General features: G+C 62.2%; 63 protein-coding genes and 13 pseudogenes (1 of these 76 running past the window's edge). 36 read left to right on the plus strand and 40 right to left on the minus strand.

All coding sequences use genetic code 11. From position 1 onward, the window contains the following. Positions 1-259: 259 nt before the first annotated feature. The 3 genes from ACX80V_RS16670 to ACX80V_RS16680 all read left to right on the plus strand — a co-directional run bounded on the left by ACX80V_RS16670 (position 260) and on the right by ACX80V_RS16680 (position 3,800). Positions 260-1,309, plus strand: a complete 1,050-nt coding sequence (locus tag ACX80V_RS16670) for a 2,3-butanediol dehydrogenase (protein ID WP_459310267.1) — start codon at positions 260-262, stop codon at positions 1,307-1,309. A gap of 315 nt (positions 1,310-1,624) precedes the next feature. Next, positions 1,625-2,560: a helix-turn-helix domain-containing protein gene (locus ACX80V_RS16675; protein WP_485844073.1), complete on the plus strand. Its 936-nt coding sequence runs from the start codon at positions 1,625-1,627 to the stop codon at positions 2,558-2,560. A 271-nt stretch (positions 2,561-2,831) separates the two neighbouring features. After that, on the plus strand, positions 2,832-3,800 hold the full coding sequence (locus ACX80V_RS16680; RefSeq protein ID WP_485844074.1) for an NAD(P)H-dependent flavin oxidoreductase: 969 nt from the start codon (positions 2,832-2,834) through the stop codon (positions 3,798-3,800). A 436-nt stretch (positions 3,801-4,236) separates the two neighbouring features. Here ACX80V_RS16680 and ACX80V_RS16685 read toward each other — a convergent pair whose 3' ends face one another. The 6 genes and pseudogenes from ACX80V_RS16685 to ACX80V_RS16710 form a co-directional block, all read right to left on the minus strand. Further along, positions 4,237-5,265: a DUF4192 domain-containing protein gene (locus tag ACX80V_RS16685; protein WP_485844075.1), complete on the minus strand. Its 1,029-nt coding sequence runs from the start codon at positions 5,263-5,265 to the stop codon at positions 4,237-4,239. 491 nt (positions 5,266-5,756) lie between these two features. Beyond that, a pseudogene (locus ACX80V_RS16690) lies at positions 5,757-5,872 on the minus strand (sugar phosphate isomerase/epimerase); the annotation flags it as partial. Positions 5,873-6,012: 140 nt separating this feature from the next. After that, positions 6,013-6,855 (minus strand): PRD domain-containing protein, encoded by an 843-nt coding sequence (locus ACX80V_RS16695; RefSeq protein ID WP_485844076.1) that lies wholly within the window; start codon positions 6,853-6,855, stop codon positions 6,013-6,015. Between the two features lie 65 nt (positions 6,856-6,920). Continuing rightward, entirely contained in the window at positions 6,921-8,351 is a 1,431-nt protein-coding gene (locus ACX80V_RS16700) for a glycoside hydrolase family 1 protein (RefSeq protein ID WP_485844077.1), read from the minus strand. A 31-nt stretch (positions 8,352-8,382) separates the two neighbouring features. Continuing rightward, entirely contained in the window at positions 8,383-10,299 is a 1,917-nt protein-coding gene (locus tag ACX80V_RS16705) for a beta-glucoside-specific PTS transporter subunit IIABC (RefSeq protein WP_485844078.1), read from the minus strand. A 185-nt stretch (positions 10,300-10,484) separates the two neighbouring features. Next, a complete protein-coding gene (locus tag ACX80V_RS16710; RefSeq protein ID WP_485844079.1) occupies positions 10,485-11,339 on the minus strand; it encodes an HAD-IIB family hydrolase in 855 nt (284 codons plus the stop codon). 228 nt (positions 11,340-11,567) lie between these two features. On the opposite strand from ACX80V_RS16710, the gene ACX80V_RS16715 reads away from it, so the two are divergent. Further along, positions 11,568-11,846, plus strand: coding sequence for an HPr family phosphocarrier protein (locus tag ACX80V_RS16715; protein WP_485844080.1), 279 nt, complete (start codon positions 11,568-11,570; stop codon positions 11,844-11,846). Between the two features lie 40 nt (positions 11,847-11,886). Here the strand turns inward: ACX80V_RS16715 and ACX80V_RS16720 are convergent, their stop codons facing one another. After that, the gene (locus ACX80V_RS16720; RefSeq protein ID WP_485844081.1) at positions 11,887-12,339 is read right to left on the minus strand and encodes a hypothetical protein; all 453 of its coding nucleotides are present in this window, start codon (positions 12,337-12,339) and stop codon (positions 11,887-11,889) included. 961 nt (positions 12,340-13,300) lie between these two features. Further along, positions 13,301-13,987 carry a hypothetical protein gene (locus ACX80V_RS16725; protein ID WP_485844082.1) on the minus strand — a complete coding sequence of 229 codons (687 nt, stop codon included), beginning with the start codon at positions 13,985-13,987 and terminating at the stop codon, positions 13,301-13,303. A gap of 76 nt (positions 13,988-14,063) precedes the next feature. On the opposite strand from ACX80V_RS16725, the gene ACX80V_RS16730 reads away from it, so the two are divergent. Together ACX80V_RS16730 and ACX80V_RS16735 are read left to right on the plus strand one after the other, a co-directional pair. Then, entirely contained in the window at positions 14,064-14,822 is a 759-nt protein-coding gene (locus ACX80V_RS16730) for a hypothetical protein (RefSeq protein WP_485844083.1), read from the plus strand. A gap of 479 nt (positions 14,823-15,301) precedes the next feature. Beyond that, positions 15,302-16,000, plus strand: a complete 699-nt coding sequence (locus ACX80V_RS16735) for a GIY-YIG nuclease family protein (RefSeq protein WP_485844084.1) — start codon at positions 15,302-15,304, stop codon at positions 15,998-16,000. Positions 16,001-16,768: 768 nt separating this feature from the next. Here ACX80V_RS16735 and ACX80V_RS16740 read toward each other — a convergent pair. The 3 genes and pseudogenes from ACX80V_RS16740 to ACX80V_RS16750 form a co-directional block, all read right to left on the minus strand. Next, positions 16,769-17,777, minus strand: a pseudogene (locus ACX80V_RS16740) (DUF4192 domain-containing protein). 880 nt (positions 17,778-18,657) lie between these two features. Then, positions 18,658-18,972 (minus strand): hypothetical protein, encoded by a 315-nt coding sequence (locus ACX80V_RS16745; protein ID WP_485844085.1) that lies wholly within the window; start codon positions 18,970-18,972, stop codon positions 18,658-18,660. A 166-nt stretch (positions 18,973-19,138) separates the two neighbouring features. After that, complete coding sequence (locus ACX80V_RS16750; protein ID WP_485844086.1) at positions 19,139-19,558, minus strand: hypothetical protein; 420 nt, start codon at positions 19,556-19,558, stop codon at positions 19,139-19,141. Positions 19,559-20,108: 550 nt separating this feature from the next. Between ACX80V_RS16750 and ACX80V_RS16755 the strand changes: the two genes are divergently transcribed. Next, positions 20,109-20,519, plus strand: a complete 411-nt coding sequence (locus tag ACX80V_RS16755) for a hypothetical protein (protein WP_485844087.1) — start codon at positions 20,109-20,111, stop codon at positions 20,517-20,519. 74 nt (positions 20,520-20,593) lie between these two features. After that, the gene (locus ACX80V_RS16760; RefSeq protein ID WP_485844158.1) at positions 20,594-21,340 is read left to right on the plus strand and encodes an SLOG cluster 4 domain-containing protein; all 747 of its coding nucleotides are present in this window, start codon (positions 20,594-20,596) and stop codon (positions 21,338-21,340) included. A gap of 185 nt (positions 21,341-21,525) precedes the next feature. Here ACX80V_RS16760 and ACX80V_RS16765 read toward each other — a convergent pair. The 5 genes and pseudogenes from ACX80V_RS16765 to ACX80V_RS16785 form a co-directional block, all read right to left on the minus strand. Next, positions 21,526-22,221 (minus strand): annotated as a pseudogene (locus ACX80V_RS16765) (IS982 family transposase); the annotation flags it as partial. A 25-nt stretch (positions 22,222-22,246) separates the two neighbouring features. Continuing rightward, positions 22,247-23,275 (minus strand): hypothetical protein, encoded by a 1,029-nt coding sequence (locus tag ACX80V_RS16770; protein WP_485844088.1) that lies wholly within the window; start codon positions 23,273-23,275, stop codon positions 22,247-22,249. A 375-nt stretch (positions 23,276-23,650) separates the two neighbouring features. Further along, positions 23,651-24,327, minus strand: a pseudogene (locus ACX80V_RS16775) (transposase); the annotation flags it as partial. A gap of 552 nt (positions 24,328-24,879) precedes the next feature. Continuing rightward, entirely contained in the window at positions 24,880-25,263 is a 384-nt protein-coding gene (locus ACX80V_RS16780) for a nucleotidyltransferase domain-containing protein (protein WP_485844159.1), read from the minus strand. A gap of 5 nt (positions 25,264-25,268) precedes the next feature. Next, a complete protein-coding gene (locus tag ACX80V_RS16785) occupies positions 25,269-34,814 on the minus strand; it encodes a Tc toxin subunit A-related protein (RefSeq protein WP_485844089.1) in 9,546 nt (3,181 codons plus the stop codon). A gap of 1,479 nt (positions 34,815-36,293) precedes the next feature. Here ACX80V_RS16785 and ACX80V_RS16790 point away from each other — a divergent pair. After that, positions 36,294-44,411: a SpvB/TcaC N-terminal domain-containing protein gene (locus ACX80V_RS16790; protein WP_485844090.1), complete on the plus strand. Its 8,118-nt coding sequence runs from the start codon at positions 36,294-36,296 to the stop codon at positions 44,409-44,411. A gap of 1,819 nt (positions 44,412-46,230) precedes the next feature. On the opposite strand, the gene ACX80V_RS16795 is transcribed toward ACX80V_RS16790, so the two are convergent. From ACX80V_RS16795 to ACX80V_RS16810, 4 genes and pseudogenes are all read right to left on the minus strand, one after another. Next, positions 46,231-46,464, minus strand: a complete 234-nt coding sequence (locus tag ACX80V_RS16795) for a hypothetical protein (RefSeq protein ID WP_485844091.1) — start codon at positions 46,462-46,464, stop codon at positions 46,231-46,233. A 322-nt stretch (positions 46,465-46,786) separates the two neighbouring features. After that, a complete protein-coding gene (locus ACX80V_RS16800) occupies positions 46,787-46,954 on the minus strand; it encodes a helix-turn-helix domain-containing protein (protein WP_485844160.1) in 168 nt (55 codons plus the stop codon). Between the two features lie 30 nt (positions 46,955-46,984). Then, positions 46,985-47,344 (minus strand): annotated as a pseudogene (locus ACX80V_RS16805) (recombinase family protein); the annotation flags it as partial. Between the two features lie 93 nt (positions 47,345-47,437). After that, the gene (locus ACX80V_RS16810) at positions 47,438-49,507 is read right to left on the minus strand and encodes a tetratricopeptide repeat protein (RefSeq protein ID WP_485844092.1); all 2,070 of its coding nucleotides are present in this window, start codon (positions 49,505-49,507) and stop codon (positions 47,438-47,440) included. Positions 49,508-50,143: 636 nt separating this feature from the next. On the opposite strand from ACX80V_RS16810, the gene ACX80V_RS16815 reads away from it, so the two are divergent. From ACX80V_RS16815 to ACX80V_RS16825, 3 genes are all read left to right on the plus strand, one after another. After that, positions 50,144-50,521: a serine hydrolase gene (locus ACX80V_RS16815; protein WP_485844093.1), complete on the plus strand. Its 378-nt coding sequence runs from the start codon at positions 50,144-50,146 to the stop codon at positions 50,519-50,521. Beyond that, positions 50,493-51,518 (plus strand): serine hydrolase domain-containing protein, encoded by a 1,026-nt coding sequence (locus ACX80V_RS16820; protein WP_485844161.1) that lies wholly within the window; start codon positions 50,493-50,495, stop codon positions 51,516-51,518. The genes ACX80V_RS16815 and ACX80V_RS16820 overlap by 29 nt, the downstream gene beginning before the upstream one ends. A gap of 196 nt (positions 51,519-51,714) precedes the next feature. Further along, on the plus strand, positions 51,715-52,677 hold the full coding sequence (locus ACX80V_RS16825; protein ID WP_485844094.1) for a GlxA family transcriptional regulator: 963 nt from the start codon (positions 51,715-51,717) through the stop codon (positions 52,675-52,677). A 201-nt stretch (positions 52,678-52,878) separates the two neighbouring features. Here the strand turns inward: ACX80V_RS16825 and ACX80V_RS16830 are convergent, their stop codons facing one another. Beyond that, a complete protein-coding gene (locus ACX80V_RS16830; protein ID WP_485844095.1) occupies positions 52,879-53,394 on the minus strand; it encodes a hypothetical protein in 516 nt (171 codons plus the stop codon). 369 nt (positions 53,395-53,763) lie between these two features. Here ACX80V_RS16830 and ACX80V_RS16835 point away from each other — a divergent pair. From ACX80V_RS16835 to ACX80V_RS16855, 5 genes and pseudogenes are all read left to right on the plus strand, one after another. Continuing rightward, a pseudogene (locus ACX80V_RS16835) lies at positions 53,764-53,963 on the plus strand (Tn3 family transposase); the annotation flags it as partial. A 569-nt stretch (positions 53,964-54,532) separates the two neighbouring features. Next, on the plus strand, positions 54,533-58,495 hold the full coding sequence (locus tag ACX80V_RS16840; protein WP_485844096.1) for a helix-turn-helix domain-containing protein: 3,963 nt from the start codon (positions 54,533-54,535) through the stop codon (positions 58,493-58,495). 1,064 nt (positions 58,496-59,559) lie between these two features. Beyond that, entirely contained in the window at positions 59,560-60,042 is a 483-nt protein-coding gene (locus ACX80V_RS16845) for a toll/interleukin-1 receptor domain-containing protein (RefSeq protein WP_485844097.1), read from the plus strand. A 539-nt stretch (positions 60,043-60,581) separates the two neighbouring features. After that, positions 60,582-61,248 (plus strand): annotated as a pseudogene (locus ACX80V_RS16850) (recombinase family protein). A 672-nt stretch (positions 61,249-61,920) separates the two neighbouring features. Next, the gene (locus tag ACX80V_RS16855; protein WP_485844098.1) at positions 61,921-62,793 is read left to right on the plus strand and encodes a hypothetical protein; all 873 of its coding nucleotides are present in this window, start codon (positions 61,921-61,923) and stop codon (positions 62,791-62,793) included. Between the two features lie 432 nt (positions 62,794-63,225). Here the strand turns inward: ACX80V_RS16855 and ACX80V_RS16860 are convergent, their stop codons facing one another. Then, entirely contained in the window at positions 63,226-64,998 is a 1,773-nt protein-coding gene (locus tag ACX80V_RS16860) for a zinc-ribbon domain-containing protein (RefSeq protein WP_485844099.1), read from the minus strand. Positions 64,999-65,439: 441 nt separating this feature from the next. On the opposite strand from ACX80V_RS16860, the gene ACX80V_RS16865 reads away from it, so the two are divergent. Next, positions 65,440-66,462: a putative endonuclease domain-containing protein gene (locus ACX80V_RS16865; RefSeq protein WP_485844100.1), complete on the plus strand. Its 1,023-nt coding sequence runs from the start codon at positions 65,440-65,442 to the stop codon at positions 66,460-66,462. 176 nt (positions 66,463-66,638) lie between these two features. On the opposite strand, the gene ACX80V_RS16870 is transcribed toward ACX80V_RS16865, so the two are convergent. Then, positions 66,639-67,454 (minus strand): nuclease-related domain-containing protein, encoded by an 816-nt coding sequence (locus tag ACX80V_RS16870; RefSeq protein ID WP_485844101.1) that lies wholly within the window; start codon positions 67,452-67,454, stop codon positions 66,639-66,641. Between the two features lie 1,881 nt (positions 67,455-69,335). Here ACX80V_RS16870 and ACX80V_RS16875 point away from each other — a divergent pair. The 3 genes and pseudogenes from ACX80V_RS16875 (at position 69,336) to istB (ending at position 72,532) form a co-directional block, all read left to right on the plus strand. Then, positions 69,336-69,467 (plus strand): transposase, encoded by a 132-nt coding sequence (locus tag ACX80V_RS16875; RefSeq protein WP_485844102.1) that lies wholly within the window; start codon positions 69,336-69,338, stop codon positions 69,465-69,467. A gap of 576 nt (positions 69,468-70,043) precedes the next feature. Next, positions 70,044-71,721: pseudogene (gene istA / locus ACX80V_RS16880) on the plus strand (IS21 family transposase). Then, positions 71,718-72,532 (plus strand): annotated as a pseudogene (gene istB / locus ACX80V_RS16885) (IS21-like element helper ATPase IstB). Before istA ends, istB begins: the two co-directional pseudogenes overlap by 4 nt. A gap of 129 nt (positions 72,533-72,661) precedes the next feature. On the opposite strand, the gene ACX80V_RS16890 reads toward istB, so the two are convergent. After that, complete coding sequence (locus ACX80V_RS16890) at positions 72,662-73,114, minus strand: hypothetical protein (RefSeq protein WP_485844103.1); 453 nt, start codon at positions 73,112-73,114, stop codon at positions 72,662-72,664. Positions 73,115-73,831: 717 nt separating this feature from the next. Here ACX80V_RS16890 and ACX80V_RS16895 point away from each other — a divergent pair. The 3 genes and pseudogenes from ACX80V_RS16895 to ACX80V_RS16905 all read left to right on the plus strand — a co-directional run. Continuing rightward, positions 73,832-74,311, plus strand: a complete 480-nt coding sequence (locus tag ACX80V_RS16895) for a CU044_2847 family protein (RefSeq protein WP_485844104.1) — start codon at positions 73,832-73,834, stop codon at positions 74,309-74,311. A gap of 3 nt (positions 74,312-74,314) precedes the next feature. Further along, positions 74,315-74,833: pseudogene (locus ACX80V_RS16900) on the plus strand (trypsin-like peptidase domain-containing protein); the annotation flags it as partial. 2,061 nt (positions 74,834-76,894) lie between these two features. Beyond that, positions 76,895-78,358 (plus strand): annotated as a pseudogene (locus tag ACX80V_RS16905) (RelA/SpoT family protein); the annotation flags it as partial. Between the two features lie 502 nt (positions 78,359-78,860). Here the strand turns inward: ACX80V_RS16905 and ACX80V_RS16910 are convergent. Next, entirely contained in the window at positions 78,861-83,864 is a 5,004-nt protein-coding gene (locus ACX80V_RS16910) for a hypothetical protein (protein ID WP_485844105.1), read from the minus strand. A gap of 360 nt (positions 83,865-84,224) precedes the next feature. On the opposite strand from ACX80V_RS16910, the gene ACX80V_RS16915 reads away from it, so the two are divergent. Further along, on the plus strand, positions 84,225-86,045 hold the full coding sequence (locus ACX80V_RS16915) for an ATP-dependent nuclease (RefSeq protein WP_485844106.1): 1,821 nt from the start codon (positions 84,225-84,227) through the stop codon (positions 86,043-86,045). A gap of 181 nt (positions 86,046-86,226) precedes the next feature. Beyond that, positions 86,227-88,566, plus strand: a complete 2,340-nt coding sequence (locus ACX80V_RS16920) for a hypothetical protein (protein ID WP_485844107.1) — start codon at positions 86,227-86,229, stop codon at positions 88,564-88,566. A gap of 467 nt (positions 88,567-89,033) precedes the next feature. Here the strand turns inward: ACX80V_RS16920 and ACX80V_RS16925 are convergent, their stop codons facing one another. From ACX80V_RS16925 to ACX80V_RS16935, 3 genes are all read right to left on the minus strand, one after another. Continuing rightward, the gene (locus ACX80V_RS16925) at positions 89,034-89,432 is read right to left on the minus strand and encodes a hypothetical protein (RefSeq protein ID WP_485844108.1); all 399 of its coding nucleotides are present in this window, start codon (positions 89,430-89,432) and stop codon (positions 89,034-89,036) included. 992 nt (positions 89,433-90,424) lie between these two features. Then, a complete protein-coding gene (locus tag ACX80V_RS16930; RefSeq protein ID WP_485844109.1) occupies positions 90,425-90,973 on the minus strand; it encodes a hypothetical protein in 549 nt (182 codons plus the stop codon). Further along, complete coding sequence (locus ACX80V_RS16935) at positions 90,973-91,470, minus strand: hypothetical protein (RefSeq protein WP_485844110.1); 498 nt, start codon at positions 91,468-91,470, stop codon at positions 90,973-90,975. Before ACX80V_RS16935 ends, ACX80V_RS16930 begins: the two co-directional genes overlap by 1 nt. 257 nt (positions 91,471-91,727) lie before the next feature. Here ACX80V_RS16935 and ACX80V_RS16940 point away from each other — a divergent pair, with 257 nt between their 5' ends. Continuing rightward, positions 91,728-92,066, plus strand: a complete 339-nt coding sequence (locus tag ACX80V_RS16940) for a hypothetical protein (RefSeq protein ID WP_485844111.1) — start codon at positions 91,728-91,730, stop codon at positions 92,064-92,066. A 50-nt stretch (positions 92,067-92,116) separates the two neighbouring features. Here the strand turns inward: ACX80V_RS16940 and ACX80V_RS16945 are convergent, their stop codons facing one another. From ACX80V_RS16945 to ACX80V_RS16955, 3 genes and pseudogenes are all read right to left on the minus strand, one after another. Continuing rightward, positions 92,117-92,326, minus strand: a complete 210-nt coding sequence (locus ACX80V_RS16945; RefSeq protein WP_485844163.1) for a hypothetical protein — start codon at positions 92,324-92,326, stop codon at positions 92,117-92,119. Between the two features lie 161 nt (positions 92,327-92,487). Beyond that, positions 92,488-92,550 (minus strand): annotated as a pseudogene (locus ACX80V_RS16950) (hypothetical protein); the annotation flags it as partial. Further along, on the minus strand, positions 92,541-93,131 hold the full coding sequence (locus tag ACX80V_RS16955; protein ID WP_485844112.1) for a hypothetical protein: 591 nt from the start codon (positions 93,129-93,131) through the stop codon (positions 92,541-92,543). The gene ACX80V_RS16955 and the pseudogene ACX80V_RS16950, both read right to left, overlap by 10 nt. A 432-nt stretch (positions 93,132-93,563) precedes the next feature. On the opposite strand from ACX80V_RS16955, the gene ACX80V_RS16960 reads away from it, so the two are divergent. Both ACX80V_RS16960 and ACX80V_RS21835 read left to right on the plus strand, forming a co-directional pair. Further along, positions 93,564-94,013, plus strand: coding sequence for a hypothetical protein (locus ACX80V_RS16960; RefSeq protein ID WP_485844113.1), 450 nt, complete (start codon positions 93,564-93,566; stop codon positions 94,011-94,013). Further along, positions 94,006-95,193, plus strand: coding sequence for an alpha/beta hydrolase (locus ACX80V_RS21835; RefSeq protein WP_498049673.1), 1,188 nt, complete (start codon positions 94,006-94,008; stop codon positions 95,191-95,193). The genes ACX80V_RS16960 and ACX80V_RS21835 overlap by 8 nt, the downstream gene beginning before the upstream one ends. A gap of 8 nt (positions 95,194-95,201) precedes the next feature. Here ACX80V_RS21835 and ACX80V_RS16970 read toward each other — a convergent pair whose 3' ends face one another. Next, on the minus strand, positions 95,202-95,684 hold the full coding sequence (locus tag ACX80V_RS16970) for a DUF4192 family protein (RefSeq protein WP_485844114.1): 483 nt from the start codon (positions 95,682-95,684) through the stop codon (positions 95,202-95,204). A gap of 14 nt (positions 95,685-95,698) precedes the next feature. Further along, complete coding sequence (locus ACX80V_RS16975) at positions 95,699-96,232, minus strand: DUF4192 family protein (RefSeq protein WP_485844115.1); 534 nt, start codon at positions 96,230-96,232, stop codon at positions 95,699-95,701. A 1,062-nt stretch (positions 96,233-97,294) separates the two neighbouring features. On the opposite strand from ACX80V_RS16975, the gene ACX80V_RS16980 reads away from it, so the two are divergent. The 4 genes from ACX80V_RS16980 (at position 97,295) to ACX80V_RS16995 (ending at position 101,378) form a co-directional block, all read left to right on the plus strand. Then, positions 97,295-98,635 (plus strand): Mu transposase domain-containing protein, encoded by a 1,341-nt coding sequence (locus ACX80V_RS16980; RefSeq protein ID WP_485844116.1) that lies wholly within the window; start codon positions 97,295-97,297, stop codon positions 98,633-98,635. Beyond that, positions 98,632-99,063 carry an ATP-binding protein gene (locus ACX80V_RS16985; protein WP_485844117.1) on the plus strand — a complete coding sequence of 144 codons (432 nt, stop codon included), beginning with the start codon at positions 98,632-98,634 and terminating at the stop codon, positions 99,061-99,063. Before ACX80V_RS16980 ends, ACX80V_RS16985 begins: the two co-directional genes overlap by 4 nt. Positions 99,064-99,288: 225 nt before the next feature. Further along, the gene (locus ACX80V_RS16990; RefSeq protein ID WP_485844118.1) at positions 99,289-99,696 is read left to right on the plus strand and encodes a hypothetical protein; all 408 of its coding nucleotides are present in this window, start codon (positions 99,289-99,291) and stop codon (positions 99,694-99,696) included. Then, positions 99,693-101,378, plus strand: coding sequence for a C1 family peptidase (locus tag ACX80V_RS16995; RefSeq protein WP_485844119.1), 1,686 nt, complete (start codon positions 99,693-99,695; stop codon positions 101,376-101,378). Before ACX80V_RS16990 ends, ACX80V_RS16995 begins: the two co-directional genes overlap by 4 nt. A gap of 359 nt (positions 101,379-101,737) precedes the next feature. Here the strand turns inward: ACX80V_RS16995 and ACX80V_RS17000 are convergent, their stop codons facing one another. Then, a complete protein-coding gene (locus ACX80V_RS17000; protein ID WP_485844120.1) occupies positions 101,738-101,872 on the minus strand; it encodes a hypothetical protein in 135 nt (44 codons plus the stop codon). Positions 101,873-102,021: 149 nt separating this feature from the next. Here ACX80V_RS17000 and ACX80V_RS17005 point away from each other — a divergent pair, with 149 nt between their 5' ends. Beyond that, entirely contained in the window at positions 102,022-102,321 is a 300-nt protein-coding gene (locus ACX80V_RS17005) for a hypothetical protein (protein ID WP_485844121.1), read from the plus strand. A gap of 261 nt (positions 102,322-102,582) precedes the next feature. Here ACX80V_RS17005 and ACX80V_RS17010 read toward each other — a convergent pair whose 3' ends face one another. From ACX80V_RS17010 to ACX80V_RS17020, 3 genes and pseudogenes are all read right to left on the minus strand, one after another. Then, the gene (locus tag ACX80V_RS17010) at positions 102,583-102,735 is read right to left on the minus strand and encodes a hypothetical protein (RefSeq protein ID WP_485844122.1); all 153 of its coding nucleotides are present in this window, start codon (positions 102,733-102,735) and stop codon (positions 102,583-102,585) included. Positions 102,736-103,144: 409 nt separating this feature from the next. Then, positions 103,145-104,377, minus strand: a complete 1,233-nt coding sequence (locus ACX80V_RS17015; protein ID WP_485844123.1) for a hypothetical protein — start codon at positions 104,375-104,377, stop codon at positions 103,145-103,147. Positions 104,378-104,784: 407 nt separating this feature from the next. Then, a pseudogene (locus ACX80V_RS17020) lies at positions 104,785-105,150 on the minus strand (hypothetical protein); the annotation flags it as partial. A gap of 430 nt (positions 105,151-105,580) precedes the next feature. Here ACX80V_RS17020 and ACX80V_RS17025 point away from each other — a divergent pair. Continuing rightward, on the plus strand, positions 105,581-105,706 hold the full coding sequence (locus ACX80V_RS17025) for a hypothetical protein (protein ID WP_485844124.1): 126 nt from the start codon (positions 105,581-105,583) through the stop codon (positions 105,704-105,706). A gap of 274 nt (positions 105,707-105,980) precedes the next feature. Next, positions 105,981-106,730, plus strand: a complete 750-nt coding sequence (locus ACX80V_RS17030; RefSeq protein ID WP_485844125.1) for an AfsR/SARP family transcriptional regulator — start codon at positions 105,981-105,983, stop codon at positions 106,728-106,730. Between the two features lie 159 nt (positions 106,731-106,889). On the opposite strand, the gene ACX80V_RS17035 is transcribed toward ACX80V_RS17030, so the two are convergent. From ACX80V_RS17035 to ACX80V_RS17045, 3 genes are all read right to left on the minus strand, one after another. Continuing rightward, positions 106,890-110,681 carry a hypothetical protein gene (locus ACX80V_RS17035; RefSeq protein ID WP_485844126.1) on the minus strand — a complete coding sequence of 1,264 codons (3,792 nt, stop codon included), beginning with the start codon at positions 110,679-110,681 and terminating at the stop codon, positions 106,890-106,892. Between the two features lie 414 nt (positions 110,682-111,095). Then, a complete protein-coding gene (locus ACX80V_RS17040) occupies positions 111,096-114,056 on the minus strand; it encodes a DUF6519 domain-containing protein (RefSeq protein WP_485844127.1) in 2,961 nt (986 codons plus the stop codon). After that, a protein-coding gene (locus tag ACX80V_RS17045; RefSeq protein WP_485844128.1) for a hypothetical protein crosses the window boundary here: on the minus strand, positions 114,041-115,343 show its 3' portion. The gene runs 1,208 nt beyond the window's last position; only the last 1,303 of its 2,511 coding nucleotides appear in the window; its start codon lies off the right edge, out of view — the gene reads right to left on this strand; its stop codon occupies positions 114,041-114,043. The genes ACX80V_RS17040 and ACX80V_RS17045 overlap by 16 nt, the downstream gene beginning before the upstream one ends.

Here is a 115,343-nt window from a genome sequence, read left to right on the forward strand (position 1 = left end):
CAAGTACCCGAACTTCGCAACCGACGCCGACATCCTGACCCCGGCCTGATCAGCACCACCACCGCCGGCCCGGGAAGGACAGCCTGCCAAGCCATCCTTCCCGGGCTGCAGTCGGCCGGCTGCTCGTCGTCGGTGAAGACCGCGCTGCCGAGCCCGTAGGGCGAATAGGCCGCGAACTCGCCAAATTCGGACTAAACGAGTTCGCGAACAAGAAACTCATCCGCATCATCTGAGGCCCGACACAACACTAGGAGACTCCATGCGCGCAGCAGTCTATTACGGCAAAAACAAACTTGAAATCGAAGACGTACCGGAACCAACCCCAGGCGAAGGCCAGGTGAAGATCAAAGTCAGCCGCAACGGAATCTGCGGCACCGACCTCCACGAATACTACGACGGGCCGATCTTCATACCGCCCACGGACCCTCACCCGCTCACAGGACAATGCCTGCCCCTGACGCTGGGCCATGAATTCTCTGGTGTAGTCACCGAGATCGGCCCAAACGTCACGGATATTCGCGAGGGCGACCGCGTCACCATCGAGCCCATATATCGCTGTGGTGAGTGCCGACCGTGCAGGACCGGCCACTACAATCTATGCAATGTGATCGGCTTCCACGGGCTGATGGCCGACGGCGGGATGGCGGAATACACGGTCGTGCCCAGCAACCAGGTCCATAAACTCCCCGACAGCGTCTCGCTGGAGCAGGGAGCATTGGTCGAACCGATGTCCGTCGCCTACCACGCGGCCACGCTCGGTGAAGTCAACGATCAAAGCAGGGCCTTAATCTACGGCGCAGGACCCATCGGCATCGGCCTCTGGTTCGCACTGCGCGGGATGGGCCTGACCGAAATCGATGTGGTTGAACCATCCGAGACCCGCCGCAGGTCCATCGAGGCACTCGGCGCACGCACCCTGGACCCGACCAAACAGGACGTGACCGCCCTCATCGCCGACCGGACCAACGGCAACGGAGTCGACGCCGCATTCGACGCTGCCGGCGTAGCCCCCGCAGTCCAATCAGCCCTCGAATGCCTCGGCGAACGCCGCCCCCTGATCAGCGTCGCAATCTACGAAAAACCCCTCCCCACACCCCTCATCAACCTCGTGCTCCGCGAACGACGCATCCAAGGCACCATCTGCTACACCGCAGCCGACTACTCCGCAGTCATCGACCTCATGGCAAAAGGCCACTACAATACCACCGGATGGGTGGAGGACGTTCCCCTCAGCGGCGTGGTCGAAAAGGGATTCGAACAGCTCCGTGCCGGCCAAAAAATGAAGCTGCTGGTGGACCCCACAACGTAGTCTCCCCAGATCGCTTGTAGCGTGGCTGACTGCGCCGAAGGCTGGCTTTGCATATGCAAGTCCAGCCTTCGGCTGTCCCCGGAATTCCGATGAGTCCTTATGGGTTCGCCGTAAAGGCGCAGGACTCGCCAGTCGCGGCCTTACCCTGCTTCTCAGTTCAGAGGACTTCAACTTACGGCCATGGTTCCGCTGGCAAGCCCGACTAACAGGACTCCGATTCGAACTAAATCGACCGGAACAGATCGATTCCGTGCACCTGCAACAGCCCGCCGAGCGGGACGATCCATCAACGCAATGACGCGAAGGAACACCAAGATGTCGAATTCCATTGAGGAGCAAGCGACTCTCTTCAGCGTCGCGCGAAGAGCGCTCACCTCAACGGAGGCGGCCCTCGAAGGGACAACGACTTGGCTCGCCATCACGGACGCCAATGGAAAGGTGACTTACGACTGGGCGGCGGCACCGAGCCTCCGCCGGCATCTCGCGCGGGCAGATGTCAGCGAGGGTGCCGACTTGGCCCAGCGTTCTGCGGGCAAGAATGGAGTGGGCGTCGCGCTTGCGACACGTGCCCCCACAGTCGTCCATGGAACTGACCATCTGGATGAGCGCATGCACAAGCTTGTTTGTGCGGCGAGTCCAGTCCTGCATCCCATCACTCGAAAGTTGCTTGGCGCCGTAAATGTCACGTCACTTGCTGGCGAACCTAGCCCGCACCTAAAGGTTGCACTCAATATGATGCTGAGTGGGATAGAGGACTCCCTGACGCGTCTCTCGTGCGCCCGCCACCAGCGGCTCCTCGATGCCCACTTGCGGGTCAAGGCGGGTACAGGAGCGGCCGTCATTACCCTGGACCGCCGCACGATGATCGCCGAAGACGGTCTTGGCGGATTATCACTTGACCGAGAGCAGTTGTGGAGCTTTGTCGAGGAGGCCGGACCGTTTACTAGGGAATTCGTCCTACCGATGGGCATTCGAGCGCAAATTGTCCCTGTGATGCCGCCGCGGACCACGGAGGGTTGCTCGTTAGTACTGAGCAGACTTGATCTCGCAGGCCTTGCACGTTCGGTCGCAAGGGGTTTAGCCGCTCCGAGGGTAGTAATTCCGCCGGCGCTAGGACAGCTTGAACGGGCAGAGCGGGAGGTTATTGCGTCTGTGCTGCGTGAGTGCCTTGGGAACAAATCGGACGCCGCAGAGCGACTACGAATCTCGCGCGGAACGCTTTACGAGAGAATCCGCCGGTACGGACTGTGAGGACGATGCAATCAGAGCTTCACCGTGCGGTCGACGCTAGTAAAAGGCGCACAAGGGGAATTGGGCATGTGTCCAGCGGGCCGGAGGGAAGGTTCCCTCTCGGCTGTCGGTAGAGTCGGGGATCCGAAGCGGGATTCAGCAGATGGCCGTGACGCCGTCCAACCGTGCAGCATGGATCTTCGTCCGGAACACCTATGGAACTTGCGGGATCAGAGCGGCCCGCCTGCGTTGCGGGACATCTCCGCTTCGTGGCACCGGAAGGAAATCAGTCATGAAAACACGGGCAACGACCATTCTTGGCATCGAACATCCCATAGTTCAGGGGGGTATGCAGTGGGTGGCTACTGCCGAACTCGCGGCTGCTGTCTCCAACGCTGGCGCGCTCGGCGTGATCAGTGCGCTCACAACTGGCTCACCGGAAAATCTGGCACGGGAGATTCGCCGCTGCCAAGACCTGACTGACCGCCCATTCGGCGTGAATCTCACCATCCTGCCATCCATTACTCCACCTCCCTACGAGGAGTACCGCGATGTAATTGTGAGCTCAGGGGTCTCTGTCGTGGAAACCGCCGGGAACAACCCGGGTTCATTCGTGGAGGTCTTTAAGGCGAACGGGATCACCACCATTCATAAATGCACCAGCGTGCGGCATGCACTTAAAGCCGAGTCGCAAGGGGTGGACATCGTGAGCATTGATGGGTTCGAATGCGCCGGTCATCCTGGCGAGGATGATATTCCAGGGCTTGTCTTGATTCCTGCTGCGACAGCCCTGCTCCAAATTCCTGTGTTGGCCTCGGGAGGGATAGCCGACGGGCGAGGCTTGGTCGCGGCCCTAGCACTCGGAGCTGACGGGATCAGCATGGGGACGAGGTTCATGTGCACCCGGGAATCCCCGATCCACCCAAGGATCAAGGATGCGATTGTTGCGGCTACTGAGTTGGACACAGAGCTCATATTCCGCCCCTTGCGCAATACCTCGCGTGTAGCGAGCAATTCGGTCAGCCGCCAGGCAGTGGAGGTCTTGGCCAAGGGCGGTGTATTCGAGGACGTCAGGGAACTGGTGGCCGGGGCTCGAGGCAGACAGGTCTACTCGGAGGGTGATCCCGAGCATGGTGTCTGGACCGTGGGAATGGTCCAAGGACTGATCCACGACGTACCCGACTGCCGAGATTTGGTGGTTAGAATTGTTCAGGATGCCGAGGCCCTGATCGATTCACGCCTTCGGGCGCTTACACGATGAACTCAACGCCGTCGCCGCTGCCGCTCATAAACAGCATCCTGCGCCTCGATGCACAGCGCGCACGCTCCTCAGACAGGAAGATCCGGTCCTCAGGGCACGACTTCGAGAGGTTACTACAGCCGAAATTCCGTAAGAAGTGGGCAAATGCGGCGCACAGACCACGCTGGCGCGTCCTTCGGTGGCGGCCCGGACAGACTTGGCGTAGTCAGTCATGACTCGGCTGCAGTCGACAGACAAGCCGATGTGCTGCTCGGGCCTGACACTCCCTTGATTTCTGACCATGTTGCCAACATTAGGGTGACTCTGGCGGTCGTGGCTGGGGTCGATGCGGGGTTGTCTTTGGCTGGAACTTGGAGTTGTAGGGGCTGCCCCTCAACAGCAGCAGATGACCGGTGTGAAAACACCCGGATGATGGGCAGCCGAGTGCCTGAGGGGCCTACTCGAACGGCAGTGTCTTGTAGGCGGTGCTTTTGTTCATGTTCCAGCCAGCGACTATGCCGGAGCCGATCATTTGGTCGCTGAGGCGGGCGAGGCGGTAGGCGGGGTCGGAGTCGAGGGCTAGCTGGAGGAATTGGTGTGCTTTGCTGCCTTTGCCTTCCCACCAGTTGATGTAGCCGATGGCCGTGAGGACCGGTGCTGAATGCTCTGCGCTTGTGCGGGTGTAGGCGTGGAGGAGGAGTTGTTGTGCCCACTCGATGCGTGACCATTTCGGGGGCTCTTTGGTTTGGGCGAACAGGACCTGTTGCATGGGTTCGTCGAGCCCTGGTATGTCGGCGATGAGCCGGTCACGGATCTCCGGGAACTGCAGGTTTGCGACGAGGGCGTGGCAGTCTTCATCGCTGGGGAGGTTCTTGGAATCGAGCATGTCTGCCCAGAGTTTCCGGCCTTGCTGGAGCGCGGCGTCGGTTGGTTGGGTCCTGATGCTTTCTATTTGGTGTTCGACGGCGGTGGCCTTGGCTGCTTCCTGGCCGGTGGTTGGGAGGGCGATGTGGTTGGTGGGTTCGATGAAGCTGCCGCGATAGATGAATTCGGCGTTGATCGCGCTGGTCTGGGTAGAACTGACGGGCAGGGCGAGGCTGGTGCCGGGTTCGTCGTCGTAGGGGGAGAAGGTTTCGTCTCCGACGAAGAGTCCGTCCCTGATGGTGATGCCCTGTTCTGCGAGGACCCCGGTGAGCGCGGCGATGGTGCCGGCATACGGTTTGGCCTGTCCGTGGTGGGCAGTTTCGTTGGTGTAGACGGCGAAGAGGATGGCTGTGGCGGTCGTGTCGCTGGTCAGGTAGTGGGCGACTGTGCGTGCGTAGGGGAGATCCTGGCCAGGTTGGCGGGGGAGGTCAATGCGCAGCGTCGCGCCGATGCCGTTGTTGTTCAGGGTGATGCAGACCAGGCTTTCCGTTGGCCAGAAGCCCAGGGTGTGTCCGATGAAGCTGAGGACGTCTGATGGTGTTTTGATCGTGAGCTTGTCCATGATCCTTTTGTTCCCTTCACCCTTGTGTTGCTGTGTTTTCTGCGGTTGTTGGTTCTGGGTGTCGTTCTGGTAGGGGACCACCCGCTGGGCTGAGGGGCTGGAGTGCAACTTGGGGGACCGGCGCCGGGGGCGAAAACTTCATCGCACAGCGCGGATAGCTTGGGGTTGGAGAAGTTTTCGATCCCGGGGTCGGCGCGGTAGCGCCCTGGTTGCGCGGAGGACCCGCCCAGCGATCATGGGGATACCAGAATGACAAGCAGCGATGGACTTCTGCTTGTTCATAGAAGCCAAGGAACGACGCGGCATGACTTCGACCATCAGCCCGAGCAGATTTTCCTGGATCTCTTCATCTACCGCTACAGAGATCTTCACTCCCGATTCAGAGGCTAGACCGTGAGGGCCGACAGCCTGCCGTTCGTCTCCGGGCCCCACAAGTCGTTGACGCCGAGCTTCTTCAGTGCGTCGGGTTCGGTTCGGATGGCGCTGGTGGTGACGACGGTGTCCACGCCGAGTGCCTTGGCGAGCCGGGCGGTGTGTTTCATTCCTCCGCGGCGCGCTGGCGGACGCCCTCGGGGTCGCCGTCGCCCCAGACCTTTGCGCCGACGATACCCGCTCAGTCATGACTGTGTGTTCCAGTCGGAAATCCTTCTGCAACACCTCGACGCCTACGCGAGGGATCGCGACCGTCGGCGTTCAGTCCGGTGACGGGCGTCAGGCAGCCGAAGATGAGTTCCGGTCTCAGCAGATCTAACTACGGTCTTCGTCCACCAGCCGCGCCACGTGCAGGGTGAGGTACGTGACCTCGTCCTCGGTGAGGGGTTCGCCGAGCCTGAGTTCCAGGACGGCCTGGAGCTTGAGGGCCGTGGCATAGGCGTCCGGATAGGAATCCCGGATGGCGATGCGCAGCTTGCTGGCTCCTTCCTCCAGCTGCTTGCCGGAGCCCGCCCGCACGAAGAAGTAGCGCAGATGAGTGATGAACCGGGCTGCGTTGACGGTGTCCCGGTCAAAGGGGCGTCCGGAAGCCTGTTCAAGGACCTCGAACAGCTGGGTGAACACGCCCGTCATTTGGTAGGTGAAGGACAGGTCGCCGGTCGCGAAGCCGGCGTTGACAAGGTGCAGCGCGATGGCCACTGCCTCATCGTCAGCCAGCGGTGCCTCGAGTGAAGCGTTGACGTGGTTGAGGATCAGTCGTGCTGCCCGCAGCTCTGCTGGATAGAGATGGGAAACCTCTGCGCGGAGCGGGTAATCGAAGGCGATTCCCTGGCGAAGCCGCTTGATGGCGAAGCTGAGGTGGTCCGCGAGGGCCACGGACAGGACGGAGCTGTTCGGAATGGGCAGTTCGGCGCGCCCGGCCTCGAGTGCCTGCTCCGCCAACAGGAGGTGTTCCGGCGGGATGGCGGCCACCATGGCGCCGAGGTTGTCGGGGTCGCGGCCGTCTTCGGGAACGAACGTGCGCAGCACCTTCGCCGGGTCCACTTTCTGACCCGGTTTGGCCTGGAATCCCAGCCCCCGGCCGGTGAGGATTACCTCACGGCCCGCGTTCCCGCGTGCCAGGACCACGTTGTTGTTGAAGACGCGCAGGACTTCCACGTCGTTGTTTCTCCTGCCTTGGTGGGTGGACGGGCGGGGCCCAAGTGGGCCCCGCCACACTAGTGTCAGCGCAGCGCTGCGCCGTTGCTCGAGATGACTTCCTGGTACCAGCCGAAGGACTTCTTCCGGTACCGGTTGAGCGTACCGGAACCGTCGTCGTCTCGGTCCACGTAGATGAAGCCGTAGCGTTTGCTCAGCTGCGCCGTGGAGGCACTGACCACGTCGATGCAGCCCCAGGCGGTGTAGCCAAGGACCTCAACGCCGTCCGCAATCGCCTCGCGCACCTGCACCAGATGGTCGTTCAGGTAGTCGATCCTGTAGTCGTCATCCACGGTCAGGCCGCCGTCGGCTTCCACGAGGACGTCCTTGGCGCCGATGCCGTTTTCCACCACGAACAGCGGCTTCTGCCAGCGTTCCCAGTAGTCGTTCATCACCACGCGGAGGCCCTTCGGGTCGATCTGCCAGCCCCACTCGGAGGCCTCGAGCGTGGGATTGGGAACGCCGCCCATGATGTTGCCCGGCCCCTTCTCCACGTCCGGGTCCGCTGATTCACAGATGCTCATGTAGTAGCTGAAGGAGACGAAGTCCACGGTGTTCTTGAGGTCTTCGCGGTCCTGGTCCGTGATCTCCAGGTCTATGCCGTTGTCGCGGAAATACCGCAGCAGGTACCCCGGGTAGGCGCCGCGGCAGTGGATGTCGCCGAAGGCGTAGCTGGCGTGCGCCGTGTCCATGGTCCTGACCACATCATCCGGGGAGGGGGTGAGCGGGTAGACCGGCAGGGCCAGGATCATGCAGCCCACCTTCGCCGCTGGCATGATCTCCCGGGCCAGGCGCGTCGCCCGTGCGGAGGCCACGAGTTCATGGTGGATGGCCTGGTACAGGTCCGTGTCGGTCAGTTCCGCCCGCGGGCTGGGGATGCCGCCGGACATAAACGGCTCGTGCAGGACCGAGTTGATCTCGTTGAACGTCAGCCAGTATTTGACGCGGCTGCCGAAGCGTTCAAAGAGCACACGGCAGTAGCGCTCGTAGAATCCGATCAGCTGCCGGTTGGTCCAGCCGCCGTAGCCGCGCGCCAGGTTCAACGGCGTCTCGTAGTGGCTGATGGTCACCATCGGTTCGATGCCGTGTTTCTCCAGCTCGTCGAGGACCCGGCTGTAGAATGCAAGGCCTTCCTCGTTGGGCTGTGCGTCGTCGCCGTTGGGGAAGATCCGGCTCCACGCGATGGAGAACCGGTAGACCTTGAAGCCCATCTCGGCGAAGAGTGCAATGTCCTCGGCGTAGCGGTTGTAGAAGTCGATGGCGGTTTGCTTCAGGTTGTCCGGGGTGGGGCCCTCGGTGGGCTGCTCGGTGATGCCCCGCGGCATCACATCCTGGATGGACAAGCCCTTGCCGCCTTCGGCGTACGCGCCTTCAACCTGGTTGGCTGCGGTGGCGCCGCCCCAGAGGAAGCCCTGGGGAAACGGCCCGGTGGCGGGTTTGGTAGCTGCGTGCGTCATGCTGTGCTGTCCTTTCGTTGCGGGTCAGGTTCTAGAGTTCGACGTCGAGGGCCGGGGCGCCGCGCGTCAGTCGCGTTTCGCCCAACGGCACGACGGCAGTCAGGTTGCGGGTGTTGGTGACCACCATGAGCGTTGTGGCGTCGTAGCCGGCCGACTGGATCTTGGCACGGTCGATGGTGGCCAGGAGGTCGCCGGCTTCAATGCGCTGGCCGCGGGTCACCGCGGCCTCGAAACCGTCGCCCTTCATCTGGACGGTGTCGATGCCGATGTGTACCAGGACTTCCACACCCTCGTCGGTCTTGATGCCGTAGGCATGCCCGGTCTTCATGACAGCGTGGACCGTGCCCGAGACGGGGGAGTAGACGGCATCCTCCTCGGGAACGATGCCCACACCGGCACCCATGGCGCCGGAGGCGAAGACCTTGTCCGGCACATCTGCCAGGGCGATCACCGGGCCGGAGACGGGGGCGAGCACCTTCACGCTGGTGGCATGCTGCCCCGCTGGTGCGCCCGTCGTCGTGTCTGCTGAGGCCGGAACCGGAGCGGTTTCCGCGCCAGCAGCGGGGGTTGCAATGGCGTCGTCCGTCACAGCGTCAGCCGTTTCGCGGGGACCGAAGATGAAGGTGAGGATGAAAGCGATGAGGATGGCAACTGCCGTGCCGATCAGGAGCAGCACGAAGTTGCCCACCGCGGTGAACGCCGGGAGTGCAAGGAGCGATGCGAAGACGAAGGCGTTGGATGCGCTGCCCCCCATGGCGGCGATGGCCCCGCCCACGGCCCCACCGGCGATGCCAAAGTAGAACGGCTTCTTCAGCGGCAGGTTCACACCGTAGATGCCGGGCTCGGTGACACCGGCCAGGAACCCGGACATCGCAGCGGGAGCGGCTACACCGCGCCTGGCGGCGCTGCGGGTACGCAGAGCCACGGCCACCATGGCGGCGGCCTGGGCCAGGACAGCGGGAACCAGCGGCGCCATCAGGAGTGAGTAGCCGATGGTCGCGAGGTCATTGGTCATGATCGGCACGAAACCCCAGTGCAGGCCGAAGAGAACAAAGACCTGCCAGAACGCACCCATGAGGGCGCCGGCCAGCCAGGGTGCGAAGCCGAAGATTGCGGTGATTCCGGCGGAGACGCCCTGCGAGAGCAGGGTGGTGGCGGGGCCAACCGTCAGGAGGGTCAGCGGAACCATGATGGCAACGGTGAGCAGCGGGGTGAGGAAGTTCCGGACGGCGGACGGCAAGAATTTCAGGAGGAAGCGCTCCAGGTATCCCTGCAGCCAGACGGCCACGATGATGGGGATCACTGAACTGGTGTAGTTCATCATGACCAGCGGTATGCCGGCGAAGTCCACGGGCTGCCCGGCGGTGCCGAGGGCCACGATGCTGGGGTATACCAGTGCACCGGCGATGGCCATGGACGTGAACTGGTTGACTTTGAAGCGCCGCGCTGCCGTGACTGCCAGGAAAAGGGGCAGGAAGTAGAAGAGGGCGTCCGCGGCGGCGGAGAGGATCACGTAGGTGTTGTTGGTCGGCGCCACCCACCCGAACGTGCCGGCCATGCTGAGGAACGCCTTGAGCAGGCCGGAGCCGGCCAGCGGCCACAGGATGGGCGAGAAGATCGCAGAGACCATCTCGATGAAGCGGTTGAACAGGTTGCCCTGGGAAGGTGCCTCGTCCGCGCTGTCCTCGTTGCCGAAGCGGCTGATCTTGCCGAGTCCGGCGAAGACCAGCGGGACGTCGTTGCCGATGACCACCTGGTACTGGCCGCCGGCCTGCATCACGGCGATGACTCCCGGCAGCTTCTCGACGGCGGCCGTATCGGCTTTTGCGTCGTCCCGCAGCCGCAGCCGGAGCCGCGTTGCGCAGTGGGTTGCCCCCACAAGGTTCTTTTCGCCGCCGACACCCTCGAGGATGTCGGCGGCCAACGTCGTGTAGTCCACGGAAGCCATGGCAGGCCTTTCTGTCCATTCCGTCTTTCGGGCATAAAAAAAGACCCAAGCCGCACGTTTCCGTACGTCTCAGGTCTTGCCTCGTGTCCGAGTAACAATCCTTCAGGCTGCATCGCCTGCTTGAAGCATCGTACCCATGATGTGGGTCACAGGCAAATTGCTCGGATTACCCGGGGAGGTGTGCCTCAGATGAGGCCAAGTTCAGTGAACGCGTCAACCAGTCCTTCCCGGTGCGGGGGCGCGGCCGTTCGGTCGGCCAACGCGAGGAGTTCCGGGGAGGAACCCTCGATGGCAATGCCCACACCCGCGAACGCGATCATTTCCAGGTCGTTCTGGCCGTCGCCAATCGCAACGGTGTCTTCGCGTTCGATGCCGAAGTGGGCAATGACGGCAGCGACGCCGTCGGCCTTGCTGATGCCGCGCTGGTACAGCTCGCCCGCGTGCCGCCCCTCGTTGGCGATTGAGTTCGCGACGACGGCGATGTCCGGACCAATTTCTTCGGCGATGCGCTGCATGGGGACGGGAGCCTCGAAGACGGAGACTTTGGCGAACGCGGCCGTTGCACGGTTTGGTGTGACGCGCACGGATCCGAGGATCGCGGAGGAGCCCTTTGGCTGGCCGTCCGGCGCGCGCCGGAAGTGCTCTTCGATGATGGCGCGAAGCCGCGCCTCGGCCTCGGGGGCCACGTGGAGGTGATCCTGGGCTTCAAGAATGTAGACGGCATCGTGGGCGTCGAGCGCGGCTACTGTTCTGGCCGCGAGGTCGGCGGGGAACCGGCGGTCCAGCAGGACTGCACCATCCACCTCTATATAAGCGCCGGCACTTGCCACCAGGCCGTCAAAGCCGGCTCCGAGGATGGTCTCCGGCAGCATGGACACCGGACGTCCAGTGCACAGCAGGACCTTGTGTCCGGCCGCCCGCGCAGTGCGGACCGCCTGCACATGGCCCTGAGGGACAACCCCAAAGTCGGCGTAGGTGCCGTCCACATCAAGGAAGACGGCGCGGATAGTTGCTGTGGGGGTGCGGGGCACGGAGCTCATGATCCGGGAGTCTACAGGTGCGGCGTTGACGGGCTGGAGTCCGGGCAGCCGTAGGCGCGGAGCCGCCGCCGGATTTGACGCGCGTCTGCACATTTCTGCACACTGGGACCGGATATGTAACTGGGCTTTCAGGCAGGATCCGATCGTCGAGCCCTCTTGTGCTTTCCCAGGGCCGGGGCTCGGGTCCTTTTTTGTTGGACCGGAACCCGAACACCAAAGGAGCCCTGAATGCCTGAACGTACCGCCACCATCGCCAGCCGCGTCGGCTTGCACGCCCGGCCCGCCGCCATCTTCGCTGAAGCCGCCGGTGAACTGAGGTGTGAGGTCACCATCGCCCATGTGGGCGAACCGGCCGACGAGGCAATGGACGCTGCCAGCATCCTGTCTCTCATGAGCCTGGGCGCCTCCCACGGGGATGTCATAGTCCTCCGAGCAGAAGGTGAGGGCGCCGACCAGGCTTTGGATACGCTCGTGACCATCCTCGAAACCGACCACGACGCGAAGTAAGCGCCCACCACGAGTACCCTGGCCACTCAGGAAAACACCATTAGTTGACCGCATTCGCGATCAACCCGTGTGGGTACTCGTCGGCGCGGCGAGTAAAGCGGATCACCACAGCATCTGCGACCCACACGGGCGGGCTGTTATCGACGATGATGAGTTGTTCCCCTTGCCCTTCAGTTGCGAGCCAACGCTTTACGTGGGCGTAGAACCTGTCGACGAGCGTGGCGTCAGCAAACTCGTCGTCGGGACGCGCGTTATGGCTTAGGTTCTTCTGGGGGCTGTCGATGATGAGCAGGCCCGGTGAGACTGCGTCCTGCTCGAACCCGATCTCCCAAAGAGCGAGGTTCCAAGCGAGCGCGACGACCACAAGTCCGCCGCTGCTTGCCTCGGTGTATGTCAGCCCGCGGACGTAGGGGATGAAGTCAGAGTCGACGTAGGCGTCACTGAGCTTGGGGTAACCGATGTCTTCGAGGGTGGCTGCAAATCGCTCTGACAAGAGTAGTACGATTCGGTCTCGGTCAGGTCGAGTTTTCCGCCGCTGTGCGGGACTGTCAGTGATCGCGTCGAGGGCGACGGCCGCTTCGACGGCGCGGTGTGTGGGTGCTTCCGCGTCACGGACAAGCGTTCCTGGGTCTTCGATGAGGCGCGCCATGCAATCGGTGAGGCTGCTGATTCGCGCGTTCACGGCCCGGAGCTCGCTCGCGGCGAGCTTCCTCCGGTCGTCAGTAGGTTTAGTTCGCGAATCTGGATTGTCCGTGCTCCTGCCGTCGGAGTCATGGTTGGGTGTAACCGTATGGTGACATAACGAGCATGTTGCGTCTTCTATGGACGGCAGAGGGGCGAGTGTTTTGAAACACGCCGGGCACACGCCCTACGATTCCCAGTAGGCCCGATCGGTGCGCTGGTCTGGCTCGTCGTCGTCTTCCTCGGCCCTGACCGGCATCAGGTTGAGGACCGTTGTTGAGTGCAGTGTCATCACGCCACCGACCTGCAGCAGAGGGACCGCGGTTTTTGAAGAGGCTGATCCCATTCAGGAATCGGGAAGTGATGTCCTCGGCGACGATGACCATGACATGGTCGAACTGCGGATACCGGGTTCGTCCGATGTCCCAGTACTCGATGGTTCGGATTATGTGGGTGGCGCGAGCTGGATCTCCACTTCATAGCGGGTTCCCGCGTCCGGAACGGAGAGAAGCAGTTCGAGGCGTCCGGCCCGCGGTTGGCGGCGAGCTCCCCGAGTCCGAGGGAGGGAAAGAACCTCGGCAATTCGCTCCTGAAGCCATTTTCGCTGTGGTCGGGGAGCTCCTAAGGCTGATCGTGTACGCACGCTGGTAGTCCATGGAGGGCAGTATTTCAGGTGCGAGCGATGCCTGCCCGCAGCGCCGCTTTTTTTGGTGGACGGGCGGAGGGGCTGTGGACTGGACGGTTGTTGGCCACAGTCCGCCGGGGTTCTTGAACTAGGAGGATGGATCGCCGTCATCGGCCTGCAGGTCCTCCCAGGTTGCGGGAAGCGGGTCAAGGATCCTGTTGGCCACCCAAATCACATAGCCGCCCGACAAATGGTAGCCTCCCGCGCCGACACCAAGTCTGAGAGCGTCGAAGAGGAGCTCGTCAAGGATGACCACGCCCAACTTGCCCCGTTTGGTCAAATATCGATGGTGGCCTAGGATGCCGTTGGCCGCCTTGATTGCGGTCATCGGGATCCTGTCCACCGCCGTCTTCGCCAGGTACTTGACAGTACGCCTCACCGGCTCCGACGTGGCCGCACGAGAAAACATGTCCGCGTTGAGGACAGCTTCTACCAACTGGCTTCGCCGTTCGAAGTCCTCGGGGTCCAATCCGTGGATCTCAGCGACCTTGAGCACATGCAGGGCTGAGACCTGCTTGAACTCGTCCGAATCGGCGGTAGACCGGACTGGTGCTCCTTGAGCAGCCGCCGCTCGGCCAGCCGCCTTGCCAATACTTCTGGCGTTGCGGAGGTAGTGCTTGGTGACGTGGTCGAGAAGCTCCGCGGGGGACTTGTCCCGGTTTACTCGTCGCAGACGCGCAACCTCATATTCCGCGAACGGTTGGTGTTTCTTCACCGTCGTATCGATACTCGTCTCGTCAACGGCTCGGCGGCCGCGCTGTTCGTCAATTGCCACGATTCAAGTATGGGGTGGCACGACGCTATCTGCGTCCTTTCGAATCGCGTGCCATACCGATGCGACCATTTATGGCATGACAAAGCAGCAGGGGCGTGCTTCGCGCTCGGAGATCGAGGTCTGGTCCATGGGGCTCATGTGGGTCGAAGCGGCGGAGATGCAGTGCGCACGGTTCAAGCGCATTTCGGCCTTCAACGCGATCGCCCGGATGGATGCAAGCAGCAGATCACTGGCTCAGATAAGGCCCGAGTTGCGCAAGGGCCCGAATCCACCGGTGTTCGTCCCGACGGTAGCGATGGACATGCAGCAGAGGATCGAGCGGACGTTCCTGCTCTCGGCCATCAATAACGTGTTCCGTTCTCAGGACCGGCTCCTTGAAAGACCAAAGACTGCGATGGTGGAGGAATCCATCCTGAAGCACCTCCGAAACATCTCGGAGCACTGGGACGAGCACGGGTGGTCGGCTAAGAACCTCATGGAGACCGAGCACGCCAAGCTGTTCTTCAAGATCCAGCAAAAGCTCGCCGCCATGCGCGGGCCGGAGGAACTGGAAAGGTTCAAGAAGCTCGCGGAGGACGACTTGTGGGCCGTGTTCGAACTGCCCTTCCCGGACAACGAAGAGGTATGGCTTTCGGGCATTCCGCTCACGCGGATCGCAGTCTGGCTTATGGATGTTCGGCAGTGCTTGGAGCGGGCGCTGCGCGGGGCAGGTGCGGAAGTGCCGGGCATGGCGGATTCCTGCATCGGCGGTGACGACGAAATCCCGTGGCCGAAGTCGCGGAAACGGTTCCGGCTCTGGCGCGAGGACATGAGAAGGATCCCGGACTGGCGCTAGGACGTTGATGGAGTTGGTTTTGGGCGCGGCAAGGGGCGGCGCCTCAGAGCCGGCCCTTGCCGCGCCTAGCGTGCCGCTGTCCAGACATTCCCGATGGGCGTCCGCGGCGCGTGTGCTGTCATGGTCCATGCCGCGTTCGGCCGTGTAGGAGCTGAACCCTTCGAGGGTGCTCGGTCGTTCGCGGACGAGCTGTCGGAGGCGGCGGTTGATGATTAGATTGGAGCCGAAGTTGGCTATAGCGTTTGCAAGGACTGGAAGTCGTCCTAGAAGTGTGGGCAATGTCCGCACTTACCGGTTATCAGGAAGAAACGAATGCTGATCAGGCGAAGGGCAGCGGCGTAGTTCTTTCAGGCAGGTGCAACTGCCATACCAACCTTGCTCATTGCCGTTGCCGTGGGCTCGAAGTAAGGTGCGGGCGTACGCGGCAAGTTCCCGACATATTCTGAGCCCCTGAAGGTTCAGGTAGAAAGAAATGAAAAGTGGCAGACGAACTAAGAAACTCAGGATATGTCTATGTGCTCCTTGATCCTTCAAACCCGTCGGAAGTGAAGATCGGCTTTACCACTAAAACGGTCGGGGAACGCGTCCAAGAGCTCTTTACCACCGGAAGATCACGACCACTGCTCGCCCTGTGGGATGAATATGTGGCTAACCCGAAGAGTGTAGAATCCAAACTCCATGACCGCTTTACGGCGTTTAGGGTCCACCCAGGTAGAGAGTTTTTCGCTGTTCCCCCACAGGAAGCGATCAGGGCCCTCATAGATGAGGCGGCCCCAAATTCTTTGACGAGGCCCAAGAACAGCCCTGGACGTGCCGAGGTTCTTCCACAGCTCAGAGAGCGCCACGGACATATCATCAGGCCAGACGTTCGATCGGCGACGATAGTAGTCACCAAATTAGGCGTATACATAGAAACTTCACGGGTTGATTCTTACGGGGGAGTGGACTGCGGTCAGCAGATACTCAGTGACCACGACATCTCGATCGACGTCACGGATGACCCATTCACGATAGAGGAATCCGCCGAGGAGAATGCCGAGCGTTTCCTCCGCCTTACGAAGAACGAGCAGGTAGTTTGTTCCGATGTGTTTGATCTCGAACTAATGGATTTCCTAAAGAATCGCTCTGACGAAGAAGACCCCCAAGCTCTGAATGTCCCTGAACAGCCCTTCGCCTAGTTGCCTTGATCGGTCACATCCCTAAGTCGGTGATCGTGCGTCAATGCAACTACCTGATACTGAGTCGACTACTGGGTTAGTTAGGGGAGTGGGCGTAGGGGCCCCATGTAGCCCCGCCGCGGCACGTGCAGGAAAACACTGCGGTTGCCGCTCTGGACCGTTTACTCAAGCGTTTCGCTGCGCGGTCCAGAGCCCGGCTCGCATCGGGCGCTTGACCTGTTGGGCCTCTGCCATGTCCGGAGGTCGTCTACCGCTGGGCATGCATCGAAATCCATGCCCGTGCAGTCGAATGGAGTTGCTCAAGATCTCGCAGGTAGGGGTGTTGACAATGTCAACACCCCTACGCCTCTGACTGGGTCGAACAGCCCTCGGACTGCTTCGGATTCCGCATGTTTCCTAGAGTTTCCAGTGTTTGCAAGGGCCGGAATGCGGTTCGAGTCCCACCTCGGGCACGTGTTTTCCCTGTTCAGGGGCTTTTTGGTGTTTTTTCGTGTGCACATTGTGCACACTCTCGCCTCTGATCTGATGTTCCGGGTGTGTGGGGTCCCGGGTAGACCTATTTGGTTGTGTGGGGGAGCGGCTGACTACGGCGGACCGGGTACCGCGCTGTGGGGGCTTTGCTGGGGGTTCATTCTTGTTCGTCCTTCCGTTGGGTTTTCGCGTTCACCACTTCATGGTGGCTAGGGCCGCTCACAACATGACTTGCTGATTATTCTTTAGGCCGACCGAGGGTGCGGCCGGTCCGGAATTTCCGCTCCTGATACCTGTTCATGCAGGGATGCGGGGGGAACGGCATGACATGGCAACTGATCCGGAGCTGATCATGAGCTCGCTGAGCCTTGCCAGGTGGTAGCCGGGGTCGGCCTCGAGGGCGATTTGCAGGAACTGGTGGGCCTTGCTGCCTCTGCCTTCCCACCAATTTATGAAGGCGATGGCGGTCAGGATTGGGGCGGAGTGTCGGGTGCTGCTGTGTGTGTAAGCGTGTAGCAGCAGCTGCTCTGCCCACTCGACCCGGGACCAATGTGGCTTGCTGTGCGTCTGGGCCAGGAGGACTCGGTCCATAGGTTCGTCGATTCCGGGGATGTCCGCCATGAGTTGATCCCGAATGGTGGGGAACTGTAGGCCCGCGATCAGGCTGATGACTTGCTCGTCGGTTGGGAAGGATTTCGCGTCCAGCATTTCCGTCCTGGGCGTCCGCGCCCGCTCAATGGCATCTCGGATGTTCAGGCCCTGCATGGATTTCGCACAACTTTCGACGGCGTCGGCGGTCTGCGTTTCTTTGGTCGAGGCCGGCAAGGTGATGCGGTTAGTTGGGGCGATGGTGCTGCCGCGGTAGACGAACTCGGCGTTGATCTGGCTGGATTGCGTCGACGTCAGGGGCAGCGATGGTCCGCCCATTGGGTCGCCGTCGTATTGGGAAACTGAGTCGTCTCCTACGAGGAGCCCGTCACGGATGGTCATTCCCCGTTCGGCCAGGGCCCCTGTTAGCGCCGCGATGGTTGCGGCGTGAGGCCTTGGCACGCCCGGGTGTGGCGGGCAACGATGTGTAGAGGGCGAAGACAACGCTGGCGGCCTTGGAGTCATGGGCTAAGTATCCGGCGATGGTTTGTGCGTAGCTGTTTTCCGCGCCGGGCTTCGGCAGATCAACGCGCAGTGTGGCCCCGACGTGATTCTCGACGAGGGTGATGCAGACGAGGCTTTCGCGGGGCCAAAACCCCAGGGTGTGTCCGATGAAACTGAGAACGTCCGCGGGCGTTTTGATCATGAAAGTTTCCATGATTCCTCTCCTTCAGCGGCTGGCGGGCACCGGCCGTGCCTGTCAGATTTTGGTGTCGTTCTGATGGAGGAGTCACCGCTGGGTAGGAGGGGCCGGAGTGCAACTTGGGGAACCGGGAGCCATCCAAAATTTCACGAGGAAATAAGCGACGGAGGAGCGCCGAGTGAAACTTTGGATCACGACCGGCGCCGTGCGCCCTGGTTGCGCGGAGGTCCCGCCCAGCGATGATGGGGGATCAGAATGACAAACAGCGAAGATGCTTCTGGTCATTCATGGACGGTTTTCGGCGGCGCGGCATGACGCCAACGAGTTCTTTCGTGCACTAGGCAAATCTTCTCTGTGTGGGTAGCTCTCGAGTGCTTTTCGAGGGTTAACTCAGCATTCAATGGCGGGGTGGTGTTAACCTGAGCGCGGTGGGGCTTGAACTCCTGTCCTCACACAGCGTTGCTTGGGACATCGCTGCCGCCCGCGCAACGGCTTCCTGTAGCAGTTCTCTGTTGGGTTTGCCCGTGACTGCATCTGTCTTGTTACAGGCGAGCGAACACGCGGCGCCGCCATAACGGGGAGCATCTTGAGCTCAGGAGAGGCCTCGAGCAGCAGCTGGGACCAAGCCGTTTGTGCCTGTTGCCCAGGAGGGGAACCGCCTTGGGACGGGACTCCGGTAAGTCCATCAGCTCGGCCAGCAGGGGAGCCGCCCGGCTTCAGCAGCCAAAGTCCGTGGCGCAAAGGCTGGGTTTGCAACCCACCAGGGCACGACATTCCAGTGCAGGACTTGGAATACGAAGAACTTGGGCTGCCGCCGCGGCGTCGGCCTGACCTGCGACGGTGATCTCGTCTGCGCCGAAGCTGTCGACCCCGGTCTCGTCATCCACGTGCAGCTTCAGGTCCCAACTGCTCGTCGGAGGGTGCCCTCGAACAGCGCGCCGTGCAGCATCTTCAGGTCGGCTCCCCATCGTGCGTGGAATGTATCACCCACCGTGGTCGTCTCGATTCGGACCAGCACCCGCTGAGGCCCGCGGAGACGGATCGTCACTTTGGCGCCAATGAACGTGGTGCCGGGCTTTATGACCGTGTTCGTTAGTTGCAACAGATCGGCGTCCAGCGCGTCGACCGCGATCACGTTGCCGTGCACCTCCAGCCCGACGGTCTGCACGATCTGCCGGCCGCGGTCCAGGGGCCGGCGGTCGGGCTGCAATTCAATCCATATGTCGCCCTGGTGGGGCGCAACGGTCAGCCGGTGGTCGACGTCGGGGGGTCGATGATGATTGCCTCATCCGTGGTGATGCCGGCGGGGCGATAGGCGAGTACGACAGCGCTCACGGTGCTATCGCTCTCTGCCTGGGCACGTACGTAGAGCGGAGTCAGGGGCCCGTCAACACGATGAACCTAGGTGGTGCGGCCGGGGAATTCCTCTGCGGCCTACACCGGGGCGAATCCCCCATCAGAGCAGGGCCGTAGTGCGCGACCAGGTCCGCCTCCGTGAACCCCGGAACCTGCTCGTGTTCCTGTCCGGCCCGGCGCACAGCGATGGCGGAGCGGAGCTCGCTTCCGGCCTTCGTGGGAGATAGACATTTAGGCGCCATCGCCGTCCGCGTGGACCGGAGGAGCTTGTCTATCGTCGCCCCGGAGTCTGCCATCTGCTGGTCCCGGTCTTCCGGGCTGAACCGCACAACAGTCAGCTCACCGAGGGCCTCCAGTTTCGGTCGCAACAGGTCCATGGCCGCCGCGAGATACTTGCCCGAGGGCATGCCGGCCAGCCGCCAGACGCTGATCAAGGCCATCAGCGTGTCGCATCCATAAGCCCGCGGGCGAGGCTTCCGCTTCGCGTTCCGGACCGGAGGCTTAAGTTTCAGCGCCGTAGACAACGCCCGGCGGGCATTGGCCCGGGACCAGCCGGTGACAGCGACCAGATCGTCCAGAATCCGTCCCTGAATACTCCGCCGCGGATTGCTTGGTGATCTCCCTGCGCGCTGACAACGACAACCCCTGACCCATCCACCATGGTCCCAGCAGCACCCGGGGCCGGACCCGTTTCGCGAGCACTTCCCAAATGAGGCACGCACCCCATTTCGCGAGCACTATGCATGAGTCTCGTCGACGGGTTGACGTCAGAGTCCCACCCGGCCAAACTCGGAGGGAGGGTCCACCGCCCATCTCTCCTATGGGGAGGCCACCGAAAATGCCGGCACACCCGCTGCGTCACATCTGCGGCGCCTCGCGCCACACGCGAGGCTCACCTGCCAGAGGCACGCCACGCTTGCCGCAGGCGGCCTTAGGCATCCACTTCACGACATCAGGCGCGCCACCCATTCTTGAACCGACCCTAAGCTGATGGCCGACGCAATCCACGGCAAGGGTCTATTCGAGGCGTTACTCGACTACCCGTTGCCAAACGTCGCCGGGACGCGGGACTATGTCTTCTATTTTGTTGCCGACGCCGGCTACGGCAACACCGCGCGCACCTTCACCGCCGTGCCCGACCACTGGATCCCTTTCGTCCCCGTCGCGACGGAGGAAAGCACGGTGGCGAGCCCGGTGATCGAGCTCCATCGCCGCGCGGTGCTACGGATCAACGCGGACGGGCAGCAGAGCAGGATCGACCCCCGCGGGATCCTGCTCGGCGGAGGGGATCTGCGCCTGGCCGAAGAGGAGATCCAGCGCGAGGGCACGATTGTCGAGCGCGCCTTCCAGCACACGCGGTGGTTCGATGGCCGCTCGCTGCTGTGGCTCGCTGATATGTAGGCGCGGTTGTCAAGAGGCAGAGGTGAGCGGTTTGCGCTTCGACGTACTCGAGCGAGTGGAGGAAATCAAACGTGATGACCAAAGCAAGTCACCGGCGCATCGTTGCCGTCTTCGGCGGCACGGTGCCACCCGCGATACTCACGCTCGCGGAGGAGATCGGCCGCGAGATCGGCCGCCGCGGTGAGATCCTCCTCACAGGCGGGGAGGGACCGGGCGCCGTGGACCCGCAGACCGTCAAGAACCGCGCGATCGACGGCGCAGTCTCGGTTTCGTCACCCTGGATCGGCATCGCCCGCAAACGGCATTCGAAAGGCTATCCGAAGCCGCCGTGTGGGTTTCAGATCGAGAGTCCACTCGACCACCGCCGCAACTACCTCGAGGCATGGATGTGCGACACGGCGATCGTCCTCATGGGCGATACGGGCACCCGGTCCGAGCTCGGATCCGCGCTGGCGCTGCGGAAGCCGGTGGTCCTCGTCGGTGAGAAGTGGCGCCCCACCGACGAAGGCCTTCGCGGGACCCCCGCGGCGACACTCGCGCAACTCGCCACGGACACGAACACTAAGTTCGGCAACGCCGCCGACCCAGCGCTCGGCTACGACCCGGCGGCGCTCGCGAGTGCGCTCGCGCGGACCGACCAACGCCCGGCGTTCGAGTGGCACGCCGACGACGCGTCGGCCGCCGCCATCGTCGACGCCGCGCTGAGAGAGCTTCCCGACCACTTGACCCTAACCGGCCGCCTTCCGGCCGCGCTGGATCCCACGGCGGCTGCCAACTACGAGGCTTGGCTCGCAACGCTCCCCGCATGTGGAGAGAGATGACGGCGGGCCCACGATCGGTTGCCCGGTTGACCGGACGCATTCGTGGTGATGCTCCGATCGTGCTCGATGCGCTCAGCACGGGGACGACGAGTCCTGCGGTTCGGGTGCGGCGGATGGCGGGGCCGCAGCCGTGGCTGTTTGCCAAGATCCGCCGAGACACCCTAGATGATTGGTTCCTATTGGATTCAGTGGTCGTAGGCGATCAGGGAGCGCTTGCGGGGCGCGCGGGTCCGCCAGTTTGCCAGATTCCGGCTGCGAGGGCCAGGAGCCGCGCTGCGACGCGGGCGTTGACTCCTTCAAGGGTTCGGCCGCCGTGTTCTTCGAGGGTGAGCTGGCCTTTGAGGGTATCGAAGACTAACTCAATCTATTGCCGGATGCCGCCGAGTTTGCCGAAGCGTGGCTTCTCGTCCTTGCGGTCGGGTCTGATGAGGTGGGCGCCGAGGTCTTCGGTGATGAACTGTTCGAAGTCTTTGCCAGCGAAGCCTTTGTCGCCCAGGATGACCTGGCTGGCGCGGACGAGATGATGGTCCTTTTTCTGGGTTGGCCAGGCCCCAGATGACCGGCATTCCTTCAGGTGTGCTGATCAGGTAAAGGCGGAATCCCCAGAAGCAGCGCGAGTGCGACGCGCAGTAGCCGTAGCCGGCATGCCCCCCGAGATCGCGGCGTTTGACGGTTTCCCGTGACATCCCGCAGGGCAGCGGTGTTGAATCGACCAGCCGGGGCATGTCGTGCCAGGACGGAGTGTCCTTGGCCAGTGCCGTGATCGTGGCCGAGATCAGCGTCCCGGCGGCCCGGAGCCGTTTGTTGTAGCGGGACTGCTGCGGGATGCCAGGGAACATCCCGGTCAGGTGCGTCCGGGCATATCTGATCCATCGTGTCTCGGGGCCCGGTCGTGGCGGGAGCTCCTCACAATCCTCGGTTACGACCCTGACGACTGACAGCTTTAGGTGGGACAAGGCGCAGAATTTGGCTCAGTTCGTATCCACGGTCGGTGCCGGGGCCGACCATAATGAGGAGTTCTTGAAGTCGACGCCTGGTGTTGAGGTCTAAGGAGTCCGGATCGAACGAGACCTGTCGGCGTAACGCACGTAGCACGCAGTACTGACCAAAAGGCTTAACCTCATTCACTGCGGACTGGGCAAGCAGCGGCGTCAGCGCAGGCACGGGGTGAGTGTGGAGGTACGCGTATGCGGCCAACCGCAGACCTCGGTTGCCTCTAGTCTTGGCGCCGCCCAGTGGTTGGTGCAGGCCTTGATGCCACCATGTATAGCGCGCTTGGGCGGTTGTGGCGGCCATCAGTTCCTCGGCCTTGACGCGTCCAAACTTTTGGTGACCCCTTAGCCAGCGGCGTCCGCGTTTTGCTGGCTTTGAATAGGTTGCCATCTCGCTCACCAGCACTGCCAGCGTTTTGAAGGAGAGATAGGCCTGGGCTCGTTGAGGCTTATCAGTTTGCGATGCAGATCTCCACTCGTCGCCGTTCCCGTGTCGAGTCTTCAACCGCTTGTTCGCTTCAATCGATTCGCGTAGGCATTGTAGTCCTTCGCGGAAGTAGGCGAGGTTTTTCAAATCTTGGGTTCCAAGGCGTCGTTCGACTATGAGTTTCACCATCAGGGATTCATAGGCGCCTTCTACTGCTGCCGCTCGTCGGAGCAACTCAGCACGTTCTTTAGCTTCATCTGGGGTTAGAGAGCCAACCGGGCCTAACCTTGGCAGCAGCTCCTCCCATAATTTCCAGACGGCGAAAAATTCGCCGTACAGCTCGTAGAGCCGCTCGAGCGCGATGAGGCCCAATTCGCGCTTTTTCCTACGTTGATCCCAGAAGGCGGTTACGCGGGAGGTAAACACCCACCCCAAAACGAGAAGTATTAAGCCCGCTGCAAAAGTTGGCACCGCCTTCAAGGTAGCGTCCGTTAAGACACTGAGCCATGAGTCCATAGCCGGTCTTCCTCTCATTACGAGCGGCGACGCGATGAAACGATTGTGCCCCTAAATCCACCAGCAGGAAACCTCTATTGGTCACCCTGGCTTGTACTGGATCCGCGTCGCGGTCTTCTGGAGTCTGGATGCTCACGAGAGGAACGGGGATTTCGCGATTGAATGCCATCCGTCTACACCGGCCAACACGGTTGCTGCTTGGATTCCGGTGACTGGCCCTTGGCGGTGGCCGGCCTCTGGCCGCCGCCCGACGCGGATTCGCGCCGTGCCCCTGGCCTGGCCTTGGTGGCTTTGTCTTGTCCCTTGGGGTTGTTGGGGTGTGGGGGTTTGTGATGGATGTCCATCAGTCCCGCGGGGGTGCCTCTATGGTTTTTGTCAAGCGGTTGAGGGTGTTCGTGGTTCGTAAAATGTTCCGTCGCTGAGCATGGCGTAGAGGGTGTCGCAGCGGCGGCGGGGCGAGGGCGATGAGGGCCTTGTTGTGGCGCTTGCCTTCGGTTCGTTTTAGGTCGTAGTAGGCCCTCGACAGAGGATCCTTCAAAGGGGCGAACGCGGAGAGGAACACGGCCTCTTTTGACGATCTTGTTTCCTTTCCGGGATGGGTGGTCGCCGCGGATGGATGTCCCGGATCTCCACATCACGGGGGGAGGCCTGCATCGGAGGCCATGTGCCCTGCCGAGGCGAAGTCTTTGCCGTCGATCTCGGTGAGGATCCGTGCTGCGGTCCTAACGCCGACCGCCGGGAGTGACGCCAGGACCGGGTGAAGAGGGTGGGCCTCCACGAGGGCTTCGACGGCGTCCCAGGACTCGCGGATGTCGGCAAGCATCCGGGCGAGCCGGGGCAGCACGATCGTGGCCGCGTTCGCCCCCCCGACAGTGACGGTGGTCCAGGGCTTGGATGATCTCGGCGGCGAGGCGTTCGCCCATCCTGGGTGCAAGCCTCTTGGGCCGGTTTCCGATCCGGCGCCGGCCCGCATGGCGCAAGGCTTCGGGTGTCGGCCAGGTCCGCGGCAGGTCCAACCCAGCAGGGCGGTCCGGGCGAGGGCCAAGGACGCGCGGGGCCGAGAAACCGCAAGTCGAAGCCCTCCTTCACTCCCTCGCGTATGCCCAGGGCAATGGCTACTCTGACGGGCTACGAGCCAGTGCGGCCCCAGGGAGGCCATCAGGAGGTCGATGGGCAGCTTTGGATTGTAGCTGCCAGGAAGCAGCCGGAAACGTCTTCACAGCCCCGTTACCCTTTTTCGTAGCCCGTTCCTGTTGCAGGATATGGGTGTGTACTGGGCCTGCCGGTCCCGGCATGATTGCCGCCCCCAGTCGTCAATTGATTTGGGGGTGTTGTCACCGGCACATCCTCGCCAGCGCAGGGTCCAAGCTGTCTCGGGTGGGCTGCTGCACATTCGGCGAACGTCGTCTGATCTCGGAAATGAAAAGACCCCCGTTGCGTTTGCTCCGGGGGGACTTTTGCTATGTCTCGCTGGTCTTTTTACATTGATGCTTTTCCTGCCTCGGACAATTCCGCACGCAATACTTCAACCTTAAGTACCTACGAGTGACCATATCTAACCTCGCATGCTGAACGAAGTCAAGGCCCAATCTAATTCCAGGGGATCAGGCATTGGCCCGGTTCTCCGACTTAGAGCCTCTCGCCCGGTGGATGGTGCCAGTCAAGGGGCGGCGGTAGATTGACATTGCGGTTTCGCCGAGTGTATTGAGGTAGAAATGCGGCTTCGCCCGCCCCGTCTCGTATTCGGCGGGAGTGAGCATGTGCAGGTCGACTTCTATAGGAAGCTCGCGCAAGGAGCCTTCGAGCCCACGTGCGCGCGCCCAACGGGGCGCAGTGAAGGGCCCGATCACGAGGATATCGATGTCGCTATTGTGGTGGGCGGTGCCCTTCGCCCAGGACCCGAAGAGCAGGATCTGGTCGGGATCACAGTGCATGACTACTGTTTCAACGACAGTGTTCAGCAACAATTCGATGTGTATGCCGGGCATGGCAGTCACGACGTGCTGAATCCGAGCACGAGATAAGCCTCGTGTAGGTCGTCCGTAGGCAACGACTGGAAGTCTTGGGCTCCCTTTCGCCGCATTTTGATCGACAGTGGCCCGACGAAGGTGCTCGGGGGTGCCACCGGATCAAGAGTTAGATGGTGGGGGCTTGGGGGGCCGCCGATGCGGGTCATCTCACTGTCGATCGCCGCTCCCTGCCCGGCGAAAGTCACGCTCACGTCGTAATTGTCGCCGAAGGAGCTATCAACGATGAGGTCGAGGCTGGTGATCTTGACGTTAGGTGCCGTGCGGGCTCTGAACGGGAGGTGCCGTCGATCGAGGGCGATGACAAGCTCCTGATCGTTGCCAGCTGGGGGTGTTAGGAAGCGCTGCCACTCGGTGGCGAACTCGCGGTCGAGGACGAACAACCGTGTGCCCGCTTTCGGCACCACTTTCGCCAATTCCTGATTGGCCAGGGCGACGAGAGGTCCGCTGCCAGGTTCAGAGCGGTATCGCACGTGCAGTACGACGTCAGACACGGCCGCGAGATCGAACTGGTTCTGGGTCGGCGGCAGATCGATCGCCCATTGGCTGACGGCGCCAGCGCCTTCGAAGGGCAGGAACCGCTCGTCGTTGAACGTCAGTTCGAACATTCCGCTGTCATTCTGGGCGTGGCTCGTCGCGATCGACGTAACCGGCACCGGCTTGCTGGCGAAGCGGTCATCAGCCGGTGCCAGCGGGTCGCCGTAGCCACCGGCCACGCTGTCCTTCACTCGCACTCCATGGTTCGTGAGCGACAGTGTGCAGTTGACGCTCGTGTACGGTCCGACGATGCACGGGATGCTGATTGACACCGAAGTGATACGTCGACGGATCTGACCGGGATAGTCGAGGTCGTAGAGCCACTCCGGCAGCGTCACCGAGCAGGTGCCCGTTGTCTTCAAGGCCAGCAGTGCGAGCGGGTCGATCTGGGCGAGCGAGATATTCTTGCTGATCTCAAACGTGCGGGTGTGGCGCTCGTACCAGGCCACTTCCATTCGCCGCAGGTCGTTGCCGAGCATGTCGGCGGCGAGCAGCCCCTTCTTCAGTCCGTCCCAATACCCGAATTGGATGAACGACAGCGTGTCGTCGCCAAGCTCGTACTTCATGGCCAACTCGGCCTGCCTCGCCATGTCGAAGGCTAGCTGATATCCCTGGAAGTAGACAGTGCTCACCTGACGCGTCATCCAGTCGTAGAGCTGGGCGTTCGTGTACTTCGTTTTTAGGTAGTCCTCGATCGCGCGCGCCTGCTCGATCTGTTCCTCGTGGTTCTCGACTTCGGTCTCGGCCATCGCCACGCGCACTTTGGCGCCTTCGATCTGCGCTGCGAGTTGGCTCACTTCCAATTCGGCCTGGTCGCCCTGGAACTCCCATTCCTCGGCGCGCCGCTGGTATGTGCCCATAGTGCTGGCCAACGAGGCCAACTTGTCAGCAGCGGTCGCATTCGCGCTGAGGATTGTGACCGCAAGCTCTGCAGCGTTGGATAGCTTGCTGCCGTCGGTGAGGTCGCTCTGGGCAACGGGTGAACCGCCGAAACCTGCACCGCCAATTACGAATCGCGGGATGAGAGCCAATCCGCCAGCCAGGGCGTACCCCGCAGCGATGGCGGTCTGGGCCAAAGCGGATGTTGCACTCAAGCCGAGGGCGGTGCCTTCCCACTGGTTGATGTAGTCGCGGCTCCTGAGGTACTCGACCTTGCCCGTAGCAGTCTCCTGCGAGCGCTCGAGCGCGGTCTGCGTACGCTGTGCCTCGGTGATCGCCTGTTTCCGTACGTCGAGAACCGCGCGGAGTAGCTGGCTCTCATTCGAGGCGCGGACTAGGTCCAGCCCGGCCGCATCGGCCTTCTCCAGCACGGCGAGGAGGCGCTCGCCGAGCGCCCGTACTTCGCCGGTTAGCTCCATGGCCTTTTGCAGGATCACGCGTGAGCGGTAGTGGCTGGCGGGCGCGGCTGCTGCGTCGAGGACCGTGTCGAGGTCGACGCCAGCCGCAGCCGCCTGCACGAGCGCGAGCACACTCCATGCGGGCTCGAACAGGGGCAGCTGCCTGACGATACCTTTGATGTTCATGCAGTTGCGGATCTTGTTGAGCCGGTCTGTGACGGTGTCCCAGTAATTGAGCAGGATTTGATTCTGGGGCAGCCCGAAGTAGGAGACCTCGAGCACGGGCATCGGCTCGGTGCCTTCGTTGCTTGCTACCACCTGTATTGGCGAGTCGGCCATGTTCTCCATGAGGACTTCGACCTTCTTGTTGCCGAACGGGTCGAGCGCGCCGGCGGCGATGAGCTCGTTGTACGACTGGTCGACGTGGGCGACGTTCGGGACGGTGACCGGTCGCGGTCCGAGGAGCTCCCACGCCAGCATGTAGAGCGTCGTCGCTTCGTTGATCGACTCGATCGTGTCGCGGCGGAACAGCTGGTCGCCCCATGCGATCAGGTTGTCGAGGTACTTCATGACGACGGTCTTCTGGTATGCGATCGGCCGGAATCGTGCGATGAGATGCGGCTTGAACGGGTTGTTCTTCCATGCCCGCAGTTGGTCGACGTTGGCGCCGATGTCCTGCAGGAGGGTCTCGATTCGTTCCTTGCGGTAGCTCTCGGCGTTTTTCTCGAAAAATGGTCGCGTCACCCAGAACCGTTGGGGCGCTTCGACTGACTCGGTGTTCGTTGGATCGAAGATGTAGTGGAACCAGCGCATCGCTTCCTCGAAGCGTTGGTTCTGAGTGAGCTTGGTCGCCACCATCAACGGGGCGTGGAAGAAAATCTCCCAGTTGTAGACGCTGTATGCACCGCCGAGTTCGAAGTCGATCCTGTCCGCTGCGACCGTCGGGTGGGCGGCCGTGTCGGCGGTCGGCAGGTATTGGTTGAATGCGTACGCGTTTCCGGGCGCGTACATGTGAGGTGCGGATTGGATGCGGCGGTTGAATAGGCCGTCGACTCCCGATCGGTTGAGCTCCCTCAGGAACAGCGTCGTGTAGGGGTGGTGGAAGGGGAAGAACTCGTACTGCAGCTTCGATAGCACCTGGTTGTAACCGAGAAGCATTGGTCGCCACTTTGGTTTGATGAAGAACGAGCGCTGCGGGTCCTGGTAGAGCATCGGAGGTGGGAACTGCGCCACCTCGTCGAATTGCAGCCCGTGCTGCGAGAATACGAGGTCGAACGGACCTCGCGCGCCGCGCAGCAGCGATATGTTTCCCCCGGACTCGAGTACGTTGAGCGTGCTCGGGTTGGCGATGCGGTTGTTTCGCAGCCGGGTGTACTCGAAGTGCATTCCGGTCGGGAGCACAGTTCGCGGCATCGTGTCCGGGCCGCCACGCGCGCGCTCGATTGCGGCGCCCGTTAGGCCTAGTGTCGTGCTCACCCACGTGTGGGAGTCGGTGGCGGTATGTTTGTCGGAGACGTTTCCGGTCCAGTCTTTGAGGTGGTACTGACCGGCCAGTCCTTTCATGCGCGTGGCGATCACTGTGCCGTCGAAGGCGAATGATGAGGAGTGCCACGGCCGGCCGGTCTCGTCGTATGTGGTCGCCGTCAGCCGTTCTAGCTTGCCGGTGTACGCGTCGGTGAAGCGCGTGTCGTTGAACTCGACGGACGTCGAGATGTAGAGGTCGAGCCAGAGAAGGTTCTCGGCAGGGCGGTAGCGGGGCCGCAGGTTGTAGGAGTGGAGAGGCCGCGGCCACGGATGCAGGATCTTTTGGCGTGATAGCTTCTTCGCCGTCCAGCCATCGCCCGTGCGCATCGACCACGCCAGCTGGATCTCGAGCTGCGTGGGCGGGTCGGGCAGGTCTGTTGGGGCGGTGCTCGGCTGGGCCGCGGGCTGTTTCTTGGTCTTCTGCGGCTTCTCCTTGAAGACCAGCCAGAAGACGTAGAGCGTGCGGTTGTAGACGACAGGGATGGCGTGGTCACCGCCAATCTCGACGTCGATCCGCTCCCAGGCCGTCCACGTGCCGTCGTTAAGGTCGTATTGGCGGTAGTAGTGCACTGCCGGATCGGCTTTCGTCCGGGCGATCATGTGAAGCCGGTTGATGTTGGGCAAGAGATCGTTGTCCTGGGCGCCGTCATCATCGAGCTCGTAGTAGACGCCCATGACTTCGAGTCGCGACACCTCGTGCACCTTCTCGAGGTAGTGCCGCATGGCGGACTCGGCGGACGCGTCGGTGATCTCCTCTTGGAATAGCTCGCTCTCGAGCTCTTCGAAGAAGGGCGACTTGTCGTCGCGGAGTTCAGGCTCGATCCAGTTCTCCGGGTACAGGAAGACCTTTCGGTTTGCCTCCCACATCCGGTAGTTCTTCATCCAGCGCCACTGCCGCCAGTTGTTGTCCGAGTTCGTGTCCGCCAGTGCCTGCCGCGACACCTGCACGAGAGCCTGCTCAAGGTTCAGGAAGCACCGCTGCACGAACATCTGGGTGGAGCTCATGGCCTGTTTTACGCGCGACGTGCCTTGACACGGGCTCATCTCGACGTCGATGAGCACCCAGGCGAAGACATCGCCCGCGTCCTTCCACCGCTTCGGGTTCGGCCACTGGGTGCCGTTGATCACCGTCGTGGGCAACTCAGTACGTAAGGAGTTCTCGATGAGCCAGGCCAGGAGCGCGTCGCGTTTAGCCTCGCGGAGGCGGTCGACGATCGGCGTGGCAATGGTAAGCCACGCCTCGGCCGAGTAGTGTGCCTTTGCCGCTTGGCGGATCTGCTGTGCGATGATGGACTGCTCTCCGGCGCCGTCCGTTTCGCGGTCGGCCCAGGCCAGGGCGTTGTCCCCTCCGACGCCGATGCGGTGCATGATGCCAAAGCACTTCTCCAACTGCTGGTAGGTGTCGGCCACGGCGTACGACGATGGTGCCCCGTGGACGAAGCCCAGTCCGGTGTGCAGCTTCTCCAGATCGGTAAGGTTCCACCCGGTCAATGCCGACAGCGACGCCAGCACCGTGGCAACAGGCGCGGCGGCATTCCTGGCGGCATCGAGCAGGGTCGTCAGCGACGCACCCTGGGGCGCGGGATGGTCGTCGCGGAAACGAATGAACCGCTGCAGTGTTCGCCAGGCCGCATAGAGCGGATGCCCGGGCGGGTTGTCGACCGGGAGGTCACCTAGCTGCAGGGCACCGACCGACCCAGCGTTTGCCAGGAACCACGCGAGCTCATGGGGGTCGTCGAGCCGGTGACGGCCGATGAGCAGCGACGCCTTGTGGAGCCGCCGGTACGCGGAAAACAGCCCGGGGAACGTGGCCGCGACGATCACGTTTACGAACGCACCGTTGGCGTCGGTGTCCGTGAACTGCGGGTCGAAGAATCCGTCAATGACCGGGTTACCGCCGGCCTGGAAGCCGTCGAGCAGCGCCGCCGTCTGGCGGTCAGTGAGGGCGAGCGACGACGCCATGCCCGCGATCACTTGGCCTCGCTGATCGGCACTCGGGTTGCTGCGCAAGCCTTCTCGGATTGCCAACAGATGCTGGGCGACGACCTCGTCTCGCAGGCCGTATGGCGAATCCGGCCGCACGTTCAGCACGAAGTCAAGTTCATCGACGGCGACGCCCGAGGCTTCGATCTCCTCTGCGTGCTCGATGAAAGTGAGCGTCTGTGTCAGGGATGCGAAAGGATCGGCGACGCCCGTTAGCTCGAGCGTCTTGAGCAGCTTCGGGGGGCGCAGCCCGAGCCCCGCCCCCAGCGCGGCGTAGCCGATTAGCTTAGACAGGTTGGTGACGTTGAGCACTCCGTCGGTGCGGGCGAGCAACGGTGTCAGCTCGACGTCACTGACTGCCAACGCCGCGACGAGCGCCGGGCGGTGGTCGGCCAGGTTGAGGTTCGCCGCGATGGGGAGGGTGAGCGCCGGGTCGATCGGATTCGTGATCAGCCTGCTTTGGAAGCGGTCGCCGTACGTGGAGCGGATCTTCTTCAGCGGGTTTTCGGGGATCTCACGGTCTTCGGTCGGCAGCTCGCCGTACATCGCCAGTACGGTGTCGATGGTCGAGCCGAGGCGCAGCTGCAGCTTGCGGGCATGGGCTAGCTGCACGAGCGAGGCGTCGTCGAGGTTGTCGTTGCCCACATTCGCGCACTTTAGCAGGAGGTCCAGCTCCCACATTTGCCACGGCGTGCGGCGCCAGAGGCGGAGGAAGCGATAGATCTTATCGAACTTCGCCTCGCTCAGGTTCTCGAGCGTCTGCGCCCGCAAGCTGAAGGTGTCGACTGGCCGCTTGATCACGATGCGGTTCGCGCCGCCCAGTGGGTCGATCCAGTCCACGTACATCATGCGGAGCAGCTCTGCGTACGTGAGCTTCGCCCGTTCGAGGAAGTCGGCGACCGACATCGCAGCCGGGATGGCATTCAGACCCCACAGCGCTTGTTGGTCGGCTGCAAGCGGCTTCGCGGTCGTGATCAGGGAGTGCTCTTTGACGGAGATGCCGAAATACTCTGCCGCGATGCTCGCCTCTGTGGGCTCCGGCGCCGCCGACTGGAAGATGCGCATAAGGTCGTGCCGCGCGACTCCCATATGCTCGAGATAGACCCTCGCCTCCTCCTGCCAAAGGTTGAACGAATTGTTGATCGGAAAATCCGCTGTCTTGAGGGCGTTGTAGGCATCTGCCCGCTCGTGCTCGGGGAAGGCGCGAAGCTCGGCGGCGGTCAGCGTCGTCTGGTGGGACGTGTTCGGGTCGGCGGGCGTGACCAGTGCTTCCAGCACCTCGTTCACGAGGTCGATGTAAGGGAGCTGGACGTCGGTGTTGCCGCAGTTGAGCTTCACGTTGCCGAGGTCGGGCCGGCGGGCGAACAGCTCGTCAAGGACCCTGCGATCGTCATCAACCTCCGATGGCTGCTCGTGGAGGAACCGGAACACGTCGGCGAGGTACGCAGCGGGGCCGAGGACCGACTCGCAGTGCGCGCAGTCACATACGTCCATCGGCCCGAACAGCAGCTCAAGATTGGGCACGCCCCCCGAGAACTGCTGGAGCTCCTGCGGCGTGTAGGCGTGCGAGACGATCGCGGCCGGCACGCCACGCGCCAGTTCAGACCGGAACTCAACTAGTCGGTTGAGCGTCTGCGCGTACTGGAACTCGGCCATACCGAAGACCGTCAGGACTGTCCTCCTGTCGATGCCGGAGCCCGACAGCGACTTGACGAGCCGCTCTTTGCCCAGCCTGAGTACGTGGTAGGCGCTGTGGATGCCGTTGTCGATCAGGGTGCGCCCGACGCTGGCATCGGGCGTGATGCGGTGCACCCGCTGCAGCACCTTGACCTCGCCCGCAATGGCGTCGTCGAGCGCCAGATTGTTAGCCACCGCGTACGCGTCGATGTGCGACGCCCGCAGATCGAAGTCGGGCTGGGCGTCGACGAACTGTTGGATCTCGGCCACGTGGTTCAGCCCTGCCGGCCCACCGCGGCCCACCTCGGCCACGAAGGCGACTGTGGGGAAGAGCCGCTCGGCCTGGACAGTGAGGAACGCTGCGTAGTTCGCGATGCGCTCGGCGTCGCCCGCCCCGTCGGTGTTGGGTGGGACCGGGATTGCACCGGCTGTCAGAAGGTTGACCCAGCCGTCCTTTCCGAGCTTGGCGAAATCACGCGCGCTGTTGGCGAGGGGGTTGGCATTGTTGTCGATGATCGCCTTGAGCTGGGTCGCCGCCGGTGCAAAGTTCTTCGTGATCTCACCGAGATGCACGACTGTCTCAAAGTCGTCCACCCCGGCCAGCGCGTTAGCTCGGAGGTCGGCGAAGAAGTCGGCCCCCAGTGATTTGTGCGTGAGGAAGGCATTGGTGACGGTCGAGTAGTTGGCCGGTTCCACCGCCGAGTTATCGAGCAGCGTCTTGAGGTTGCCGTCGCCGACAAAGATCGGCTTCTCGAGCGCGAACGTCTCCCGCGTCGCGGCTAAAGCGGCGAGGATCACCGCCTTGCTCTGTCCGGTGGCCACCGGGATATAGTTCTCCCGCACCGCGTTCTCAAAGGCGTCATGCAGCACCTCGGGCGTTAGGAACACGAGGCCGTTGGCGACGCGGGCGGTCAGCTCGACGATGAGCGTCCACGCCTGAGTGCTCAGGAGGAGGTCGCTAGGGAGAGCGGGCGGCAGATTCTGGCGCACGAAGGCGTACACCGCCTGTGTGTCGATGCCGGCCACGTTAATCTCGGCCGCGACGCGCGCAGAGATCACGAGGCGCATCACGTCGTCGATGCTCAGGCCAGTGTTGACCGAGACGTGCGTAATCTCCTGTGACGCGGCAGTCTCCTCCAAATCGAGGAGCGTCAGGTTGCCAAGAACGCCCTGGACGAGCTTCATGCGCTCTTCGAATTCCGACGTGCCACGGTAGGGCTCAGCGCCCTCTATGAAGTTCACCCAGGCGATGGACGTCGGATTGAAGATGACCTTGCTGTCGAGCTCGGCGCCGTTGCCGTCGACCACCTTGATGACGAGGTGGTACGGGACCTTCGGCTGTTTCGTGTTCGGATCGAGGGGCGGCATGTAGGGAACGTCATAGAACCCACTGGCGGTCGTCGGCCGCTCGCCGAGCAGCGCGCCCGTGCCCCGCACGAGCTTCTCCCACAGCTGCACTCTCACACCGGTGCGCCCACGAGCGAGGCTATCGCGCACCGACCCACGGATGCGCACCGCGTTAGCCGACTCGATCGCGCCAGGGTTAGCGACGCTGAGCTGATCGTTGAGCGCCTTGATCGTCGAAGCCTCGACGTGCCCGTTCACCGGGAGCTTGTGCAACTGCTGGAACGCGACCACGGCCTTGCGCGTGCTGTCACCGAACGTGGTGGCCTTGAACTCCTTCGCATCGATCCGGTACCCGAGATACGCGAGTGACTTCTGCAGCTCCGCGACGTGCTTGTTCGCCATGTTAAGGCGCAGTGTGCGGGTGACGGGCGCGAGCGCACGGGCGTCGGCCACCTTGAGGCGGGCCTTCGGCCGCGCCCGGCTCGTAGCGACCGTGTCCAACCTCTTCAATGTCAGGGGGTCGAGCTCCCCGGTGGCCGCGAGTCCGTACTTATCCTGGAAGGCCTGGACGGCCGCCTTGCTCGAATCGCCCAGCCGCTTCTCCTTCAGCTCGGTCGGGTCGATCTGCGCTTGGAGTTTGGCGATCCTGAGGGCGCGCAGCAGCGTGCGCTGCACGTTGCCGACCTGCGTTTTGGTGCCGAGTCGTGCGGTGAGCGCGTCCCGCTCCAGGCGGTCGACGACGTCCGCGGTCAGGGGTGCGTCCTCGGGCAGGCCAGCGGCACGCAGGAAGCCGGCCAACGCCGCCCGCGTCACCTCACCGAACCACCGCGTCTTTACCTCTTCACCGTCCACCGGGTGGCCGACGCGGACGAGGAGGGTGTGGATCTTCGCCGTCCGCGTGCGGCTGTCGGTGAAGAACCGGCGCTCGAGCTCCTGATTCAGCCGGGCGACGGTGTCCTGGTTCAGCACCCCGGTCGGCTCGATGCCAGCCTCGCGCTGGAACTCGCTGATGGCGGCGCTCGTCGACCCCCCCAACTCCCCGCGAGCGCGCTCGCGGGGATCGATGTCGAAGCGCAAACGCGCCAGCCCGGCGTGGACTTCGGCCATGCCCCTGCCATCTGCGCCCGGATTAGGAATTCGAATTGGGGACATGCTGTGACCTCGCTCTTGCCGCTAACTCACGGCTTCTCGAACATTCGTAAATGGTCTCCGTGACCGTCCTGTCAACGAACCCGCCGCCGGTGCCGCGGACAATACATCGTCGGGTACGGCCCACCTGCCGGCTTGGCGGACGCCCAAGGCGACTCCGGCGCCAACCGCAGCTCCGCCCTTCGCACAGACCCACGCTCCATGGCGGCGCTCGCAAAGCTGCACCCCTCTGGCTGTGCGCTATCGGTTGTGCATGCCCGTCAGTCGCCACTTGCGTCAGCCTCGAGAAGCAGGCGCGAGAGCCCAGTCGTCAACGACTTTCCCTTCATCCGTGATTCCGGCGACTCGCCTGTAAGTTTGCCAGCATTATGCAAACTCGTTCTACGGGCGATAAACCAAAAGATATCGTGCGCAATTCGACGCCTCGGATGATGCGTCAGCATTGCGGGAGAGGCGGCGCACTGCGGGCAGGCGTCGCGATTGCGGATGGCATGTCCCTGACCCTTATCGGCAGGGCGCTTCCTGTTCTACTCTTGGTCGATTAGAACGTCAAGAGCTTGGATTTATCCGCACATTGGATGGGGGTCGCCCTTCAATACGAATTGTCGTATGGGAGCAGGACGGAAGCTGACTACTGACGGCGGGATGTCGACGGCCAAATGAATGGCAAGAACCTAGACTTCGTGGAGAGGTTCCAACCGGTGCAGGTCGGGCAAGGACAGTCTTCGGAAACGTTGATGACCCGACAGCGCTCCAGATGCATGGCGCCCCGATATTCGTTTCCCTCGCAACCGCTGCAGTTACATTGATCGCGCGTTGGCTCTGGTCTGCAGGCGGTGATCGAGGTCAAGGCGCCGCTTGGGCGCTAGCGGGGTGTAGCTGCGTCGCATCTAATCAAAGAGGCTTACGACACCTGAAGATCTGGTTGCGTTGCTGACCAGGTGCGCCGTATAGGCTGCGGCTTCGCTCGTGTAGACGTAGATTGTGCCGGCGGCCCGACTAATGGGGGTGCACCGGACCTGAATGTGATCCAGCAACGCCTGGAGCGGCTGGACGCGATTTCCTCTTGGGCAAGTGATAGGTAACTGACTCTTGTGCGAGTTTCAAAATGCGAGGACTATTCGGACAGAAGGCCTATAAGCCATCCTTGGGTTGCCATTTAATGCAGAGAGTCATGCCCATGCCATGTCGCGCTGTCTCGATCTATCGTTCTGGACGACCTCTTGACGTTTTGAAGTTGTTTGTCCACGGCCGTCGCACGTCTTTAGGAGAACAGACGGGTTGGGCCGATCTGACCTGTCGAGGCCAGAGAGGTGGATCTCGTCGTAGGTCCTTAGCCCCTCGCGCCGGACCACACGCTTTCTCAAGTGAATGCCTTGCCCGGAGGGGCAGGGTCGTAAATCGCGGGCAGATTGTTGGAATGACATGGGGTGACCGATGACTCTCTCGGATACAGCGAAATCTCGGAGCGACGGCGAGCAGAAGTCTGCGGTTCCCTCCATATCGCTGCCAAAGGGCGGCGGGGCCATTCGCGGCATGGGTGAGAAGTTCGCCGCCAATCCCGTTACGGGAACCGGATCGATGTCGGTGCCGATTGCTGCAAGCCCAGGGCGATCCGGATTCGGGCCCCAACTCTCAATCTCCTATGACTCCGGTTCCGGCAACGGTCCATTTGGCTTCGGTTGGAGCCTTTCATTGCCTGCGATCACTCGCAAGACTGACAAGGGCCTGCCGCAATACCAGGATGCAGAGGACTCGGACGTCTTCGTTCTGTCTGGCGCCGAGGACTTGGTGCCGCTCCTCGTTCAGAATGCACAGGGCGTATGGGAGCGAGAGACCCTGCCTGTACGAATCGTGGATGGCCTCACATATCGGGTTCGCCGCTACCGCCCACGGGTCGAGGGGCTCTTTGCGCTCATCGAGCGCTGGACGAACACTCTTGATGCGACCGACGTCTTCTGGCGTTCCATTTCCAAAGACAACATCACCACTTGGTATGGCAAAACGAGCGAGAGCCGCATCTCTGATCCTGCCAATCCCAGCCGCATCTTCAGTTGGCTGATCTGCCAGAGCCACGATGACAAGGGAAACGTTATCGTCTACGCCTACAAGAGCGAAGATTCCGCTCGAATCTTCGAGGACCTCCTCGGCAACGCTCTCGTCAATGCTCACGAACGCAACAGGACGACGGGCTCCCGTTCGGCGGAGCGCTACCTTAAACGCATCCGTTATGGCCACCGTGCGCCCTACTTCCCGGTGCTCAAAGAGGACACTCCTTGGCCGGAGCCTCAGGATGCTTCCACGCAGGACGGAAGCAACTCCTGGCTTTTCGAGGTCGTTTTCGACTATGGCGAGCACGACGTCAACGCACCGACGCCTACCGGGACTGGCGAATGGCCGGCACGCAGCGATCCGTTTTCCTCCTACCGTGCCGGTTTTGAGGTCCGCACCTATCGGACCTGCCAGCGCATTCTGATGTTTCATCACTTCCCTGGGGAGATGGGCGTGGAGCGGGAGTGCCTCGTTCGCTCCACGGATTTCACGCACTCTGATGAAGTGGATCCCACCGACGTCCGCAACCCGGTCTACACCTTTCTACGCTCTGTCACACAGACCGCCTATCGGCGTAACGACGGCGGCTACGACTCGCGCAGCCTCCCTCCCCTCGACTTCGAGTACAGCGAGCCCATCGTGCAGCACATGGTGGAGGAGGTTGACCCGTCGAGCCTGGATAACCTCCCCGTTGGTTTGGATGGCAGCTTGTACCGCTGGACCGACCTGCATGGCGAAGGTATCCCCGGCATCCTCACTGAGCAGGCGGGAGCCTGGTTCTACAAGCGCAACCTCAGCCCAATCCCGGACAAGACGCCAGACGGCCGGGAATTAGTGACAGCGAAGTTCGCCCCGCTCGAAACGGTCGCCCTCAAACCCAATATCGCCCTGAGCGGCGGCGCGCAGTTCATGGACCTGGCCGGAGATGGTCAGCCCGACCTCGTCGTCATGGAGGGGCCGACGCCCGGCTTGTACGAACATGACCAGGCCGAAGGCTGGCAACCATTCCGCCCCTTCACCTCGCAACTAAACCTTGACACGCGCGATCCCAACGTCAAGTTCGTCGATCTTGACGGTGACGGCCACGCCGACGTGCTGATCACCGAAGACGACACCTTCATCTGGCACACTTCGCTCGCCGAAGACGGTTTCGGACCCATGCAGCGCGTCGCGCAAGCGCTCGATGAAGAGAGGGGCCCGCGCGTTGTCTTCGCCGACGGCACACAATCCATCTACTTGGCCGATCTCTCCGGCGATGGCCTAACCGACATCGTCCGCATCCGCAACGGCGAAGCCTGCTACTGGCCCAACCTCGGCTACGGCCGCTTCGGCGCCAAGGTGACTATGGACAACGCGCCTTGGTTCGACAATCCTGACCAGTTCGATCACAATCGCATCCGCTTGGCCGACATTGACGGCAGCGGCACCACCGACATCGTCTATCTCCACCGTGACGGCGTGCGCCTGTACTTCAACCAATCGGGGAACAGTTGGAGCATGCCTCAGCAGTTGAAGGGGTTCCCGCACATCGACGAATCAGTGAGTATCACGCCAATCGATCTGCTCGGCAACGGCACCGCCTGCTTGGTCTGGTCGTCGCCCCTAGCCGGCGATGCGCAGCGGCAGATGCGTTACGTCGACCTGATGGGTGGAACGAAGCCCCACTTGTTGGTCAAGACCGTCAACAACCTAGGCACCGAGACCCGCATCGACTACGCACCTTCCACTAAGTTCCATCTGCTCGACAAACGCGACGGCAAACCTTGGATCACGCGCCTTCCTTTTCCGGTCCACGTGGTCGAGAAGGTCATGACCCACGATCACATCAGTCGGAACCGCTTCGTCAACCGCTACGCCTACCACCACGGCTACTTCGACAGCGAGGAACGCGAGTTCCGCGGCTTCGGAATGGTCGAGCAGTGGGACACCGAGGAGTTCGCCGCGCTTGCCGATGGCACCGTCCCGGCAGACAACATCGCCCCAGAGTCGCACGTACCGCCAGTGCACACCAAAACCTGGTTCCACACGGGGGTTTACCTCGGCCGCGACCACGTCTCCGACTACTTCGCCGGCCTGCTGAACGCCGGGGACAAAGGCGAGTACTTCCGCGAGCCGGGCCTCACCGACGACGAGGCCCGAGCCTTGCTGCTGCCAGACACGATGCTCCCTGACGGACTCACCATCGAGGAGGAGCGAGAAGCCTGCCGCGCCCTCAAGGGCTCCATGCTGCGCCAGGAAGTCTATGCCGACGACGCCAGGCAAGGTGCCACGCCGCAACAGGTCCAGCGCGCCCGCACGCCCTACACCCTCACCGAACTGAACTTCACCGTCCGTACCCTGCAACCACGGGGAGGCAACACGCAGGCCAGCTTTTTCACCCATGCGTGCGAGGCGATCAGCTACCACTACGAGCGAAATCCCGCCGACCCGCGAATTCAGCACGCGTTGACGCTTGAGGTCGATGCTCTTGGCAACGTGCTCAAGCAGGCGGCTATTGGCTATGGGCGGCGTGAGCAGATCCGCGTTGTCGACGCCCAGGGCAACGTCCAGCAGGTGCCAAACCCAGGGCTGGCCGGGCTCGATCCCACCGATCAAGCGAAGCAAGTAACCCCGCTGCTGACCTATACCGAAAACAGCGTCACCAACGCCATCGAGACATCGGACACCTACCGCACCGCCCTGCCCTGCGAGTCGTTGACGTTCGAGCTGACGGACTACACTCCCACCGGTGAGGCCGGCCGTTTTCAGGCTTCGGACCTCGTCGAGCCCGATCCCGCCGCTGCCGGACGGCTGCGCCACAGGTTCACAGACCAAGTTCCCTACGAGACCGCGGCCACAGGTAATGTCAGTCGCCGCCCCATCGAGTGGCTGCGGACGCTTTACCGGCGTGACGATTTGAACGGACTGTTGCCGTTGGGTGATTTGCACTCACTCGCCCTGCCCGGTGAAAGCTACAAGCTCGCCTTTACGCCAGGGTTGCTGACCCAGGTCTTCCAGCGTTTCCGTGCGGGCCAGGCCGCCGAGCCCCTGCTGCCCGACCCGGCAGCCGTGCTCGGCGGACAGGCAGGGAACCTCGGCGGCTACCTGCAAAGTCAGACGATGAAGGCCGCAGGGCGCTTCCCCGCAACAGATGCCGACGATCATTGGTGGACCCCGTCGGGGCAGTCGTTCTTCACCACCAACCCGCTCGACGCCCCAGCCACTGAACTGACACAGGCGCGGCAGCATTTCTTCCGTCCGCGACGCTACCGCGACCCCTTCGGACAGGACGCCTTCGTTGACTTCGACGCCAACGACCTGCTGATGACGGAAGCACGTGACGCTCTCGGCAACCGGGTGACGGTGGACGCCAACGACTACCGGGTCCTGCAGCCGCGCCTCGTCAGAGACCCGAACCGCAACCGGACCGAGGTGGCCTTCGACACCCTCGGCATGGTGGTGGGGACCGCCGTGATGGGCAAGCCGCTTCCAGCCCCGGTGGAAGGGGACACGCTCACGGGCTTTGTCGTCGACCTAACCCAAGCTCAACTCGACTCCCTCTTTGACGCTGCCGACCCGCACGCCACTGCTCCGGGCTTGCTGGGGGACGCCACAACGCGCATCGTCTACGACCTCGACCGCTTCCGCCGCACGCGGCAGGCTAACCCCAACGACCCGACGAAGTGGCAACCAGCCTTCGCTGCCACACTCGCCCGCGAAACCCACATCAGTGCCCCGCTGCCACCACAAGGACTAAGGATACAGGTCAGCTTCAGCTACTCCGATGGCTTTGGCCGCGAGATCCAGAAGAAGATCCAGGCCGAGCCCGGACCAGTGGTTGAAGGCGGCCCCATCGCGAGCCTACGCTGGGTGGGCAGCGGCTGGACTATCTTCAATAACAAGGGCAAGCCGGTCCGTCAGTTCGAGCCCTTCTTCAGCAGTGCGCATGATTACGAGTTCGGCGTCATGGCCGGAGTCAGCCCGGTGCTGTTCTACGACCCGGCCGGGCGCGTCATCGCCACCCTGCAGCCGAATCACACGTACCAGAAGGTGGTGTTCGATCCCTGGCAGCAGACCACCTACGACGTCAACGACACCTGCGCGCCGAGCGATCAACAGTCCGGCGACCCGCGCACTGATCCCGACATTGGCGGCTACGTCAAGGAGTACTTCAAGACACGGCCGGCGACTTGGCAGACCTGGCACGCCCGGCGCATCGGCAACGCACTGGGCACCGACGAGCGCAACGCCGCTGAGCGTGCCGCAGCCCATTCCGACACACCCACCACCGCCCATTACGACGCTTTGGGCCGCACCTTCCTGACCGTCGCGCGCAACCGCATCGTCTGCCCCGGCCACGACTTGAACGGCACCGAAGAGAGCTTCGCCACCCGTGTCGAATTGGACATTGAAGGCAACCAGCGCGCCGTGCGCGACAGTGTCCAGCAGGCGGGCGATCCCCTCGGCCGCATCGTTAGGCGCTACGCCTACGACCTGCTCGGCAGCCGCATCCATCAGGCAAGCCAAGAGGCCGGCGCACGCTGGATGCTCAACGACGTGACCGGCAAGCCCATCCGCGCCTGGGACAGCCGCGGCCACAACTTCACGACCCAGTACGACGCGCTGCGCCGCCCGGTCGAACAGACTGTGCGAGGAACCTTCAGCGACGCCGATCCGCTTAAGCCCAACTCCGATCCGCGCACGCTGAACCGCGACATCCTGGTCGACAGAATCGAATACGGCGAGCCGTCGCCGGGAGCCACGCCGGCTCAGGAAGCCGAGGCGCAGCGCCTCAACCTGCGCACCCGCATCCTCCAACACTCCGATTCCGCAGGTATCGCCACCAACGCACGCCTCGACGCCAGCGGTAACCCGACAGAGGCCTACGACTTCAAGGGGAACCTGCTGCGCAGTACGCGGCAACTGGTCAGCGATTACACCGCCATCCCGGACTGGCGCTTGAACCCCCAACTCGACACCGAAACCTTCGAGGGCAGCACCCGCTACGACGCGCTCAACCGCCCCGTTCAGTCCATCGCGCCGCACAGCAGTCTGAACCGACCCGGGCACCCGAACAAGTTCAACGTCATCCAGCCGGTGTTCAGCGAGGCCAACCTGCTGGAGCGGGTGGACGTGTGGCTGGAGCACGCCGCCGAGCCGGCTGGCCTGCTCCGCCCGGCCGTCGACGCACCGTCGCCGGTCGGTGTGGCCGACATCGATTACGACGCCAAGGGTCAGCGCACCCTCATCGACTACAAGACCCAGGACGCGACGGTCATCCGCACCACCTACGCCTACGACCGCGCGACCTTCCGACTGACGCACCTGTACACGCGCCGGGGCGTGGACCCCGCGACGGCCCAGGGCTTGGTCTTCACCGACGACTGCGAGAACCCGAACCCACCCCCGGCCACCATGGCCTCACCCGAGCAGCCGCCCGCAGGCAAGGGCTGCGCCCTGCAGAACCTGCACTACACCTACGACCCCGCCGGCAACATCACCCACATCCGTGACGATGCGCAGCAGACAATCTACTTCGATAACAAGCGCGTCGAGCCGAGCAACGACTTCATTTATGACGCCTTCTACCGGCTGATCCAGGCCACCGGCCGCGAGCATCTGGGCCAAGGTGGAGCGCCCATCGCCCATTCGCACGACGACACAGGGCGTGTGGGCCTGCTCAGCGCCGATGCGGCCGGACGCTTTGCTCCTAATGACGGCAACGCCATGGGCACGTACATCGAACGCTATGTCTACGACGCTGTCGGAAACTTCCTGCAAATGCAGCATCGCAGCAGCGACCCGGCGCATGCGGGCTGGACGCGTGCCTACACCTATGCGGAAACCAGCCTGACCGAGCCGGGCAAGCAGAGCAACCGTCTGACCAGCACTCAGGTGGGCAATGGCGTCGCGGCGGTACCCGAGACCTACCTGCACGACGCCCATGGCAACATGCTGCGAATGCCCCACCTGGGCGGCGGTGCAGGGCCGAACATGCACTGGGACTACGAGGATCAGTTGCGCCAGATCGACAAGGGCGGCGGTGGCGCGGCCTTCTATGTCTACGACGCCTCAGGCCAGCGCGTGCGCAAGGTGTGGGAGAAGGCTCCGGGCCTCACGGAAGAGCGCATCTACCTGGGCGGATTCGAAGTGTTCCGCAAGCACGGCGGCGCCATCGGCGCGAACTCCGCCACGCTGGAGCGCGAGACGCTGCACGTGATGGACGATAAGCAGCGCATCGCCCTGGTGGAGACGCGCACCCTCCTGCTCACGCCCGATCCGGACGACCGGCTACAACTGATCCGCTATCAACTCAGCAATCATCTCGGTTCATCCAGCCTGGAACTGGACGAGCGGGCACTGATCATTTCCTATGAGGAGTACGCGCCCTACGGCAGCTCGACGTATCAGGCAGTGCGTAGCCAGACAGATACAGCAAAGAGGTATCGGGGTACGGGAAAGGAGCGGGATGAGGAAAGCGGGCTCGATTACCACGGGGCTCGGCATTACGCGGCATGGCTGGGGAGATGGACTACATGCGACCCCGCGGATTTGGTTGACGGAACGAACCTGTATTGCTACGTGCGCTGTCGGCCTATCATATTCACCGACATAGGTGGTGAGCAGGTTGACGCTCCAAAGGAGTTTCTCCCCGGACTCATTACTGACTACCCTCGCCTTGGACAAGCGTGGCGAGAAGCAGCCGAAGTCACGCTCGAAAACAGATTTGGCAAAGGTAGCTACTTGAAGAATTTGGAGGCATTTGAGACTGCACTCGATACGTTGCCGGACCCCGTCGAACGGACTAAATACGCACGTGACTTGTTTGATTTGGTGCGTCCTGGATTCTATCGGAGGGTCGGAAAGCTCTATAAACAAGGCGTTAAGGCATTTGGCGGAATTGCGCTATCAAAAGAGGCCATCCAGAGTCTAAAAAAGGGCCACCGTCCGAGGGGAGACGTGCAGATTGACCATGCGATCGATGAGTTAGCGCTGAATCCGAAAAAAGCACTGAGAGAAACGAATCTAGGCATGCGCAGCGGGCACGCTGGCGTTCCCGGAGGGTCGCACAATACGGCAACCGAGGGGCGAAAAACACTAAGAGCGTCGCAGGAGGCAGCAACGGAGACCAAAACGGTTTCTACAGCGACCAAGGAGGCCAAAGTGCTCAAGGCCGGCGAAGAACTCGGCGAGACGGCCGTCAAGGAGGCAACGGAGTCAGTCGGCAAGAAGGTATTGAAGAAGGCAGTCAAGTGGTTGCCCGGCGTCGGCGCCCTTTACACGCTGTTCGGCCCCGGGGAAGCCAGTGCCAGCGAACGGGGGGTTCGTGCGGTGGCGGGGGAGATCGGGATTGGCCCGGTCGATCTCGAAAGTGTCTGGGATTACGGGGCATACCTTCTCGAGTCAGGCGAGAGGCATCAGGCCCGCATGAAGTCCGACCCCGAGTATCGAGAAGCGACCGAGAAGTCGGCCAAGGAGGTGGCCAAACACGCATGGGACTGGACTAGTGAGCCGAAGTTGTAGGTGAGCGGAAAGTGCCCAGCACGCTGTGCCCGTGCCTTTCGGTGTAACCGGGGAGGGAGCGGGCTGGCCAGTTGGTACGAGGGGGTCTCGGGGGATTCACGGTGGTCTCCTTCGTGGGTTTCCTGCAGGTTGCCCTTGACAGGGTTTCCCCGTTCGCCCGGGTGCCGCCCCGTCCAGGGGCAGCATCCCGGCAAGGGGCAAGGGGCAAGGGGCAAGCGGCGCGGGAAACGGGGATGGTAGTTCCGGGCAGCCGGTCCTGCCAGACGGTCCCGTCGCTGGCGACCGCGGCGATCCCTGCGCCGGCCTGTCCCGGGACGATCGAGGCGTCGGTGGCGATCACGAGCCGGCCCTCGCCGACCGGCTGATGGAGGGGCAGCAGTGCAGCAGCGGCGCTGGCCTTGACAGTGACGCTGTTCGCACGGCCCGCGGCCCGCTTTTGTCTTGTCCCTGGGGGTCGGGGTTCCGACCCCCTTTTGTGGGTTGGTGGTTTTACTGCCGGACTGTCCGGCGGTTGTTGGCCTTCGGGGGAGCCTCCCTTTGGGGATTGGTTTTCCTTTTCTCGCGGCCGAGAGTCGGTGGCCGGCGTTTGCGCAGCAGGTTGCTGCGCAATTGGGTTGGCCTGCTGCCCCTGCTGTGCCCTCCCCTTGACCGGGGGTGTTGGTCGTCCAAGTGGGGTGGTCCGGGTAAGGGCACTTCCCGCCGGATCCGATGTTGCCGTGACCATACTGGCATCTACTCAAGATTCGCCCTTACCTGAGTTTTTCCTTGAGATCAGAGAACCTTTGCCAATAGTCACTCGTACCGGTGCGCCGTAGGTCCGTTCAATCTCAACCGGCGTTGAGCCTCCAATCCATTCAGCGCCGAGACAGGGGAGCCCTTGTCACTTGTTGGGGTGACAATTCCCAAAGCACAGCACATCATCAGCGCCCGGACACATAGTCTTCAACCATCGTCGAGGCACTCCACGGGGCTAGCCGAGCTGGCTCCAGGAGTACCACCTCTCGTACAAAGTTGAATAGCTGCCCGTATCGGACTGAGTGCTATCGCTCCGCCGGGCACAGACGAAAGGGAAGGAATTGCCGTGAGTATTGGAAATGCAGGTCTCCGGAGTGCAGGGGGTTTTGGGCTCCGGAACGTTATTGCGTTGGCCCTTGTTGCAGTAGTTCTGTTCGTGGGATTGGCCGTCGGAGCATACGCTTCAAGCCACTCTTTTAATGGCGCCGCTGTAACCGTGAACAAAGAGGCACAGCCGCAAGCCTGGCTCCCGAAGTCTCCGGTTCGCTTCTTTTGGTTCCGTGATTGGGGCGGTCTGATGAGGAAAGCCGTGTACCCGAGCTGGAATGGTACTTACGCGTAACTCGATAACCGGCTTGGCAGCCCCTGTCGTTTCCCTGCTGTCAATATGAGGCCACGGACAATCCCGCTGCCTCGAGATCCCACTACGAAGCGCATCCCTGACACTAGCTGGAAGGCGACCGGTGTCCTTAGCGTGGGATATTTCACTTTTTCACAAGCCACCCAATAAAGGAGTCCCGGATGAAGCGCAGAATCGCGTCATTTGCCCTTGCTACTACCGTTTTCACAGCCTTGATGGTCCCCCTTGGGGCCGGGCCGGCGGCAGCCGCCCCCACCGGATGCTGGGCAGGTGGAGGGTACACCTACACCAACGCATACTGCTCCGGCGGGAATGGTTATTATAGGGCGGTCGCCGTCTGTAAGCAGACCTTCTGGCCCTACTACAGTGCGTTCGTCGAGAGCGACTGGAAGCGGGCTGGGAGCGGACAGACCGCAACGAAATGGTGCCCGCTCGGGTACAACGTCATGACCCGTTGGGTAGGACTGCGCAACTAATCTGCTCAGTGGGTTCCCGAAGCGGCTGCCTTGGCCTGTCCTTGGCGATCGCTTCGGGAATGAGGGCTTTGACCCAGTCCGGCTGGTCTGAAGCGATGACGATGTCGGTGCGGCGGTTGATGTTCCGCTCCTCCTCGGTGTTGCCGGGTGTCAGCGGCCGGGATTCACCGAACCCGCTCGGGGTGATCTTCTCCGGCTTCACTGCGCCGCCCGCACGAAGGTAAAGGAAGTTGGGCCGGCGAGAGACAGTATCAATTCGTGCATCCGCGCCGAGACAAGTCAGTAATCCTAGATCAAGACAGTCTCACTTCCAAGGAACTGGAACGCCCAGGCCCGGCCCTTCGTGTCAGTTTCAGAAGTCGTCTGCACTGAATCCCGCGGAAGTACGGGACTTGTGCAGACGACTCCTGACACGGACGCGCTCGAAGTCGTCTGCACAAACCGTCGTTTTGTTCGAAGTCGCAGACACAAACCGTCATTCTGTCTGAAGTCGCGTGCACCAACCGCCAGCGACGCCAGGGGTCTTAAGCGTTTTGCTGGTTCTCGGCGGTCAGCGCCTCCGGAGGGCGGGGCGGCAGATGACGGTAGAGGCTGGAACGGGTGATACCCGTGACTTTGACGATCTCGGAGATGGACTGATCCTCCTGGTCGCGAAGGTGTGCGGCATAGGCGAGCTTCGCTGGATCGACCACGCTGGGCCGACCGATCCTTTTGCCCTTAGCAGCCGCAACGGCACGCGCGTGGGCTGCGCGTTCGATCGCGTAGGTTCGTTCCATTTGGCCGAAGAGCGCGAGCATCACGACTGCCAGCTGCGACATGGGATCCTCCGGATTGGCGGAATCAACCCTGATCGGGTCGGCCAGGTTCCGGACTCCGACGCCGCGGCCTGCCAAGTCGGGGATGAGGTTCAGGGTGTCCCGGACGGTGCGGCCCAGCCGGTCCAGGGTGTGCACCACAATCACATCCCCCTCCCGGGCTTGGTCGAGGGCTTCATGAAGTCCTGGCGGGTTGGTGGTGGATCCGGACTTCTTGTCCACGTAGATGTGCCGGGCGGGGATTCCCTCGCCGCGTAGTGCGTCGACTTGCCGGTCGAGGTCCTATTTAGCGGTCGAGACGCGGGCGTACCCAATATCCATGGGACTACTGGTCCAGAACCGCCGAACCAAAGTTGAGAGTCACAAATCGCTCGGATGGCCGAGGCCGGCCGCCTGGCGGTAGAGCTTTTCGGCCAGTTCCGTCTGCCCGCGTCGGGCGAGCAGGGCACCGAGGTTGTTCATGGCAACCGTGTTGCCGAGGCCGGCCGCCTGACGGTAGAGCTTTTCGGCCTGCTCCGTCTCGCCCCGCCCCGCGAGCAGGGCACCGAGGTTGTTCATGGCATCTGCGTGGCCGAGGCCCGCCGCCTGGCGGTAGAGCTTTTCGGCCGGCTCCGTCTCGCCCCGCCCCGCGAGCAGGGCACCGAAGTGGTACATGCCGCCTGCGTGGCCGAGGCCCGCCGCCTGGCGGTAGAGCTTTTCGGCCGGCTCCGTCTCGCCCCGCCCCGCGAGCAGGGCACCGAGGTGGCTCATGGCATCCGCGTCGCCGAGGCCGGCCGCCCGGCGGTAGAGCTTTTCGGCTTGGTCCGTCTCGCCCCGCCCCTCGAGCAGGACACCGAGGTTGTACATGCCGCCTGCGTCGCCGAGGCCGGCCGCCCGGCGGTAGAGCTTTTCGGCCTGCTCCGTCTCGCCCCGCCCCTCGAGCAGGACACCGAGGTTGCTCATGCCGCCTGCGTGGCCGAGGCCGGCCGCCTGGCGAAACAGCTTTTCGGCCTGCTCCGTCTCGCCCCGCCCCTCGAGCAGGGCACCGAGGTTGCTTATGCCGCCTGCGTGGCCGAGGCCCGCCGCCTGGCGAAACAGCTTTTCGGCCTGCTCCGTCTCGCCCCGCCCCTCGAGCAGGACGCCGAGGTTGTACATGCCTATTGCGTTGCCGAGGCTGACTGCCCGGGTGAACAATCGCGCCGCGATTGCTTCCTGGCCGCTTTCGTAGGCGGTCACGCCGGCGGTCACAAGGTTTCCCTCGGGTGCCTCGCCGCGCGCGACCTCCTCCCAGGTCTGATCCGGAATCTTGTCCCCGTGGGCCGTGATGTGGTCAAGAAGATAGTCGAAGGGACGCCAGCCGCCGTTCACCGGGGAGAGCAGCCGGAACGCACCGCCGCCTGTTTTCCTGTCTGTTGCCCAGCTGATAGCGCTGGGGAGATCCTCCACTCCGTCGTCGAGTTGACTGCGGGTGAGGTACGTCGGGGCCAGGGCTTCGGCAATCGCTTGGGGGATGGCCTCTGCGATGCCGCTGCGGCGCCAGTCCACTGCAGCGTGGATAAGGGCTGTGCCCAGAGGATGCTCGCTCTTTCCCGATTCCCAACGTTCCTTGGCAAGGAAGCCGCCGCCGATGTAGGCGCCCACACCGTAGCGGGAGATGCCGGCGCCTATCCGCGCGTCCCCGCTCTGTTCCGCGAGCCGTTGCCGCTCGCTGTCGTCGTTTAGGAGGTGCACTTTGTGGAATTTGAGCAAGAGGCCCCACTGGGTGCGGTTTAGGTTACCGGTGGGCTGAAAGCCTTCGTAGGCGCTCTCCCGCATCGTGGCAATCACGATATTCCTCGCCCCCGTTAGCTCGTCGATCCACTTGCCTTTGAGGTTCTTCGGATCAGTGATGTAGCGGTCCAGATCATTGAGCCAGATCACCGCTTGGTCCGGCATCTCGCCACCGTTCATCAGTTGGGCTAGCCCGTCCGGAGCATCCGGGATCACGAGCACCCGCTCGCCATAACGGGCGCGCATCATCTCGGCGGCCATGCGGGTCTTGCCGGCCATCGAGGGGCCCAACACCAGGGCCGGCGCCCCATACTCCAAGACATCCAGCAGCTCGCGTTCCGCATCGCGGTGCAGGTACGGGACAGTTTCCAGCGCTTCATGAACGCCAAGGGTTTCGAGGCTCGTCCCGGCCACGGTCGGGGGGCGCCCGGTCCCGTCCCCGGCTGTCAGGATCGAGTTCTCGAGTAACCCTGTGCGGGCGTCGTGCGCCTTGGCATCCTCTTTCAGACGCACCAACAGCACTCCGCCCACACCGGCCAGGATCGCCAGCATGACGATCAACCATGAAGGACCCTGCCATTGGTCAACGACAACCGCCAGGACAGCCAGGATGACAGCGAACAACAACAGGACCCACGACTGTTCCCGCCGCCGGTGGGGAATCCATTTCGACTGGGCCATCCTGCGTCACCCCTGATCTTCTCGCAGCAATGTTCGTCGCTCATATGCGTCAATCTTGGCCCTGCGTCCCAGGGAACGGAAGCCCCTGCTCCTGAGAAACCGGCCGGGCGGAAAGTCACATCCGCAGCGGCGACTTAGCGAAGGAGGAAAACCGGGCGGTAGCGGAACCGCCATTGCCGTTCGGCCTACGCGGTAAGGACCCGCTCTCTGGCCCTGAGTGCAGAGGACTTCGGACATTCCGTGCAGTCGACTTCGAAAAACGACACCCGAGCCTCGGAGTGGCCTAGGCGGTGGTTCTCACAAATAGTCCTCGACCGGTAGAGTCGCGTCCGGAACCCTCGCATCGGGTCTTGAGAAGAGAACACCATATGGCTGCACGCTGCCGGGGTGCCCTGTCCGGCGTGCTCATGGCAGTGATCGGTTTCGGAGGGCTGAACGCGGTCGCCGGAGCACTGATACTGCAGACCCTCGGGTTCGCGCTCTCTGCTGGACCTTGCTGGACCGAACGGCTTCCGCGGCGACTGGCCCGGGTCACCGGATCACCGCTGATGGCCGTAATCGTCAACAACGTGTCATGGCGCCGACCCCCTAAACGGGCGCAGACTTAGTTCATTCCATCAGTTGAGACGAGACGAAATGTACCAGACCCATTTCACCAGCCAGACCCGTATGAGACTGCGGCTGTGGCTGCTCGTAGGCCTCGCCACCTGTATGGCCGCCGGGATAATGCTGGCTGGGTTCATCGCCCGGCCGGCCACCGCCAGCGGAGATCTGCAGAGCTTCACTGAACAGCTTGACCGTGGTCAGGCCAAGTGGTTGACAGGGGCCGAGGTACGTGGCGCTTCGGTGGCATTGGTCCGAAACGGTGAAGTGGTTTGGCGCAACGGATATGGTCAAGCCGACGCGGCGCGCGGTCTTCCGGTCACCGCCGACACGGTCTTCACATACGGGATCGATTTCCAAAGCGGTGACTGCCTGGGGCGTGATGCGGCTCGTCGAGCAGGGACGGATTGACCTCGACGTGCCGGTTGAAACCTACCTGAGTCGATGGCAGTTCCCGGCCTCACCGTATGACAGTGAGGGCGTCACCGTGGGTCGCGTATTGAGTCACTCCGCGGGATTGAACAATCAGGACTACTCGCCATTGCCGACCACCAGACCGCTGCCCACCTTGGAGGAGTCGTTGGCCGGTGAGAGCGGTGGTGTCGATGCTCGGCCCAGGCCCGACGATGTGCGCATCACGATGGAACCGGGACAGCAGCTCGGTTACTCGAACGGAGGGTTCACGGTGCTGCAGCTGCTCGTCGAGGAAGTTACCGGCGAGGAGTTCTCCGCGTACATGCAACGTGAGGTGCTTGACCCCCTGGGGATGTCCCGCAGCACCTTTCAGTGGCGGGACGACATGCAGGACGTGACTGCAATCGGGTACGACGACGCCGGGCAGCCGATGCCCAACTCATTGTTCACCGAGCGCGCGTCCGGCGGGCTGTACAGCACGGCCACGGACCTGGCCCGGTTCATGGCGGCGGGCATGCCCGGACCTGATGGCGAGGCCCCGGGACGCGGCGTGTTGTTGCCCGGGACGTTTTCCCAGATGACTGCCGCGTTTACCCTGCCGGATCAGATGCGGACCAGCCTTGGGTACGAGGTCGACGCACTCCCAAGCGGCGCCACGGGGATCGGGCACGGTGGTAGCAACAGGGGTACATCAACGCAGTTTATGACCCTGCCCGATCGGGGCGAAGGCATCGTCGTACTCTCCAACAGCCGTAGCTACGCAGTCACCGGCGTGGTCATGCAAACCTGGGGAGCATGGTTGGGAACCGGTTCATCGAACATTGGGGTCAGACTGGAGAATGACCTCGAATCCGTGGCGATCGCGTTTTCGATCGTGGGAGGCCTGCTGGCGGTGGGTGCCCTGGGTTCGGGCGGGTACCTCCTCAGGGGAGTGTTCGTCGGGCGTCGGGCCTGGCGGTGGCGCTCCCTGTCTCCCGCGGTATTTGGGGTTTGATCGGTAGGGTGGGCGCGTTCACGCTCGCTGTCGCCGCCGTGGCCACGGGGTGGAGGATGACGCCAGAGCGGGACCTGATCGCCTCGTACCTTCCGACAGAGACCCACCTGTTGATGGCGGCTCTCATGCTCAGCTGTCTCGCCGGGGCGGCTGCTGTCCTGACCCGGCGGACCAGGAAGATCTCCGGGAGCCAACCATGAGCGGACCTCGGATTGTGATCGTGACGTTCGCGTCGGCCCAGATCCTCGACGTGACCGGGCCGCTAGAGGTGTTCTCCAGTGCCTCGCGGTTCCTGCCCAATGTCGCCTACCGCACCGAGGTCGTGAGCTCCGCCGGAGGGCCAGTGTTGGCCACCTGTGGCTTGGAGTTCGGCACCACCCCGATTTCTGACGTGAGTACCCCTATCGACACACTCCTGGTCGCCGGCGGACGGGACATGGACGAGGCCGCCGCAGATGACGAACTGGTGAGGCACGTGCGCCGGCTGGCCGACCGCGCACGTCGAGTGACCTCGGTCTGCTCCGGGGCGTTCCTCTTGGCCGCTGCCGGGCTGCTCGACGGGCGTCGTGCCACCACGCACTGGGCAGAATGCCAGCAGCTGGACAACGACTACCCCGGGATCGCGGTCGACACCGACGCCATCTTTGTCCGTGACGGCAACGTATGGACCTCCGCCGGGGTGACGGCCGGAATTGACCTGGCGCTGGCTCTGATTGCCGACGATCACGGACGACAGGCCGCAGCCACGGTAGCCCGACAGCTGGTGGTCTACCTCCGTCGTTCCGGCGGACAAGCCCAGTTTTCGGCACTGCTGGCCGCGCAGGAATCGGACAGTGAGCCTGTGAGCGACTTGCTGTCGTGGATACCTGAGCACCTCGCCGACGATCTCTCGATCCCCGCGTTGGCCCGCCGGATCAACCTCTCTGAGAGGCAGTTCAGTCGGCTGTTCAAGGCCGAGGTGTCGAGCACGCCAGCTGACCATGTGGAGTCGCTCCGCATCGAGGCTGCCTGCCGACTGCTGGAGACCACGCTGTCTTCGGTGGAACAGATCTCCAAGACCTGCGGCTTTGGCACTCCGGAAACGATGAACCGCACCTTTCGCCGTCGGCTGAACACCACCCCCGGCAACCATCGCCGTCACCTCGGCTCCCTCAGCTGATCCGGTCGTCACCAACCGGGCTGGGCGTTACACAGCTGCGTACACGGGAAGCATTACAGAGTTGGCCCCGTGGTTCCGCCGCTCTGCAAAGATGCCTTCGAGTGTCTTGCGAACGATCGTCACCGGACGCAGCGAGGCGTCAGCGTCGGATTCGACGAATTCACAAGCCGCCCCTTCACGGCCTATTACGCGCCTCGACCCTTATGTCTCCTTCGTCGTCTTAGTCTCCTCATGGACTTCCTGGGCCTGCAGAGCACGAATACCGCGCTCTGCGAATTGGCCGAGCGCCACGGAACCGAAATAGAACCCAACTACGACTGACGTCACAGACGTAAAGCTCGTCAACATTGCGGCTGTTACTGGATTGAGCGGGCGCGGCTTGCTTGGATCTATCGGGTCCGGAAGATAACCGAAGAAGAGGGCCCACGACAAGACCACAAGATAAACCAAAACGACGGTGGCCGCGATAGCATCGCGCATGGCCACCGAGCCTGGCTCGCCCCTTACTGTCCGTTCATAGGACCATATTCCCCAGAACGTGAACAGCCCGAGCAGTGTCAGACCCACTGCGTATCCCAGGTCCTGGAAGGTTTCTAGATAGTTAAACGTGAAATACTCGGCAGCTGGCGCGAGAAGAAGGATAAGAACGTCGGGCAGCAACACCCGCACCCAGACGCGGTCCCTGAAACGGCTTCCCGCCGGCTGGCCGTCGATCATTCGGATCCCCACCCGCTCTAAACGTCAGTAGTTGAGGCCGTCTTCGGCGTACGGACTCCCTACCCTAAATTGCGCGCTCCTCTGTCGGATATTGTCAAGGAGAAAAGTCGCCAATGTTAACGGGCCCTTCGGATTTAAGTGTTGGTTTCGTGATTTCTTCCGGTAGGGGCGGTGGCCTCCTGCCGCGAGCAGGTTCCTGATTCTGTAGTTCTCGAAGTTGCGGAATCCGCGGGCGATCCGGCGGGTTCGTCCCGGGCACCCTGCTGCGAGATATCCCCCTGAGCAAACCGGTCAGCGTGCGAAAATCTCCTGGTCAGGAGGCTACTCAGGCATATCCGCCCGATTCTTCCCGAGTACTACGGCGACCCCGTTCTCTGGAACACCGTCTACCTCGACCGCACCGTCACCACCCTGAACAGCAACGGCAGGCCCACGGATCCTGACCTCCTGCGGTTCCCCTCACCCCTGGGCTGGGAACAATCAACCTCACCGGCGACTACACCTGGCCCCGCGCCAACCAGATCAAACCCGGCAACTACAGGCCACTACGCCGCACGGCAAAACCTTAGCGCTGGATATTTCACTTTTTCACAAGCCGCCCCTCACTAACCCTGACAAGGAGGGGAGGACGCAACTCGTCCCGCGTCGGTCAGGACACCCCGAACCCAGAGAAGCCCCGCCGACCAATCCAGAGGCCAACTGAGCAGACAAGACCTGGTCAGGCAATCACCGAACCGGTTGTGCAGGCGAGTAAGGAAATTTGTGCAGACGACTTCGGAAAATGACACGTGCTGGTCTGGACTGAATACGTGTTCCACTTACGTATTTTGTTTCGTTTCGTAAACAAGCTGATCAACGCCCGCAGCGAGAGCTTTTTGTAGAAGCCTTCGTTCCGCAAGGCCGCACCGAAAAGACGCGGAATCCTGCCAGCCGATGGTAACTACGGATGGCAGAAGGATCAGCACCCACTCTGGGTCCGTTGCTTTTCGGTGGATCTGCGTCTTCATTCATCATTCTGCTTCTGCCGGATCCCGTATCGCGGCATTTCCCGGCCAGCGCCCGCGTCTGCACTGTCGCTGATGGGCAGTCGGCAGGTCGGTGAAAGTCCACAAAGCCCACAACGTGTTACTGTTTTGGTATGAACAGTGAAGGTGAAGGCAGTCCATTTGTAAATGTGAGGGAAACGGCCGCCTTGCTCGGTGTGCATGAGAACACCGTCAGGAACTGGGTGCGAGGGGGCACGTTGACTTCAGCGCGTCTGCCGGACTCATCGCAGCATCGCTTCGCCCGGACAGAGGTCGAACGTCTTCTCAAAAAGCGCGGCAAAAGCACGTCGTCAGTAGCCCCCGCCCTTCGGGCCGACGGGCCGGAGCTGATCAGTGCTAACGAACTTGAAAGTTGGGCGGACCGTGATGATGCCAAAGGAGCCTTTCCAGAACTGATCCGTCGCCTTTTGGCTGTGACTCCTGGCATCACCAACGTCGACGTGCGGTCGCACGAAGGTGGTGCCGCGCCCGGATGGGATGGAACCGCGACGTCCACTGGAAGCACATTTCTCCCCTCGGGTGAGCTGCGTTTCGAGTTCGGAACCGAAGCCAACCCGAAGGGCAAGGCGCAGAGGGACTACGACAAGCGCATAGAGTCACTCCCTAATGACGCGGGCTCAGTATTCGTGTTCGCGACACCCCGCAACTGGGCAGGAGCGAAGAAATGGGTAACCGATCGAGTAGCCGAATCTAAGTTCGCCGGCGCTGTGGCCCTCGATGCGCACCGCCTTGAGGGTTGGCTCCAAGCGTCTCCTTCGGTGCACTACTGGATTTCCGAGCGCCTTGGGTACCGGCCTCGCGACGCACAGACCATCGAACGGTGGTGGAACTCGCTTCAAGGGCGCATCGAGATCGCGCTTCCGCCGGAGTTCTTCGTTGCCGGGCGTTCAGCCGCGGCCGATGAGTTGCTTGCCGCTCTGACGGGTGCAGCGCAGGCGGATGCGGTCGTGACGCTGGCCGCCCAGTGGCAGGACGACGCTCTGGCCTTCCTCTTCTCAGCATTGGCGACGCATGAAGAGCTTCTTTACCGCACCGTCGTGGTGACTGATAAAGCCGCGTGGCAGCGGTTGGTCGAGTCGCCGGTTCCCCTGCTCCTTGTGCCGCTATTCGAGGGCGAACCAGACCTTGCGTCGACGGTAAACGGCGGACACCGTGTCGTCCTACTCGCCGAGGCTGACGACGTCGTTCGCAGTGGTAAAGGAATCGAGCTCCGAAAGATCGATCGGGTTGCCGCTCGAGAGGCTTTGAAGGCAGTAGTTGCCGACTCGGACAATGCGGAAACCATGGTGGCCCTAGCCCGTCGGAGTATGGCCGCGTTCATCCGTTCCATTGCAGTTGAGCCACGCTTCCGCAAGCCAGGCTGGGCATCTAAGCCTGAGTCCGCTGCCATTCTGGCGCCCCTGGTACTGGCCGGATTGTGGTCAGGCCATGAAAAAGACCTCCTCGCCCTGGAGAAGTTGGCTGGGCGAGCACGAGACGAGATAGAGCGACTCCTTACCAGCCTGGCCGGCCGTAGCGATGCCCCTTTTGTCCGCTCGGGAGGTACGTGGAGGTTGACCTCGCCAGTAGAGGCGGCCTTGCTCCTCTTGCCTACGTTGACGACCAGCGACCTGGCCCGCTGGGCTGAAGTCGTTGCGCAGGTTCTGCTGGAACCCGATCCCTTTCAAGGCATGGACACTGTAAGCCGAATGACAGCGAGTGCGCAGGGCACGAAACCGGGATATTCGGAGATATTGAAGAAGGGACTCGCGAACGGTTTGGCGCTTTCGGCAGCGAGCGAGGTCGAACTTCCACCGCACCTGGAAATGCAAAGTCGAGTGGATAAGCTCGTCCACGGATTGTTTACAGCAGCAAATGCCGACGCGTCCGGCGAGACCTGGGCGCGGTTGGCAGGTTCCTTGCCTGCGTTGGCCGAAGCGTCGCCGGAGGTGTTTCTGGACGCCGTCGAGCTTGGCCTTGAGCAACCGCATCCTGTCCTCTGCACAATGTTTCGGGATCAAGCCCAAGACGTCGTGTTCGGCCCGTCATCGCCGCATCCAAGTCTTTTGTGGGCAATTGAAACGCTTTGCTGGTCGCCCACCTATTTTGGCCGCGCAGCGCTGCTTCTCGGCCAGCTTTCCTTGATCGACCCTGGAGGCCGGCTCAGCAACCGTCCGATCTTGAGTCTTCAGACCGTCGTAACTGGCTGGCTTCCTCAGAGCGGGGCTACGGTTGACGACAAACTCGAGGTAGTCGAGCGGATCCTTCAGCGCGAGCCGGGCGTTGGCTGGAAGCTCCTCATGGGAGTGTGGCCTGAGAACCATGCGACCGCATTTCCCCCTCACGCGCCTGCATTCCGCGACTGGAGTCCGGTCAGGCAATCAGTGACCTACGCGGACTGGGGTCATTTCGTCCACAGGCTTGTTGCCATGGCCATGGGTGTCATCGGCACTGACACTGGACGATGGCTGGAGTTGCTTCCCAAGATCGCTATGCTGCCCATCGATGAACGGGTTGTAGCTATCAATAAGCTTCGTGAGGCTGTCGGCGCCGACACTTGGAAGGAGGAAGAACGGTATGCGATATGGGAAGCATTGATCAGCGAGGCAGACAAACACGAGGAGTATGCGGAGGCCGAGTGGGCTATGTCCACCGACGATGTTGCCCTTCTTCGTGCCGTTGCTGATGACCTGACACCTGATCATGACGCGCGCCGTTTCTCCAATCTCTTTGACTGGCGCCCGCGTATTCCTAACTACAAGTGGGGAGAAAAAGGATACGAGGTAGAACTCGCCCGCTTACAAAATCAGGCACTCGAGGAGGTCCTCACACTCGGCCCGGAAGCGTTGGCAACGTTGACCCTTGATGTGAAAACGCCGCACATTATTGGTCGCATGCTCGCGGCAAGGAGGGGCGCCCCCGAACAAGCGATCCTCGGTTGGCTCAGCCTTCAGGAAGAAAACCTACGGCATGCCGCTTTGACATTCGCCGGCGACAAAATCCACGTTGAAGGCTTCTCCTGGGTCAAGGCTGCACTTGCCAGTCCTGCATTGAAGGAGCCGGAATCACAGGAAAGACTCATGGCTGCCGTCCCGTTCGCGAAGCAATATTGGACCGAGATGGCCACCCTTGGAAAGGAACTCGAGGCGGCATATTGGAATCGAGCTCAACACCGTTACGCCGCCCCCGAGGAGCGCCCAGAAGCGATTGATTTGCTCGTCAAACACGATCGCCCATGGGAAGCAGTAGCGCTCCTCAGCGACATGCTCCACGACAACGGCGAGCCCGGTGTTGGCCCCGTCAAGACGGTTCTCAACGCGCTCCTCAACGGGCCCGGTCCCGTCCACGACACGACCATGAACAGCTATTACCTCGGCAACATCCTGAAATACATGGAGGAGCGCTTTCCCGACGACAGGGAGCTCCCAGTGTACGAGTTCACGTTCTTTGAACTGCTACATGATCACCATCCGTCAGTTGCGCTCTACCGCGCCCTGGGAACGGACCCCAGCGACTTCGTAAGCATGATCAACGCTCTATACCGTGGCGATGATGAACCAAAACGGTCCCTAACTGCTCAGGAGAAAGCGTTCGCCCATCGGTCCTTCACCGTTCTTCAGCATTGGCATACCCTTCCGGGTCTCGCCGAAGATGGCACCATTGATAGTTCCCTGTTGACCGCTTGGGTGAGGGGCGCCCGCCTCGCTTTCTCCGACAGCCAGCGCGTAGCAATCGGCGATGAACAGATTGGTCAGATCCTCGCGTCAAGTCCCGTCGGCGCTGACGGCGTTTGGCCCGCGGAACCGGTCCGGGAGATCATCGAGAACATTGGGAACGCCCGGCTCGACGCGGGAGTGCACATCGGCAAAATCAACAAACGTGGGGTTACCAGTCGAGGGATTTTTGACGGGGGAGATCAGGAACGCGAACTCGAAAAGCAGTACCGAGAGATGGCAGCCAAGATTTCTACTCGATGGCCGCGCACTGCCCGTGTGCTGCGCGGCATCGCGGAGAGCTATCAGCAGGATGCTCGTCGCCATGATGCTCAGGCCGAGAGAATGAGCGACGACGGCTAGAACGGGATTCCTAGTTACTTACTCCTGGTCTTCTGACAGTTGACGTCGCAGAGGCCAGCCCCCGCAGGGGGCTGGCCTCTGCGAATTAAAGATCACAGAACAGGGCGTTCATCCGCTGGAAGAACGGGCAGGCCCACGGCCCGACCGACCTGCCTGAAGCCGCGTCCGAGCTCCCGAGCCGGTACCGGATACCCTACGTCGTGCAGGACGCAGCCTAACCAGGCTTTCACAAGCGCTGTACTGCCCGACCACGAGCCGGGCAGTACAGCGTTCACCGCAGGCGGTCCGCGCCCATGGCTGGCCTGGGCTGCTGGTTGCCGGCGGAGGACCGCCATACCGCCGGATCCAGGTGCGGGGCCCTGCCCGCCGGCGGTAGGCCCAGGTGCCGCCGAGGCGGGTTTTCGTTGGGTCGGGAGGGCATGTTCGCCAGGGCTCATACCCATAAGGGCGTCCGCTGGCGCGGCCGACTGTTGGGTCCAGGGTGCGCCGTCGCAGAGCTCCGGACTCCCTGAAACCTGGTGTGTCTACGACGTTTTCCTGACTGCTGTCGTTATGTTGTTATCGGGCTCAGTTCCACGGCCGTTGTAGGGTCGTGGCAACCCAGGGGAAGTGGGTATGGCTTTGGTTGCTGTGCTGGACGCGCGGGTTCCAGTGATGCCGCATCCGATGGCCGCTGACCTGGCGGTATCCGGGCGCTGAACTGACCTACGGATTTGTTGCAGACCGCATCAATCTCCCCGTAGTGCTGTCTGTTCCATATGACCAGGCATTACTAGTAGTCCGGAATCAGTTTTGTCAGTGGGCGCTGATACGCTCCGGTCATGAGCATATGCACAGCCCCCCGTCGTGGCCACAGATCAGCAGCTGCGCGGGCTGCCTGCCCCACATGCGGGGGCAGAGGTTATGGGTACTCGTCCAAGTCCTACTACGCTCCGCCGACCTACTCGCCGCGCGGCAGCGGGGGCGGCTCGAGCAGCGGAGATGGATCAGTCGGAGCAAGAACTCGGCCGAGTTGGTCTCCGAGTACCTCAACCGTCACTTACTCGCCAGCTGAAGTGCGGGCCTTGACGCCTATTCGTCGTACGGTCGAGTTACGTGCGGGCCTGCCTGACCTTCGCGATGTCTTCCTCTGCCACGCGTGGGATGACCGACGCGGTGCTGCCACGGAACTGCACGACCTGCTTGAGGCAGAAGGTGTCTCGGTCTGGTTCAGTGAAAGGGACATCGCGCTTGGGGAGCCCTTCCTGCGAGAAATAGACAGAGGCCTGGCTAAGTCGCGTACGGGTCTTGTTCTCGTCACGCCTGCGTTGCTGAAGCGCATCGACAGCCGCGGGGTTTCTGACAAGGAGCTTTCGGCACTCCTTGCACGTGACCTGCTGATCCCCGTCGTGCATGGGACGACCTATGACGAACTTCGGTCAGTAAGTCCTTTGCTCGGCTCTCGGAACGGGTTGGACACGGGGGAGGATACGATGGCGGTTGTTGCTGCCAAGATCGCCGAGTTGGTCACCTACGAAGATGAGTTGCCGCTCACAGGGACGGACTGAGCAATGGACCCCCGGTTGAAGGTCCATATCAAATGGTGCTGCTGTGACAGTTGCTGGTAGCTAGCTTTGGTCACGTCCTGAACGTTTTGAGCGGGAGGGACGTCTTACTCAACCAACGAGATAGGCCAACATACATGAGCGGCTTGCGGGTAACGGTGATAGTCGGGGTGTCAATCTGCTTTGCTGCGTCTGCCTCCCTAATGGCGATCGGCGTCCACTTCTTGACAACGGAAAACTGGCTACTGGGCATCATCATGATTGCCGGAGCCATAGTGTCGGTGGTGGGCGGGATAGTAGTCCTTCGTGGTTTTCGCCCGATCATTGGCAAGCCACACGACGGCTCGACTGAACCGTAGAGGGATCCGCTGTTAGCGCGTCGCGGAGGGACCTACTCTTGGCGGGTTGACAAACAAGAGCTTTTCAAGACACCGTCACGGACCTCGGCGTGGGCAAAGGGAATGTGAGAGCACCGGACCCGCCGATGTCTCGCAAACACGTCTCACCGCTAACCGTCTCAGCGAGGGCGAGCCGGGGACTTTATAAGTCAGAATGGCCCGAGTCAGGTCGGCTATACGCTCGTCAGCACTTCCAGCCAGGACGCCCAGTTACAACTGAACGCGCTAGTCGCCGCAGGCGTGCAGAAACGCGACGTCTTCGCCGATATCTGCCGGGAGCAAGACGGCCATCTAGCGGCCCGGAATGAAGAAGCTCCTTGACCACGTCGATGAGGGCGACACAGTCGTACTGTGGCGGGTCGACCGGTTGCGCCGGTCACTGATCGACGTGCTCAACACCGTGACTTTGCTGCGCGACCGCGGCGTCCACGTCCGTTTCATCGCCGACGGGATCGGCCCGGAGACCTCAACGGACCAGCTGATGCTGAACATGCTCGCCACCCTCGCCGAGTATGAGCGCGAACTGATCGTCGAGCGGGTCAACGCCGGCATTCCAGCCGCCAGGCAGAACGGCACACGCTTCGGCCGGCCAGTGTCGGACCCGATCGTCACCGCGGAAAAGCTCGCGATCGCCCAGGACGCCTGGGCCAAGGGACGCACGGCGGAAGACGCCGCCCGCCTCGTTGGCTGGAGCCGCGCAACCCTCTACCGCCACCAGCTAGCCCTCGTTGCACGCGAGAGCGCCACAAAAGCAGGTGGTCCTGAACGGCGCGTGACGGAGGCCCTCGCTTCCCGGCCTCGCACCAAGTAGCGCCTCGCTGCGCTCGGGCTGTACAAGCCGGAAAGGAACGGGAGGCCGCCATCACCATCTTGACGGCATCGGCCTTGTCCCCATCGACGCTTGCCGTCTCCTGCCGGTAGAGAGAAATGATCAGCCCGCGTCGCTTCCATATCCTTGGAGGGACGAGCAAGGCCAACTGGCCCCAGATCGGGAGCAGGCGAGGTTTTCCCAGCGCTGCTCAATGGATTCAAACGCAGATGATTGACCTCTCGTCAACCTAACGTGCTCCTACGCAGCGGATGCATCGGCTTGAATTTGTGCATCACAGGCCGTTTAAGAGATCTTTACGCGGGGAAGAAGCGCTGGGATTTGGCCAACCGAGTTGGAACGCGTTTCGTCCTCGCTTAGTTTTAGTGACGAAACGTGGTGGAGCCCGTCATGAAATAACCTCTGCAAACCAGCGGATAAAGTAGGCCGAGGCTTCACAACATGTCCCCTGGGCCCGATCATTCCTGAAATGATTTGCGTAATCATTGACGGTGACGGATTGGATAGTCCCACGAAAGGACCTCAGCAGAGGCTAGGCTATCAGCCAAGTCGTTGACAGAGAGGAAAGCCTCCGTGAGTTCAGAAGTCCCAGGACACCTGCTCGGGACACAACAGCATCGGACTGCACGGGACCTCAGTGACTATCTCGTTCACATGACTACAAGCCCGGCAGCCCTGGCAAGCATCATCACCTCAGGCCACATCGAAGCTCGAAAGCCCTTCGGTCTGGGTCGGACTCTCAATATGGTCGGAGACAAACACAAGGCTGCCTGCTTCACCGAGATGCCCCTGTCTGAACTTGATCGATTGAGAGACCGCAACAGGTCCTGGGGCATTGCGTTCAAACGGGAATTTGTACTGAAGCAAGGCGGCCAGCGTGTTTGGTACCTCGACGCGGACAAGGCGCCGTACCGGGCCATCTATGGACTCAAAGAGATTGCGTACGACAACCGCGACTGGACCAACCCACTCTGGGAGCTCACGCCCTTCATTGACGAATGGAATCCCGAAAAGAAGTACACCTTCGATTGGGAACGCGAATGGCGGGTCGTCGGCGGACTGAGGTTTGACCATGAAGACGTAGTCCTTCTCATAGGCCTTGACGGTGTGGCCCCCCTTTTCCACGAGGAATTCAGAATCGGCGCGCCGTATTTCGACGCTCGGGACGAAACTTACCAGTGGGACGGCGACACCATCCCGGAGATCGGGGCCAACATGGACGCAATCCTCGAAGAGTTTCACGCCGCGTATGTGACGCCAGATAACGCTGGAATCCCGTATGACAGCGAGGACGGGTACATGTGGGCCGGGTGCGCTACGGCCTATGAAACCGAGGACGCACTCGAATATCTGTTGCCTGATGCCCCCTGGGAAGTCCTCAAGGCCTTGGCCGACCATCTCAACCCGATCAGCGTTCAGTGGGCGGACCGAGAAGAACTCGAAGCGCACGATGACCACGAAGAGATGCCGCCCTTTGAGGGCCTTGGGGAAGAAAGCACCTTCCGGCCACCCAATTGGAGCCTCTAACCCGATGCAGATGTGCCGGGACACGTAGCGATCCCGTGCACCATCCAGTAGCCCTCTGGCCAAATGCGGCCACTACACGCAGCCTTCACACGTTGCGCGAGGAAGCAGCGTTCCTGGCGAGTTGCGCACCTACAGGCAACCAGCTGCACTCCCTCTCCCAATTGATGCTGTGAGGGGCTGCCGCCGTCAACCAGAGCCGACCATCGTTGAGGTTGGCGGTGTTCCAGAACGTCGCGTAGTTCAACTGTCCGGCGCCAGCGGTTGAGCGCTTTGACGTATCCCGCTCGCACCAGTGGACGACTGCCGCCTCTTAGAAGGCCGTGCTTTGATATGCCACTGCTTTACAAGCTGGCGGTCGTGGACACCACTTTCCTCGAATCTTCCTAATCCTCGGCCAAAGTTCGCCAATGACCTGATCTGTTTAGGACGCGATCAGGCCGTTGCGCTCCCCGCCGCGACGTCTCGCTGCCATTGGTCGACCTCTGCGATCATCTTCTCCGGCTGCGGTGCGGTGGCGTAGACCCGCAGCTCCACGTACCGCGGATCATCAATAGCTAGAGAGGGCAGGTCGTCTTCACGAAGCCTGATGACCAAGTAGTCGGCGGCGAACAGGTCGAGGCTCTTGGCCCGGTCGGTCAAGATCTTTGCCTCGGGCCTGTGCCAGTGCGCCCCGTCGTATTCGATGGCGATCTTCGTCCCGTCATGCTCTACAAGAATGTCCACGCTCCAGCGTGGCTTGGTGACAAAGGCCTTGTCCCTGACAGCGGCACCTGAGCGGACTTTGGCGAATACCTTTTTGGCGGCGGCAAAGTGGTCCAGTTCGATCTTTGATTTGCCGACTACCTGGCACTCTGGACAATCAGAACCGGACGATCTGGACGCAAGCGACGCCCCCCACTGGTGCTCACTGTTTACAGAGCAGATCCATTTTGGAAGAAAAGATGTCTGGGCAAACGGGCGCAGGTGCCATGGAGTGGTGGGGTTTTCCGGGCTCCATTCCACGGCAAGGCCTAGGTCCTGCCAGCCGCAGGAGTGCAGGATGGTCTTGCACTCCGGACAAAGCCATCGCTGGTATTTGTCCCGATTCCTTACCGAGTCCTTCCATTCGTAGCCGCAGCAGGCTGCCCTCCACCAGAAAGGTCGTGTGGAACCAGGGCCGACGGTTACCGGTGTGAACTTGGTGCCGTTGCGCGTGGGGTGCCATTGCGCAGCAATCTCCGGAAGGACACTCGCCAGCGTCTGTCGTCCGTTCTGTTTTCGAGTCGCCTGCGCACGGCAGATTGAGCATCCGGCCCTCAAATACCTGTAGGGATCCAACCGGGGATGGTGGCCGGCGGGACACTGGAATCGTCGCAAGGGGCCGTTCCCACAGACCATCACGTTCCGGGGGTCCTCTTCATCATCCCAGGCAGCCAGCAGCGCTGGAATGTCGGCTACCGGAACACTCCGCAGCCGCTCGGCCTCGGCCATGTCTCGCTCATGGCATGCCGGGCACAGTGGGGTGATGGCCATGATGTAGACCTGTTCTTCGAACCGGTGGTCGCAGTCGGGACAGACCCAGTGCGCTGTGCGCGTGGCCTTCACCGTGGCCGTCTTCAGTTCAGATTCCGGGTTGGATTCGTGGTCCCACCAGCTGAGTGCGGCGTTGTCCGAAACCACGAACAGGTTTTTCGCGCCCCGCTTCTCGCCGTCTGCTTTCCGGGCGCCGACACCGCCGGTCCGGGTGACCCGAGTGCAGTGGCAGCCCCACCCTGTGATGTCGATAAGCTGCTTTGCTTTTTGGATGCCACAGGACCGGCACTTTGCCACCACCGCATGTCCGGGTTGCAACGGAAGCAGTTCGCCGACCGGGTCAAAGCCATGCTGATCCAGAAGCTGTCGTTGAGCCTCCACACTGACGGGTTCCGAGATACCCCCATGGTCCTTCGCCCAATTGGCCCAGTCACAGCGCCCGCAGCCGGTCACGTTGAATGCGCGTTTATCCAGCAGGGTTACGAGCCGGTAGTGGCATTCGGCCTTGCAGGTGAGGCAGCGCGTCAGCCACCAGTCCTCGGGGCTGCCAGGGAAGGCTTCAAGCGGTTCTAGGTCGACATCGGCAAGAACGTCGACAAGGCATTCATCACACCAGGCCTCTTTTTTCCGCGTCTTAAACGCCGATTGCCGTTCGCACCCCTCGGTGGAACACAGCTGAACTTTTTGAGCCACTTTTCCCTGAACCTTTCCTGCCCAGACATTCTCCATCCTTCTGGCCAGGTATCAGTTCAAGCGCTTGTCGTGTCGTTCCCTTAGGGGTTGACAGTGTGTTGGCATGCGACGACCGGAGACCGTCGGCCTAGTCAGTTATGGCTTCCAAACCCATCAATTGGCGGGGCTTGGACCCTCTGGTGCAGATCCAGGCACTACGGGCGGCCACGGCGTCCGCGGCCTTCCCGGTATCCCCGATCGAGCCGGTTCAGCCTGGACCCCGTTGGGCCGGCCTTGTCCCTATCAGCGGTCAACAGGTGCCTCCGCGACAACACCCCCCGGATCATCAGCAACAGGGCGAGAAAGTCATACCGGGTCCAGCGACCATGCCCCCGGCGCTCGGGGACCCAATAAATGTAACGGGGAGAGTCAGCTGTCGTCGGCGACAGGGACAATGGTGCCGTGAGCAATTTCAACTTCGAGGCAATTCTCGCCGACCTCCCAAAGGCACCAACCAAGGTGTCGTCGCGCACCTTTCGGAGCGCTATCGAGGAGGCGCTCATCCAGACCTACACGCGTAGCGACCTCGAGACGGTATTCGCCGAGGAGCTTCGGCTGCCATGGCCGGAGACCGAGCAGCAGCCAACCCAAGCCGACTACTCGAAACGTGATGTCATCAAGACGTACACCGCGGGCTGGGGTCTTCCCCAGCTCGTGGCCCTTGCGCGACGCATCGTCGCTGAGCTCGAGGTAACCGGCGGGCTCCTCGCCGATTTGACTGCTCTACTCGCAGAGTACGACCGTGGCGGAGGCGTTGGCACGCCGGCAAAGAACTTGATCTTCGCCGCGAACGGACCTAAGCCTGAGCTTGTGCTGCGCGACGCCGTCAACAACGACATAGAGATCGTCCGCAACGGCGAGTACTGCCTCGTCTACGGTCAGCCGATCCCTGCTGATGGTCTGACATTCAGCAATCTGATCGAGTGGTGGAGAGAGCATGAGGGCTTCGAATACACCATCCCAGCACGGGACGTCGGAATGCATCTGCACAATCGCCTGCGGGCTTCCCTGGGAAACAACATGGTTGAGCTCCGCATCTTCGACGCCTACGCGGCACGCTACAAGGACGGCCAGTTCGACATCCCGGCTCTGATCCCACAGGTCTACCTGCACTTCGACCCCGCGACACAGTCGGCTCGTCGATCTGCTGGCCAGAGCGGCAGCCCGTTGGCACGGCAGCGGATGGACTTCCTCATCCTGTTCTCCAGCAGACATCGCGTGGTCCTCGAGGTTGACGGGAAGCAACACTACGCGAACGGCGATACCGCGAGCCCAGCCCTCTACAGCGAGATGGTCTCCGAGGACCGACGGCTCAGGCTCGCCGGCTACGAGGTCTACCGGTTTGGCGGGGCCGAGTTGATGAAGGACGGTGCAGAGAAAATGGTCGCCGAGTTCTTCGACCAGCTCGCCGCGCGTATGCGCTGAGAGGCAATTTGGCGTCCTGAAATCCGGTCGGTACTCGGGACACTCCATGGACATCCCAAATCGGCCTGTCCAGCTCCTCACAGGTGTGTTTCGCGGCGCTATTGGGTGCCTGGTGCAGACCCCAAGGGGATCCCCTAGGGTGCTTCCCGAGCAGCTTCGAACGTCGGCTCCTGACGTCATGCAGGTTTGAACCGCGAGGCTATGGACTCACGCGTCCTGGCCACATCAACGTCGCCGCCTGTCTGCTCTGTAAGCACTTTGGCTAGGCGTTTCGGCCAGAGCACGTGAACGCCTCGAGTCGAGAACGCGCCCCCGATCAGCGGCCAGTCTGCTTCGATGAAGCACAGTGCCCCGGTGACTGGAACATCCCCGACGAGGTCGCGCATAACGTCGAGCTGTTTGAGCACCCCATCGACTAGTTTCGTGCAATCACGCCGGCCAACAAGGAGCTTCTCAACGCGTGGGCGAAGGATGCCACCTTCAATCTTCAGTTCAGGCCGTCCCTTGTATCTTTTGGCATCGATCACCCAGACTCCACCGGGGGTGACGACGACGTGGTCGATGTTGACTTTCGAGCCGGGGATGCGTCGGTCGTGGAGGACGGCCAGGCCATCGGCGGCCAGGGCGTTTAGCCGAGCACCGAGTCGCTCCTCACCAATCGCGCCTCTATCCCAGGACTTGGTGTGGGGCCGCTCGTCAGAGAGGGCGACTGCGAGGCCGCCGAAGTGCCCCCACTTTTCCCCGAGCTTTTCCTCGTCCTTCGCCTTGCGGCGCTCATATTCGCGTCGGGCAGATGACCCGGCTACTCCGGACTCAGTGGACAATGACGCATCACGAGGTGGTTCCAGGTCCGGGCCTATGGCTTCCGCCGCGGCCTCGGTGGCACAGGCCAAGCAGCGGATGGTCTTGGTCTCGTTCTCATAGATCGCTTTTGTCCCGGCCCGAAGAGAGGCCCCGCACAGCCGACAGGCTCCGGCGTACCGGATATTCATTTGTTTCATGAGGATGCGCTTTGGATCATTGGCACGGCCCTAATCTGCTTGTAGGTCACGGCGGCGGTTAGGCTGCCTACTGCGCTTTGGTCCCTCGACTGCATCACCTTGGAGCTGCAGGGTCTGCAGCCCTGTGGAGAGTGAACGGATCGGGACCATTTTGGGATCGAGCCTTCTTTAAAGAAGGCCCTGGTGCTTGGCAGAGGTTCTTCGATCGATGAAGTTTAGGGCACCGATGAGTATCCTCTCGGGGGCGCTGATGATTCCCCGAATGAATGAGCGGATGAGGCGTGGCAGAGAAAGTACTCCGGCAACGATGACGCCCGTGAGAACGCCAACGCCCAATGGAGAAGCAGACCATGCGAGAACTAGTGCCGTCACTGAATCTATAGTCATGAGCGGAGCATAGTCCGAGCGTGCGACATTTAGGCGCGATGCCGGGCCGGAGGGATCCTTCACCCCGATGCTTCTCATTAACCAAGGACTCCAAGACCTCTTTGAATTGAGAACCGTGGCGCTGGTGGCCTGCAGCTGTGAGTGCCCGCTCGGAATGGCGGCTGGAACGTTGTCATATCACTCGGCCGCGAAGTCTTCCACTGAGTGGCGCGAGGCCAGCTACTAGTCCGGTGCCGTAATGAAGACAAAGGCTCGGCACGGCCAGGTTTCCCCACACTCCATACACGCTTGGCCGATGACCTTTTCCACTGGACGATGGCTCCAAAAGTTCGGTTGGAGCTTCTCTGCCCAGACCTTCCGGTCACCTCCTAATCGACTGTCTGTTGAGAGCCTAGACTCTGCATCCAATAGCAACCGCTCGTAACTCTCTTTTTTCAGCCACCACGCATCCGACATGCTCTGACCGTATCCCTCAGCCGATCGGGAGGCAACGAAGCTGGGTTGCCGGCGGACGGGCCGGCCTGCACCTCTAACGCCGTCGGTTAGCCTGTCTGGCTCTCTTGGATTTAGCGACAATCGATTCTCTGTATGACTTACTGACTGCGTCGAGGTCGAGACCGTTGTTCAAGGCTTTCTGCGCGAGATCATATGCGCGGGCGCTTAATCCTTGGTCTCGAGTTGCTTCAGACCTAAGCTCTCTTCCGTGAGGCGGGAATGTCCTCGGAGAAGATCCGGATTAGCTGTTCGGATAGGGGAAGAAGAAGGTGTTGACAGTGTCAACACCTTTGGCTTGGGATCGAGTCGTAGATCGGTCGGATTGGGCTGGATTGCTGATGTTTTCGCGGGTTCCCAGTGTTTGCAAGGGCCGGAATGCAGTTCGAGTCCCACCTCGGGCACAGTATTACCGCAGGTCAGGAGCGTTTTGTCTTTTTGCTGTTGACAAAGCTTGACGTGTACCACGCCGGGTGGTAGCTTCTCCTCGTTGAGAACTTGGATCCGTCAACACAAAGGTATGGACCTCCCTGACCTGCAAACGTTACGTGCGGGGAAGAGATCAGCACGGGGCTGCGGCTCCTGACCGCCGCGGCGTGCCGATGAGTCCGCGGACACGGTAAGGGCGATCAACGGTCTCCAGGCCCAACTGTTGGAATACTTCCCGCACTGGAACGTGCCTTCGATTACAGCCGGTCCAAAGCCGCGCTGTTGTTGCTGACGAAGCACGTATTCCCGACGGGATCCGCGGCGTCGGCGAAGCAAGGATCCACGCTTGGCTGAAGAAGCACGGCGCCCCGTCCTCGGCAGCCGTCGCCGCAGCAGAGACGGCGAAATCCCAGCGCACCATCGTTCCCGCTCAGCGCGTATGGGAGGGGATCGTCGCCGCGCTCGCCCGGGAAAATCCTGACCCTGAACGAGGAAGTCGCCAAACTCGATACGCTGATCAGCGAGAAAGTATCCGAACACCAGCACGCTAAGGTGCTGTTGAGCATGCTAGGGTTCAGTCCAATTCTGGCCGCCGAGTTCCTTGGCGCCACCTGCGGTGACCCAATCGTCTTCCAGTCCGCTTACCGATTCGCAGGCGTCGCTGGACTGGCACCAGCCCCCAGGGACTCCGGATGATCAGCGAAAAACCACCATCGGCCGAGACGCTACGCCCGCCGATTGCTGAGAGTCTTTTACCCCTCCGGGCCCCCCCCGAAATCCTGCCCCGCCTCGCGCGGCTACAGCTACCGAAAGCGTGGGGCAGGGAAATCCCACATTCAAGCGATGCTCTCGCTTGCGCGGAGGCGGCTGAACGTCCCCTGGGCCATGCTTCGCGAGGGTACCGTTTACACCTCCGCGGAAGCGTCCGCGCCACCGGTGGCTGCATGATTAAGGGTCTCGGTCTGGAATTGTGTCCCGTCTCCATGCCCGCCAACGGCAGATACGTCCACTCAGACACACAACCCTGCCATGGTTGACAGATTTCGGGGGTCATTGGTCCTGCGGCGGTTGCAGTGCAATGGTGGGGACACTCATTCTGAACGCGAGAGCTGCCCGCGAGTGACAGTTGAATATGTCAGTCTGAACGGAGCCACTAGGACGGCCCGAACGGTACCCACCTGAGCGACATACCGAACCTAATGACGGCTTGAATGGTACCCACCTGTGAGCGTTGATCCCATCAATATCGGGGTCAAGTGCAGGAGGGCCGGGATGGGGTCAAGAGTGGAGTTGTTCGCTAGTATCCGCAGGGATGCCAGAGTCGAAGGAACGTCAATCCGGGAACTCGCGCGCGAGCACCACGTAGCGAGAAAGACCGTGCGGAAGGCTTTGAACTCCCCACTACCGCCGGAGCGAAAAACGCCGGAGCGATCCTCGCCCCGTCTCGATCCATTCAAAGCCGCGATCGAGGCGATGCTCATAGAGGACACCACGGCGCCGCGGAAGCAGCGCCATACCGCCCGCAGGATCTTGGCACGGCTCATCGAGGAGCACGGCGCGGAGGAACTGTCGTATTCGACGGTACAGGACTTATGTGCGGGTCCGGCGGGCGCAGATCGATGTGGAGGCCGGCCGCCGCGTGGAGGCATTCGTCGGGCAGGAACACGCCCCCGGGGCGGAGGCCGAGGTGGACTTCGGTGAAGTTTGGGTGGTGCTGAACGGCGTGAAGACGAAGTGCCACATGTTCATCTTCCGGCTCTCTCACTCGGGCAGGGCCATACACCGGATTTACCCGACGCAGGCCCAGGAGGACTTTCTGGAAGGCCACGTCGAGGCGTTCAATGTATTGGGCGGCATCCCGACCAAGCACATCAGGTATGACAATCTCACCAGCGCGGTCACTGCCGTGGTCTTCGGGCAGGGCCGGCAGCGTCTGGAGAACGACCGGTGGGTGCTGTTCCGCTCCCATTACGGCTTCGACCCCTTCTACTGCCAGCCCGGGATAGACGGAGCGCACGAAAAAGGCGGAGTCGAAGGAGAAGTTGGCTGGTTCCGCCGCAACAGACTCTCACCCATGCCTGTCACGGAGTCTCTGGATGAGCTCAACGACCGGATCCGGATCCGGGAAGCCCAGGACGATGCCCGGCGGATCAATGACAGGATCCGCACGATCGGCCAGGACTTCGCCGCCGAACAGCCGTTCCTGGCGCCGCTGCCCGCAGAGGTCTTCGACCCGGGACTGGTGCTGACACCCAGGGTGGACCGGTCCTCGATGATCACCGTGCGGATGGTGAAGTACTCCGTCCCGGCACGATTCATCGGACGCAGGCTTCGGGTATCGTTGAGGGCGTCCGAGGACGTGGTTGTCGACGGGCGTGCCGTAACCGCCAGACATCAGCGGATCGTTGCCAAATACGGGCAATCCGTCCAGCTGGACCACTATCTCGAAGTCCTCAAGACCAAACCCGGTGCGCTGCCCGGTTCCACCGCGCTGGCCCGGGCACGCGAGTCCGGAGAGTTCACCAACGCCCATGAAGAATTCTGGGCCGCTTCCCGCAGGGTCAATGGCGATGCCGGCGGAACCCGCGAACTCATCGACGTCCTGCTGCTCCACCGCTCCATGGACGCCCAAGACGTCCAGGCAGGGATCACCTCGGCGCTCGTGGTGGGTGCTGTCACTGCCGACGTCGTCGCGGTCGAAGCCCGGAGACACGCTGCGGGCATGGCGGCGGGTGGGTCCGGTTCGGACCGTCATCCCGGCGCTCACGATGACGTGAATGTGCAACGGGTTGTCAGTCTCACCCAGCGCCGGCTCATGGATCCGGCCGCGGTCATCGCTGGGCTCCCGCCGGACACCAGGCCATTGCCCTCGGTCAGCGCCTATGACGAGCTGCTGGCCAAACGCACCGAACACCCCGCAGGAACAACATCGAAGGAGAACATCTCATGAGCCCCGGCGTCCTTGGAACGAGCATCACTCCGACCCAGCGCCGGCGGCGCGGTCTGACTGAACAAGCCGCCGTCGCGGCGGTGGACCAGGCCTGCCGGCGGCTTCGCCTGCCCACGATCCGGGCCGTCCTCGACGAAGCCCTCACCGTCGCCGGCAAGGAACAACTCTCCTACCAGGGATTCCTGGCCGAATTGCTGCTGGCCGAGTGCGACGACCGTGACCGGCGCTCCTCCATCCGCCGCGTCAAAGCAGCAGGATTCCCGCGGGATAAATGGCTCGGGGACTTCGACTTCGACGCGAACCCGAACATCAACCCCGCCACTATCCACACCCTCGCCACCGGAGACTGGATCCGCAAAGGAGCACCCTATGTCTCATCGGGGACTCCGGGACCGGCAAATCCCACCTGCTCATCGGCCTGGGGACCGCGGCCGCGGAAAAGGGCTACCGGGTCAAATACGCGCTCGCGACCCGGCTCGTGAACGAACTCGTGGAAGCCTCAGACGAGAAAGTCCTTGCCAAAACCATCGCCCGCTACGGCCGCGTTGATCTCCTGTGTATTGATGAACTTGGATACATGGAACTGGACCGCCGCGGCGCCGAACTCCTCTTCCAGGTACTCACCGAACGCGAAGTGAAAAACTCCATCGCCATCGCAAGCAACGAATCCTTCTCTGGCTGGACCAAAACCTTCACCGACCCGCGCCCCTGTGCCGCGGTCGTGGACCGGCTGACCTTCAACGGCGCCATCATCGAGACCGGCACCGACTCCTACGGCCTTGCCCACAGCCTCGCCAAACAGTCAGCATGAGAGCTGCACCGGCCAGACCCAGCTAGCGTTCAGTAACCATTTTCCAGAGTCCTAACCGACGCTCCTACCCGAAGCATGAGAATGACCGGCGGCCAGTTGAGCGCTGCCGGCCACGATTTCCGGACGTGGCTAGCGGGGGAAGCTGAGCTCTTCAGGAGTCGCCCTGAGAATATCGTCTCGGGCGATTCTAAGAACCGTGGGCTGGATCCCGGCATCCGGCCAAGTAACTGCTAAGGCGACCTCTGCGGGCACGGGATCGGGCACCTTGAACCAGTATGAGATGTCCCATCTACCCATGCCACCGCCACCGGATTCGACGTTGACAGGAACCCGCACAGGCTCATCACCCGGGCTTTTGTCATCCCTAAGGAGGGCCTCCACGACGAACCCTCCGGGAGTAGGCTCCGGACGCGGAACCTTCTGCACACTTCGGCCTTCCAATTCCAGATCATGAGCTCTGAAGATCTGAAGCGTAAAGAAGAGCGCCCCGGGCAAGGCCTGCAAAGCCCTCAGAGCTATCACCGCATTCGCCCCCTCGGCGAGGGTGACGTCATAGCCCGCCAAGGGCGACGATAGCACCATGCGTGGAAAGGGTGCGGGCGAGTGGCCGGGGACCATCGTGGGGGGACTATTCATGGAAAGCTCCGAACCTTGTCAGTAGAAACATCTCGAGTCGGGGGAATATCGGCCAACACGGCCGGCCGTCCCAGCAGACAGGCCGATCCAAGAACTCAAGCGCAGGCCAGGACAATAGGGGCCCGGCTGCAACTTCGCACCGACTGGCAGCAGAGGACGCCGGATTCACCCGTTCGCACCATACTCTCTAACCTCTGGCGCAGAAATTCAACGCCTTGCACTGGGGCACCCGGTATGTCGCTCAGGTGGGTACTGTTCGGGCCGTCCTGGTGGGCTCTCTTCAAGTTGACACATTCAGACAGTAGGGTCGTCATCGTGATAGATGAGGTTTGGTCCACGAACGCTGCAGATTGAACTGGATCTTCCCGAAAATCTCAATGACCCTCGCGATTGCCATGGCGCCAGGGCTGCTGCCCGGGACTTGATCGCCATACAGTCCGCCGCGGTGGCCTTCATGAGAGCTGAGTACACGATGGCAAAAAGTTCCTGGTAAACAAGCGCACTCTTCCGCATTCAGGTGTTTAGCGGCTGCGAGCCCGTGGAAGACCTGCGTAACTTTGACACTGGCCTCAACGATCGGCTGCGCGGAGTGCTGAGGCCCCAACGTCATTCCGGCGCCAGTTCAAAAGAGCAGCCCTCGCCGCTGGATGTTTACCGGCGTGGATGCTACTGAACAACCGGAGGCAAGCTGCCGCCAAACCCGCCGATAGCGTCGGCGGCGAGTGCAAGCGAATAGAGCTCCTCGACTCGGTACCTGATCACTTAGGTGGCGGCATCGAGACTGGTACGCTTCCCCTACTTGACTACTTTTACCCTAAGGAGAGGCACTTGTCGGCAAAGGATGTTCTCATTCCTGTAGAAATCGATGGAGTTCGCTTCTTCGTGGAGGCAAGACGCAACTCCGACGTTCCAGCGCCTGAGGGGCCGGTCGGTGCTCCAGACAAAGAATCAATTGACAAGGCCCTCGACGGAATCGGCGTTGCCGTTGGTCGGACCGTGGCGCAGCTGGATAATTTGAAGTGGTCGAAACTTACCGTCGAAGTCGGGGTTGAGTTTCTCGTCGAGACGGGGGGACTGGTCGCTGTCTTCGGCAAAGTTGGTGCGGGATCTTCGCTGAATGTTAGCGTTGAGTTCGAGCGTTGATAAGTGATCGAAGGGTTCTTCTGGCAGCCGCTTCTTGAAGCTGCGACGGTTCGACTCTGGGCGCCGGCTCCGAGTGGAAGTGAACCTGTCTTCCTCGGCACGGGGTTCTTTGTTTCTCCGCGAAGGCTGGCGACGGCAACTCACGTTCTTCGTGACTACTCTTCTGTAGATGTTGAGCTTCGTTCCGGCCAGAAAGCCAATTTTCTTGTCGAGGCTAGCGTAGGCGACGCCGCTATTTTGCGGCCTGCTCCTTCGGCCCGCCACCTGGAGGGGGCCCCGCACGACTTGGCCGGGGGCGAGTTAAATGAAAAATTCGTCATGTCTTGCGACATCGTTGAAACGGGCGACTCTCTCGTCACGTACGGTTTTCCCGTCGGCGACTACGCCGGGCAGCCGGCAACACTAACCGCCGTCGGAAAATCCAATCTGGGAACAAACGGACTTTTTCGCTATCGTGTGACTGGACTCGCACCTGGGGCCGGAGCCAGTGGAAGTCCGGTGATAAACCTGAGGACAGGCGGGGTATATGGATTGGTCTCGCATTCAAATCAAGAGACGCGAGCCCACCTAGAACCGCTTGCCCCGGTATTGAGGCTTTTACCAGCAGAAGAGCGAAACTTGTTCCCTGACTGGCTGGACGCACTGGGCGACGAACAGTTGCGTGAGGGGAGATGGTCGTGGGCGACCAGAGAACTCAAAGACTACGTCCAAGCTAGTCTTCGATACTACGATACCCACCCGTATGCCGGCATGTTGATCGAGGACCAACTACCGCCGCTTTCTTCGGTGCATGTTCGACAAGCCTGTTTGGAATGGGCGGCAAGGGAAGAGGCGGTGGACGGGGGATTGCATTCACTCGCTTCTCCTAGCTTCGATGAAGCTCCCCGGCTTCGCGAAGCCCCCGCTCTGGAGGACGTTATGCGCGGCGGTCTGTTAGTAGGGGCGCCCGGTGGCGGTAAGTCAAGCGCTCTTCGTATGTTGTGCCGCCGATTATGCGAAAATTTCAGCCCCGGAGTTGGCTCCGTCGTGCCCATTTTAATCGATGCCTCCGAGATTGAAATCAAGCGCCCAATTGCAGCAACCATAAGAGATGTGATGAATATTCGGCTTTGCCATGGGGAAAGTCGATTTTCGGAAGCATTCTTTAACAATGATCCAATGCCTGGAGGCCGATGGCAACTAGTTATCGATGGACTTGATGAGGTTCTCGACCCACTTTTTCGATCAGCCATTGTTAAAAAGGCCGTTGAATATATGTCCGGCGATCCCAACGGTCACTGCGGGATAGTTTTTGCAACTAGGCCGCTGCCCTTCGCTGAGTTGGAGACTATTCGACAGAATACATCGGGTGGCGTATGGGAGATCCACTCATTCGAGCCCGATGAGGTCGAAGAAGTGTTAGGGCATTGGTTTAGGGCGATGGGGCAGAAGGACCATGAAAGTAGTACGCATGCAGTTTTGATGCAATTGGGTGATCAGCGCGACCTTGCACTTCTCCGAAATCCATTGATGTTGACGATGGTATGTCAGTTGTATTGCTGGAATCCGGATCTGCAGATTCCGAAGACGCGAACCGCGATATACAAGAACTTCATGCTAGCTCTCCGCGAGCGATTCTATGGGCGAGGGCCCAGCAATGCCTTAATGCAGGCCGCCGCGGTCGTTTCCCGATTTGGGCCTTCGGCCACAAGCCATGTTGATGTCGTCGTTGAGCGCGTGTATCACACCATAGGTGTTGTTGCCCTGGACTGGCTTTCCACGGATAAACTACCGGATCTCGGCAAGGCCCTTGACGCGTCGACTGGACCCTTGAACATGAGGTCGACTGACTGGGTGCAGTTAAGCCACGAAATCACCCGTCGCAGTGGAGTTGTTGTGCAAGAGGGGGCTTCCTTTAAGTTCTTGCATCAGACGCTTGCCGAGTACTTGGCCTCCTGGGCACTTTCGGAAGTCGAAGAAACAAACCGTCTTGCACTTGCACAGCTGAATGAGCTAAATAGCACCCTTGGACGTAAGCACTCATTCATTCGCTTTGCCGCAGATTCTTGGATTCGTGAGGAACGCTTTGCTGCATGGCTTGTCAGTGGAGTGTCGGCAGCCGATTCTTTGGGAGCCGATCTTGTTACCCAGATAGTGGAGGACGGCTTAGAGCTTCCAGGGGTAGTGCGGGAGGCGTTCGCAGCGCGACTTAAACGCTTGCTAAACTCGCAAATAGAATCAAGTGTTGAGGACGTCATAATCACAATACGGCGACTTAGCCTCGTCGCCGACGCGGAACTTATTGATGGTGTCTTGATGCGGATCATCGCAGAAGCGATGCGAAGTCAGGACGTAAGGCTTTGGGCGATTTCCGCACTGGGCGCACGGATTGCTGGATTAAAATCTGAGCCCGGTTCTGCTGACCTCCAAACTAGCACTTCCGTGGACCTAGCCATCGACGTGCTTGCGACGTCTGCCAATCCCGACATTCGCGGGTTACTTTCCCTGATTGCCACGGATTCTTCGCTCGGGCTGTTCGTCCAACAACGGGCGCTGCACGCACTCGGTAAGCCGGACCAGGCGGAGCCAATCAATCCGGACCTTCTGCCGCTGATTGATTCCCTTGCTCGTCCGTCGGGCGCTCTGGCGCGCTTAGTAAGCGCTGTCCGTGCACAGGACCCGAAGGCTGACATAGCGCTTGTTGAGCGAGCTTATGCCGCAGCCGAAAGGGCCTACGTACGTCCCGATCGCAGCAGCGGAGAGGTTTACATTACTGAAGCTGTCGCGGTTGCTCACATACTCATCGAGTTGGGCGTGAAAGGCGCTGCGGTGGCTGCTGCGCTGTTGCACGACGCCGTCCGGGCTGGGCGTCTAAGCGAATTGGATCTACGCCGAGACTTTGGCGATGAGGTCGCTGCTTTGGTCGACGGCGTCATCAAGTTGGACAGTGTCACCTTCGGAGAAACTGCGCAGTCAGAGACCGTGCGCAAGATGGTTGTGGCCATGGCCAAGGACATCCGTGTCTTGATGATAAAACTGGCGGGCCGACTGCAAAACGCCCGCGCTTGGGAATTTACGTCTGCAGAACTCTCTGCCCGAACGGGTCGGGAGAATCTGGAGATCTACGCACCACTCGCTGGCCGGCTCGGTCTTACTGTCATGCAGTCAGAACTTGAGGATTTGTCCTTCGAAATGCTGTACCCCAAGGTGTACGAGGAAATCGGTCGTATGGTCAAGCAACGCATGCCGGACCGTGAGCAAGTCCTTAGTGAGGTTATTCGCCTAATCGACGATGACCTCAGGGCAGCAAAAATTGTGTGTGCAATCTCAGGACGGACAAAGCATTATTACTCGATCTACCAAAAAATGATCGTCGGAGATACAGACTTTGACGACATTAATGATCTTGTAGGCGTCCGGGTCTTAGTAAATTCGGTGCGAGACTGTTATGCCGCCCTCGGCACTCTGCATTCGCGTTGGAATCCTGTGCCTGGGAGCTATAGAGACTACATCGCCATGCCTAAATTCGACATGTACCAATCACTGCATACTGCGGTCATCGGTCCTGGCGGCCAGCCTGTGGAAGTCCAGTTGCGGACCCATGAGATGCACCGCAGGGTGGAGTATGGGGCCCATAGGAAGCACAGGGACCAGGCGAACCTCACCGGGGTGGTTCCATACGGCCCTCGAAACGAAGATTTGGGCTGGTTAAGATCATTAGTGGATTGGAAGCAAGCAACCTCGGACCCAGAGGAGTTCCTCGAGTCCATACGGTACGAGATAAATGCTCGGGAGGTCTTTGTCTTCACGCCTAAGGGCGAGATCATGGCTCTGCCCATCGGATCGACTCCAGTCGATTTTGCATATGCGGTGCACACGGAAGTGGGCCACCGGACCATTGGCGCGCGTGTCAACAGCAAGCTGGTCCCGCTCCACACCGAGCTTAATCACGGCGACTGGGTAGAGATATTCACTTCCAAGGCGGAAGACGCAGGTCCCAGCCAGGAATGGCTGAATTTTGTCAGGAGCAGCCGGGCGCGAAAGAACCTGCGGCAATGGTTCAAGAAACACGCGACGATCAGGGCTGCTGGCAACAAGCCAGAAATCGGTTAGTCGCGCCTTCCAACGTTTTCCGCTCCTACCTACCGGTCCAGCTCGGGGAATGGGACATCGTTCGGTAGTGGGGGAAGAATTCTTGGACAGTTGGAAAATGAGGGCTCATCGCCAATTTTGATCGCGGGATTTGGCGGGGGTGATCTTGAGCTGTTGATTGCCACGTGCCAGGCGGCCGATTTGGCAATCGGTCGAGTGGGGCACGAGGCTGCCATTGCCAGTCTTCCGGGTGGAGGAGGCATCGTTCCGGATCACTTTCGAATCGGGGACCTCTAGACGCGGCGTAATTGGACGATCTCACGGCCGCGGATGGTGTCACCTTTGCGGTTTGTAGCAGTTGGATCCCAGCCGAAATGAAGCCTTCAAATCTGCTGCGGGACACGGCTTTTGCAACCCGGGTGGCGCCGGATCGCTCGCGTGGCTTGTCCGAACTGCGTTAGTCACTTTTTTCGTGTGTTCAGCGTGAGTATTCTGCGAGAGTCCTGTTGCCTGCGTACACCAGACGGTCGACGAGGTTGAGCCAGTTGCTTCCGGCACCTCGTGCGTCGGCCTCGGGCTTGACCTCCACCAGCCACTCGTCCATCGGCGCATAGGAGACGAGCTGTCGGTCCGCTTGCGAAAGGCACAGCGCGTCAAGCCAGCTCAGACCTTTGCTCAGCTGCGTCTCGATGGGGAGTTGGCGCAGGAACCGGATGAGCTCGAGCAGGCATGAGGATCTGCCAGCTGCGTATGGGAGCCACTGAGGAATAAGATCCACGAGATCGTCGGGTTTCACCCACTCGAAGGCGTGGCGACCGAGCTCGTCGTGCAGTGACTGGGTAGTCGCAGGGTGATTCGGAAGGAGGTGGCTCAACGCGTATTCATTGAAGCTATCTGCTCGGTCGTTGATGGCCCTGTTCACGTCCACCCGGTCCAGGACGTGTGCGAATAGGGTCGGCCACGCTTCTCTCGCCGCGTCAGCGAGCTCTTGGGTCTCCGCTCCGACCGCTGCCAAGTCCCGCAGGAACGCGCTGAACACGTGGCTGGCCGGGGCGAGGGCCGTGACGTACTCAAGCAGGAGGTCGTCGACTGCGTCCACACGCGACCGGATGTGCAGCAGTGCCCGTGCCGCGGAAATGGTCTGGGCGCCGCGGTCATCGACAAGGTAGCCGTCTTCGGAAAGCTCCTGATTGACCAAGGCGTGTGCCTGTGCCTTCAGAAGCGTCTGCAGGTCCTGTTGGGCGATCTCCCCGACGCAGGCGCTGGATGAGGCGGCGCGCCCGAGCGCACGGATGGGCGCACTGAGGCGAGACGTGTCGAGCCGCTCCGGTGGAATTTCCGGAATTCGAAGCATGACGCCGCCGGTTACCGTGACTTGGGGGAATTGCTGAAGCGCGTCATCGAACTCGCCGATTTCGCAGAGCCGGGCGAGGTCGAGCGCCCACTGGTAGGCGGTCAGATGCATACATGGGTCACCTGAGCACGGATGCTCCCAGATGGCATCACACCCGCGAGCGAACTTCAGGCAGGTGTCCGTCGCTGCGAGCGGACCGAGGGCCGCGGCCGCCGCGGCGACATCGTCGGGGGTTGCGCCGGCCGTCTCGAGTTGTTTGGCAAGTTCAGGAAGAATCAGGTGCGGGATGGCTGCGGCGGCAGCTGCCCGCGTTCCAATGTCGTTCTCAAACCTGAGTGCATCGCTGTCGTGTGCGGCGTCGTCCGCAGCCCGTTCGAGGATGCCCAGGATGGAAGTGATCGCGAAGGAAGCGTTTTCCCCGAACGCTTCGGGATGTCCTGCGGCCGTGCTACGGACTGCGGCTGATGCAACGTAGGCGAGTGCGAGGCACGGTTCGGACGCTGCGAATTCAGGTGGGTTGTCCTGCAGGTCTTTAACCAGTGCGAGGTCTTCCGCAATCTCAGCTGGAGTTGGCGGCGTCCAACCTTCTTTCTGCTGTCGTGCCGGAATCCAGTACTTGTTCTGGAGCCCGATGAGGAGGTTGCCGCGGGCCATGTCGGCTCGCAGTGGAGCGAGCTCTTCTTCGATGACCTTGGGCTCCTTGACCGAGATGAGCACTCCGCCCTCTGTGGGTTCGGTCGTCATGTTGTCCGCGTCGAGGGCGGCTGCCCAGCGCTGGACGGTGGACTCGCCAGCGTCGAACCGGGCGGCGTTGGCGACCAGCTTCGTGCCCAAGTCTCTGAGCTCTGCTTGGCGCTCTGGGCCGGCGCTTAGCGCGAGGAACCCTACGATGTCGCGCAGGTACCACTTACGTCGGTCGGGATTTGTGATGCCGTCATCGGGCGCGCGCATGAATCCAACGGTCTCATGGGTAGCGCGGATGGAGTCGAAGTCCCAGACGAGCGGCTCGACGAGGTACCGATCAAGCACCTTCGGGTCGTCGGCTAAGTGACGGATGGTGGCGCCGAAAATGACTGCAGGCATGGCCAGGTTCTCGCATCCCTTCAACAGCACTGTCGCCACATTTCCAATCGGAGCCCCACCGGCGACCAGGCGGTCGACCCACCGTTCGACAGCCTGGAGTGCGCTCATGCACGGGTACGGCCCGTTGGTGTTGCCGCGGTACCATCCCCACACGTTGCTGTCTCCGACGTAGGCTCGCTCGGTGCCGTCGATCGCAAGCGTGAACTTTGAGCCGGCAGCGACAGATCCTGAGCCGTCCTCAGCGAGGCAACGGATGGTTGCTGCATGGTTTAGTATCCGGTTCACGACCGGAACCCAGTCTTTGAGCGGACACATCCGAATCAGAACCCAGAACGACCCATACCCGTGGTTGCTCAAACTTCGGAAGCCGCGTGGCTGGTGGTCGCGAATGCCGTTCCAGAGTCTCGAGCCGCTACCACCCCGGTTGTCGATGTAGTAGGCCTCGGTGAGCTGGAGAAGGAACTTGGGGTCGTACGAACCGAGACCCCATGCGCTCCAGTCGAGGTCGACTGCCGGCTGGAGTCTCGACGGCGAGTGTTCAGCCACCTCGGACAGGCAGGCGCGTACATCGTCGTTGATATCTGGGCCGAGGAGCGCGACCAACTGGATGTACCGCTCCTGGGTAATCTGCCGGTTCAGGGTGCTTTGGCGTCGTCTCTTCTTCGTGTAGCCGACAAAGACGTTGAACACGACCTCTTCCTTAGGCTCCGTGGAGCTGTCTACGGGAGCGGTCGGCGGGTGGTGGCTCCGCCAGTGGTCAAGTAGGAGCTCCCTTAGAGCCATCCGAGTCTGGTTGCCGGCGGGCAACCCGATCAGAAGGGCCGAGTTGAGCCATTCGCATACCAAACGGAACACTTCGTCGTCCTGGTGCCACAGCTCGTTGACCTCCTCGATCAGGAGGCGAACGACCGGCTCACCGCGTGGCACGTCGACCATGTTTTCGTGCCGCTGGTGGAGCGAAACGACTCTGACGAACGTCGCAAGAATGTCGTACGAATTGGCGGCACCTGCGTCGAGGATGTGCCTGAGAAGGTCGTACGCGTTCGGCATCTCGAGTACAGCTTCAAGCGGCACGTCCTTCCAGCGGGCCGTGGAATCGTCGCCGAGGGCGTCGAACTGGGCTATCAGTGCCGCAAGCTCAGCGTTGGGATCGTCCGCATCGGTGAGCTTGCCTTCGCATGCGAGCTTGGCGGCGGACATCGACCATCGCATGGGCCCGGATGTTTTCAAGGTTTCTGTGACGGAAGGTGCCCGTACGAGGCGCACGGCTGTCGCGAAGCGACGGACTTCTTCGTGCGCGAACTCGGGCTCGGCTTTGCGCAGGTTCTCTGGCGCCACCAGGAGGTCGGCCCGGAGAGCGTCGAGCGCTGCATGGTCGGGGCGAGGGTAGGATCTCTCCGCCGCCGGAAGTTTGAGCGCTGCCTCGCTCATGGCAAGGAGGGCTTCGGTTCGCGCTGCCGCTGAACTCCCGCCTGCGGCGCGGCCGATGAGGTTCTTCCAGATCAGCTCAAGACAATCCCAGTCCTCCAGCGGCGTGGTTACCGTGGTGCCGGTCCGAGCTAGAAGATCAACAACGGCCAACCGCCGATACAGCGACTTGGTCGGCAGGTTGCGAAGCGCGCCGGCGATTGCCGGCACCTCATCTCGCACGACGCGCAGCTCGGCGTCGTCGAGCCCGGGAACCTCGAACTTCCGTGGGTTTGGGTAGATGCCGATCAGGGTGCTGGCGGCGTCCTCAACCGCGGTGTCTGCGGCGACGAGGGTCAGCCCGACTTCGGCTGCGTGTGCGGCTGCCGCGAGTTCTCGTAGGAGCGGGGCGCGCCCTTCGATTGTTGCGTCCGCTGCATCGACGATGAGGACGCGGGATGGTGCCGACATCTCGCTGAGCACGTCGGCGAGCGGCATACCGAGGTCCGTTGACAATGCGGCCACGCTGTCGCGGGTCCTTCGCAAGTTGAGGACTACATACTGAAAGTCGCTGTCGGCCGCGGCGAGCGCCGAGGCCGTCGCCAGTGTTAGAGCACTTTTGCCGGTTCCTGACTCGCCCGTAATCAGGACGGCCTTTTGGGCCATCCCGGCGACGGAGAGCTCGGCCTGGAGAGCTTCCCGCATCTTCGTGCGCGGCAGGTCGACCCCGCCAGCCAACTCGTGGCGGACGGCAACCATCGCAGAGTTCTGTTCGACATCGAGCTGCGCCCATGCAGCTTTTGACCTTCCAGCATCGGATGCTAGAACGGAGTGGATCTTGCGCCGAAGTAGGGGAAGACCAATTACCGTGCCCTTCTGATCGAACTGCGTCGCCCCGGCCGACTGGAAATGGTTGCGGACATCAGCACCGCTCCTTCCTGGCCGCGCGAGCGGGTTCAGCCGATTGCCAATCTCCACCCAATCCGTTTCGTCGTCGGACTCGACGCGGAAGTTCAAGATCCAGAGTCGGTTGAGAAGCGACCAGACAAGGCCCCGAAGTTCGTCCTGAGTCGTCTTTGGCCGGGCCTTCGCAACCAGTCCGATTAGGTGGTCGTATCGCTTTGCGTAGCCAGCGTGACGCTCCGGCTCGTGAACCTGAGCATAGAACTCGACCTCGGCCACGTTGTCCCGTGCGAGGGAAGCGAGGCGCTGGACCTCTCTATGAGAGTTCGTCATTCCTGCGAGGGCAACCGCAACATAAGCGCGGTCTTCCTCCTCGAAGGTGTCGACCTGGTCCAGGAGAGTGCCAATGAGCTTCGCGGTCTTCGTATGGCTCTTCATGAACTGCGGAGAGCGTCGAACCGCAACGTGAACGACGGCACTTTCACCGTCCTTCTCGGCCTCCACGCGCAGATCATCGACCGGGTCTGCCGGGTTAGTTTGAAACGCCACCTTCACCACAGGAAGCTCGTCGGTCTCTGGGCGCGCGGCACCGAGTAGCATGTCAGCGAGGTAACTGGTTGCAACTCGATGACCGAGGGTGCTGCCTCCACCACCACCGGCGTAAGGGTTTACAACCGCGACCTCGTCGCCATTGTCGGGCGCAGCTCGTTCGCGCTTGCCGTCGTCGTCCGTCATACGCCAAGTTTCCCAAGTCAGGCGGACTTACGGAAACCGACTGGCTTGCACTGCGAGTGTAATTTCCACTTCTCGACGATGAAAACAAAGCCAGGGAACCACCTTTTCACCTCGCATGGAAGCTCGCGAAGGTCACGTTCAGTGCCAGCGGGATCTCTGTTCATATTAGGCATGTGGTGAGAGGTCATCGCTGGCGTGGAATCTGCCTGTCTGAGAGAGCCGTTGATGGCTCGGTGAGTGTCTATTAGAGTCCGCCCCGATGCTGCGGGCCAACAGCTGAATGGACGCGTGAGCTTGTTTCGGCCGTGCAGGTGACGTCAATCCCGTTCCTCGGGCAGCTACGCCTATAGACTGACCCGCGTGCACATAGATCGCGTTGACGTAGAGCGGCTGCTTGGGTTCGAGAAGCTGAGCATTGAGCTGGATCCGCAGCTCCAGCTGATTGCCGGTCCGAACAATGCCGGGAAGTCGTCGCTGCTCCGTGTGCTGGAGACCTTCTTCGCCAACCCGACCGGGTCGGAGCTGCTGCGGTTGAAGCCATTGCACGAGTACTACGTGCAGGGAGGCCCCAGGATGATGTCCAGCGTTGTGGTGCACTTCGGGGGACTTGCCGATGCCGAGCAGGAGCTGTTCGCCGACGCGGTCCTCAAGAACGGCACTTTCTGGATCAAGATCTCTTGCTCCCGGGGCGGGAATATCACGTATGAAGCGAGTCGCAAGTCAGCACGCGCGAGTGAGCTCTATAGAGCGGTACTGCAATCGTTCAGCTTCGTGAAGATCCCGTCCGTCCGCGTTAGCGAATCTGGGCCGGGTGAGAACGACCAGTCGCTGGTCAGGCTGTACGAGACGCTTGAGGGCGTGCTCGTGAGATCGGGTGGCTCGCGCAAGACTCAGCTTCAGAAGGAGTTCGAGGATGCGATCAAACCAGTTGAGGACCTCGTGCACAAGGTCCTCAGCGAGTCCGTCGTCGCCGTGGCGACGGAGCTTCCGTTTAGGGAGCGTGAGCTTGGTATAAATTTGCCTGACTCAAGGCATGCTCTTCGAGGGATGCTCCAGGAGGCTGTGATCACCAGCCGGGACGAGGTTGAGGTCTCGATCGCCGAACGCGGTACCGGCTTCCAGTCCGCGATGGTGCTCGGGATCCTTCGGTACGTGGCCTCTCAGAGCCAGCAGGCGGGTGGAAACGTTGTGTTCGCGATAGAGGAGCCTGAAGCCTTCCTCCATCCGCAGACGCAGCGGGCGATGGCAAAGATCCTTCGGGAGATCTCAGCAGGTGCGCAGCTCCTTGTGACTACCCACAGCCCCGTCTTGGTGGATTCATTCTCGGTCCGCCGCATCGTACGGCTTCCACTCAGTTCCGGTGGCACCAACTACACCGCGCGTCGTCAGGAGCTGACAGAGGCTGAAGAGGGCCGGCTGACCAGATATTGCGACGCAACAAATAGTGAGCTCGTCTTCGCGAACTCGGTTGTTCTTGTCGAAGGCCATGGTGACAAACTCCTGATCGACCATCTCCTCGCTCGCATCACCGGCGGGGCGGGCGGCCATTATGCCATGGGTATCGCTGTCATCGAAGCGTCGGGTATCGACACGATCAAGCATCTCGTGGGTTTGGCGCAGTACTTCGGCGTTCGCGCGTACGTGATCACTGACAAAGACGGCGTGCACAAGCCAGGCGGCCAAGGCAAGCGCGTGTTGCTGGAGATCCTCAAAGCCAGAGAGCCTGCCCCGTCCCAGAGTGAGCTTCAGGCTTTGCACGGCTTGGCGGATGCAACGGTATCGAACTTGAAGGCCGCACTTGAGCAGCAGGCGAGTCTCAATCGCGGCCTTGCAAGGTGGGATGCGTTCGTTCTGGCATCCGATCTTGAAGGCCTGCTGCTCGACACGATCGGTCAGAAGAAGCTCGCTGAGATGCTCGGACCGGCGGGCGAGAACGAGGTTGACCAGGCGGCGTCGGATAGATACGCATTAGGCGTCACAGGCAAAGAGGAGCTGGCGGCCTGGCTTGGCTCGAAGGGATGGAACTCCACAGGTAAGAAGTCGGGGAAGGTCAAGCCTCACTTGCCGTCGGCTCTCCTGAGAGAGCACCTTGCCACACGCAAGACTGCCCCTCAGGCGGTCAAGCCGCTCGATGACTGGCTTCGCACGATTATGAAGGATCACGAGCGGTCACCACTCTGAAAATTGTCGTTGGCGCGGCTGCACACACCAGCGTCGACGTGACTCGCAACTGCGAGGATGGCCCCGATGGATGTGTCGCTCATTCATCCCGCTATTTCCGTTAGCCACCGGGAAGCTTTCGTCACACCCGAAACATGGATCCTTGATGTTCTCGCGGTCCTAAATTAGTCAAACTTGGACCATGACAGATTCCTCGGAGGACGATCCATTGTTTATGCGTCTTCTCGAACAACAGTTGACGGCACTTGAACGGCTCTATGAAGCGTCCGAATCATTGGAGGAAGCACTCGAGAACATTTCCCGGCAACGTGATGGAGCAATCGCGGAACTTCGGGGCATAGTTGCGAATCTGGATGCGTTCGATGTCATAGCGAACCTGTACTTGGTGTCGCTGCCTACCGACATAGACTCCTACGTTGAAAGTCAGCATGAGTCGTTGCCGAGCCTTACGGAACTCGCGGCATTGCTGCTTGCCGAGCGCGAGCCGCGAGTTGTGGGTGATGTGACGCAGACTGGGGGCCAGGAGCTGGAAGATTTGCATGGAAAGCTACGGGCCCTTTTGGATCTTGAAGCCATACGCTTGCATGTTGAATTGCAGAAAGCCGATGAGGTCCTCGCAAACGATCATGACACTCCGACGGATGTCGTCCCACCGCGTATCGAATCACGAATGCGTCTGTCGATCGTGTCGGCCGAGCTCTACATGCGCAACCGGCAGTACATGGACAAGGAACGGACACTGCTGCTGGAGCTGTTCTCGCCGCCTGCAATCGATTTGGCCGTCCGCGAATTCCTCGGCTACGGGGTCGTGGATCTTCTTGAGCTCTTCGATTCAACAGCAGGCTGGCTCCAGAGGAAGCTAGTCGATTCAGGCGAAGAGGCCAGGACTTTTCTGGAAGAGCAGCTGGCCGTAAACGAGGATGTTCGAGCAGTCATTGAAGCAACTGGACTTGGGGATGCCGAAGCTCTCGACCACCTTGTCCGGGCTGCCGTGTTCCAGCAGATAGCGGGTTATGGGTCTTTCTCAGCTGACGAGTTGGCTGGCGAGAGCACCATGGACGCTGCCCTTTTGGTGAAGATGCTGTCTGATTTCTCTATCGACCTCGAGCTTCAGTCCGAAAACGTGGTGTCCGGTTACCTTGCAGGTGACAACCTCGTAAAGAGGAAGCCTTTTGCCAGCCGCATTGTAGACGGCGAACGGCGCTGGATTCTCATCCAGCCCACATCCCTGCTCTATGCGACCCGTCCTGCGCTGGAGAATGCACTCAAGCGCAGCCGATCAGCAACTGAGTACAGTGACCATCGCGGTGAACTCCTTGAATCGAAGGGCCTCGCGGAACTGGTCAAAGTGCTCAAGCCGGACATCGGTTACCAATCGGTTTACTACCAAGACCGTGATGAAACACAGGAATTTGAGGGCGATGGACTGCTGTTCATCGATCGTTTCGCAATCATCGTTGAGATGAAAAGCAAACCTCTTTCCCCCGCGTCACTCAGGGGGAACCCTGGCCGGATGTTTCTGGACCTCAAGAAGATCATCCTGGACGCAGACGAGCAGGCAAGGCGACTGCGCGCACTCCTAAACGACGGGCAGTTATTTCGTCTTAGGCGGGCCACGCTCCTGAACTCTGAAGGGCAGCCGCATTCCCAAGTGCAGGACGTCGATATCCCGATCGTTCCGGGGAGGGAAGTCCTCACGATCACCCTCTCGCTCGACAACCTAAACGCAGTCTCGACTGTTGTCGAGGAACTAACCCGGAGCGGACTGTTGAGTGGGCAGGATGACCCGCCCTGGATCGTGAACCAGCATGATCTGGAAATCATCACAGAGGTGCTTGGACGCCCATCTGAGTTCATTCACTACCTTCTACGCCGCCGCGAAATGAACATTTCCGGCTCATTCCGTGCTTCGGAGGAGCTCGACTATTTCATGAGGTACCTCACCACGGGCCTCTATACCGAACCTGGACAGCCCGGGATCGCTATGCTGCCGAGCCAGACGGACAGGCTTGACGCCTGGTACGAGTACTCTCGTGGAGATAGAGCAATTGCAGCCGAGAAGCCCCAACAGCCGATCCCGGCGGGCCTGGCGGGCCTGCTTGACTCGCTCAACGAACATCGCCCCTACGGTTGGCTTTCAACCAGCATTGACCTTCTCGACCTCGACGGACCACTCCGGCGAGAAATTGGGGATCTACTCCTCACATTGCGTCGGGAGAGCCGTATGGACAGAAAGATGCACACAAAGTTTGTCGGCTTCGGCATCGCGGGACCAGGCAAGCGTCGGGGCATACTGTTCCTCAGCTTCGCTCGGGGCGTCACCCGGGACAATGCCACCCGGGAGGCGAGCTCGCGTCTGCGATTGCGGAAACACGCCCTACGTCTCGACTACCTGGCGGCTATTGGCGTTTGGGACTCCACTGAGACCTTCAACATTTTCGTGTTCAACGACGAACCATGGCAGCCGAATCCTGCCCTTGATGAGCTCGCGCGGCGCGCAGGCTACGAGCTAGCCGAATGAGCTACGTAGCGTCGTACTGCATCGGGCCGGTAAGAGCATGAAAAAAACTGTGGCGCCTCCATCGAGGCCGCGGCAGTCGTTTTGATGGGGCAGGAAGTGGGCAAAAAAGAAGTGTTGACAGTGTCAACACTTTTAGCGTCGGACTGCTTCATACATCGGCAGGTTTGGCTCGGATTCGGTACGTTTTCCGGACTTCCCAGCGTTTGCAGGGGCTGGAATGCAGTTCGAGTCCCACCTCGGGCACAGTAGATCCCCTCGTCAGAGGGGTTTTTGCTTTAATGTGTGGACATTGTCACTCGACGGTCCCTCTGACACTGTTCCCGGTTTGGCCTGGCGCCGCGGTCGCCTATTCGGTTGTGTGGGTGGCGGGGTTAGGGCCTTGGCCTGTGGGCCTTCCGCCTGCAGGGATATGCGGCCATTCTGGTTTCCGTTCTTGCTCCTGTGGTGGCTGGGGTTTGACCCTTCACTTATTCATGGGGCCGGAGTTGTGCTGACGACATGACCTCTGGCGACATATCCTGAAGAATTTTCGTCCCCTTGCGCGTTTCTCTGGCGTAGGGGAGTGGGAAGGTGGCCGGTTGTCCGGCCAAACGTGTGTGCACATTGTGCACACTCTTGTGCACGCGCGGCTGTTCGAGCTGCATTTTGATCCCTTCCCCCTGGTTTTGCCGGTACCACTTCATGAAGTTCTCTGTTTCAGGCGACATGACTTTGCGGCCCAGACCATCGGTGTTGGTGGACGTTCCGGGTTCAGCGGGAACGTCTCCGGGGGTATCTGAGGCTGTGGCGTCCGACCCGTCGACAGGGCGGAGGTGTGTGGGATCCGGATCTTTTTCCGGGCCGCCCGGGTTTGCTTGATCCGTCATGGCCGGTCCGTGTCTGGACGCGCGGCTATCTGGGTGACTACCTGAGCCTGCTCTTTACCGGCCATGGGCTTGCTGGCGGGCGAGAATGACCGGAAATGGCCGGTGCATCACGCGGCGGTCCTGGGCACACGGAGTTTGTTCCGCAGGCTGAGGGTTGCGAGTCCCTGACGCGAGACAGGGGCGACAGCATCGCTGGCGCCGGAGGAAGCGTCTCGTTGCTATGTCTCGCAACCCACGTTCTGCCCCGTGTCATTGCAGAGTCTTAAGAGTCACATTTGTCAGCGGATGCAAAGGGATGAGAACGATCTCGCCACCTGAAACGCTGGAGCGCACCGAAATCGACCCAAACGCCGCGTGAGCTGCCACAACTATCTCAGAGGTTGAGATCGGCAGTTGCGCGTCGGACAATCCCATCGGTTTGCTGAATCTGGCACTGCTCGGGAGGGCGAGTTGCGTAGCTATCCACGTTAAGGACGCCCGACCCACTAGTGGCTGACGTGCCGTACGATCAGCTGACCAGCCCGATAGCTCCGCATGGGTGGAACGCAACACGGTTCAAAGCCCGCATGGTTGGGGCCGCCCAGCCCTAAAGGGCTATTCGCGACCAAGCCTGGCCACGGCGGCGCAACTCTATCAGGGTCCGCAAAGCCGGAGGCGAACACGGGCAGGCGCCCGTGTTCGCCCAAAGGACATGGCCGTGCATTGCGACCCCACCGTGGCGGGGGAATTCGCCAAGACCATGACCGCCCCGTACGTGTTCGGGCTGGACCGAGAACGTCGCGGTCTGTACATTGGCGTGATTCATCAGCAACTGCAGCCACCTGGGACTATCTACGAGGCTTGTTGGGTCGACTAGCTCGAAGTAGTAGGACACCCTGCTGGCTTGGTCACGCCGGCGGCGCTGGACATCTCCCCAGATTACAAACGCGGTGATTCCAAAGGCTGCGGCAGTACCGAGGCCGCCCACCCACTCGGCTACGGTTCCCCAGGTGTCAGGGTTGAAGTCCAGTATCAGCCCCTTCAATTTCCAGGTCGGTCGAACAAACCTGCTCCAGGCGCATGATATTTTCGTGGACTGCCTTAGCGGCCTTGTCGAACGCTTCCGTATCCGGGGCGCTCCTTTGCTTTACTGCGACCAATGTCTCCGTCAGCGTGCTGATCGAAAGGGCTACTCGTAGCGCCGCGACCCAAACCGGCTTCGGTGCCAAGACGCGAAAGTGCAATACAGACAAGACTCCGGCCCTTTGCAAGGTTTCGTTCAGATCTTTGCGAGAGCCCAAGTACAGGTTCACCACAGCGAGTTCCAGGTCATGCACCTCTTCGAGAAATTTTGAGTACACATCGACTTTGCGATCCCTGAGCCATTGGGCGTGTTCTAGTTTCCGTTCGTGCTCTCGCTGAGCCTCTGCCGTTTCCCGTGCGGCTTCGATGGTCGCAAGTGTGTTCCGGCTGTTGAACGCGCCGGCTATAAGTGCGCCGCCTAGGCCCGCAGCGATTGCTCCACAGGCCACAACTATCAGCCGTATAGTCTCCCCATCCATCAGGCAAGCCTGCCAGACCAAGCGCCGCGCCTAATGCCAAGGACACATACGACAATGGTCAGGACAATGCTGAGGGCAGTAAGTGCTATGCCAAGCCAAGGTATGGCGGCGAGGTCTTCCGGCACGCCACTAAGGAAAATGCCCAAGCCGATGATTGGCAGCCCGAAGGCATCCACTTGGGCCGCCCTGTCCTCGTTTGCAATGATGAGTTGATGAAGCTCCTGCCGGGCTTCGTGGATTGCCCTGGTTAGATTGGCTAGCTTCTGTTCGTGCCTATCTAGGCGAGCTGTGAGTTCGGACTTAGCGTTCTCCAACTGCGCCGACAGTCCCTCGATCCGACTAAGCAACATGTTAATGCGTTGTTCCAAGGGTGAATCCGGTCCCCACATCAGCTCCGTCTTGACGTGGCTCCTGCTCTCCAGATTCGAATTGATCAAAGGAACATTGATGGTGACGCCTTGCGGGGCGCGTCCAAAGAGTTTGTTGATGGCCAGCACAACGCCACGCCATAGACGTTTCGCTCCATCGGGTGAAGTCAGGACCGCACCGGCCAGGGCGACGCCAACTCCCGACCACCTTATTACTGCCGCTAGTGTCTCCCCATCCATAGGGACAGTCTGCCAGAATGCAGGGTACTGATAATCCCGCCACCCAGGTCGACGGCTTCACAGCCGTCACGCCTAACGGCGCCAACATCGGAATCACTTGGGACAACGCGCGCTTCTAAGATATTCGCACTGTAGGGGGATATCAGATGACATTCCTCACCGGCACAAACGCCGAACTCATCTACGCCAACACTGCAGCTGGCACAGCTAAGGCTTCCTTCACCTCGGAACTCGCTATCAACGACACCACTGGCATGGGCGCTCAACCCTCACTGCCCCCATTCTTTCTCGCCACCACACCGACGACAACGGGCAAAACCCTGCACATCATCGCGCGCGGTATCCTCAGTTCCACCGGCACCCCGACCTACACGTTCACCCTTCGCTGGCCTTGTGTCACTACGGTGTGGCCGGTGTCCACCGTGATGCCCTGCGAACGGTGGGCCGTGGTCGCATATCCCAACTCAACTGAAGCCTCAACGTAGTCACGGCTCAAACAAATCGTGGCGCCGCTGTCCCGGCGAACCGCGGTCAGCTAGCCGTTGCGCCCGCCCGTACGGACGACGTCGAGCATGGTTCCGTTCCGGATGAAGTCACCGCTACTATCGGTTATGGTGCGGTCATTTTGGCGGGCAATCACAGTGTCGCCAGCGCCTGCATGAAGTCCGTCGCTAAGCGGTACCGAGTCTTCCGCATCGACGGCGCCTTGGACCACGCGATCGGCCTGGGTGCGCTGGTTGAGCATGCCCACCGTGTATTGTCCGCTGCGATGAGAATGGAGGACTTCCCGGCGAATATGTCGGCCTGCCATCTGAGGTACGCCTGGTCAACCATGTCGAGGTGCACCCCGTGTTGAATGCGCCCGTGGCTGTCGTAGTCAGCAATGGCGGCGAAGTCCCCGGCACGAAGCTTCAGCGAGGTGTCTTGCTCGCAAGCCTCCTTGAACCGCCAAATCGTGCTCAGCCGCACCGTTTTGCCTTGCCGCTTCCGGCAGGACCGACGACGGCGTCGAGCCGGTTGCCGCTGAGCAAGACGTTGGCTGCCGCCGCCCGTTGGTCGGCGTGCAGATCGAGTTGACCACCGTGTTTGTAGCTGGCCAGCGATTCCATAGCGACGGACGCGCTCACCGCAGGGCCGCCGCCGTCGTTCCTTGCTCCGAGGACGATGTCCTCATTGGCCAGGGTCGCCGCGTCCGTGTAGAGACGGGAGCCGTGGAAATCGAAGATGCTGTGGTCTGCGAAGCGGAGATCGGCCTGGGCGTTCGCAGGGAGGGTGTACCGGTACTCATTGAGTGGGACGGACTGGGCTTCGGCAGCGGTGGCGATGGTATCGATCAGGGTGTTGCGGTCCGCGGGTGTCTGGCAACGGATTTCGGCACAGACACGTTCGGCTTCCGCGATGAGGTTCCACCGATTCCATGTGGCGCGCTTCGTGGCGACGCGCTCGCGGGTCAGGGACCCCCGCGTCGCCCTTGTGTTGATCGGCCTGGGCTGCGCTCTGGCTGTGGTGTTGGTCCTTGCCGTGCTGGGAATGAACGTTCTGCATCTCATAGGGGAGCTTGAGGCAATGACGCGTCTCTCCTACGTCTACGATGCCGCGCTAGTGGGCGCCATGGTTTTCCTCTGCGCGGGCTTGGCCTTGCCGCCCGTCGCGCGTCGGCTGGAGCGCAGGTCTGATGCCCGTGCCGCGGCTGTTCTCGTCGAACGACTGTCTGGGCTTTGGGACCGAATCACGTCGGAGCGATCCGAGATCCGACTAAATCTGGCTCAAACTGCGGTCGACCGCCATGATGCACCCAAGCGCCGCCTGCACAGGATGTTGGTGGAGATCCAGGACGCGCTGTTCGTGGACCCGCACCTTGCCCAATTGCTGAGTCAAAATGATCTGGACGTTCTCCGAGAAGCGGAGCAACATCTCGGAGCCCGGTTGGCAGCATCCGGACATCGACGACCGAGGCTGTCACGGAAAGGGGACACGACTCCGTGACCGACAGCGAAGCTGGGATCCCCGAGCAGCCGCAAGCGAAACTCGCGCGGAAGCTAAATCTCCTCCTGGATCTTTTTGAGGCCCAGGGTTCAGCGCCCCTGACATATCCGCAGATAAGCAAGCACATGTCTGACCGCGGAACTCCGTTGTCCCGCTCCCGCTGGGCCTACATGCGTGCCGGCGACAGTTCCATGGCGACAGACCTGCAGCTTTTGAAGAATCTCGCCGAATTCTTCGGCGTTGATCCCAAGTACTTGTTGGACGACGACGGCGACGTGCCCGACTTGGTGGATGCGCAGCTTCAGCTACTGCGGACACTGCGGGAAAACCGCGTGAGAAACTTTGCTGCAAGGCAACTGCAGGGGATTTCTCCGGAGACACTGCTGCGCCTACGGAAAGCCATCGACGAACATCTGAAACCTCCCGAGGACGACGCCGATGCGTAGGGCGGTTGCAGCTGTGGCCATAAGTTGTGGCATTGCTGGCGCTGCCGCCTTCCTTGCGGCGGCCTATTTTGCCCGGCAGGTTGTGGTGCCCAAGAGGCTGAGGAGGGAAGATCTGCAAATCTGTCGTGTGTTCCACGGCGTTGACGAAACGCTGATGGTGGAGTTGCCGGCATCGGCCCGGACGACGGCCCCAGGCAGGTACAGCATCTGGTTTGCCAACGGTACAGGGCATGCCTGCATTGGGGCGATCGTTTCCTCTGACGATGCTGCGGGGACTGTAACCCGGCTCGTTGAACGGGTTGATTCCGGGGATCTATGGACAGCCGAAGCCGATATATGGAGCGGATACGTCTATGCGACGCCGGCACCGTTGGGGCTGCCCTACTCGGACGTTGAGATTCCGGTCGAGAACGGCATGGCGCCTGCCTGGAAGTTCATACCGACGCAGGCGTCAGGAGATTCTTCGACTTGGGCGATCCATATCCATGGCTTGGGCGGATCGAAAGCGGGGGCTCTCCGCGGCGTGCCCGTTGCGGACCGACTGGGATACACATCCTTGGTTGTTTCACTCCGGAACGACCGCGATTCTCCTGCATCGTCGGATGGCAGGTATCACCTGGGGCAGACCGAATGGCAGGACGTTGAAGGTGCGGTGTCGTATGCCGTGGGCCAGGGAGCAAATCAGATAGTGCTGTTTGGCTGGTCCCTTGGTGCCTCAATCGCCCATCAGGTAGCGGCATCTTCGGAGTTTCGGGACCTCATCTCCCGGCTCGTTCTCAATGCCCCCGTTGTCGACTGGAGAAGCACGCTGTTGGCCAATGCCCGGTCCAGTGGGCTTCCTAGTTGGCTTGCCCGGCTTGGATTGCAGATGCTTGAGTCATCCGGAATGCGCTGGATCATGGGCCTGGACGCTCCGTTGAACTTTCATGCCCTGGACTCTTTGGCCCGGGCGGATGAACTGCGTGCTCCCATCCTGGTCATCCACAATGAAGGGGACCGCTCGACACCCTTTGCCATTTCGCGGGAATTCGTCGCCCGACGCCCCGAGCTGGCAACATTGCTCACTTTCCCGTCCGCGGAGCACACGCAGGAGTGGAATTCCGACCCGGACGGGTGGGACGCGGCGGTGGAGAACTGGCTCCGGAACGTCCCGCCGTCGTCCGCCTCCGCGTCTCGATAGCTGTGGGCCTACGAGGCTTCGAGGCCCCAGGGCCGGAAGGCCCGGTCTTTGTCCATGTTCCAGCCGGCCACCATTCCGGAGCCGATCATTAGGTCGCTGAGCCGGGCCAAACGGTAGGCAGGGTCGGCTTCGAGGGCGAGTTGCAGGAATTGGTGGGCTTTGCTGCCTCGGCCTTCCCACCAATTGACGAAGGCGATGGCGGTGTGGATGGGGGCCGAGTGTTTGGTGCTGCTGTGCGTGTACGCGTGGAGCAGCAGCTGCTGTGCCCATTCGACCCGGGACCACTGAGGCCCGCCGTCTGTTTGGGCCAGGAGAACCCGGTCCATCGGTTCGTCGATTCCTGGGATATCGGCCATGAGCTGGTCCCTGATCGCGGGGGCCTGGAAGTTGGCAATCAGATTGATGGTCTCATCGTCGTTCGGATAGGAGATCGCGTCCAGCATGCCGTCCCAGAGTGTCCTGGCTTGTTCGAGGGCTTCGCCCGGGTTCATCCTGTGAATTGTCTTCACGCAATCGTCGACGGCGTCGGCTGTGCGGCCTTCTTTGTCGAGGCCGGCAGGGTGATGCGGTTGGTCGGTGCGATGGTGCTGCCGCGGTAGACGAATTCGGCATTGATCTGGCTGGACTGGGTCGCACTCAGCGGCAGCGATAGTCCGTCCTGAGTAACGCCGTCGTACGGGGACACGGTGTTGTCTCCGACGAGGAGTCCGTCGCGGATGGTCATTCCGCGTTCGGCCAGCGCACATGTCAGTGCTGCGATGGTTGCTGTGTGCGGCTTGGGTTGCCCGGGTTTCTGGGGCTCGGAGGTGTACACGGCGAAGAGCACGCTGGCGGCGCTGGAGTCGTGGGCGAGGTAGTCGGCCACTGTGCGGGCGTACCTGAGTCCGCCCTCGCGGTTGGGGAGGTCGACTCTGAGCGTTGCGCCGACGCGGTTGGCGTCCAGGGTGATGCACACGAGGCTCTCGTGCGGCCAGAACCCGAGGGTGTGCCCTACGAAACTGAGGACGTCGGCTGGGGTTTTGATGGTGAGCGGTTCCATGGTCCTTCTCCTTCAGCGGCTGGCCGGCACCGGATGTGTCTGTCAGAAATGGGCGTCGTTCTGATAGCGGAGTCACCGCTGGGCTTGAGGGTCCGGAGTGCAACTTGGGGAACCGGGTGCGATCCAAAGTTTCGCGAGGAAATAAGCGACGGAGGAGCGCCGAACGAAACTTTGGATCGTGAGCGGCGCATGGCGCCCTGGTTGCGTGGAGGACTCGCCCAGCGATGATGGGGATCAGAATGACAAACAGCGAAGTTGCTTCTGGTGGTTCATGGAGGTGGGGGAGTGGGGCGGCATGATTGACAGAATCGCCGACTCGGGATCAGCCAGTGTGGATATAACTCGAACAACTGGGAGGAACTGCTGACGCGGCTTGAAAAGGAAGCCTCTTCAGCTGTCCGACGGCACTCCTGCAGCGGCCGTGAGGAGGCCACCCAGGCTTAATATTCCCGAGCCGGTGTGGTGGTAGGCGCTGTCGCCTGCCAGGAGGATGGGACCGTTGTAGCCCGTTTTTTGCCACCTTCATGGGACCACCTGTATAGCCAGTCATGGGACCGCCCTGCGTGTTGCGCCGGGGAGTCCTTCGTTTCCTTGTTTGATCATCGCGTCAGGGTTCTGGACGTGGAGGTCAGCAGGGGTGGTTTTCAGGGAGGTCAGCGTGGTTGAGATTCGGGAAGTGCTTCGGGCCTGGCTGGATGGTGCGGGGTTGCGCACTGTGGGCGAGCGGGCCGGGGCGGATAGGAAAACGGCGCGCCGGTACGTCCAGGCGGCCGAGGCGGCGGGGCTCGTGCGTGACGCCGGGGCCGGTGCGATCACGGACGAGCTTGTCGGGGCGGTGGTCGCGGCGGTGCGCCCGGTGAGGCCGAACGGGCACGGGCCGGCGTGGGAGGCTTTGGCCGGGCACGAGGAACAGATCCGGGCGTGGGTCACGGGCGCCGGGACGGGGAAGGCCGGCCGGGCGCTGACTTTGGTGAAGGTCCACGAGCTGCTTTCCCGTCAGGTTGCCAGGTGCCGTACCGGACGTTGCACCGCTTGTTACGCGTCGCCGACGGGGAGCCCGGGGTGGAGTGCCAGATCGACTTCGCGTTCATGGGCACCATCACGGACCCGGACCCGGACCCGGACCCGGACCCGGACACGGGCCGGGGCAGGAAGGTGCACGCCCTGATTTTCACTGCCGTGTATTCGCGCCACATGTTCGTCTGGCTCACCTACACCCAGACGCTGGCGGCAGTGATCGCCGGGTGCGAGATGGCCTGGGCCTTCTTTGGCGGCGTCTTCAAGGTCCTCATCCCGGACAATTTGAAGCCGGTGGTGACTGATGCGGACCCGGTGAACCCGCGCTTCTCCACGGGCTGGCTGGATTATGCCGCCCATGCCGGGTTCGCGACCGACGCGGCCCGTGTGAGGAGCCCGAAAGACAAATCTAAGGTCGAGCGGGTTGTGCAGTATGTGCGGGGGAACTTCTTCGCCGGGGAGGTCTTCGCGGACCTGGAGGACGCCCAGGCGCGGGCGGTGTTCTGGTGCCAGGAGAAGGCCGGGATGCGGATGCACGGCACGACCGCCGCGCGCCCGGCGGAAGTCTTCGCCGCCGAGGAAGCCCCGATCCTGTTGCCGGCACCGGCGGATTACGACGTGCCGGTCTTCAAGGACGCGAAGGTCCACCGCGACCACCACATCGAGGTCGGCAAGGCCCTGTACTCGGTGCCCGGGGACTACATCGGCTCCCAGGTCGCCGTGCGGGCCGACAGCGAGTTGGTGAAAATCTACCACCGCGGGCAGCTGGTCAAGACCCACCCGCGGATGCGGCCCGGGACCCGCTCCACGGACCAGACTGACATGCCGGAGCACAAGAGCGTCTACGCTTTGCGGGACATCACCCGCCTGATCGGCATCTGCGCCGGGCACGGGGAGAACATCGGCATCTACGCGGAGCGGATCCTGGACGACCCGCTGCCCTGGACCAGGACGCGGGCCGTTTACCGGCTCATCGGACTGGTCCGGGAGTACGGGCCCGGCGCCGTGGAGGCGGCGTGTTCGAAGGCCCTGGACCTGGACGTCGTCGCCGTGCCCAAGATCGCTTCAATGCTCGCCAAGGCTGCCGAGAACACCCCGGCGCTGCTGCCGATCGCCGCGCCGGCCGGGGCCGCCCGCTTCGCCCGCGGACCCTCCGAATACGCCGCCCCTGCCGCCAGAACCACGGCGGCGGCGGGCCGCTCTGCCAGTGCCGGGACCGGCGGTGCTGCCAGTCAAGGGACCAGCAGCGCTGCCAGTTCAGGGACGGCCGGGACGGTCGGGGTGGGGGCCGGGCCCAGATACGGCCACGGAGTGCAGCTGCACCTGGTCTTTTCCCACACCGAGGCACCAGAACAGGTGCAGACAGCACAGGAGGGAACACGATGAACCAGCTCAGCACCGCCACAACCTCGGCGGGGCCGGTGGACCCGGTCAGCGCCGATCTGTCACGGATCCTGCGGGACCTGAAGCTCTCCGGGCTCAAGGACACCCTGCCCGAGCGTCTCGTGCTGGCCAGGCACCAGCAGATGGGCCACGCCGCGTTCCTGGAGCTCCTTCTCGCCGATGAGCTCTCCCGCCGAGACTCCCGCTCCGCGACCCTGCGCGCCAACCGGGCCGGCCTGGACCCCTCGATGCGCCTGGAAACCTGGGGCGACGCCACGGACCTCAGCTATGACCGGATGCTCCTCTCGGACCTGGGCACCCTGGAGTTCGCCGAAGCCGGACACTCCGTACTTCCCTTTACTGGCGCTGTTTTTCTCCCGAAATTCTCCCTGCGACCAGGTGATCGCTCCATCGAATCAGTGCCGCTATGACGTCGGACTGGGCCACCTGCAGGGACGGTTTCAGAGAGTCTCCGGCGCTAGCGGGGGGCTCTTTTCCAGCATCGTCGCGGGTCTGCGGGGTGCCCTCCGGAAAAACGGCGGAAAAGCATCGGGCAGTAACGGGTCCGTAACGGGGGCAGGGGTTCCATTGTTGGCATGACGTTCGGCAAGACCACACTGGTGGTGGTACATGGATAACGCCGGAAAGGACCTGGCATGAGCGAAACGCCGCACCCGGCTCGCGGGGAAGCCGGAGAAGAACGGCCCGCACTGACATACGGTGAACTGCGGCGCCGCCTGGAACAGATGGGCAATCCCTGGACCGTCGACCCGCTCATCAGCGACGACGAACCTGTGCCGCAGTTCCCGATGGGCGGAGAGCAGGCCGATTCGGAGGATATCCTCCGGTTGGCTACGCGGATTGATCCGCAGGCAGATATCCGCGAATTGATAGCCATGCTTCCCCCGAACGATCCGGGGTTGCGAGAGCTATGGAACGAGACGGGCCTCCCGCTGGACAGGGAGGTCTCCGAGGCCACCTCGGACCGGCTTCCGGTGCCATCCGCTCCGGAAAGCCCGCAGCCACGGACCGAGCCAAAGGACGACGGCGGTGACACGAAATGAACATTGACTGGCGGAACCGGTGGGGACGGAGGTTTGTCACCAGCGTGAGGAGCCAGGGCAGCGCGCCGAACTGCTGGGCCTTCGGCATGACAGCGTTGTATGAGTCAATGATCCGAATCGAGCATAATCTGTGGACCCGCCGGTCCGAGGGCGATCTGGCCCGCGGCACCGGGAAACAGCCATGGGACTGGGGCAACGGCGGCGAGGCGCACATCTTCGCGGAACGGTACGGTCTGGCCGATCCGGATTGTCTCCCGTGGAGCGAGGACGCGGTCCTCTATACAGCCAAACCACACGGTGCCGCGCTTTCAGCCTTCCCCTTGTCGCCCACGTCGGACAGGGCCGGCCGCACCATGCGGCTCCGGCCCGGAACCTTGGTGTCGATGACCGATGTGCAGCAGAAGAAGGACTGGATCGATCTGGTGGGCCCCATGGTCGTCACGATGCAGATATATGACGACTTCGGCGCGGCCGGCACCCAGATCTACACGCCCAGCCAGGGAGCGGTACCTGTCGGCCTCCACATTATGCTCGTCGTTGGATTCAGCGACGACGGGCACTTCTGGATCGTCAAGAACAGCTGGGGCCAATGGTGGGGCGAGGGCGGGTACCGTCGGATCGCTTATGGGGCCAACATGCTCGAACCCGCCGAGTTCCTGGGCGTACGGGGCACCAATCCCGATCCCTGGGCCAAGCGGCGGCAGCGCACCGGGGCGCTGGTCCAGGGCGGCAACGGCGCCAAGAACAATAACTTTGAATTATTCGTCCTCGTTGGCGGGGAAATCGAGCACTGGTACCGGGAGAACTCCAACGCCCTGATGCAGTGGAACCGGGTGGGACCGATCCGCTCCCCGGATCAGTGGCGCCCCCTGCCGCCCGACGCCATCGATACCCCCGCCGTCGTGCAGAGCACCTTCAACCGGAACTTAGAGCTGGTCTACCGGTGCCGGGATGAGCGTCTGCACCACGCCTACTTCGATCAGGTGTCCGGCTGGTGGTTCGATGCCAAGGTCGTCAGCGGCGGCGGACTGGCCATGTCGAACCCGATCGGCATTCCGGGTTTTATCCAGAGCAACCGCGGGGCGCCCGGTGACTTCGAAGTCGTGGCTGTCGGCCGCTCCGGCGCGGCCGAACACTGGACGAAGCATAACTCCGCTCCGTGGACCACACCGCCGGGGCGCTGGTATCGCCGGGAGATCTTCGGCCGTGGATTCGCCTTCTCGGGACCGTCCCTGGTGCAGAGCCGCCTTGGCCTGACCGGCTCTCCGGAAAACGGAAACGGTGAACTGCACTATGTCGGTGCAACCCGTGCCGGTGACATGCAGCATTGGCGCCGCGTGCCCGGGGCAGGATGGGCGCTCCTGTCCTCCTTCGGGACTGGAGTCTCCAGCGGGCCGGCGCTCATCGAGGGAACCTACGGGGCTGGCGATGAGTCCGGGATCGGGAACTTCGAACTTTGTGTGACCGTCGGCGACCACATCCAGCACTGGTGGCGGCACAACGCCGGCCTCGGTCCTTGGACACCGGGTGCGGAGTTCGGTGACGGGGTAGCCCGAGTCGTTGGCCTGCTCCAGGGAACATACGGCACCAACCTCGAACTCATGGTCCAGCGCACCGACGGGAAGTTCCAGCACTACTGGCGTGACGGCGCAGGCTGGCACCCCGGTCCCGTGGTGGTGTAGATATCGTTCCAAATGACTTCAGCAAGAGCCCGTGGACCGAGTCCAACACGCAGGATTCTGAGACGCATCAAGATTCGCAGATCATCTGCTGATGGGTCTGGAGAGCATCCTTGAGATTGAGACCTACTGCAGCACCCTTCTATGCCCTGATTCCCAATAATCTTCCACAGGTAATGCAGCAGTAGGCGGCCACCGTGTACAGAATGATGGGCACCTCCAGCGACCGAAGGCGAAGAAAACTAGAGCGTGTAGGAACGCTGCGATAAATGGCGATGGTTAGGTTTGCTGACGTCCCTGCTGACCTGTTTGGGATCAACCTAAGACTAGGAGATTGCGGCGTGTGATCGACAATTTGTTGTCTATGCCGCGGTTGTGATGGCGAGATCGGGGAAGGAGAGGGTGCGCATGTCGTCGCGGAGGTGGGCGTAGTTGCGGTCGATGCGGGTGTACGTCTTGGGCGGTCGACCGGGCCCGGGCCGACGGATCCCTGCCAAGATCGGGGCGATGATCTGGTCGCGCAAGGCGAGGAGGGCTGCGATGGATCGGGCCGCCTGTTCCGGGACGCGGTAGCGGCGGGCTTGACCACGAGTTGCTTGCTTCGCAGTTTGCGCAGGTCGTAGGCGATTTGCCGGACGGTGTAGCCGTGTTCGCTTTGTCCGGTCCGGGATCGGACCTGGCTGGCGAGATCGGCGACGGTGAAGGCCTCGGGGGCGATGGCCAAAGCCAGGACGGCGGCCAGCGTGGGTCGGGTACGGGGCTTGTTCAGATCGATGCCGCCGACTCGGGTGGCACCGATCTGGGATGGGGTCGGCAGCCTGTCCAGGATGCCGTCGGGCAGGAAGGCCACGTCGACGCAGTCGAGCACGGTGGTGAACCGGTCGACCATGCCGGTGAGCCGGGTGACGATGGCGGGGAACTTCTCCAGTACCCGGCCGGTGTGTAATGTCCGGGTGTTGTGCAACGATGGCCTCGAAGCGCCGCTCGTGCTCGCCCTTGGTGTAGCTCTTGAGCGTCAACAGTCCGAAGTGGACCTTGAACACGGTGAGGTTCCACCTGGGTCTCTCGATCACGACTGCCTGGTTCATCGACAGGTCCGCCCCGGCTGGCCGGCGGGGACGCTGGCCCACGCCGAACAAGGTGCGCAGCCTGGGCACATCGATCCGGGTCCGGGTGCGGTCCACGACGGCGTCGAAACCACGCTCCATCACCGCGCGCCGGAGGCGGAGATCAGGTTGCGGGAGTACTCGACCTGGTAGACCGAGTAGGCGTAGCCGAACCAGCTGCGCTCCTGGTCGGCGTGGTCCAGCGATCGTGGCTCGACATCGCGATTGATTCCGGATACTAGGACCAGATGCACTTGGTCCGCGAGTTCCAGTCGCTCTGTGGTTTGTCCCCGAAATTCACCGTCGATCGTCTCGGCGATTCCCGCCCGTCAGCACTCGCCACCTCCCACGGCCGGGGTCGCCAATAGCCGAAATGGACAGAGGGCATGAACAAGATGCCCCCAGCCGCGAAAGCACCAAGCCCGGATGCAGCTTCAGGCGAGGACCTCTCGCGGCGTGCGGGAACCGCTTAGCACGCGTGAGGACATGAAGGGATGCGATCGCTCTCGGGTTATCCGGCTGCACAAAATCCTCGATGACCAGACACATCAGTCATAGATGCTGCTGGAGGACGAGGAACGCCAGCGGACCCGCTTCGCCCTGCGGATCCTCGCTGACAACCCGTAGACGGCACCCCGCTTCTACAAAGCCGGCCAGAGTTGGCTACGGTCCCGTCGTAGATGTGTAGCCGGTAGCGGAGAGAGGGGCTGATAAGGCGGCTTCCGGCTCAGCCGCAGCAGCTGTGAGGAGTTCCCATCGCAATCGCACCTCACCAAGGGAGCACCAGGGTGCTTTGACGCCGTACCGCTGTATTAATTCGGCCTGGACGAGTGCAATGTATTTTCCCTGCGCGCGCCGTTTAGTCAGGGCAATCTTTTGCCTCTGCGTAAAGTGTTCTAGAACCTCTTGTCCGCCGGCGATGGCTGCGGAAAGTCGTGCCGGGGACGGTAGTTTCCCCTTTTTTATTTTTAGCGCTCGATTCCTCTTTTCGTTCCTCTTTTCGCCCCTCCCAGGTTGCCATGGAGGCCTCAATCGCTGTCGGACAATGAGCAAGCCACTGGCAATAGCGAGATCCATCATTTTTTCTGCGTCACAACCCTCCTCCTTGTCCCTGGACCCAGACTTCGCGTCCTGAATAAGTTGCTGGAGAGAGTTCTTGTACGGCTTTTTCGGAATCAACTCTTCAATACGCTTGAGTTCTCTCCATAGTTGTTCGCCTGCAGGCATACTGAAGTCGGTGACTTTTTCCCCTGTTCCTGGCACAAAAATGTTTGCCAAACTGTAGGTGATCGCCTTCTCCCGGCCCATTCCGCCGTGGCGGGTGATCTCGGCTGCCACTATCAGTCCGACACCGATTGCAATAAAGACCTTCCCTCCCGGCCCTGGCCACTCGTTCTGCCCATCGAACCACCCAACAAAATCGCTTAGACCAGTCAACAGAACCCAAGTCCACAACGTAAGTACCACTCCATAGACCATGGAGAGTGCACGGTCGTGCTGAACGGTGAAGAGCCACAGGAAAGTTTCACCTCTTCCCCGCTCCTGGAACATGCCCCGAGGTGATATACCCGAGTACGAGGGTGTAAAACCTAGTAGTTGTTCCAAGTGTTTGATGCGATGTACTGCGCGGTCATGTATTTGTGAATTTCTGATCTCGTAAACGACGATTGCCAACGATATAAGTAGGCCCGCAGCACCGACAAAAAGCGTTGTCCCCTCGTCAAATATCTTTTGTTGTTTGTCCAAGGAGAGAACTCCTACCGCCACGGTCGTTACCGTCGGCACGAATGTCAGGAGTTTGAACCTGATGTCTACGAGAATCTTGAAAAGATCCATAGTGGCCGCATAGTCCCTCAGCATCACCTCACGGTCGCCGTACACTGCAGGCTCAGCCACCTCGGGCTCCTCCCCATTCTTCCGCCGCGTGTCTTGCAACCACGCGTAGTCGTCTGACCCGACAATTACCTGCCCAAGGTGTGTCGAACTCACCACGAGTAGCCACGCGAGTAACCAGGCAAATTATGCAATCTGCCTGTTACTGCAACGTTACTGCTGGACTGCTATACCGGGCGGAGCGGCCGCGAACCAGGTGCAGCGCCCTACCGAGCTGTTCTGGGGCGACGCATGTGGCGGGCGGTGTCAGGTACGTCGACACAACCGAGGTGTGTGGGATCGGGATTCCTCTTCCGGCGCTCTTGGTCTGCCTGGTGTGTCATACCTGTTCATCACCTTTGACGAACTCTCCGGCCCCGAGCGAGTCTGGCTGTTTTGGGGCTTGTGATTGCTGGCCTCATCGAATGGCGTCATCCGCCGTTCCTGCCGATCGGGATAAGGCGGCTAGGTGGCGTCCCCATAGGATGCTGTGGAGGTCCAAGATGCCCTTCAGACGGATCCGAGCGTTTCGAAGGCATTGGATGATGGGGACCGTCGAGTTTTGGACCGTGTCGAGTGGTATTTGGCAGCGGGTCCTGGAGCCACTGCTTATCGGGCGGAACCCCAACGGCGGGAAAGGGGGAGCGCGGTTTCCGTAAGGCCGGAATTTCGGCGGAAGCTTCTGAAGCCGACCCCACATATTCCTCGGAAGCGTGGGGCACCATTATTGCTGCCTCACCGCCCGCAGAGGCCAGGGCGATCGCCAACTCACTATTCAGCGTGGAGATCCCTCCAAGCCCCGACCCCCACTAGTCTGCGACGAGCAGGATGCGTTGACGCCTAGACTCGGGCTTTCGGCGTCGGGCGCGGCCGCGCACCTTATCTCTGCCCACGCAGGAGTTTTAGAACATCCTTGTGTCCTGCGGGCGGAGGAGTTCTTCTTCGGTGACGCTTGTCCCGGATGCCGCGGAGAACTAATGCCTCTACAGGTTGCTGTCAGCCCCATCCGATGAGAACTGAGTCATATCCCACGCCATCGACAGAACGAAGCAGTCGGTGCAACATCGGCGTTGCCCGCTCGCGGTTTCCGTAGGCGGGATAAGCGCTACTTCGAGTCCGTGAGCAGAAGTACAGCGCTGAGCATGACCTCGCCTCGGAACGAGCGGCGCGTTTCGACCGATGCGGCCAGCGGCTCAGCCACTCGGTTGTTGACGTTCTTTCGGAAGAATGGCCGCTGAACACCTTCAGTTCGACCGCGACCGGATAGTCGTCGGAGCGGGGGATCAACATATCTGGGCCGCGTACGGCGCCCCGCAGGTCGTACTGCTGTCCGCCAAGGAGTTCAGCAACTAAACCATCGACGGCAAAGTATCGAGCTCGCGCCCCTGACCGGCGGACTTTACCAAACCGCGGGTTAGGTGATTAACCTAAGACACTGAACGGCCGACCTCGTCGCAGTAACGCTCCCGTAACGGTCCTGGCACACAATGACTCGTATTCGCTCTTCAACGTCGTGGAGATGCGTCTCGTTGCGCGCCGGCGATGACTGATCGAAAGGAGCGATAGGAATGACTTCCTCGTCCCGTTCGCCTCAGCAGGTCGACGTGCGCCGACAGGGCGCCGTCTCATGAGCAGGGGCGTCGCCGCGGCTCAGGGTTCGTACTCCATCGCATTGCCGCGCTCGATTCGGCTCATCGACGGCTTCGAGTGCTGCGCGGGCTCCGAGACCCTGGAACTGCCGCGAGGTTGCCAGCGATTGGTCGCCTTCCTTGCCCTGTGGGAGCGGCCGTTGCTGCGCTCGTTCGTGAGCGGGAGTCTGTGGCCCGACACCGACGGCGCACATTCCACGGCGTGTCTGCGCTCGGCCGTGTGGCGGCTCAACTCCCTCGGGTCCTCGTTCGTGCACGTGACGCCTACGCATCTCGTGCTCGATCCGCGCGTCGAGGTCGACTACCGCAAAGCGGTCGAGTGGTCGCGGACTCTGCTCGCGGGCACTGCGCCGCTGCCAACGGTCTGGACGATGCACGAGATCTCGGGGCTCGCGCGCGAAGTGCTGCCCGACTGGTACGACGAGTGGGTGCAGCAGGCCCGTGAGCGCTTCCGCCAGCTGCGCCTGCACGCCCTCGAGCAGCTGTGCGCGCGGCTCACCCGCGACGGCCGCTACGGCGAGGCGATCCTCGCGGGGCTCGCCGCTGTCGCGATCGAGCCCCTGCGCGAGAGCGCGCACCGCAGTGTGATCGACGTGCACCTCGCCGAGCACAACCACGTCGAGGCGCTGCGGCAGTACCGGCAGTACGAGCAACTGCTGCACGCGCAGCTGTCGCTGCGGCCGTCGGCCGAGCTGCGGGAGCTCCTCGGCCAGATGCTGGCGAGCTGATCCGAGGCCCTCACGCGGGATGACGCAGCTCCGCAGATCATCGGATCGCGCGTCGGACCTGCGCCCCCGCATCCTGCGCCAGATGGCGGATGTCGATCTCCGACACGATCATCGCACGAGGGGTGTTGCGGCGCGTGGGCGCCGGGACGCCGGGAAGGGTCATTCGAGCTTCAAGACCATGCGCCCGAACTTTCTCATCGCGCTCGTCTTCGCGTCATGGAGTTTCTGCGGGACGGCCACATAGTTGCTTGCGTGATCGAGGCCGCCATGCTGAAGCTCGACGGTGTGGTCAACCCTCCAAGCTCCCCATACGGGGTCTGACGGCCACAGGGTCGTCGTCCCCGTCGGACCCGCCTCCATTTTGCCCGACAGCTTGTCGATCCAGATCGCGTCTCCCGCCGCGACGGCACCGCTCTCGGAGCCGGCCGAACGGACAGCCCACTCCAGGTGGGACTTGGTTATCTCCGCGGCACGCCGAAGGACGCTCCCATCTCGCATTCCGGCGACGAACCGCGCCCTCAGCTCGTAGGTCTTCGGAACGTGCGCCGGGTCGGTCGAGCGCGTGGATGATCCGACGTCAAGGGATCCGCGACGCAGATACCTATCCAGGACCAGATCGCGATAAGTAGTCCATTCGGGGCTTCCTTCAAGGGCCGGCTGATACATCGCCTCTTCGAAAGCCGCTCTCGTACTCGGTTCGCCCATGTCGATGCTGACTTGCTCTGCGCGGGTCGGCGCTCGCTCGCTCGCGAGTGCGTCGTCGATATTGTCCAGCACATCTTTGGTCAGGTCCCGATTACCACGGCTCGCGACGTCATCCAGCGCCGAACGCAGTTGGCGTGCCTCGCGAGCGCGGCCCGGGCGACGCCCGTAATCGCCAAGTCGGTCCCTCATGGCCTCTACTCGCCGAGCCAGCTGGGCAAAACGAGGATCGCCTGCGGGCTGCCCGAGGCCCCCTTCTCCTGAGGACGGAGCCACCGGCTGGTCTACGGTCGACGGCTCTTTCTCGACAGGGGAGGGTGCTTCGCCGGTGCCGTGCGGCCCCTTTTCAAGTTCCGTCCGGATTCCGGCCCCGGACTCGTCGTTTTCTCTCGGCGAAGTCTCGAGCTCCTGTCGGAGGAAGTCGCGCTCCTCGCTGCTCAATACGGCGCGCTCGCGTTCGCCTTTGGCGTTGCTGTGTTCGAACCAGCCGCGCGCGAGTGTTGATTCAATCGAAGCTCGGCCCGAGTCCGGCAGTCGTGTGACGGGCTCACGCACCATGACCCGAGTCCCATTGCGAAGTGTTGCGGCGATCGGCTTGATCCCTCCTCCGATCGAGATCAGGATGAACCCGCCGTTGACCATCGCGCCACCGATGATCTGTCCTACTTTGCGGTCGCGGTCGGCGAGAATCGTCTGTTTCTCCTTCTGGGTGGTCGCCCGCCAGACAGCAAGCTCGGTGTTCGCCTCGATCAAGTTGAGCTGATCGCGCACGTCCGCCGTGATCAGGAATCCCTGTGCGATGTCGACTCCTGTCATGGTCAACAGGTAACCCGTCTTCGTGAGTGCGCTCGCCTCAGCGAGTACGCGCGTCAGGCGCCCGAACGGCAGGGCGACCGAGACGACCTGCAGGACATCGAGCGCGAGGCGGCGATCGAACTTCAGCTCGCCTTCTTTGGCCATCCGATCCTCGATCTCGAGGGCGACCGCTCCGACGCCGGCCGTGGCCGTCACGGCGAAGATCCCTGCCGACACTGCACCGCCGCCGGGTACGAACAGCAACGCGATGCCACCGACAAGAGCGATTCCTCCGAGAATCCGCTTTCCCGTCTTGCGTTTGTTGGCGGTATCGCGTGTGGCCTCCCACACGTGGTTCGAGTTCATCAGCTGGGCAGCGAGGTGGATGGTGCCGTCCGGGTAGTCGTTGTGCTCGTGGAATTCGTCGGCCATGTCCTCCAGTGCTTGGATCTCGATGGTCGTGTACTGCGCATTGACATCCCTCGCAACCGGACCACGTGCAAACCCAGGGTGCTGCGTTACCGTGCCGAAGGTCGTGTCGTGAAGCAGGACGGAATATGTCCCCGACCCATCGACTGTCCCTCGGTCCATGAAGTGCAGAAGCACCTTCAGCGGTATCGACGTCGAGTCCTCGCGGCTGACGAAAGACCCTCGCACGATATACGGAGAGCCGCCGGCTGTCTCCGCTTCCGCCTGCTCAAGGGCGCCCCGCTGCCTGGCGAGTTCTGCCGCGAGAATCCGATGGTTTCCTGGAGTCAGGCTGTGCTCGGCGAGGAGCTGATTGATCGCGCCCTCCGTGATCGCGAGACTCTGGAGTTCCTGTGACGCAGTGATCGGCTTCTGCCTGGGCTTGAGCCGCAGCTCCCCCCGCCTCCCGCGATCGAACGGCCCCTCTTCTGCTGTCGCGACCTTGTCGAAGGCCTGCTTGTCAGCCGTCTTCTCATCGACCACCTTGAGTACTGTGCGCGCGCGGAACTTCTGATTGGGGGTGAGGAAATGCCGACTGGTCGCGACAACCGAGATCGTGAAGACGCCCGGGTCCCCGGTTAGTTTGAGGTCTGTCGTCCGGTTGTCGAACAGCCATGCTGCGCCCTCTGAATCGACGATCTTTCCGTTGCGCCGCACCTGCCACTCGTAGTCGCAATGACCTGGCAGAAGCACCATTCCGGCTTGACTGTCAACCGTGTGATCCCACGTGAGCGAGACCTGGACCGACGATCCAGTCACGTACTGCCGAAGTGCCGGGGCTACTTCCAGCCTCCCACGCGGCAGCCAACGTGGTACCGGCCGATCATCAGGGGTTCTCCCTGTAACGACCCCTGCTCGTGCTTCGGGCGGCTTCGCTAGATAGCGTCTCCACTGTGCTCCCCCGAAGAGGGTCTCCATCGTGCGCTGGCTGAGAGTGCCGTAGACGCCCTTGGTGGCGGGCGAAGCCGTCACCTGCATCTTCTGGCCGCCGTTGATCACTGCGTTCCGGACCGCGGGCTGCGCGACCAAGCCCGTGAATCGCTCGATAGCGCTGAGTAGATTGTCCCGGAGGGCGGGTGACATATTGATTTCGCGCGGTGAATCGATTGGCCCGGGCGCGAGCGTCGCCTGCCTCAGGACTATGGCGATGCCGCTGCCTGAACGGGCTACAAGGATATCCACGTCCGGCGGCGGTCCGATCTGCGTGTAGACGCTCAAGGCGATCTGATATCGATGCGATGGGCGCGCGGCGTCTACGCCCGTCACTGCGATGATTCCTGAGATACGCCGGATCTCCCGCGAATCAATCCAGGGGAAGCGAGTTAGACGAAGTTCTGTCAGAATCTCAGCCATCCTGTTCGGCGCCACCAGAGCATTGCCTGGCATCACTCTTTTGTCCGGATCGGCGAGGAGCCAAGAATGACTGATCAACACTGATCCATCAGCGAGCACCTGGAAGTTGACGCCTTCCGGCAGTTTCGATGTGTCGACTTGACTTGCGGCAGGCGCGATGCCTTCTGCGTCACCGTTCCGGGCTGTGCGACCGGAGGGCAGCGAGGCCCGCGGAATCCATCGGACGCGCCCGTGCATCACGGCGTCGGCGATCGCGGCGGCTTCGGCTTCGGATGCCGTCGCATCTCCGATGCTTCCGGAGCGCTCGCGATTCTGCGCTTGACGGACGTGGGTCAGTTCGTGCGCGACAACGGCACGCATACGGCGATCGGTCGCGCTGCCCACAAGGGTCAGGCGATGTCCGTGGGCGAAGCCGCGCGCTCGTCCGAAACGCCCGGCGTGCCGCACCGCCAGTTCGGACGGATTGAGCCCGAGTCCCGGAGCGATGTCTGCGACGTGGCGTGCGATCGCGTTAGGGGTGCTGGGCGCGACCCGGATGAATTCGCCCGCGCTAGATATCGACCCCGACGTCGGCTCGCGGACCGTCGTGTTCGGTGGGGTCGCGAGGGGGGGAACCCCTGCGCGGATGCCCACCGAGTGGGGTGGCCTCGGCTGCGAACGACCGCGCCAGGCTGAGCCTGTAGGAAAAGCGGGCGACGGAAGCGAGAGCGAATTCTTCGCCGCCTTCGGGTCACTCTTCGTCGCTATCGATTCCCGAGGGCGGGTCGTTGGGGTGAGCGACGGACGAGCGCTCCACGCCGGGGCCGCGGCGGCGGTCGATCGTGAGCTCTGAGATCCCTGGACGGCCGCCGTTCGCCCTGTCCGAGGGTTCACCGCTGGCGTGCGGGCCGATGCGGGTTCGGCGTAGGCACGTTCGGAGCCCACGCCACGCGCCGGCGCTCGTGGCGTGAGCGGAGCACGGGCCGCCGCGAACGCGCGGGATGGCCCGCCGTCGGCACCCGGCGGCCCCGCGCGCCCGGCGAGTCCAGATGGCATCGGAAGATGGCCTTAGAACGTGATCTCGTTGAACGGCAGCCACGAATCCAGCGGTGCGGGCAGTGTGCGCGGGGGCAGCACCGCCCTTCCCACGACGACGTTGCCCGTGATGGCCGCCGAAGTCGTTGCGATCACCACGAGCGTGAAGGCGCGCTCGCCTCTGCCCGCGACGATGTTGCCCGTCACGCTCGCCGCGCCCGCGCCGCTCACGGCCGCGACGATGAGCGTCTGGGGACTCGCGAACCTGTTGCCCGTCGCCGTCACCGAGGCGCCGCCCGCCTCGGCGGGAGCCGAGATGAGAAGGAGCGCGTACCCGGTCGCGCCGTCGTCGGCGGTGCCGCAGTCGATGCTGTTCCGCTGGACGGCGATCGACGCCGACGGGGCGTCCCCCGCCGCCGCCCGCGCCGTGAGCTTCGGGTCGAGGCGGTTGAGCCCCGCGAGGCCCTGCCACGCGGCGAGGAGCTGTGGTGACACCGGGCGCTGCGCCCGGGCGAAGGCTGCGGCATCCGGCTGCTCCTCTGCGATGCGGGCGGCGAACCGCTCGCTGATGAGCCGGTCGCGGGCGACAGATGCCTCACGCAGGCGTGTCAGCGTCGCACCGGTCGCGCTGACGATGCCGCGCGACGGCGTGCTGGCGAACGAGGGGAGCGGATAGACCATCGCGAGCACGAGGACGCGGATGAGCACGACATCGGTCGTCGGCGCGACGGCCTGCGAGAGGCCTCCCGCCGCCTCGAGCCGTCGACTGTCGGCCACGAGCGCGCCTGCGTCGAGCAGCCACAGCCCGCCGTAGCAGTCGCGCACGACGTTGTCCCACACGCGCAGGTCGCCGATGTCGGCGGCGACCGCGATGGCGACCGACAGTCCGCGGAACTCGTTCCTCGAGATGAGGGCGTCGTCGAGGATGCCGGGCAATCGCGACGCGCCGAGGTTCACGCTCGACTGCCTGCGGCTCAGGGCGGTCTGTGTCAGGAGGTAGCCCACGAGCAGGTGGAATGGCCCATCGTCGACGACCGGCACGATCGGGTCGTGCAGGAAGCGGTTGTCGGTCAGCTCGAAGCCCCATGCCCCGCCCGCGGCGAAGACGCCGACGCCGAAGACGTTGCGCGGCATCGTCTGGGCATCCTCCCGGTCGGTCTGCTGCGGTCCGACGGTGAAGCGGAAGAGGCAGTCGCGCACGGCCAGCACGGCGCAGTTGATCGCCCGTATGCCGATCGACACCCAGCGGTTGGCCTGATCGGCGTTGATGCCCCGGACGGCCTCGCGGTCGAGCATCCCTCCCGTCGTTCCGCTCACCCGGGCGAGCACTGCGGGGATCTGCGGCATCTCGAACTCCAGGCCGCTGATCGTGACGTTGTCGGCGTCGACGAGGATCACCATCCCGTGCCCGAACGGCTCCTCGCGTCCTTCCCGGACGGTGAGGACAGCGCTCTCGTTGCAGTTGCGCAGCGTCAGGTTGGAGTGCCGGTTCGTGAGAACGATGGGACGCTGCAGCTCGTACCGCCCCGGAGTGAAGCAGACGAGCACGCGGTCGCCGCGCTCGTCGACGGTGCGACCCGCGACGGCCCGGTCGATGCGCGCCTGCAGCGTGCCGTCGGCGGCGTGCGACGGGCGGACCTCGATCGTGCAGCACCCGGAGCCGTCCAGCTCGGTGAGCGGCTGGAAGGGGTTGCGGCAGTCCTCGAGGACGTCGAGCTCGCTCCGGCCATGCCACGCGATGACCGCGAGCGGCGCGACCCACTGCCGAGGTCCGTTGGGCGGCTGCGGGGTGCGGAGGAACCGCGCGGGGTAGACGGCCGTCGGAGTCGAGGGGCGCACGGCGATGCACCAGAAGTCGTCGACGTGGAGGTTGCCGCCGGCGTCGGCCGTGATCGTGACCTGGACCCCCGTCGAGCCGAGCGTGATCGGCTGGCCGGGCTCGGCATCCGTGATCTGCTCGTCCCACACGCGGAGGTAGAGCTGCGGTGTCTCGTCGGTGTCGGTGTAGGCCGCCGGCAGCGGCGCGGGGAAGGTCACGGTCTTGAGGTCGGGATCGTACGGCGTCGTCAGGACGCCGACCTCGCCCGCGAGAGCCGCGACATAGCCCTCGACCCCGCCGTCGGTGCCCGCGAGCTGCGCCGTCGCGCGGAGCGCCTGCACCGGCTGTCCCGCTCGCGGACGGTGGAAGTCGTCGACGGGCGAGCGGTCGAGCGTCAGCACCGGGTTGGCGCTCTCGTCGGGCGTCACGCGGTAGAGGAACGACGCGTCGTCGTAGCCCCACACGATGTCGAAGCGACCGTCCTGCGCGATGCGCGTGAGCTGCACGCGCAGCGTCTGGTTCTCGGCGCCCAGGTACCCGCCGGTGCTCGTCGGCTCGCACGGGCTCGCGGGGGCCGGGTCGGCCTCCCATGTGACGAGCAGGCGTGAGTCCGAGAGCAGCGCCGCCGTCTCGGGGTCGTGCCGCAGACCCAGCTTGAGCCACCGCTTCCGGTCCTGCGCCATGGCATCGGCGCAGGTCGAGGCATCCGTCTCCGTCCGCACGATGCGCTGCAGCAGTCGCGTGCGGGCGGCGCCGTCGGGCCCGCCGAGCGCCACCTCGTAGAGGGCGGGATCCTCCACGGCAGTGACGTCGGTCTCCTGGACGACGAGCAGGACGTGCTCGCGGCCCGACTCCCGCCATCCCCGTCCGCGGTCGAGCCAGTCAGGCTGGTGGTAGTCGCCGATCTTCTCGTTGAGCTCGACCCGCCAGCCGCCGACGTACATCGTCCCGGGGCCGATCGTGAGCTCGAAGCCGGTGCCCGCGCTGACGGCGTACCCGTCGTCGGGGGTGCCGGTCGGACCGACGATGTCGATCACCTCGGCGCGCTGCTCCTCGGTGTCGATCGTGCGCTGCTCGTTGGCCTCCGCCTCGAGGCTCACGCGGCCCTGCTGCGGGACGACGCCCCGGTAGAGCCGTGCGGGATCGAAGGAAAGGCGCGCTACATCGGTGGCCATGGTCTCCCTCTCGTCAGTTCGCCGACGGGATCGGCCCCGGGCAGATGGATGAGCACCGGCGCGAGGCCGACCGGCAGGTACTCCTGCGCCTTGATGAGGAGCGAGCGGTCCTTGATGCTCGCGAAGTCGCGGCAGAAGACGCCCATTTCGGAGCGGTTCCCGCTGCCGCTCAGGAGCGTCGGAGCCGCGCTGGTGTCGCCGCTCAGGATCGCGGAGTCCGCGCCGTCCGAGAGTTGGGCGTAGCCCCACTCGCCGTACCGGCGGCTCACCATGACGGGTGCACCGGGGGCGAGCTCGACGGATTCGTATCGCCGCGGCAGGTGGCTGCCGCTCGCCCACGCCGAGAAGCGTACGCAGCCGTCCTGCGTGTCGCGGACGAGCACGACGTCGTCGAGGATCGACTCGCTGCATTCCAGCCGGTGGGCGTAGCCGCGGCCCAGGATCGTGCTGCGCTCGAGCCGTACCACGCCCGCCTCCAGGGCGAGTGCCGCATCGGCGAGCGCGAGCGGGAACCCCTCCGCGATCAGCAGCCGATTGAGGGAACGGATGCCGGCGGCATCGGCCGGAGGCGAGGCCACGGCCGCGAGGGTCGAGGCGCTGAGCAGCCGCTGCGCGAACCTCGAAGCGTCCCAGACGAGGGGTCCGTCGACGGTGGCTTGAAGAGCGGTCGCGACGAGCGCGGCGGTCGCTGCAGCGACGGACGTGTTCTCGTCGTGCGCCGCGACGGCGGCTGTCGTGGCGGCATCCAGCTGCCCCGCGAGCCACCTCCCCAAGGGCTCCCGCTGGAAGCGGAGGGCGCTCACGATCGAGTCCGCATCGCGCAGGCCGTCGAGGTCGCCCGGCAGCTCGGCGGGCAGTCCCTGCACGACCGAGTCGGTGATGACGACTTCGTCGACGAGCCCTGCCGTGCGGGTGCGGATCGGGCCCGTGATCGACCGGTCGACCGTGAGAGTGTCGATCGTTCCCTCTATCCACAGCGTCGTCGGCCTGAGCTCCCGGCCGTCGACCGCCTCGTCCCAGACGGCGGCCGGCGTGTGGAGGGCTCCCGACCCGCCCGGATCGAGCGTGCAGCACGACACCACGACGTCGGTGAAATCACCGCGCAGCACGATGTCCGTGCCGCTCACGAGAAGACCTTCGAGCCGCAGGGTTCCCCCGTCGCCGGTGAAGACCCACTCCGCACCGCCCGCCGCCCGCACGACGGTGCGATCGCCGTCCTCCGCGCGGATGACGACGTCGCGGATGGCGGGCACATCCGCCGTCGCGGTCAGGGTCCGGCCGTCGCGG

It is taken from the genome of Pseudarthrobacter arbutini (assembly GCF_054510915.1).

Excerpts from the sequence above, each read along its gene's own strand:
- ACX80V_RS16990 (WP_485844118.1), top strand. The coding sequence starts at position 99,289 with ATGAGCGAAACGCCGCACCCGGCTCGCGGGGAAGCCGGAGAAGAACGG.
- ACX80V_RS16670 (WP_459310267.1), top strand. The coding sequence starts at position 260 with ATGCGCGCAGCAGTCTATTACGGCAAAAACAAACTTGAAATCGAAGAC.
- ACX80V_RS16750 (WP_485844086.1), bottom strand. The coding sequence starts at position 19,558 with ATGGCCTTGATCAGCGTCTGGCGGCTGGCCGGCATGCCCTCGGGCAAG.
- ACX80V_RS16700 (WP_485844077.1), bottom strand. The coding sequence starts at position 8,351 with ATGACGCACGCAGCTACCAAACCCGCCACCGGGCCGTTTCCCCAGGGC.
- ACX80V_RS16855 (WP_485844098.1), top strand. The coding sequence starts at position 61,921 with ATGACTACAAGCCCGGCAGCCCTGGCAAGCATCATCACCTCAGGCCAC.
- ACX80V_RS16715 (WP_485844080.1), top strand. The coding sequence starts at position 11,568 with ATGCCTGAACGTACCGCCACCATCGCCAGCCGCGTCGGCTTGCACGCC.
- ACX80V_RS16680 (WP_485844074.1), top strand. The coding sequence starts at position 2,832 with ATGAAAACACGGGCAACGACCATTCTTGGCATCGAACATCCCATAGTT.
- ACX80V_RS16705 (WP_485844078.1), bottom strand. The coding sequence starts at position 10,299 with ATGGCTTCCGTGGACTACACGACGTTGGCCGCCGACATCCTCGAGGGT.
- ACX80V_RS16975 (WP_485844115.1), bottom strand. The coding sequence starts at position 96,232 with ATGGAACCGCTCACCATCAAAACCCCAGCCGACGTCCTCAGTTTCGTA.
- ACX80V_RS16815 (WP_485844093.1), top strand. The coding sequence starts at position 50,144 with ATGTACCAGACCCATTTCACCAGCCAGACCCGTATGAGACTGCGGCTG.
- ACX80V_RS16780 (WP_485844159.1), bottom strand. The coding sequence starts at position 25,263 with ATGCCCGGCATACACATCGAATTGTTGCTGAACACTGTCGTTGAAACA.
- ACX80V_RS17030 (WP_485844125.1), top strand. The coding sequence starts at position 105,981 with ATGAGCAGGGGCGTCGCCGCGGCTCAGGGTTCGTACTCCATCGCATTG.
- ACX80V_RS16930 (WP_485844109.1), bottom strand. The coding sequence starts at position 90,973 with ATGGATGGGGAGACTATACGGCTGATAGTTGTGGCCTGTGGAGCAATC.
- ACX80V_RS16730 (WP_485844083.1), top strand. The coding sequence starts at position 14,064 with ATGACAAAGCAGCAGGGGCGTGCTTCGCGCTCGGAGATCGAGGTCTGG.
- ACX80V_RS16955 (WP_485844112.1), bottom strand. The coding sequence starts at position 93,131 with ATGAGATGCAGAACGTTCATTCCCAGCACGGCAAGGACCAACACCACA.
- ACX80V_RS16785 (WP_485844089.1), bottom strand. The coding sequence starts at position 34,814 with ATGGCCGAAGTCCACGCCGGGCTGGCGCGTTTGCGCTTCGACATCGAT.
- ACX80V_RS16840 (WP_485844096.1), top strand. The coding sequence starts at position 54,533 with ATGAACAGTGAAGGTGAAGGCAGTCCATTTGTAAATGTGAGGGAAACG.
- ACX80V_RS16995 (WP_485844119.1), top strand. The coding sequence starts at position 99,693 with ATGAACATTGACTGGCGGAACCGGTGGGGACGGAGGTTTGTCACCAGC.
- ACX80V_RS16710 (WP_485844079.1), bottom strand. The coding sequence starts at position 11,339 with ATGAGCTCCGTGCCCCGCACCCCCACAGCAACTATCCGCGCCGTCTTC.
- ACX80V_RS17040 (WP_485844127.1), bottom strand. The coding sequence starts at position 114,056 with ATGGCCACCGATGTAGCGCGCCTTTCCTTCGATCCCGCACGGCTCTAC.
- ACX80V_RS16920 (WP_485844107.1), top strand. The coding sequence starts at position 86,227 with ATGACAGATTCCTCGGAGGACGATCCATTGTTTATGCGTCTTCTCGAA.
- ACX80V_RS16685 (WP_485844075.1), bottom strand. The coding sequence starts at position 5,265 with ATGGACAAGCTCACGATCAAAACACCATCAGACGTCCTCAGCTTCATC.
- ACX80V_RS16825 (WP_485844094.1), top strand. The coding sequence starts at position 51,715 with ATGAGCGGACCTCGGATTGTGATCGTGACGTTCGCGTCGGCCCAGATC.
- ACX80V_RS16970 (WP_485844114.1), bottom strand. The coding sequence starts at position 95,684 with ATGAACCCGGGCGAAGCCCTCGAACAAGCCAGGACACTCTGGGACGGC.
- ACX80V_RS16770 (WP_485844088.1), bottom strand. The coding sequence starts at position 23,275 with ATGGACTCATGGCTCAGTGTCTTAACGGACGCTACCTTGAAGGCGGTG.
- ACX80V_RS16875 (WP_485844102.1), top strand. The coding sequence starts at position 69,336 with ATGCTAGGGTTCAGTCCAATTCTGGCCGCCGAGTTCCTTGGCGCCACC.
- ACX80V_RS16820 (WP_485844161.1), top strand. The coding sequence starts at position 50,493 with ATGCGGCTCGTCGAGCAGGGACGGATTGACCTCGACGTGCCGGTTGAA.
- ACX80V_RS16925 (WP_485844108.1), bottom strand. The coding sequence starts at position 89,432 with ATGACGGATCAAGCAAACCCGGGCGGCCCGGAAAAAGATCCGGATCCC.
- ACX80V_RS16910 (WP_485844105.1), bottom strand. The coding sequence starts at position 83,864 with ATGACGGACGACGACGGCAAGCGCGAACGAGCTGCGCCCGACAATGGC.
- ACX80V_RS16985 (WP_485844117.1), top strand. The coding sequence starts at position 98,632 with ATGAACCAGCTCAGCACCGCCACAACCTCGGCGGGGCCGGTGGACCCG.
- ACX80V_RS16870 (WP_485844101.1), bottom strand. The coding sequence starts at position 67,454 with ATGAATATCCGGTACGCCGGAGCCTGTCGGCTGTGCGGGGCCTCTCTT.
- ACX80V_RS21835 (WP_498049673.1), top strand. The coding sequence starts at position 94,006 with ATGCGTAGGGCGGTTGCAGCTGTGGCCATAAGTTGTGGCATTGCTGGC.
- ACX80V_RS16810 (WP_485844092.1), bottom strand. The coding sequence starts at position 49,507 with ATGGCCCAGTCGAAATGGATTCCCCACCGGCGGCGGGAACAGTCGTGG.
- ACX80V_RS16760 (WP_485844158.1), top strand. The coding sequence starts at position 20,594 with ATGACCAAAGCAAGTCACCGGCGCATCGTTGCCGTCTTCGGCGGCACG.
- ACX80V_RS16755 (WP_485844087.1), top strand. The coding sequence starts at position 20,109 with ATGGCCGACGCAATCCACGGCAAGGGTCTATTCGAGGCGTTACTCGAC.
- ACX80V_RS16675 (WP_485844073.1), top strand. The coding sequence starts at position 1,625 with ATGTCGAATTCCATTGAGGAGCAAGCGACTCTCTTCAGCGTCGCGCGA.
- ACX80V_RS16895 (WP_485844104.1), top strand. The coding sequence starts at position 73,832 with ATGCTACTGAACAACCGGAGGCAAGCTGCCGCCAAACCCGCCGATAGC.
- ACX80V_RS16945 (WP_485844163.1), bottom strand. The coding sequence starts at position 92,326 with ATGCTCAACCAGCGCACCCAGGCCGATCGCGTGGTCCAAGGCGCCGTC.
- ACX80V_RS17025 (WP_485844124.1), top strand. The coding sequence starts at position 105,581 with ATGGCCGCTGAACACCTTCAGTTCGACCGCGACCGGATAGTCGTCGGA.
- ACX80V_RS16890 (WP_485844103.1), bottom strand. The coding sequence starts at position 73,114 with ATGGTGCTATCGTCGCCCTTGGCGGGCTATGACGTCACCCTCGCCGAG.
- ACX80V_RS16830 (WP_485844095.1), bottom strand. The coding sequence starts at position 53,394 with ATGATCGACGGCCAGCCGGCGGGAAGCCGTTTCAGGGACCGCGTCTGG.
- ACX80V_RS16940 (WP_485844111.1), top strand. The coding sequence starts at position 91,728 with ATGACATTCCTCACCGGCACAAACGCCGAACTCATCTACGCCAACACT.
- ACX80V_RS16790 (WP_485844090.1), top strand. The coding sequence starts at position 36,294 with ATGACTCTCTCGGATACAGCGAAATCTCGGAGCGACGGCGAGCAGAAG.